This window comes from Neisseria zoodegmatis, from assembly GCF_900187305.1.
GTDB lineage: Bacteria > Pseudomonadota > Gammaproteobacteria > Burkholderiales > Neisseriaceae > Neisseria > Neisseria zoodegmatis.
This window is the reverse complement of sequence record NZ_LT906434.1, coordinates 2,351,673-2,467,015: the sequence shown is the minus strand read 5'-3', so window position 1 is coordinate 2,467,015 and position 115,343 is coordinate 2,351,673. Positions and strand designations below refer to the sequence as shown.

The window sequence follows — 115,343 nt, the reverse complement described above, 5'->3', positions numbered from 1 at the left end:
GCCGCTGCCGGCGGGCACAGTCTGCTGATGATGGGGCCGCCCGGTACAGGTAAATCCATGCTCGCCCAACGCTTGCCCGGTATTTTGCCGCCGCTGACCGATGAAGAATTGATTGAAGTGTGGTCGTTGCGTTCGCTGCTGCCGAACCACAGGCAGGAATTAGATTACGATAAGCCATATAATTCTCCTCATCATACTGCCAGTCAAGTAGCCATCGTAGGCGGAAGTTCGGGTCCCGGAGAAATCTCGTTATCGCACAACGGAATTTTATTTTTAGATGAACTTCCCGAGTTTGACCGCAAGGTTTTGGAGGTGTTGCGGGAGCCTCTCGAAAATGGCGAAATCCATATTTCCCGCGCCTCACATAAAGCGGTGTATCCTGCCAAATTCCAATTGGTCGCCGCCATGAACCCATGTCCGTGCGGGTATTTCGGCCATCCTTCCAAACCGTGCCGATGCACGCCGGAAAGTATTGCTCGTTACCGTGGAAAAATCTCAGGGCCTTTGCTCGACCGCATTGATTTAACCATTGAAGTGCCGGCACTTTCTTCCGCCGAACTGACACAGCAGGAACCGGGCGAAAGCAGCGCAGAAGTGCGCCGACGGGTGGAAGCCGCAAGAGGACGCCAATATCAACGGCAGGGTAAGATTAATGCGGCGTTAAGCGTTACGGAACTGGATAACGCGGCAATGGCCTCTAAGGAGGCTGCGGAAACTTTAGGGAGTTTATTGGAAAAGTTGTCGCTGTCTGCTCGCAGTTATCACCGCATCATGCGCGTGGCACGCACTTTGGCAGACTTAAACGGCGATGAAACCGTGACCAAACAGCATGTGTTACGCGCAGTAAGTTTTCGTCGGGCTTTGTAAGCTTTTTGCTTCAAACATAATATGTTGCTAAAATGCGCCGTCTGAAAAACAAGCTTCTATTCCTTTTCAGACGGCATCACGAAAAAATAAAGATAAGGTATTTAGGTGTTTTATGAATATACAGAAACCATACGGTAAAGGCCTTTCAGGTTTTATCTTGGGCTTGTTGCTGGCAACCGCCGTTATTGCGGGTATTGTATTCTTCATTAATAAAAGCAACGAAAAGGCGTTTAAAAAAGAAACACCTAAAGAGTTGCCTAAGCCTGAAATCCTCACACCTAAAAGCAGCGAACCTGCTGCGCCGCCAGTGCAAACCAGTAGCGAACCTGTTACCCAAGTTTCCGAGCCTGTTGGCACGGTAGCTTCTCAAGAGCAAGAGGCATCTGCTCCCGAAGAGAGAGAAGCGTCTACCGTTACAACCGAGCAGCCTGAAGCGCCGGCAAAAGAAGAGCCGAAACCTCAAACAGTTGCTCCGGTTAAACCGAAAGCCGAGCAAAAACCTGCGCCGGAAGCGAAAAAGCAGCCTCAGAAAAAGCCTGAAGCGAAGCAGCCTGAAAAAGTGAAAAAAGAAGAACCCAAAAAAGCGGCGAAGCCTTCTCCCGAGCAAATTTTGGAAAGCGGCAGCATTGAAAAAGCCCGTGAAAAAGCGCGTGCGGAATCGGCTAAAAAAGAGGCTTCCAAAAAAGCAGAAGCCCGTCAATCAGGCAGCAGTGAAGGTGGTCGTATCGTATTGCAAATGGGTTCTTTCAACAATCGTGAAAGTGCCGAGTCGCACCGCGCTAAACTTGCCATGATGGGTGTATCAGGCAATGTGATTGAAGCAGAAGCCAACGGCAAGCGCGTTTACCGCGTTCAAAGCGGCAAAATGAACAAAGAAGCCGCTAACCGTACCCAACAAACCCTGAAACAAAACGGTGTAGATAGCTTCGCCCGTACCGTTAAATAAAATATTAGGAATGCACATGAAACTGAAAACCGTATTACTGACTGCTATTGCCTCAATGACCTTGGCTGCAAACGCTTATTCAGCAACAGAAGGCACAGATTACGTTGTTCTGCCGAAGCAGATTCCCCAGCTTCAGGACGATAAAATCGAAGTGTTGGAATTTTTCGGCTATTTTTGCGTACACTGCCACCATCTCGATCCCGTTTTGCTTAAACACAGCAAAACTTTCCCCGCGGATACTTATCTGCGTACCGAGCATGTGGTATGGCAACCCGAGCATTTAGGCTTTGCCCGCGTGGCGGCTGCGGTAAACAGCTCCGGTTTGAAATATCAGGCCAATCCGGAAGTGTTTAAAGCAGTTTACGAACAGCGTATTAATTTGGCGGATACCAATACCTTCAAACAATGGGCGGAAAGCCAAAAAAGTTTTGACGGTAAAAAATTGATTGCCGCTTACGATTCTTTCAGCAATCCGGCACAAGCCAAGAAAATGGAAGAGTTGACCAATACCTACCAAATCAGCGGTACACCGACGGTGATTGTAGGCGGTAAATACCAAGTGAAATTTACCGGCGATTGGAATGCCGGCATGAAAACCATTGATGAGCTGGTAGCCAAAGTGCGTAGCGAGCGCGGTATGAAAGCACCTTCGGCAAAAGCAAAAACTGCGGCGGCAGCGTCTTCTGCTTTGAAAAGCAAAGGTGCAATGATAGCCAAAACCGCAAACAAATAAATACTGAATATCAATTCAGGCAGCTCTACACGGGCTGCCTTAACTGTTTCAAAGGCCGTCTGAAAAAATTATGGATATCTTATTGCTGTTGAAAGCCCTGATTTTGGGCATTATCGAAGGGTTGACCGAATTCCTGCCGATTTCGAGCACCGGGCATTTGATTGTGGTGGGGGATTTGATTAATTTCCGCAGTAATGGCAAAGTTTTTGAGATCGCTATTCAATTGGGCGCAGTTTTGGCCGTGATTTTTGAATACCGCCAACGCTTTACCCATGTTATTAACCATATCGGACGCGATCAGGCGGTTAACCGCTTTGTTGTGAATCTCGGAGTGGCTTTTATTCCTGCCGCAGTGGTGGGATTGATTTTCAGCAAACATATTAAAACGTTTTTGTTCAATCCGATTACCGTGGCAACTGCTTTGGTGATCGGTGGCTTTATTATTTTGTGGGTGGAGCGCAGGCAAAGGGTTGCCAAGCCTAAAGTGAACAGTGTCGAAGACATGCGAATGCGCGATGCTTTGGTGGTAGGCTTGGCACAGATTTGTGCGCTGGTGCCCGGTACATCACGTTCAGGAAGTACCATCATGGGCGGGATGTTGTGGGGTTTGGAACGTAAAGTAGCTACCGAATTCTCTTTTTTCCTCGCTGTGCCGGTGATGATTGCCGCCACAACTTATGATGTTTTAAAGCACTACAAGTTGTTTAGTGCCCAAGATATCGGTTTGATTGTGATAGGTTTCGTATCTGCTTTTGCCGCCGGTTTGCTGGCAGTCAAGGCATTATTGAAATTCGTGGCTACGAAAAATTATGTGCCTTTTGCTTACTACCGCATCATTTTCGGCGCTTTGATTTTGCTGACTTGGAGGATGGGTTGGGTAAGTTGGACTGAGATGTAAAAAGGATTGTTCTATTAAGTGAGGGGCCGTCTGAAAACAGAGCCTTGGGAATCTTAAGGGTTTGGTTTTAAGGAAATCGCTTAGGGCTGGCATAACAGAAATTGGTTTAAGTTAAAGTCTTGGTAAAGACTTCTTGTGAAAAAAGGCTTTCTTGAAATGTTTGTTTCAAGAAAGCCTTTTTTCAGACGGCCTATTGTCTGTTCGACTGATCCTTAGCCGGTCAATTGCTGAGTAATCAGCTTTTTCAGCGGTGGAAGGTTATTGCTGACGCGTAGTACCAATCCACGCAGCAGTTTGGCTGGTGGAGTTTCGTTGGTGAATAGTTTCAATAGCATATTGGTCCCGTAATACAGCGGTCGGGCATGGAGAGAATGTTTGCTGTCATAGCGCGACAACAGAGTAGGCGAAGCAAAATCACGGCCTTGCTGAACCGCTTCAGTAATTAAAGTAGCCAAGATATCGGCACTGGACAAACCTAAGTTGAAACCATGCGCGGTAACGGGGTGCATACCCACGGCAGCATCGCCAATCAAAGCACTACGTGTTCCGTAAAACCGTTCAGCCAGCATGCCCACTAAGGGGTAGGAGTGAATGGAGCTGACCAGTTCCATGTCTCCCAAGCGACCGCCTAATTGTTGCTTGACGCTGGCGGCCAGCTCTTCAAGGGAGAGGCTTTGTATAGAGGAAACCTTGTCGCTGTCTACGGTGATAACGGTATTGGTTAGATGTTCTTCCAAAGGCAGCAGGGCAATCGTTCTGCCGTAATGGAAGCACTCAAAAGCCGTGTGTTGGTTGGATACGGTATGCTTCATGCGGCACAGAAACATAGTGCGGCCGTAATCGTACATATCGGAGGCAATGCCGAGTTGGCGGCGTGTTTGTGAAAACCGGCTGTCGGCTGCAATAAGCAGTTTTGATGTGAGTACGCTGCCGTTTTCCAAAACAACTTCTGCTTGCTCTGTTGATGTTCTGACTTCTTTTACGCCCATTCCGCAGATAAATTCAATATTTTCCGCTTCTGCTACGGCCTCGTATGAAGCTTTGCGGATGTTGTGGTTGGAAATCAGATAACCTAAGCGATCGGTCGGTTCGCCCCTAGCATGTGAGGGTTGGGGAAAGTGGAGTTGATATTCGGAATGACCGTTCAATACTTTGGCATCACGCAAGGGATAAATTTCGCTTTCAGGAATACGTTGCCATGTGCCCAATCGCTGCATGATTTCTCTGGATAGGTGGGTAAGTGCGATTTCACGACCGTCGTAGGGCGGGTTTTGCAGTGTTTCCAGTGTGCTTTTTTCGATAAGGGTGATGCTCAATCCGCTGTCGGCAAGTGCACGGGCAAAACTCAGTCCGGCTGGGCCTGCGCCGACAATGATAATATCGCAATTAGTGGTCATGGCGATTTCCTTTGAATGAAAGCAGTCAATAAATGAAAAATAAGGATGGCTGAAAGTTGAGCGGTTGCGTACAAAACTGTGTAGTGTTGTTTTTAACTAATAAGTGTTCGTGTAAATTTTCAGATGGCCTTATAGGGATTATAGCGGATAAACGGTTTGATTTGCGGTATGCTGAAAATGATTATGGGAAGTAGGGTACTTATAGTGGCCTTTTGAAGCGGCGATATCATGAATCATTAAAAAACCGCACATTAGGCAATTGCATGCTTAATGTGCGGTTTTAATTATGGTCAATTAGATTGACAGCTTATTCGTCAGTGCCGGTATAAGGACGAACGCTCACGGTTTTGCGGTTCAAAGCGCCTTTGGTTTTGAATTCTACATAACCGTCTACTTTGGCGAACAAGGTGTGGTCTTTACCCATACCTACGTTTTCACCGGCGTGGAATTTGGTGCCGCGTTGGCGGACAATGATAGAACCGGCAGGAATCAGTTCATTGCCGTAAGCTTTTACACCCAAGCGTTTGGCTTCTGAATCGCGACCGTTTTTAGAGCTACCACCAGCTTTTTTGGTTGCCATTTTCTTTACTCCTGATTAATTAAGCGATTGCCACGATTTCGATTTGGGTGAAATTTTGGCGGTGACCTTGGCGTTTTTGGTAGTGTTTGCGACGGCGCATTTTGAAGATACGCACTTTTTCGCCACGACCGTGAGCAACCACTTTGGCTGTCACTTTTGCACCTTCGATGAAGGGTGCGCCCACTTTTACAGATTCGCCGTCAGCAATCATCAAAACTTCGTTCAGTTCGATTTGGCTGTCGAGTTCGGCAGGTATCTGTTCTACTTTCAATTTTTGGCCAACGGTAACTTTGTATTGTTTACCGCCGGTTTTTACGACCGCGTACATACTCAACTCCATAAGGGTTTATAAAACATCTGCACACCATGCGCAGAACTGCGTATATTAAGTATATTTTGCTGTTTTGTCAAAGTTTATTTGTTTGGTGTGGTTGTACTGGGTATGCTGGAAGTGGAATGTCGGTGCAGTGTCCAGCCTTTGCTGCTATAATCGCGCGTCGTAATATTTCGCAGTCTTTTCTTAAAGTTTTACACTCAAAGCCATTTAATATCATGTTAGATAATCTGCCTTATTTCCAACGCCATCTGAACGATGATCTTGCTAAAGTCAATGTAGTTGTTAATCAGGCTGTGCAGTCTGAAGTTGCGTTAATTTCCCAAATCGGTACTTATATTATCAGTGCCGGCGGGAAGCGCTTGAGGCCGATTATCACGATTTTGGCAGGCAAAGCTTTGGGTTATGACGATCCTAAACTGTATTCTTTGGCTGCGATGGTGGAGTTTATCCATACATCGACCTTGCTGCATGATGATGTGGTGGATGAGAGTGAGTTAAGACGCGGCCGGCAAACTGCGAATAATCTGTTTGGTAATGCGGCTGCCGTTTTGGTGGGCGACTTCTTATATACCCGTGCATTTCAGTTGATGGTCGGCTCCGGCAGTATGAAGATTTTGGAAGTAATGGCCGACGCCACTAATATCATTGCTGAGGGTGAAGTAATGCAGCTGATGAATATCGGCAATACTGATATTACTGAAGCTGAATATGTGCAGGTGATCCAATATAAAACGGCTAAGTTGTTTGAAGCGGCTGCTCAAGTTGGGGCGATATTGGCTGGTGCTACACCCGAGCAAGAAAAGGCGTTGAAAGATTACGGTATGTATGTCGGCACGGCTTTCCAAATTATTGATGATGTTTTGGATTATTCGGGCAATGCCGATGAAATCGGTAAGAATGTAGGTGATGATTTGGCGGAAGGTAAGCCGACATTGCCGTTGATTTATCTGATGAGGCAAGGAAGCGAGCAGGTGGCGCAAGATGTGAGAGAAGCTCTGCAAAATGCCGATCGGGGTTCTTTCGATAAAATTTACCGTCACGTTGTTGCATCGCAGGCTTTGTCTTATGCTGCGGAAGAGGCTGCTAAGGCAGTGCAGAAGGCTGTCGCTTGTTTGGATGTATTGCCGGATAATGAGGTAACTCACGCAATGCGGGCGTTGGCCGAGCAGTCGTTGGCAAGGGTGTATTGATTGTTTCTGTAAGCCCGCTGTAGTTTAATGGATAGAACGTATGCCTCCTAAGCGTAAAATACAGGTTCGATTCCTGTCGGCGGGGCCATGATGAGAAAGGCCGTCTGAAATTTTTCAGACGGCCTTTTTGTATTTATGGTTCTTGTGAGGCTAAGCGCTGGGTGGTTTGTTGTTCGTTTAATGTAGTCAGTTTTTTGGTCAATATGTTTAAAAGTACGCCGTAAGCTGGTAAGAAAAACAGGGTGCAGATGACCAGTTTGAATAGGTAATCGACAAACGCGATTTCAGGCCAGTTGGCAGCCATAAAGGCATCGTTGCTGGCGTAAAAAGCAATGCTGAAAAACACGACGGTATCGATCGCGTTGCCTAGAAATGTGGAAGCGGTGGGTGCTATCCACCAAGATTTCAGTTTTCGCAATTTGTTGAATACAAAAATATCTATTAGTTGGCCGACAGCATAGGCGGAGAAGCTGGCCAATGCGATACGGCCGACAAAGCTGTTGAACGAAGCGAGTGAAGCCCAGCCTGTCCATGTTCCGTCTTGAAAGAGTACGGAGAATAAATAAGATAAAGCCAGCGCAGGCAACATGACCCAAAAAATGATTCTTCTGGCGAGGCGCTGTCCGAAAATCCTGACGGTAAGGTCGGTTGCCAAGAAGATAAATGGGAAGGTAAACGCGCCCCATGTGGTATGGAATCCGAAAATTTCAAAGGGGAACTGCACCAGATAGTTGCTGGCGGCAATGATGGTGATGTGAAACAGCGAAAGCCAAACCAAGGCTTTCTGTAATTGTGCGGAGCTAAATGAGTACATTCGGTAATTCTTTCGTTGCTTGTGCAAAAACAAATATGCAGTATTCAGACGGCCTCTGAAGGTGCGCTTTGAATCGTCAAGGGATTCAAGGCGAGGCTTCAGTAAGGCTTTTTAATATTTTCAGGTTCTTACAGAGAAGAGTCGTGAGAGAACAGGCGTTTTTTCGCCAGTTGCTCAAACTCAGTGTTGGGCTTGCCGTAGTTGGCAAAGGGGTGAATGGCAATGCCGCCCCGCGGAGTAAATTCTCCGAATACTTCTATGTATTTCGGCTGCATCAGTTTGATCAGGTCTTTCATGATGATGTTGACGCAATCTTCATGGAAGTCGCCGTGGTTGCGGAAGCTGAACAGATAAAGTTTCAGTGACTTGCTTTCCACCATTTTGATATCCGGAATATAGCGGATGTAGATGGTGGCGAAATCAGGCTGGCCAGTCATGGGACACAGGCTGGTAAATTCGGGGCAGATGAATTTGACGAAGTAATCGTTGCCGAGATGTTTGTTGTCGAATGCTTCAAGCACTTCGGGGGCGTATTCTGTTTTATAAGATACGTTTTGATTGCCCAGCAAAGTAATGCCGTGCAATTCTTCGGTATTTCTGGTCATGAATATTCCTTAGTTTTTTAATGTGGGAGGTTTTCGAACCACAGGGAAAGATCAGGGGCTGGATTTTAATACATTAAATCAAAATTGTATGCTTTATTTGCACTTTGCTTAGGGTTATTGGGCGAATCGTGCAAAAAAGAAAAGAGCTGGAAGACGGATATATGGTGGTATTCAAGCCTAGTGAGCTAATGTCTTGGCGGCATGTAATCGAATGCAAATAAACAACATCCTAAAGAAAATGTTTTTTTAAACAAGTTGTTGTTTGCGTCAAAGTGTTGGTGGGGCGCTAGAGGCTTCGTTTAAAAAAATTGAGATCTTCGCAAAGCCTTTATTCACAGTGTATTTGGCTTATTTATGCGCTCTTTGATAGGGTTTTGCGGATGAATCCTGTTTGATGCTGTTTAACTTTACATGACCTTGATGCATAAGCAATGCACGGGATTTAGCGCATGCTGTAAATATTTTACAGATTCGGCAGTCCATGCATTATGCGTAAAGAAATGTTTTTTTGCGAACTATTGCATAGAGGTTGCACTCTAATCGCTCGATTGCTGGAATCTGAGCAAAGTGTAAGTTCATTTAATTTCAAACTGTTTTGCTTTTTTGATAAACGCAAAAGCAATATCGGATTACGGCTTCGGGCAGCTTGCATATGGGCTTTTATTTTAAATGGTTTTTTAGTTTATTTTTATGCCAAATGCAATCCGTTTGTTGAATGGTTAAACCGATTGTCAATTTTTTAAGAAATTATATACAGCTGGATTAAAATAAAAATACCTTGATACAAGATGTATTGATACGTTCAGCGAAGAATACAGCTTTTACCGTATTTTAAAAGAAGATGGCTTCATATAACTTCTAAAATATGATGCTGCTTGAATAACATCACCGAAGAAGAGAATGTAAATGAGTTTTTCACAAGCCGAATTGGTTAATGCCTTACGTTTATTGTCAGGGCGTTTGCCAGAATTTTCCGAGCAACAAACCCAATCCGGCCGTTTGTTGCGTGTAGTTACCGAGCGTTTGAGCAGCCATTTGAATGACAGCCTGAAAGAGTTTGGCATCAACGAAAACTTGTGGTTTGCCATGATGGCAGTGTATGTCAGCCCCAATAGCGAAATTTTGCCTTCACGCTTGAGTGATTTGATGGATTTAACCCGCACAAGCGCCACCCGTCTGTCTGACGAAATGGTCGAGCGCGGTTGGGTAGAGCGCCACATCAATCAGCAAGACCGTCGTCAAATCGTGTTAAAATTAACAGCCGAAGGCGAGGCGTTCATCCAAAAGATTTGGCCGCAAATCTCCAGCAGAAGCGGCGAAGCTTGGGAAGACTTTACCAATGAAGACTATGCCCAGCTGCAACACCTGTTAGGCAAGCTGTTAACCAAACTGGGTTAATCAATAAGTTGGCTGCTTGGCATGGTAGTTGCGTAGTGGCAAGCAAAGCGGACAAAATATGAATTCGACTATTATTGCGCGTAGTTTGGCTGTTTGTGGCTTATTGGTCATTGCAGCCTGCGCGCCATTAGGTAAACAAGCGCCGTTGGAACAACCAACGGCGTATTCGTTATCTCAAGGAAACTCCACCAAAGAGGCGCGAGATGCTTGGTGGACTCAGCTTCGCGATCCTAAATTAGATACTTTGGTTTCTCTCGCGATTGAGCATTCTCCCCGCCTTAAGGTTGCTAAAGCCCGTTTTGCCCAAGCCCAAGCAGAGCTGGGTGTGAAGCAGGCGGCGGATCAGTTTCAGCTGGGCATTACTGCTCAGGGAATCGGTGCTTATGTTACGCCCAAACCGTCTTCGAGCCGGTTGGATGCGGACCGCACGCTGCTTTTGGCCAATACGGCACTTCAAGGCAGCTGGGCATTCGATTTTTGGGGTAAAAATCAGGCGCGTATCCGTTCTGCCTTGGGTCGGCGTCAAGCTGTGGCTTATGAAGCTGCTCAAACGCGCTTGGAGATTGCCCATGCGGTGGCTGCTCAATATTTTGCTTGGCAGGCGTTGGAAGCTCAGAAAAATCTGATTGAAAACAGAGTGTCCGTTGCGGAATCTTCTGAAAAGCTGCTAAACAGCCGTGTGCAGGCGAAAATCCTTCCCGCATCATCACTGTATCAGGCGGAATTGGCGAAGAACCAATTGCAGTTGGAATTGTTGAAGCTGGAAAAAAACATCAGCAATATCCGGCATAGTTTGGCGGTGTCTGTCGGTAAAGCGCCGAATGCTTTGGACGGATGGACGCCGTCTCCAATGACAGCAGTTCCGGCATTGGCCGTCAATCAGATTAAGGCTGACCTGTTGGGGAAACGCCCCGATATTGCTGCACAACGTGCATTACTTGAGGCGCGCGGCGAAGATGTTCGTGAAGCGAAAGCAGAGTTTTACCCGAACATTGAATTGAAATTGCTGGCGGGTTTGGCGCATGTGGATGCTTTTAATGTTGTGAAAGGCAAAAGTTCGGCGATGCTCGGTGTGTTGCCGGCATTGAATTTGCCGTTGTTTACTTCAGGCGCGTTGCAGTCAAAACTGGCAGGACGTCATGCCCAATTCAACGAACAGGTTGCGCTATACGATCAAACGGTTTTGAATGCGATGCGTTCTGCTGCGGATGCGGTGGCGGATTACCAAAACTTGACCAAGCAGGGTGTATTGCAGCAAAGGATGGTTGAGATTTCAGGCAAGGCTGAGGCCGCTGCGGCGCGTCGGGTGCGTGCGGGGTTGGAAAACGGTCTTACGCATTTGGCAAAGCAGGACGAAACCTTGCGTTTGAAAATACAGTTGGCTCAACATCAGGCCGAATGGTTGACGGCATGGAGCAATGTTCATGCGCAATTGGGCGGCGGGTTTAGCCAGCAATCTGAATATAGCAAATAAGCTTTGAGTTTCTACTGAGGTATTGCAGCGTTTCGCTTCAAAGAGAGCGATTGAGACCTTTGCAAAACCCCCATCTGCGGCGTATTTCTGCGTTGTGTGCTGCTCGCTCGTTTGCCTATCTATATGATATGTCTGCACTCGCTGCGCTGCTACGCCTTGAACTGCATCCACATCTGAGGGTTTTGCAAAGGTCTCCGATTGTATAAACCGCTTTATAGTTGTATTTTCAGACGGCCTCTTAAGTTTTGAGGCCGTCTGAAAAAATGGATTTACTTCCAAGTCAATGCCAAATCATATAAGGCTTTTTTGCTTTCACCGGTAATTTTGGCCGCTAAATCCGAAGCCTGTTTGGTGGGGAGTTCGGCGGCTAAAATTTTCATAATGTTCTGTGCGTTTTCCGATAGATCACTACTTTTTTCTTGCGCATCGGGGTGCAGCACAATCACCATTTCTCCGCGGCTTTGGTTCGCATCGTTGTTTAAGGCCGTCTGAATCTCGAGTACGGTTCCGCTCAAGAAGGTTTCGAAAGTTTTGGAAATTTCCCGTGCCAGCATGATTTTGCGGTTGGGAAACAGTGCGGCCATGTCGTCTAAAGTGGCGGCAATACGGTGCGGCGTTTCAAACATCACGACGGGAAAATCCACATCCGACCATGAGGCCAACAGTTTCCGGCGTTCGCCTGCTTTGGAGGGCAGGAAGCCATTGAAATAAAAATCGGCTTCAACCACACCTGCCACGCTCAACGCGCCCATCACTGCGCTTGCTCCCAAAACAGGTACAACTTTGAAATCCGCATCGCGCACCCGCTCGACCAGCTTGGCGCCGGGGTCGCAAACCGCCGGAGTGCCGGCATCCGATACTTGGGCGACAATCAGGCCGTCTGAAAGCGCATCAATCACTTTGCCTGCCATGTGTTGCTCGTTGTGTTCCCGCACGCTTAATAATTTGGACTGTATGCCGTAAGCACTGAGCAATTGCGCGGTAACCCGCGTATCTTCGGCGCAGATGAGGTCGGCTCGCTGCAAAACGGCGAGGGCGCGCAGGGTGATGTCGGCCAAATTGCCGATGGGCGTGGCCACAACGTATAATGTTCCGGCGGAAATGCTGTCGAAAGCTTTTTGATAGTGTTTTTGCATCATCATAATAAACGGCCGTCTGAAAAGATGAGCATTATAACGGGGATACACAATATGCGCTTAAACCATAAAGAAGGGGCGAGGGGTGAAGATATCGCCCTTCGTTTTCTGCAACAGCACGGCTGCCGGCTGATAGCACGCAATTGGCACTGCCCGTTTGGCGAAATTGATTTGATAGTCAAAAACGGTAACATGATTCTGTTTGTTGAAGTAAAATACCGCGCAGGACAAGGTTTTGGCGGTGCGGCATACAGTATCACGCCGTCCAAAGTTTTGAAATTACGAAAAAGTGCGGAACATTACCTGCAACAGCACGGTCTGAGCCATGCGCCATGCCGTTTGGATGCTGTTTTGATTCAGGGAAACGATGAGCCGCAGTGGATCCACAATATTACAGGTTAACCTATGACTGCTTTACAAGAACGCGTTGCCGCCCATTTCGCCCAAAGTATCGAAGCCAAACAGCAAGCTGCCGATATTTTGAACGAGCCAACTGCCCAAGCGGCGGAATTGATGCTCCAATGCCTGATGAACGACGGCAAAATTTTAGCGTGCGGCAACGGCGGTTCCGCCGCAGATGCCCAGCACTTCGCAGCAGAAATGACCGGCCGCTTTGAGCGTGAACGCATGGAGCTGGCCGCAGTAGCGCTGACTACGGATACGTCGGCCTTAACCGCCATCGGCAACGATTACGGCTTTGACCATGTGTTCAGCAAACAAGTGCGTGCGCTCGGCCGTGCAGGCGATGTGTTGATCGGCATTTCAACCTCCGGCAATTCGGCCAACGTTATCGAAGCCATTAAAGCCGCGCATGAGCGTGATATGCACGTGATTGCCTTTACCGGCAGAGACGGCGGAAAAATAGCCGGCATGTTGAAAGACAGCGATATTCTGTTGAACGTGCCCCATCAGCGTACCGCGCGCATTCAAGAAATCCACATTCTGCTGATTCATGCCCTGTGCGACTGTATCGACAGTGCCTTGCTCGACGGTATGTAATCAAGCTTTACCGACATTTCAGACTGTTGTTTTTCAGACGGCCTCAAAGCTGAAAAGGCCGTCTGAAACCTATCAAGAAAGGATGCTTAACGATGAGTATCAAACGATACGCCAAAACCCTGATTGCCGCTTCCGTTACCGCAACCGTATTGAGCGGCTGTGTGGGCGTTGTTTTAGGCGGAGCAGCCGTGGGCGGCGCGGCGGCAGTTGACCGTCGTACCGTCGGTACGCAAGCCGACGACAACGTGATGGAAGTGCGGATTAAAAACACAGCGATGACTTATCTGCGCTCCAACAATAAAAACGCCAACTTCCATCCGAAACTGTCGGTAGTCAGCTACAACCGCCACATCTTACTTTTGGGCCATGTTGCCACCGAAGAAGAAAAAGCGTTTGTCGAACAAGTGGCACGCGCCGAGCCGTCTGCCCAGCAAATTTATAACTACATCACCGTATCTCCGCAGCCCAGAACATTCGGCGCAATCACCGATGATACGTGGAGTACGTCAAAAGTGCGCACCACGCTGCTCGGCATTCAGGGCGTAATCCCCAGCCGCGTAAAAATCGTCACTTACGACGGCGTAACTTATGTGATGGGCATTTTGACACCTCACGAACAAGAAACCGTAACCGAACGCGTCAGCACTACCGTCGGCGTGAAAAAAGTGGTAACTCTTTATCAAAATTACAATAAATGATAAGCTAAGCCGCTGTGACCGCATTTTATAGCGGCTTTAGTTATCGTTTTAAAGGCCGTCTGAACGGTTCAGACGGCCTGTGTATGAAGTATCAAAGAGAAGCCAATGAACAATCAAAAATCCACCTCGCGAAGCAAAAAAAGCTCCGGCCTGAAATCCAAGCCCCTTTTGGTTGCCTTGTTTGCCGTGGCGGTGGGCGCAGTATGCGGTGCCGTGATCGGACTGATGCAGACTTCAGTACATTCCGATGCAAACGCCCGTGCGGCAGCATCGGCCGCTAAAGATGGAACGGTTGAAGTATGGGCGCCACGCGGCGCATCGGCACCGGCGGTAGCAACAGAGCCGGTGCAGCAAGCTCCCGTTGAAACGGCAGAACAGCAAAAAACGGAAGAAGCCGCACAAGCGTCGGAACCTGATGCACAAGCCGAAATCGCGGCGGCTAGCAGTCCTGTAACAGCAGAAAAGCCTCAAAAAACAGCTTCAAACCGTGTACAGCGTAAGAAAACCCTGCAGAAAAAAGTGAACGAAGCCGAAAACCAAGCTGCCGCTCCGGCAGAAACGCCTGCGGCTCCGCCTCAAGCCAAAGCCCCTGAGACTGCCGTAACCTCGGCAAAAGCTGCGGATGAAGCGCCTGCCGCACCGCAACCCAAGCCGCAACCGGCACCGGAAGAGCCGGCAGTGGCGAAAGAGCCGGCAGTGGCGAAAGAGCCGCCACGCGAGCCGCCTAAAGCAGTGGTTACAGACAATTTGTTTTAATCAAACAGCAGCGTGAGTTGTAAAATAATGCAGCATATTTTCAGACGGCCTTTCGAGTGTTGACCGAAAGGCCGTCTGAAATTCAAACACAGAAAAAAGGAAAGCCGATGGCGATTATCATCAAAACAGCCGAAGAAATCGAAAAAATGCGCGAGCTTGGCCGCTTGGCCGCCGAAGCCTTGGATTATATCGGCCAATTTGTCAAACCCGGGGTAACGACCAATGAGCTGGACAAGCTGGTTCATGATTACCATATTGAAGTGCAGGGCGGGTATCCTGCGCCGCTACATTATGGCAACCCTCCTTATCCAAAATCCTGCTGCACCTCGGTCAATCATGTGATCTGTCACGGTATTCCCGATGATAAGCCTTTGAAAAACGGTGACATTATCAATATAGACGTTACCATCAAAAAAGACGGTTTTCATGGCGACTCCAGCCGTATGTTTGCCGTCGGCCAAATCAGCCCGCAGGCGCAACGCCTGATTGATGTAACGCATGCCAGCATGATGGCCGGTATCGAAGCCGTGAAGCCCGGTGCAACCTTGGGCGATATCGGTTATGCCTGTCAGCAAGTGGCTGAAAATGCAGGTTATTCCGTTGTTCAAGAGTTTTGCGGCCACGGTATCGGCAGAGGCTTTCACGAAGAGCCGCAAGTGCTGCACTACGGTAAAAAAGGGCAGGGGCCGGTATTGAAGCCGGGCATGATTTTTACGATCGAGCCGATGATCAACCAAGGCAAACGCCATCTGCGTATTTTGGCCGACGGTTGGACGGTTGTTACCAAAGACCGTTCGCTTTCCGCACAGTGGGAACATGAGGTTTTAGTGACCGAAACAGGCTACGAAATACTGACTATCAGCCCCAAAACAGGTAAACCTTGATTTCGTTACGTTTTTTTTTGTAAATTATTTGGTATTAGAATGTTTACTTTAAAAAATAACTCATTGTTTTTAAAAGGTTTGATTAATTAGGTGTTACGTTTATCGTTTTTTTTGACCGCTTGATGAAAAATGAAATTAAACTTATCCTGAAATTGCTGTCTAAGCGTTTATACTTATCTGAATATAATATTCTCATGCCGGATATTATGATGGGATAAGTGAGTTGCCAGATTGAGCTTTACAACTAAAGAAGGGAATTTCATGAAGTCGTTCGAGAAAATCGAAAACATCCGCGATATCCGCAAGAAACTCGGTTTAAACCAAATGGATTTTTGGAGCCGTATCGGTGTAACCCAATCAGGTGGTTCACGCTACGAGTCAGGCCGCAACATGCCTAAACCTGTGCGTGAATTGTTGCGTTTGGTACATATCGAAAAAATCGATTTGGCAAAAGTAAACCGTGATGATCTCGCCATTGCTTCGCTCCTGAAAAGCCGCCAGCCGGATTTATACGCATCTTTGAAAAAAGAAGCCAAAGCCGAAGCGAAAAACAAATGAGTAGAGACCGAACGGCTGCCCGTTAGAATGCTAACGGGCAGCTTTATTTCGGCCGTCTGAAACGCTGATGGCGTGCCTGCTTTATCCGTTATAATACCGCCGTTACCAACCTACCCACAGGAAACCGTTATGAGCTATAAAACCGATGCCGAAATCGCCCAAGCCGCCGCAATACGACCGATAGGCGAGATTGCCGCCAAACTCGGATTGATCGCAGACCAATACGAGCCTTACGGCAAATACAAAGCCAAAATCAATCCGGCCGACGCATTCGCCCTGCCCAAAAAACAAGGCCGTCTGATTTTGGTAACGGCCATCAATCCCACACCGGCGGGCGAAGGTAAAACCACCGTAACCATCGGTTTGGCCGATGCCTTGCGCCATATCGGTAAAGACGCGGTGATTGCGTTGCGCGAACCCTCGCTCGGCCCTGTGTTCGGCGTGAAAGGCGGCGCAGCGGGCGGCGGTTATGCGCAAGTGCTGCCGATGGAAGACATCAACTTGCATTTCACCGGCGATTTCCATGCCATCGGTGCGGCCAACAACCTGCTGGCTGCCATGCTCGACAACCACATTTACCAAGGCAACGAATTGAATATCGACCCCAAACGCGTGCTGTGGCGGCGTGTGGTCGATATGAACGACCGCCAGTTGCGCAACATCATCGACGGCATGGGCAAGCCTACCGACGGCGTGATGCGCCCCGACGGCTTTGACATCACCGTTGCCTCCGAGGTAATGGCCGTGTTCTGCTTGGCCAAAGATTTGGCAGACTTGAAAGAACGCTTGGGCAATATCCTGATTGCCTATGCCAAAGACGGCAGCCCCGTTTACGCCCGCGACATCAAAGCACACGGCGCAATGGCGGCCTTGTTGAAAGATGCGGTTAAGCCCAACCTCGTGCAAACCATCGACGGCACGCCCGCGTTTGTACACGGAGGCCCGTTTGCCAATATCGCCCACGGCTGCAACTCCGTGATTGCCACCCGTTTGGCCCGCCATCTGGGCGATTACGCCGTTACCGAAGCCGGCTTCGGTGCGGATTTGGGCGCGGAAAAATTCTGCGACATCAAATGCCGCTTGGCAGACATCAAACCCGATGCCGCAGTCGTCGTCGCCACCGTGCGCGCCTTGAAATACAACGGCGGCGTAGAGCGGGCAAACTTGGGCGAAGAAAATCTGCAAGCATTGAAGAGCGGCCTGCCCAATCTGTTGAAACACATCAGCAACCTGAAAAACGTGTTCGGCTTGCCGGTGGTTGTCGCACTGAACCGCTTTGTTTCCGATACCGATGCCGAGCTGCAAATGATTCAGACGGCCTGTGCCGAGCAAGGCGTGGAAGTCGCCCTTACCGAAGTGTGGGGCAAAGGCGGCGCGGGCGGTGCCGACTTGGCGCATAAAGTTGTCAACGCCATCGAAACCCAGCCCAACAACTTCACCTTCGCCTACGACACCGATTTGGGCGTGCAAGACAAAATCCGCACCATCGCCCAAAAAATCTACGGCGCGGCCGATGTCGATTTCAGCACCGAAGCCCTTGCCGAAATCGCCTCGTTGGAAAAATTGGGCTTGGACAAATTGCCCGTGTGTATGGCGAAAACCCAATATTCACTGAGCGACAACGCCAAGCTGCTGGGCTGCCCGAAAGATTTCCGCATCACCGTGCGCGGCATCACCGTGTCCGCCGGCGCAGGCTTTATCGTCGCCCTGTGCGGCAACATGATGAAAATGCCCGGCCTGCCGAAAGTGCCGGCCGCCGAGAAGATTGACGTGGATGAAAACGGCGTGATTCACGGGTTGTTCTGATATTGAGTTTTAGTATGGAAGGCCGTCTGAAGGGTATTATTTCAGACGGCCGTTTGCGTTATAATCCGCCGATTAAACATTTATTTCAGCCAATAGAAAAACATCATGCTAGACAAATATAATCCCGCCGAAATCGAAGCCAAACATTATCAAAACTGGCAATCGCAAGGCTATTTCCAGCCGGATATGGCCGCAGCAGAATCGTTCTCCATCCAGCTTCCCCCGCCCAACGTTACCGGCACCCTGCACATGGGGCATGCCTTCAACCAAACGATTATGGACGGCCTCACGCGCTATTACCGCATGAAAGGCCGCAACACCTGCTGGATTCCCGGCACCGACCATGCCGGCATTGCCACGCAGATTGTGGTGGAGCGGCAGTTGGCCGAGCAGGGTGTTTCGCGCCACGATTTGGGGCGCGAAGCCTTTCTTGAAAAAGTGTGGGAGTGGAAAAATGTTTCCGGCGGCACGATTACCGAACAAATGCGCCGCATGGGTTGTTCTGCCGACTGGAGCCGCGAATATTTCACGATGGACGACGTGCGTGCCGAAACCGTTACCGAAGTGTTCGTGCGCCTGTTTGAGCAGGGCTTGATTTACCGCGGCAAACGCTTGGTGAACTGGGATCCCGTGCTCGGCACCGCCGTTTCCGACCTTGAAGTGGAAAGCGTGGAAGAGCAGGGCAGCATGTGGCATATCCGCTATCCGTTGGCCGACAATCCTTCAGACGGCCTTATCGTTGCTACTACCCGCCCCGAAACCTTATTGGGCGATGTGGCGGTGGCGGTGCATCCCGAAGACGAACGCTATGCCCACTTAATCGGCAAAGCATTGCTGCTGCCGTTGGCGAACCGCCGTATTCCGATTATTGCCGACGAATATGTAGAAAAAGATTTCGGCACCGGCTGCGTGAAGATTACGCCCGCGCATGATTTCAACGACTACGAAGTCGGCAAACGCCACGATACGGCTTTAATCAACGTGTTTGATTTAGAAGCGAAAGTTTTAAGCCAAGCCGAAGTATTCAACTTTAAAGGCGAGGTTCAAACAGGCATTGCTTTGCCCGAAGCCTACACAGGTTTGGACCGCTTCGCCGCCCGTAAGCAAATTGTGGCCGATTTGGAAGCGCAAGGTTTGTTGGTGGAAGTGAAACCGCACACCTTGATGACCCCGAAAGGCGACCGCACCGGCAGCGTGATCGAGCCGATGCTGACCAGCCAATGGTTTGTGGCGATGAGCGCGAAGCCCAACGGCGGCGAACCTGCCGGAGAGTTTGCCGGCATGAGCTTGGCCGAAAAAGCCAAACACGCCGTAGATTCCGGTCAAGTGAAGTTTATCCCCGAAAACTGGGTCAACACCTACAACCAATGGATGAACAATATCCAAGACTGGTGTATTTCGCGCCAACTGTGGTGGGGCCATCAGATTCCCGCTTGGTACGATTCAGACGGCCGCGTTTACGTTGCCCGCAATCAGGAAGAGGCAGAAAAATTGGCAGGCACAAGCGGTTTAACCCGCGACGAAGACGTGCTGGATACTTGGTTCTCGTCTGCGCTGGTGCCGTTCTCCACTTTGGGCTGGCCGTCTGAAACCGAAGAATTGAACGCCTTCTTGCCGAGCAACGTATTGGTAACCGGCTACGAGATCATCTTCTTCTGGGTGGCGCGCATGATTATGATGACCACCCACTTCACCGGCAAAGTGCCGTTTAAAGACGTGTATATCCACGGCATGGTGCGCGATCACGAAGGCAAGAAAATGTCGAAGTCCGAAGGCAACGTGATTGACCCTGTCGACTTAATCGACGGCATCGACCTCGAAAGCCTGCTGGTGAAACGCACCACCGGTCTGCGCCGCCCCGAAAAAGCGCCGCAAGTGAAAAACGCCACCGAAAAACTGTTCCCCGAAGGTATTCCCGTGTTCGGTACCGACGCACTGCGCTTCACGATGGCGAGTTACGCCAGCCTCGGCCGCAGCATCAACTTCGATTTCAAACGCGCCGAAGGCTACCGCAATTTCTGCAACAAGCTGTGGAACGCCACCAACTTCGTGTTGATGAACACCGAAGAGAAAGACTGCGGACAAGACGAAACCCTGCCGCTGGCGTACAGCTTTGTCGACCAATGGATTATCGGCCGCCTGCAACAAACCGAGGCCGCCGTTGCCGAAGCATTCGATACCTATCGCTTTGATTTGGCGGCGCAAACGCTGTATGAATTCGTATGGAACGAGTATTGCGACTGGTATATCGAGCTGGCGAAAGTGCAACTGCAAACCGGCTGCGAATCCACCCAGCGCGCCACCCGCCGCACTTTGGTGCGCGTGTTGGAAGTGGTGCTGCGCCTGATGCACCCGATTATGCCGTTCATTACCGAAGAGCTGTGGCAGGCAGTTGCGCCGCTGGCGAATGCCAAGAAAACCGACAGCATCATGCTGGCCGCTTGGCCGGTTGCCGACAACGAAAAAATCGTGCCTGCCGCGTTTGAACAAATGGCCGCGCTGCAAGACTTAATCGGCGCGGTGCGCAACCTGCGCGGCGAAATGGGCTTGACTCCGAGCGTGAAAGCACCGTTGTTTGTCGAAGGCGGCAAAGATTTGGAAGCCTTGCTGAAATATGTGCCGATGATGGCGCGTTTGACCGAAGCCAAACTGGTCGACAAACTGCCCGAAAGCGAAGATGCGCCGGTGGCCGTCTGCCAAAATGCGCGTCTGATGTTGAAAGTGGAAATCGACAAAGCCGCCGAAACCGCCCGCCTGAACAAAGAAGCCGAGAAGCTGCAAAAAGCGTTGGACAAACTCAACGCCAAACTCAGCAAACCCGGCTACACTGACAAAGCCCCTGCGCATCTGGTCGAAAAAGACCGCGCGGAGCTGGCCGAGTTGGAAGACAAAATGGCGAAAGTACAAGCGCAACTGGCTAAGTTGAAATAAAAACCGGTGTTTAACAAGAGGCCGTCTGAAAAACCGCTAGCGGGTTTTCAGACGGCCTCAAATTTTTGGTAGGGGCTGTTTTATCCGAGTTCTGCCAAGGTATCAGCCGCTTGTTATCCAAGCAAATACAGCCTGAGACCTTTGCAAAACCCCCATCTGCGGCGCATTTCTGCGTTGTGCGCTGCTCGCTCGTTTGTCTATTCTATCTGATATGTCTGCACTCGCTGCGCTGCTGCGCCTTGAACTGCATCCACATCCGAACCGCTATAACAAGAAGCCGTCTGAAAATTTTTCAGACGGCTTCTTGTTATAGCGGCGACAGGCTGCGGATTACGCGTTACCTTCTTGCGCTTGTTGGTACATGGCTTCGAAGTTGATCGGAGCCAGCAGCACGGGCGGGAAGCCTGCGCGGGTAATGGTGGTGGAAACGGCTTCGCGGGCGTATGGGAACAGGATGTTCGGGCAGGCAACGGCCAGCAGCAGTTTCACGTCTTCTTCAGGGATGTTTTCCAAACGGAAGATACCGCTTTGCGATACTTCGTTCAGGAACATTACGCGGTCGTTCTCGAGCTTGGCGGTAACGGTTACGGTTACGGTAACTTCGTGGAAACCTTCTTCCAGTTTGGCGCTTTCGGTAGAAACGCGCATATCGACTTCAGGCTCGCCTTGCTCCAAGAATACTTGGGGAGCGTTCGGCACTTCTAAAGACATATCTTTAACATACAGTTTTTCGATGCTGAATACGGGTTGCAGTTCTTCGCTCATGGTGGCTCTTTCTATGAAAAGTTATGCTGCGTGTGCAGCGGGAAAGGGGTTATTCGGTTTCGCCTTCCAACAGGCTTTTGAGGCCGCCGCGTTGGTGCAGTGCGTATAAGTCGGTAAAGCCGCCCACATGGGTGTTGCCGATGAAAATTTGCGGCACGCTGCGTTGGCCGGTGATTTGCTGCATTTCGGCATAGTCGGCGGGGTTTTGGTCGACGCGGATTTCTTTGATTTCGCTGATGCCTTGTGATTTTAAAAACTGTTTGGCCATGGTGCAGTAAGGGCAGTAGGGGCCGGTATACATGGTAACGGGCTGCATATAACGTCCTCAATGATGAATGTGCTTGTGTTAGATTTTATGCACTATATGGGCATTAAAGTGTTTTTACAAGGGTTGGGAAACCGGGTGCGGCCGTCTGAAAACTTTTAACGAAGCCCGTATCGTTCGCTTTGGCGAAACTCGCAAGCTCGTTTTCAGACGGCCTCGCTTATGCGGCTTCCCAATAGTCGATATAAAGTTGCAATTCGATATTGTTGCGCCATTCGTTGGCCACGGGGCGGTATACCGTGCGGACGCGGGTGGGAAGCTCTTCGGTGCAGCGCCAAAACATGGCTTCAAATTCGCAGCCTTCTTTGCGCAGCCACACTTTTTTGTGGTTCACGCCCATAGCCTGTTGGCGGATAACGGCAAATTCGTCGGTGAAGGTCGGCGGGGCGAATCCTTGCCCCCACACTTGGCGGGCGAGGTTTTGCGCTTGTGTGAGCGTGATGTCGGCGGCGGGCAGGCTGCCGTCGGTGATGTAGGTTTGCGCCAAGTCGTCGGCATGCACCAATTCGCGTACTGTCTGCTCAAAGGCCGTCTGAAAAGCGGCAATGTTTTCTTCGCGTATGCTCAAGCCTGCTGCCATGGCGTGTCCGCCGAATTTCAAAATCATGTCGGGGTGGCGTTTGCTCACCAAATCCAAGGCATCGCGCAAATGCAGGCCGGGAATGGAGCGGCCGGAGCCGCGCACTTCGCCGTTGTCGGCAGGGGCGAACACGATGGAGGGGCGGTAGAAACGGTCTTTCAGACGGCTGGCTACGATGCCGACCACACCTTGATGAAAGTCGTTTTGATAAACAACCAAAGTGGTTTGGCCGGACGGCAGCGATTCGGGAAAGGCATTCAGCGCGTCTTGCAGCATGGATTGTTCGATTTCGCGCCGTTCGATGTTCAAATCGTTGAGTTGGGCGGCAAGGCTTTGCGCTTCGGCTTCGTTGTCGGCCAGCAGGCAGGCGATGCCGACCGACATATCGTCAAGCCGGCCGGCGGCATTGATGCGCGGGCCGAGTGCAAAGCCCATGTCGAAAGGCTGGGCTTTGCGCCAGTCGCGCCTTGCGATTTCAAACAGGGCGCGGATACCGGGGCGCATTTTCCCCGCACGCATCCGTTTCAAGCCTTGTGAAACGAGAATGCGGTTGTTGTGGTCGAGCGGCACGACATCGGCAACGGTGCCGAGTGCGACTAAATCCAACAGTTCGGCCAGATTCGGTTCGTTGAGGCCGTCTGAAAGCGAATGTTCAGACGGCCTGAACCGGCCGCGCTGCCGCAATTCGGCACGCAAAGCCATCAGCACATAAAAAATCACGCCCACGCCCGCCAAATTTTTGCTGGCAAAGTTGCAGCCGCGTTGGTTGGGGTTGACGATGATGCAATTGGGCACGGTATCGGCGGGCAGATGGTGGTCGGTTACGATAACATCCAAACCTAATGCCTGAGCGCGTTCTACGCCGGCGATGCTGGCGATGCCGTTATCAACGGTCAACAATAACTGTACGCCTTGGGCTGCGGCAATGTCGGCCAGTTCGGGCGTGAGGCCGTAGCCGTGCTCGAAGCGGTTGGGTACCAAAAAGTCCACCGACGCGCCCATGGCCGACAACCCTTTGATGCCGACTGCACAGGCGGTTGCGCCGTCGGCATCGTAATCGGCCACGATTAAAATTTTCTGTTTGCGCTCCACCGCATCGGCCAATCTGGACGCGGCTTCGGTGCAGCGGGTGAGACTTTGGTAGGGCAGCAGGGCGGCGAGTTTGTCGTCCAACTCGGCAGGGGAGGCCACATCGCGGGCGGCGCACAGGCGGGCGAGCAGCGGGTCGGTGCCGGCCTCGATGAGGGTGCGGCAGATGTCGGGGTTAACGGTGCGGGTTTGGATTTTAACAGCCATGAAGATGATAACCGTGTGAAATCATGAGCAGCCTTGATAAACCGCTGTGGTGTAGGGTTGAGACCGTGTTTGCTTGCGGCGGTTTCGGTTTGGTCAGGGTTGCTGTTGTTTTATGGTTTTTTAATTTTGTGTGTTTCGGTAGAAACAGCATTTCAGACGGCCTCTGTATTCTGCCCAAAATTTAGGCAATATATTGGCAGGCAGGATAGTGTGCCGCTTCGTCCGATTGCTTTGAACAAAACCGGGCAATGATGCAGAAAGGTGCGGTTGATGAAACCGTGTCCCGCTGCCATGTTGCCCGGCTTTCAATGATGTTAGAGCGTTCCGTAAGAGTGCAGGCCGCTCAAGAACATGTTTACACCGATAAAGGCAAAAGCGGTAATAAACAGGCCGATAATCGCCCACCATGCCAAGACTTTGCCGCGCCAACCGGCTACAAGGCGCAAGTGCAGCCACACGGCGTAGTTCAGCCATACGATAAATGCCCAAGTTTCTTTCGGGTCCCAGCTCCAGTAGCGGCCCCACGCGTCTGCTGCCCACAGTGCGCCGAGAATGGTGGCGATGGTGAAAAACAGGAAGCCGACGGCAATCGATTTGTACATCACTTCTTCAATGGCTTGCGATTCGGGCAGCCAAGATTTCTTACCGGCATTTTCGTTGCGGATGGCCAGCAGTTCGGCCACGCCCAACATGGCGGAAATACAGAATGCGCCGTAACCGATAAAGTTGGCCGGTACATGGATTTTCATCCACCACGATTGCAGGGCGGGAATCAGCGGTTGAATAGCATGAGCTTCACGCGATACGCTGTACCACAACACAAACACGACCACGACGGCCATAAACGACAGCACGAATCCGCCGAGCTTCTGCATGGCGAATTTGGCTTCGTAATACAGATACATCAGGGCGGTAATTACCAAGAAGAGAATGAAGACTTCATATAGGTTGGATACGGGGATATGGCCGGCATCGGGGCGCAGCAGATAGCTTTCATGCCAGCGCACGAGCAGGCCGGTAAAGCCGGCAAGCGCGGAAAACCAGGTTAACACGCTGCCCATGCCCAGCAGGGTGTTGGTGGGGGCGTTTTGTTTGCGGGCAACCAGCGCGCCTGCAATGTAGCAGAAGAGGGCGAAGAATACGGTGGCGCATTGCCACATGATGGCCGATTGGCTGCTGAGGAAGTATTTCAGCAAAAAGCGGTCGGCATGGGCAATGTCGCCCGAGTAGAGTTGGACGGCGCCGTAAGCCAGCAGCACGGAGGCAACGGTAAAGCCGCGCAGGGGTTTGAAAAACCAGCCCAAAAGGATGGCACCGGCGGCGCTGCTCCACAAAATCACGATTTCGTAAATGTCCATACGGTGGCCGATATGGAATTGCGCGAAGACGGCAGTCATGGTGATGAGCAGGGCAAACAGCCAATCCCAGCCGTTGAGGCGGCGCAAAAACGACTTGTGGGTCAGCAGAGTGTGTTGGTGTGGTAATTTATTCGCACCGCGTATGGTGTGGTTCATGCGTATGTTCCTTCATAATTCAGCCTGTTTGTTTTCAGACGACCGTCTGAAAAAGTTCTTACACCGGCTGTTAAATGTTTTTGTTCAAATCTGAGGACAATGTTGCCAAATCCTCTGTATGTTTGGGAAATTCTTTTTGTAAATCACGCTCATTGCGCGAAGACGACATGGAAAAACGCACGCCGTCTTGGTCAAACAGCAGCCATGCGCGTTTCTCGCGGATGTAAAACATAAATACCGTGCCCAAAACCAGCAGCACCGAGCCTAAATACACCAACGATGCACCGGGAGAGCGGGTCATTTGCAGGCCGGAAGAGCGCACTTCTTTATAGCCGTTGAGCTGGAGCAGCACCGGCGAGGGGTATTCGGTCAGGCCGGTGTAGGCATCCATGCTGTGCAGCAGGAAGCGGTTTCGTTCCACGCTCGGTTTCCATTCGGGCAGTTTGTAAGTGGTGATGGTTTCATCCAAAATCGAATTGAGCGTGCCGTATAAAATGCGGTAGAAGAAATCCTGCATTTTGTCGCGTTCGGCTTCGGGCACTTTTTGTTCGATGTAGTCGTTCAGTGCCAAATAGCCGCCTTGTGCAAACAGGGCAAGGGTGTTTTCTACGGCCAAGCTGAATCCCGAACGCACGTTTTCGGGCGCGGCTTGGGCAGACGCTTCAATCACGCGTTTGCGCACGGCAGGGTCGTTCAGCAGTTCGCGCCAAGCCATAAAGGTGTCGATGCTGCCTTCTTTGTCGGCGGGCAGGCGCAGCCAGCGGTATTGCTGATCCAGCCCTGCGCGGGTGCCGGTGATGAAGAAATAGTCTTCTTCTTGTTTGACGGGCAGCATATAGTTTTTGTATTCAACGGCTTGTCCGGCTTTGTCGCGGATGCGGTAAACGATGGATGGGCCGATGTTAGTGAACTTTTTGTCTTGCTTAACGCTGCGCACGTCGTTAATGGCCGTCTGAAAACCTGTTTTTTCTTTTTGGGGCGCGGCGCTCATGTCTTCGACGTTCATGGCGGTAAACTGGTCGAATTCCAACCGGTATTGCTTGCCGTCCAAATCCAATGGAAATTCACGCATCGAGACGGCATCCATCATGGCCGGTTGGCGGTTTTTGCCTGCCAGATTCCAAGCTTTCAGTTTCAAGTCAGAACCGCCGTCGGCAAAGCTGGCTTGATAAATGGTAATGCCGTCAACCGTGAGCGGATGGTTGACGCGGATGGTTTTTTCAATCACTTCGCCGGTGGCTTTGTCGGTAACCACCAAATCGCTGGCGAAATCTTTAGGCATACCGGTGTTGTAGAAGTCGATATGAAACTTTTTCAGATGCACCGTAAACGGCAAATCCTGTATCAGCATACCTTTGTCGGCATTCAGAAAAACCACGTCGGCTTGTTGGCCTTCGGTGATGTTGACGTTGCCGCGGAACGAGATATTGCCGCTGCCCAGCGTGCTTTCGGGTTTGAAATCTTTGGCGAACACCGATTCGTTGTCGGGAACGATTTTGCCGGTGAGCATACCGACTTTCAGCAGCAGGTTGCTGTCGATCAGGCCGCCCAAACAGATAACGATAATGGCCGCATGGGCGAAAATGTATCCCCATTTGTTCATCGCGCCTTTTTTGGCTGCGAGCAAGACGGAGCCGTCTTCGCGTTCAACCGTTTTGCTGCTGAATCCCTGCACTTCCAAATAGCGGGCGGCGATTTCGGGTGAAATACGGCCTTCGAGCATGGTGGTGTGCTTCATTGAAGACAAAGATTTTTTGCTGGCGTTTAACCGGTAAGATTTCATTTCGCGCACAAACGGCGGAATGTTGCGCCACAAACACAAGCCCGTGGAGAGCACCAAAAACAGCATAATCAGCACAAACCAGCTGGATGCGTAAACATCAAACAAGCCTAAAAAACCGAAAATTTCCGTCCAAAACGGGCCGAATTTCACCACATAATTGACGGGCGGCTGGTTTTGCTGGAGTACCGTGCCGATGATGGATGCGATACCCAAAAGGCTGAGCAGAGCCACGGCGAAGCGCATGGAGCTGAGAAAAGCAAACCACGGGCGGCGTATAAGCGGAACGGAAGTTTTGGGTTGGGCCATAAGGTTTTGCCGATTGGTTGGTAGGTTCAATGAATGGAAGTGCTATCTTTAAAATCAAAATCTTCTGCAATCTTTGCAACTTTGAGTTTTAAGAATCCTTTAGCCAAGATTCAAGCAGATGAAGCGTTTAAAGATGATGAAGCGGCATGGCAGCCGAAGGCCGTCTGAAAGCTTTTCTTTCAGACGGCCTCAGCACAAAACCGCGTGATGCAATATTAATGCAACCCTTGGATAAAGTTGGCGACAGCTTTCAGCTCTTCGTTGGTCATGCGGCCGGCGATGTCGTTCATGATGTTGTTTTTACGTTGGCCTGATTGGTAAGCTTTCATCTGGTCAACAATATAAGCCTTGTGCTGGCCGCCCAAACGCGGATAAGCCAAAATATCGGTACCGCCCGCAGGAATACCCGCACCGTTGGGGCCGTGGCAAGACATACAGGCCGGGATTTTCTTGTCGGCCAAGCCGCCGCGGTAGATTTTCGCGCCTAATTCGGGATTTTCTTTCGGATTGGTTTCGCCCGGTTTGGGGAATTGGGTGGCGTAGAACGCGGCTACATTGCGCATATCCTGATCGGAAAGCGAAGCCACCAAAGGCATCATTGCCGCCGCTGCGCCGGTAGTACGTTTACCTTCTTTGATCTCTTTGGTTTGGACAAAAAGATATTGGGCGTGTTGGGCGGATAATTTGGGATACATTGCAATACCGCTGTTACCGTCGGCAGCGTGGCAAGCCGCACAAATCGTGTTTGCAATTTCTTTGCCTTTGGCAATATCCGCTTTGGGCGCGGCCGCCGCGGCAGTAACAGCTAAAGCCAGACCCAACAGGGTAAAACGTTTCATGGAAGTGTGCTCCTGAATTACAGCATTACGACATCAATTCGCAATGCCCTTTACTATACTCAACACGGGCTGGTAGCGGCCCGACTAAACCGATAACTTTATAATCGTGGTATTCTATACCAAATTCACACAATTTTACCACTTATGAACTTATTTCAAAATGCAAAATTCTTTACTACGGTCAATCATCTGAAAGATTTGCCCGATACGCCTGCCGAAATCGCCTTTGTCGGGCGCAGTAATGCGGGCAAGTCGAGCGCCATCAATACGCTGACCAATCATGTGCGTTTGGCTTATGTGTCGAAAACGCCGGGGCGCACCCAGCACATCAACTTTTTTGAGTTGGCTGGCGGCGGTTTTATGGTGGACTTGCCGGGCTACGGCTATGCGCAGGTGCCGGAGGCCGTGCGTGCCCATTGGGTGAAATTGTTGGGCGATTATCTTCAGAAAAGACAGCAGTTAATTGGTTTGGTGCTGATTATGGACGCCCGTCACCCGCTGAAAGAGCTTGACCTCAGAATGCTGGATTTTTTCCATATCACGGGCCGTCCGGTGCATATTTTGCTTTCCAAAGCCGATAAGCTGTCTAAAAACGATCAGATTAAAACGCTTGCTGCGGTTAAAAAATCGCTGAAACCGTATGCGGAGCGGCAGCAGATCAGCGTGCAGCTTTTTTCCAGCTTGAAAAAGCAGGGTATCGAGGAAGTGAACACTGTAGTGGGCAAGTGGTTTGCCGATTATCAGGCGGCTGCGGGTGAGGTTGATTCGGAGGGTGAGGCTGCCGAACAGCCTGAGTAAGAGGCATTCTTAAGTTTCCTGTTTTGCTGCTCTACATGTGAACTCAATCTTAAGAAAACCGGTTCGCCATTGTTCAGACGGCCAAAGCGTTTCTGAAAAAAGTATGTTTTTTGATAAAATAGCCGCCGTATTTTGATTCAGGCCGTCTGAAAAATAGTTTCAGACGGCCTGATAAGCTCATCGGCTTTCATCTTTAAAAGGAAACAGTTGCGCTTGAGGCGGAACTTTTGCCGGTGTGCCGTACCCCATGATAAAAAATAAAAAAATCGATTATGACGGGCTTGTTGCTTGCGATGTGTTGACGGTTTATTTGGAATTCGTGCATCTGCCCATGTATGAATCCGGTTTCTTTTAGGCCGTCTGAAATCAGATAGTTATGTATAAAATCATCCCTACCATCCATATTTTATCGAAACTCGGCGTGCTGTTTTCGATACTTCTGCTGGTGCCTACCATGGTGTCGTATATTTATTTGGACGATGCCTTGCGTGCATTCGGCTCTACGGCGCTGGTGACCATCATCAGTTCGGTTGCCATATGGCTGCTGACACGCCGTTATCAGCGCGAACTGCGTGTGCGCGACGGTTTTACGCTGGTGTTTATGTTGTGGGTGGGTTTTGCCGTGGTGGCGGCGATGCCGTTTTATCTTTACTTTCCCCAAATGAGCTACACCGATGCGCTGTTTGAAGCGATGTCGGGGCTGACCACTACGGGCGCTACGGTGATTACCAGTTTGGACACGCTTGCCCCTTCGATTAATTTCTGGCGGCACATGCTCAATTGGCTCGGCGGTATGGGGATTATCGTGTTGGCGGTGGCGATTCTGCCCATGCTCGGCGTGGGCGGCACGCAGTTGTTTAAAGCGGAAATCCCCGGCCTTGATAAAGACAATAAAATTGCCCCGCGTATTTCCCAAGTGGCGAAAAAGCTGTGGCTTACTTATGCCATAAGCACCGTTGTGGCCTGTTTGGCACTGTATTGGGCAGGCATGAGTTGGTTTGATGCGGTTTGCCATGCTTTATCGACGATTTCCCTCGGCGGTTTTTCTACCCACGACGACAGCATCGCTTACTTCAATTCCCCTTCTATCGAAATGATTGTGATGGCCATCACGTTGTTTGGCGCCATCAGTTTTGTTACCCATCTTTCCGTGGTCGGCGCACGCACACCGCAACGCTATTGGCGGGATGAAGAGTTCCGCATCATGGTGAGTATGCTGGTGGTCAGCATTACCGCAGTCAGCGTTTATTTATGGCACAAGCAATATTATCCGACTTTCGAGGAATCGCTCCGTTATACATCGTTTAACTTCGTATCTATCGGGCTTTCCAGCGGGTTTGCCAATGCCGATTTTGCACAATGGCCGCTGATTACTTCTTTATGGATGTTTTTTCTTGCCAACGTTTTGGCCAGCTCAGGCTCTATGGGCGGCGGGATTAAAAATGCACGCGCCATCGTGCTTGCCAAATTCAGTTTGCGCGAAATGTTGCTGCTGCTTCATCCCAATGCGGTGCGCAACGTTAAGGTAAACGGCCGCACCATTCCCGAGCGCACGGCTTTGACTGTGATGGCGTTTATCTTTGTGTATTTCATGACCGTCGTGCTGTTCACTTTTCTGATGATGGCCACGGGCTTGGATTTTATTTCGGCCTTCAGCGCCGTGATTGCCTGCATTACCAATGCAGGCCCGGGTTTGGGTGTGGTCGGGCCGGCGCATAATTATTCTGCGTTGGCAGATGTTCAGAAATGGTTGTGTACCGCCGTGATGTTGTTGGGTCGTTTGGAAATTTTCACGGTGTTGATTCTGTTTACGCCGCCTTATTGGAAAAAATAAGAGAGTAGGTAAAAAAACATGTTGAATGAGGGCTTGGTTAAGTTGCCATCATTCAACATGATTAAGAGCGGAGATGAATTATTTACCAATCAATGGGTTGTCAATCAGGTTTATTGAAGCCTGAGTTTTTCCTCGCTAACCGCCTGAGCCACATCCATGCCAAACAGTGCATTAATGTCGGTCTCGTCAAACACATATTTTACATTGCAGAAATCGCAATCAATTTCCACACTGCCTTGTTCCAGCAGTACCGAGCCTACTTCTTCACCACCCAGCATCAATAACATATCACTTACCTTGCCACGCGAACATGTGCAGGCAAATTCAATCGCTTCCTGCTCGAATACACGCGGCGGAGTTTCGTGGAACAAGCGGTAGAGGATATGGTGCGCGTCTAAAGTCGCCAATTCGTCGGCTGTTACGGTTTGGGCAAGTGTGACTATGTGTTCCCATGCTTCTGCATCAGGGGTAGATTCAGGTAGGCGTTGTACCAGCAGACCGCTGCACACTTTATCCGAGGCGGTGAGGGTGATGTGGGTATCTAATTGCTCGGAACGCTTCATATAGTTGACCAGCATTTCTGAAATGCTGTCGCCTTCAAGCGGCACCACGCCTTGCCACGGTTCTCCGTCTTGCGGTTGCAGAGTAATCACGAATACACCGCTGTCGCCCAATAATTCGCGCAGACTTTCGTTCTCGCCGATTTGGGCATGTTCGTCCCAACGTGCGGTGGCGCGGCAGGTGTCGGATGAAGTGGCTTCGACAACCAGCATTTTCAGTTTGCCTTTCCCCTGCACTTGAACAATTAATGTACCTTCAATCTTCAAATTGCTCGACAATAATGCACCGGCTGCCAGTAATTCACCCAAAGCGCGTTGGATGGCGGCAGGATAATGTTTTTGCTCGACAATGTGTTGCCATACTTTCTCAAGCCGCACATGTTGGCCGCGTACGGGCATATCGTCGAAAATGAAACGGGTTCGGCAGTCGGCATGATTTACCGCTGCGGCAGGAGTGTTGTTTTTAGTGTTGGTCATGGTTTTTGCCTACATAATAATTTTCAGATGGACTGAATATGGTTACAGGCCGTCTGAAATCAAGTGCAGGCTGAAAACCGAACGTAGAAAACCGAACGTAAATGTTGATAAACCTGAATAGATTCAACATCTCATGTTTTAAGCTTTTATGATAAAATACGCGCCTTTAAAATTTTGTATGTACAGTCGGCCTCATAAATTCAGTAGGGCGGGCATAGAAAGGAAACACCATGGCAGGCCACAGTAAGTGGGCGAATATCCGTCATAAAAAAGAACGTCAAGATGCCAAGCGCGGTAAAATTTTTACCCGTTTGATCAAAGAGATTACCGTTGCAGCCAAAATGGGCGGCGGCGACCCTTCTTCCAACCCGCGTTTGCGGTTGGCAATGGATAAGGCTGTTAGCAACAACATGCCTAAAGACAATATCCAACGTGCGATTGATAAAGGTACCGGCAATCTGGAAGGTGTTGAATACGTCGAACTGCGCTACGAAGGCTACGGCATCGGCGGCGCGGCGCTGATGGTGGATTGTTTGACAGACAATAAAACCCGTACCGTTGCAGATGTGCGCCATGCGTTTAACAAAAACGGCGGCAATTTGGGCACAGACGGCTGTGTGGCCTTCAATTTCGTCCATCAGGGTTATCTGGTATTTGCTCCGGGCGTGGATGAAGATGCGCTTATGGAGGCCGCTTTAGAAGCCGGTGCAGAAGATGTGGTCGCTCATGAAGACGGTTCGTTGGAAGTAATCACGGCGCCTAATGATTGGGCTGGTGTAAAAGCTGCTTTGGAAGCGGCAGGTTTCCAATCTGAGGACGGCGACGTCACCATGCGCGCGCAAAATGAAACCGAATTAAGCGGTGAAGATGCCGAAAAAATGCAAAAGTTGATTGATGCTCTTGAAGATTTGGATGATGTTCAAGACGTTTATACTTCCGCAGTATTGAACTTTGAATAGTTTTCAGACGGCCTCAACTTGAATTGAGTTATAAAAAGCAGATGACCCCATCTGCTTTTTTATTGTATGAAGCTTGGAAATTAATTGAGGCTGAAATCAACTGGGGAAGAATGAAGAAGGCCGTCTGAAAATTTCAGACGGCCTTCAATCTTAATAACTGCAATGTTAAGCGTTAGTTTTCCCGCAAGCTGATCAATAAGTCGCGGAACGCATTCGGGTCTTTGATGAAAGTCATTTCACCTTCTTGCGGGAAATAAAAGTCTAAAAGACGGGACACCCAAAAACGAATACAGCCTGCACGTTGCGCGGTAGGAAAATAAGCCCGTTCTTCGTCGCTAAGCGGGCGGACACTTTCGTAGCCTTCGATGAAAGCTTTTTCCAGTTCTTTGTCCAAATGATTACTGGCTGTGCGTGCCCAGTCGTTTACCGCAATCGCCAAGTCATACATGAAGTTGCCGTTGCAGGCATAGTAAAAATCGATAAATCCGGCCACTTCTTCGCCGTCGAGCAAAACATTATCTTTAAAAAGGTCAGCATGAATAATGCCGGAAGGTAAAGATTCGCCGTTGTTTTTATCTAAATAATCAATTTCACTTTTTAATAATGCAGCATCTTCAGCATTTAATAAAGGAAAAAGCTGGGTATAGGCATTGCGCCACCAATCCCTATAACGAGGATTGACCATCTTGGAAGGAAAACTTTGTCCGGCCAAATGCATTTTGGCCAGCATGGCTCCGGTGTGAAAGCATTGGTTCGCTGTCGGCCAACTCGTATCGGAGCCTTTTAAACAAGTTACCAAACACGCGGGTTTGCCAACCAAAATAGAATCGAATTTCCCGTCTTTGCGCATAACAGGAGCAGGGCAGGCAACTCCGTTTTTGCTGAGATGTTGTTTGAGTTCCAAAAAGAAAGGCAGCTCGCGCTGTTGCAGGGTTTCAAATACAGTTAAAACGAAGCGCCCTTTAGTAGTAGTTAAAAAATAATTACTGTTTGTAATCCCCTGAGCAATCCCTTGCAGGGAAATAAAATCGCCTAAGTTGTAATCATTTAAGAATTCACGCATTTCGTCATCTGAAACGCTGGTATAAACAGACATACACAAACCCCATAAAAATGAACTTCATATCATATCAAAAAAAACATAAGGTGAATGAGTTTTGCAGTTGGGGTGGAGGGGCAGAGTGTTGTATGAATTGGTTGAGGAAATGTTTGAATGAAATTTTTAAAAAATAATTCCCATAATAAACAGCGATATGTGATTTCCGTTGTAATTTTTTGCGTTGTGGTTATTGACGGGGGTGCGGGCGGGTGTGTATAGTTCGGTTTCTTCGCTGCTGACACAGCAGCAACCGTTCTTTAACAACACAGATTACCGATAAGTGTGAGTGTCTTTAGGCCTCACACTGCGACAAAAACAGAGAGACAAGATTATACATTGTCTGTCAGTTACTTTGAAGCAGACCAGAAGTTAAAAAGTTAGAGATTGAACATAAGAGTTTGATCCTGGCTCAGATTGAACGCTGGCGGCATGCTTTACACATGCAAGTCGGACGGCAGCACAGAGAAGCTTGCTTCTTGGGTGGCGAGTGGCGAACGGGTGAGTAATGCATCGGAACGTACCGAGTAGTGGGGGATAACTGTCCGAAAGGATGGCTAATACCGCATACGCTTTGAGAAGGAAAGCAGGGGCTCTTCGGACCTTGCGCTATTCGAGCGGCCGATGTCTGATTAGCTGGTTGGTGGGGTAAAGGCCTACCAAGGCGACGATCAGTAGCGGGTCTGAGAGGATGATCCGCCACACTGGGACTGAGACACGGCCCAGACTCCTACGGGAGGCAGCAGTGGGGAATTTTGGACAATGGGCGCAAGCCTGATCCAGCCATGCCGCGTGTCTGAAGAAGGCCTTCGGGTTGTAAAGGACTTTTGTCAGGGAAGAAAAGGTTGTGGTTAATACCCATGACTGATGACGGTACCTGAAGAATAAGCACCGGCTAACTACGTGCCAGCAGCCGCGGTAATACGTAGGGTGCGAGCGTTAATCGGAATTACTGGGCGTAAAGCGGGCGCAGACGGTTACTTAAGTCAGATGTGAAATCCCCGGGCTCAACCTGGGAACTGCGTTTGAAACTGGGTGACTAGAGTATGTCAGAGGGGGGTAGAATTCCACGTGTAGCAGTGAAATGCGTAGAGATGTGGAGGAATACCGATGGCGAAGGCAGCCCCCTGGGATAATACTGACGTTCATGCCCGAAAGCGTGGGTAGCAAACAGGATTAGATACCCTGGTAGTCCACGCCCTAAACGATGTCAATTAGCTGTTGGGCAACTTGATTGCTTAGTAGCGTAGCTAACGCGTGAAATTGACCGCCTGGGGAGTACGGTCGCAAGATTAAAACTCAAAGGAATTGACGGGGACCCGCACAAGCGGTGGATGATGTGGATTAATTCGATGCAACGCGAAGAACCTTACCTGGTCTTGACATGTACGGAATCCTCCAGAGACGGAGGAGTGCCTTCGGGAGCCGTAACACAGGTGCTGCATGGCTGTCGTCAGCTCGTGTCGTGAGATGTTGGGTTAAGTCCCGCAACGAGCGCAACCCTTGTCATTAGTTGCCATCATTTGGTTGGGCACTCTAATGAGACTGCCGGTGACAAGCCGGAGGAAGGTGGGGATGACGTCAAGTCCTCATGGCCCTTATGACCAGGGCTTCACACGTCATACAATGGTCGGTACAGAGGGTAGCCAAGCCGCGAGGTGGAGCCAATCCCACAAAACCGATCGTAGTCCGGATTGCACTCTGCAACTCGAGTGCATGAAGTCGGAATCGCTAGTAATCGCAGGTCAGCATACTGCGGTGAATACGTTCCCGGGTCTTGTACACACCGCCCGTCACACCATGGGAGTGGGGGATACCAGAAGTAGGTAGGGTAACCGCAAGGAGCCCGCTTACCACGGTATGCTTCATGACTGGGGTGAAGTCGTAACAAGGTAGCCGTAGGGGAACCTGCGGCTGGATCACCTCCTTTCTAGAGAAAAGAGGCTGAGAGGCACTCACACTTATCGGTAAACTGTGATATTAAAGATGCGTTTAAGCTTGAAGATGTGCTGCATGAATTACTTTTAAGCCGAGCATGACCGAAAAGGTTATTCGGATTAAGAAGGATGGTTGTTGGCATATTGGAAAGCAAAGAGACCTTGGGTTTGTAGCTCAGCTGGTTAGAGCACACGCTTGATAAGCGTGGGGTCGGAGGTTCAAGTCCTCCCAGACCCACCAGACATTCTCAAAGCAAGAGTAAGCAGTATCGATACTTGAGTAAGAGTATGGGGGCATAGCTCAGTTGGTAGAGCACCTGCTTTGCAAGCAGGGGGTCATCGGTTCGATCCCGTTTGCCTCCACCAAACATTTAAAGACTTTACAAATTAAAGTTAGCTGCTACAATGCGCAGCTCATTTTAATTTGCGAAGTTTGAGACAAAAGTTTGTTTCATGTAAAACGCATTGATCTTTAACAAATTGGAAAGCCGAAATCAACAAACAAAGACAATGTTGGCTTACTGTAACAGGTAAGCCGCAGTATTTGGGTGATGATTGTATCGACTGAACTGTGAAACACAAAAGGCACAGTTCGGTACACAACAAGCAGTAAGCTTTGTCAGAGTAAAGACTTCAAGTTGGGTAGGTAGTCAACGCCGAAACAACGAAGTCAGAGAGGTTCTTGAAATGATAGAGTCAAGTGAATAAGTGCATCAGGTGGATGCCTTGGCGATGATAGGCGACGAAGGACGTGTAAGCCTGCGAAAAGCATCGGGGAGCTGGCAATAAAGCTATGATCCGGTGATGTCCGAATGGGGAAACCCACCGTATTTTGTACGGTATCCTTATCTGAATACATAGGATAAGCGAAGCGAACCCGGAGAACTGAACCATCTAAGTACCCGGAGGAAAAGAAATCAACCGAGATTCCGTAAGTAGTGGCGAGCGAACGCGGAGGAGCCTGTATATGATAGCTGTTGAGATAGAAGAACAAGCTGGGAAGCTTGGCCATAGTGGGTGATAGCCCCGTATTCGAAATTTCATCAGTGGTACTAGGTATACGACAAGTAGGGCGGGACACGTGGAATCCTGTCTGAATATGGGGGGACCATCCTCCAAGGCTAAATACTCATCATCGACCGATAGTGAACCAGTACCGTGAGGGAAAGGCGAAAAGAACCCCGGGAGGGGAGTGAAATAGAACCTGAAACCTGATGCATACAAACAGTGGAAGCCTATTAATTGGGTGACTGCGTACCTTTTGTATAATGGGTCAACGACTTACATTCAGTAGCGAGCTTAACCGGATAGGGGAGGCGTAGGGAAACCGAGTCTTAATAGGGCGATGAGTTGCTGGGTGTAGACCCGAAACCGAGTGATCTATCCATGGCCAGGATGAAGGTGCCGTAACAGGTACTGGAGGTCCGAACCCACGCATGTTGCAAAATGCGGGGATGAGCTGTGGATAGGGGTGAAAGGCTAAACAAACTCGGAGATAGCTGGTTCTCCCCGAAAACTATTTAGGTAGTGCCTCATGTATCACTTCCGGGGGTAAAGCACTGTTATGGCTAGGGGGTCATTGCGACTTACCAACCCATGGCAAACTAAGAATACCGGAAAGTGCAATCATGGGAGACAGACAGCGGGTGCTAACGTCCGTTGTCGAGAGGGAAACAACCCAGACCGCCAGCTAAGGTCCCAAATGACAGATTAAGTGGTAAACGAAGTGGGAAGGCCCAGACAGCCAGGATGTTGGCTTAGAAGCAGCCATCATTTAAAGAAAGCGTAATAGCTCACTGGTCGAGTCGTCCTGCGCGGAAGATGTAACGGGGCTCAAATCTGTAACCGAAGCTGCGGATGCACCTAGTGCATGGTAGGGGAGCGTTCTGTAGGCCGATGAAGGTGACTTGAGAAGGTTGCTGGAGGTATCAGAAGTGCGAATGTTGACATGAGTAGCGATAAAGCGGGTGAAAAGCCCGCTCGCCGAAAGCCCAAGGTTTCCTACGCAACGTTCATCGGCGTAGGGTGAGTCGGCCCCTAAGGCGAGGCAGAAATGCGTAGTCGATGGGAAACGGGTTAATATTCCCGTACTTGATTCAAATGCGATGTGGGGACGGAGAAGGTTAGGTTAGCAAGCTGTTGGAATAGCTTGTTTAAGCCGGTAGGTGGAAGACTTAGGCAAATCCGGGTCTTTTAAACACCGAGAAGTGATGACGAGTGTCTACGGACATGAAGTAACCGATACCACGCTTCCAGGAAAAGCCACTAAGCTTCAGTTTGAATTGAACCGTACCGCAAACCGACACAGGTGGGCAGGATGAGAATTCTAAGGCGCTTGAGAGAACTCGGGAGAAGGAACTCGGCAAATTGATACCGTAACTTCGGGAGAAGGTATGCCCTTTGATGTGAAAGACTTGCTCTGTAAGCATTGGAGGGTCGCAGAGAATCGGTGGCTGCGACTGTTTATTAAAAACACAGCACTCTGCTAACACGAAAGTGGACGTATAGGGTGTGACGCCTGCCCGGTGCTGGAAGGTTAATTGAAGATGTGCAAGCATCGGATCGAAGCCCCAGTAAACGGCGGCCGTAACTATAACGGTCCTAAGGTAGCGAAATTCCTTGTCGGGTAAGTTCCGACCCGCACGAATGGCGTAACGATGGCCACACTGTCTCCTCCCGAGACTCAGCGAAGTTGAAATGGTTGTGAAGATGCAATCTCCCCGCTGCTAGACGGAAAGACCCCGTGAACCTTTACTGTAGCTTTGCATTGGACTTTGAAGTCACTTGTGTAGGATAGGTGGGAGGCTTAGAAGCAGAGACGCCAGTTTCTGTGGAGCCGTCCTTGAAATACCACCCTGGTGGCTTTGAGGTTCTAACCCAGGTCCGTGATCCGGATCGGGGACCGTGCATGGTAGGCAGTTTGACTGGGGCGGTCTCCTCCCAAAGAGTAACGGAGGAGTTCGAAGGTTACCTAGGTCCGGTCGGAAATCGGACTGATAGTGCAATGGCAAAAGGTAGCTTAACTGCGAGACCGACAAGTCGAGCAGGTGCGAAAGCAGGACATAGTGATCCGGTGGTTCTGTATGGAAGGGCCATCGCTCAACGGATAAAAGGTACTCCGGGGATAACAGGCTGATTCCGCCCAAGAGTTCATATCGACGGCGGAGTTTGGCACCTCGATGTCGGCTCATCACATCCTGGGGCTGTAGTCGGTCCCAAGGGTATGGCTGTTCGCCATTTAAAGTGGTACGTGAGCTGGGTTTAAAACGTCGTGAGACAGTTTGGTCCCTATCTGCAGTGGGCGTTGGAAGTTTGACGGGGGCTGCTCCTAGTACGAGAGGACCGGAGTGGACGAACCTCTGGTGTACCGGTTGTGACGCCAGTCGCATCGCCGGGTAGCTAAGTTCGGAAGAGATAAGCGCTGAAAGCATCTAAGCGCGAAACTCGCCTGAAGATGAGACTTCCCTTGCGGTTTAACCGCACTAAAGAGTCGTTCGAGACCAGGACGTTGATAGGTCGGGTGTGGAAGCGCAGCAATGCGTGGAGCTAACCGATACTAATTGCTCGTGAGGCTTGACTCTATCATTTGAAGGACTTTGGATAGTTTCTTTGAATAAGCTTACATCAGTCTTGTGAGGCTGATACACATCACCGTTGATTAAAGAATAAATAAGTGGAAGCGAGCTTCCATAACGGCTTACCGATTTGTACAGTTTACGTCTGGCGGCCATAGCGAGTTGGTCCCACGCCTTCCCATCCCGAACAGGACCGTGAAACGACTCAGCGCCGATGATAGTGTGGATACCCATGTGAAAGTAGGTCACTGCCAGACACTTATTTCGAACCCCCGATACTTGCGTATCGGGGGTTTTAGTATTTTGATTTGCCAAGACAGTTGAATATGGGTGTTTCAGAAGGTTGGTTTGCCGGTAGGTTTGTGCAGAATGGATACAGAAGAAGGTTGGTTGTAGCGGAGCAAAGAGAGCAGAGCTGTAATGGAAAGACGAGCTTGTTGTTGGGGAGAGACAATGTTCTCTATGTATATAGTAACTATAGTTAAAAGTATTTGAAGGGTGTTGGGAATCTGTTTATGATGGTTCGGACTGCCTGTGCGGGCAGTGTGAGGTATATTGCCTGTTGGTAGAGGCCGCAGGTATGACACGTTACGGAAAACCATCAAGAAGGATTTAGAAGATGAAGAAATATTTAGCGGGTGCGCTGGCTCTGTTGTGGTCGGCGGTATCGCTGGCGGCGGTGAATATCAATACGGCGACGGCGGAGGAATTGAAGGCGCTGCCGGGTATCGGTCCGTCGAAGGCGGCGGCGATTGTGGAGTACCGTCAGCACAACGGTCAGTTTAAGAGTGTTGACGATTTGAAGAATGTGAAGGGTATCGGCGAGGGTATTTTAGCCAAGCTGCGCGATGAGGCGACGGTTGGTGGCGGTAAGAAGCCGGCCAAAGCGGCGGTGCCGGCGCTGAAGGAGAAGGCTAAAGAGAAGCGCTGATTAATGCTGGGATTGCCGTCGTCGGTAGTTGATGTCGGTGACGGTTAAATAGACATAGGTAGCGGCCGGATGCGGGAGTGTCCGGCCGCTTATTTGTGGGCGGGAAAAGAATGCGGGTGTCGGTTCTAATGCGTTATAAAAGTAACGGCAGAAGGACGACAGTGCAGGGGAAGGCGGTTGAAGCGAAGACAGGAAGCGGGAGGCCGTCTGAAACCCGGAACGCTGTGGCTGGTGCCTATCCATAACCGGCAAAGTAGCTCACAACAGCTGTAAGGGAAGGGGGCTTTATTCCATCCTTGCTGACGCTACCAATATTCAATCTCCTACTGTCGGGAAAGGAAAACGGTAACGGCAGAAGGAATGACCGCACTTTGCAGATACCTCAACGCGTTATGGTTGCGTTTATCCTTGATTACCTACTTAGCAGCCGCCGCTTCGGGGCGCACAACCACCACGCTGGAGCGTTGGGGCGTGAGCAGTTTGGCGGCGGCCTGCACCTCGGCGGCATTTACCTGCTGCAAACGGCGGCGGATTTCGGCTTCGTCGCTGTATTGAAAACCGCGGGTTTCCAACTTGCCTAACAGCGATGCTTGGGAAGTCATGGAATCTTTGGCGTAGATTTTAGAGGCGGCGGAAAGACGGTGGACGCGGTGAAGCTCGGGACTTTTGTAAAAATTGGCCTTTACCCAACAGCTGGGGCCAAAATACAGGGTTTCGGCTGTTTTTCTATTTCAATGCTCTCTTTATTCTCCTCAAATACCCGATAATCGGGTATCTGAACTGCCTTTCAGACGGCAACAGGCGCACGTAGCCTGTTGGCTGCTTTCAACAGGTTCAAACACATCGCCTTCAGGTGGCTTTGTGCACTCACTTTGCTCAGACCAAAATAAGTTGCCCGGGCATGGCGGAATTTACGGTGCAGCGTACCAAAGCTTTGTTCGACCACATAACGGGTTTTCGATAAATGTCGGTTACGTTTGGTTTGCGCTTCCGTCAGCGGCCGGTTGCGGTGGGATTTGTACATGATGCCGTCCCGCAGTTGATGTTCTCTCAGATGTTGCCGGTTTTCCATACTGTCGTAGCCTTTATCGGCATAGACAGTCGTGTCTTTGGCTAGGCCTTCCAACAAAGGCAGCAGGTGTTTGCACTCATGGGCATTGGCGGCAGTGATATGCAGTTTCTCAATGTAGCCTTCCGCATCGGTACGGGTATGTTGTTTGTAACCCAGTCTGTATCGGCCGTCTTTCTTCACCCAACGGGCATCGCTGTCTTTACTCGGTGTGGTTTGGCTACTTACTTGTCCTTCGTCATCCACTTCTATGGCCTGACGCTGTTTGCCGCCGACCGTCTGAATAATGGTGGCGTCAACGATGGCGGCGGATGCTTTCTCTACTTTTAAGCCCTTGTCAGTCAGTTGGCGGTTAATCAGATCCAATAGTTCGGCCAGGGTGTTGTCTTGGGCCAGCCAGTTGCGGAAACGGCAGAGGGTGCTGTGGTCGGGAATGCAAAAGTTGTCAAAGCGGCAGAAGAGTTGAAACTCGATACGGGTGATGAGGCTGTGTTCGAGTTCGGGATCGGAAAGGCTGTGCCACTGGCCGAGCAGAACGGCTTTGAACATGGATAGCAGGGGATAGGCGGGACGGCCGCGGTGGTCTCGAAGGTAGCGGGTTCTTTGATGGTTGAGGTAATGTTCGATCGGTTGCCAATCAATCACCTGCTCCAACTTCAACAGGGGGAAGCGGCCGATGTGTTTGGCAATCATAGCTTGTGCGGTTTGCTGAAAGAAGGTATTTATGAGAAATTTGCTGAATATTTTAGTGAAAAATCTGAAGTAGTTTTAGGTAATTAATTGTAGAAGGATCTTTAGTATGTAAAAAAACCCGCTGTAAATAGCGGGTTTTGGATTCGTGAAAAATTAACCTTTGCGGGCAGGTAATTTTTCTTTAATGCGTGCAGCTTTACCGGTGAGGCCGCGCAGGTAGTACAGTTTGGCACGACGTACGTCACCACGGCGTTTAACTTCGATTTTTTCTACATTGGGAGAGTACAGTTGGAAAGTGCGCTCAACGCCTTCGCCGCTTGAAATTTTGCGTACGATGAAGTTGCTGTTCAAACCGCGGTTACGGCGTGCGATAACAACGCCTTCGTAAGCTTGCAGACGGCTGCGGTTGCCTTCTACTACGCGTACGGATACGACAACAGTGTCACCGGGGGAGAATTCCGGGATGTTTTTGTTCAAACGAGCAATTTCTTCTTGCTCTAATTGTTGAATCAGGTTCATTTGTTTATTTCCTAAATTATGATTGGATATCCTGTTGCTCTTGTTTGATTGCTTCCAAGAGGCGGGACTCCTTTGGGATTAAACTGCGCTTGGCCAGTAAGTCGGGGCGGCGCTCTAAGGTGCGGCGCAGCGATTCTTTTAACCGCCATTCCGCTATCAGGCCGTGGTTTCCCGTGCGTAATACTTCGGGAACTGCCATGCCCTGAAATTCTATGGGTTTGGTGTAGTGGGGGCAATCCAAGAGGCCGTCTGAAAACGAATCTTGTTGTGCGGACTGTGCATCGCCCAGTACACCGGGTATCAATCTTAATACGGCATCCATCAACATCATGGCGGGTAATTCGCCTCCGGAAACGACAAAATCTCCGATGCTGATTTCTTCGTCTACGCTGGTTTGTAATAGTCGTTCGTCTATGCCTTCGTAACGGCCGCATAGCAGAATGAGGTTGTCCAGCGTGGCTAACTCTGTAACTTTTGAATGAGTCAGCGGTGTTCCTTGGGGGCTGAGATAGATTACTCTGCCGCTGCCGGAATGTTGGTTTTGTTTGGCTTCTTCGATGGCGGCCTGCAAAGGCGGTGCCATCATAATCATGCCGGGACCGCCTCCGAAGGGGCGGTCGTCGATATAGCCGAGTTTGTTGTCGGCAAAACGTCGGGGATTGATGGCGCTAAACTGCCACAGGTTTTGTTTCAATGCCCGCCCGGTTACCCCGTATCGGGTAATGCTGTCAAACATTTCCGGAAAGAGGGTAATGGCTTGAATCAGCATTAGTAATCTTGACCCCAGTCGGCGGTGATGATTTTTTTTTCGGTATCGACGTTGACGATAAATTGGGAGACGAAGGGGATCAGCTTTTGTCCGTATTCTCCATCTACTACCAACACGTCGTGTGCGCCGGTTTCCATCAGGTTTTTTACTGTGCCCAACGTCATGTTTTCTGTGTTGGTGACAGTCATGCCCACTAAATCGGCCCAGTAGTATTCGTCTTCCTCTGCTGGAGCAAATTCCGAACGGGGGATTTCGATGGTGTAACCGCGTAAAGCAAACGCTTGGTCGCGATCGTTGATTCCTTCAAATTTTACCTGAAGTTCGCCGTTGACGACTTTGCCGGCTTCAAGGGTTACGTTCAGGGATTGACCGTCTTTGACAAGCTGCCACTCGGGGTAGTCCAGCAGGCTGTCGGTGTATTCGGTGTCGGCGGCGATTTTGAGCCAGCCTTTGATGCCGAATACGCCTTTGATGTAGCCCATGGCTACCCTTTGATGAGTGTCGGTCATGGCAGTATGTGTCTTGGATTAAGCAGCAGCTTTTTGCTCTTTAACCAGTTTGGCAACGGCGTCGCTTACTTGTGCGCCTTGGCTGATCCAGTGGTTCAGACGGTCGGCATTCAGGCGTACGCGTTCTTGTTTTTCGTTGGCAACGGGGTTGTAGAAGCCTACGCGCTCAATGAAACGACCGTCGCGGCGGTTGCGTGAGTCGGTTACTACTACGTTGTAGAACGGGCGGTGTTTTGAGCCGCTGCGGGCTAAACGGATAACTACCATGAGTGGTTCCTTTGATAAAAATCGGATGTATAGAAAACCGCTAATTTTAGAATAAATTACGATCTTAGTGCAAGTATTTGTTGTTTTAAATTGCGCTTGATGTTGTTTACCGGCGTATCTTCTTCGGGATTGAGGTTGTATATGACTTCGGTAAGTCGGTTGTCGTGAGGCGAGGGGTGTGCGCTGAAGCCGAGTTTCTCTGCGAGTTTCTGCATGGCGGGATTGGTGTTGAGGATTTCGGCGCTCATTTCTTGATAGCCTTGCTGTTTGGCGAGTTGCAGGATTTGTTCCATCAAGTGTACGGCCAGCCCTTGTCCTTGCGCGGTTTCGGCGATGCTGATGCCGAATTCGCACCGTTCGGGGATGCCGGTGCTGCTGAAGCGGGATACGCCCAGCCAAGTGCCGTCTTCTGCTTCGGCGACGACGGCGGCTTCGTAGTGGTAATCGAGGTTGCAGGCTTGGGCAAGCATGATGGGGGTAAGCTCTTTGAGGTGGGCCATGTAGCGTGTGTAACGGCTGTGATCGGATAGTTGGCGCACAAATTCTTGTTTGGCTTCGGCGTCTTCTGGACGAAGCACTCTGATGTGTGCGGTTTGGCCGTTTCTTAAGGTAAAGATATGCGCGGGTTTGGCGGGGTAGAGGGCTTGGACATTGGCTGCGGGTTGCTCGGTTTCTCCGAGTGTGATTTCTGTGCCGGCGTTGTTGGCGCTGATGGTTACGGTTATCTTGCGAATGTGCGGCAGGCCGTCTGAAACGGTGTTCAGGCTGTGTAAAAGTTGGTGCACGGTTTTTTGGTGGCGTTTGAGGTCGGCTTGTTGGATGAGCCGTTCGGCATCTAAGGTGCTGAATGGCGGGAGGTAGGCGTGGGTTTGGCCGTGTGTTTCGGTATAGAGGACGGCGCCGTAATGGGGATGCCGTCTGAATGAGAGCGTGGCGAGTACGGGGGCTTCGGCGCTGCCGTATTCGGGCAAAAACAGGGCTTCGGCGAGCTGTTGGGGCTGGTCGGTTATTCGTGCGGCGGCTTGTGCGTCGGGTGTTTTGACGTATGCGGGCAGCGGCTTGGCGGTTTGGAGCAGTTTTGCTGCGAAGTCGGCATGGTCGGCTTGAAAACGGAAGTCTTCCAATGCTTGTGAGGCGTGGGCGAAGCGGAGGAGGCCGTCTGAAAAGGGGCTGACGATATAAAGTGGTTTGTCGGACTGTTTTTGCAGATGGCTCAAAATGCGCGTGGTGTCTTCGGCATAAGGGTCTGTGCCCGCAACGACGGCGAGCAGTGCCTCGGTTTGGTGATGGTGGAGGAGGCTTTCAACGAGTGCGCGGTAATGCGTGGGTGTGGGGTTTGAGCCGATATAGCCGTATGGATTTTCAGACGGCCTTTGGCTTTCGGTGGGTAGTTGCAGGCGGATGCCGAGTGTTTCGGCTTCTCTTTGCAGGCGTCCGCAGGGTTCGCCGGAAATCAGGTGCAGCTTGCGGGCGGTTTTTTTGCGGGCGGATAGGGTGTGCAAGGCTGCGGCCAGTTCTTCGCTGGAAAAGGCGACGATGGCGCCGGTACGCAGGGCAAGGGCTTTGAGGATGGCTTGCTCTTCTTGGTCGGCATACGATGAAACCCACAGAATCACGGGTTTGCGGCGGGCGGTGCGGCGGATGATGCTGAACAGGGTGCGCGGGTGTTCGTGTCGGTTGTAGGCGCTGACGATGATGTGGGTGTTGGGGTCGTTGCTCAAGAGTGCCATGACGTCGGCGGACGAGGTGGGGCTGAGCGGGAAATGCAGGCCGATGTGGCAGGAAATGCCCAAGCCTGCTTGTTTGACGAAGGATATGGCTTCGGCGCTTTCTGTGGGGTGGCCGCTGATTAAACCGATATTGCCTGCGGGGGCGTCGCGGCCGATGCCGGCGTTTAAGCCGAGCGCGGGAATGTGAATGCCGCCGGGGTGGCACACGATGGCCTGTACGTTCATCTTGCGGGCTTTTGATACGACGGCTTTGGTTTTGTCGGGCGCGTCTTCGGGCTGGTTTTCCCAATCTTGTATCAACACCGCGTAGGGGATGCTTTGCTTGCGGCAGGCTTTGAGTATGGCTTCGTAGCTTTCGGGCGGGGTGGTCGCCAAAACGGCATCGGCGGATTCGGGTATGCGCCCGATGTTGGTGTAGGCTTTTAAGCCGCCGACAGTTTTGTGGCGCAGGTTAACGGGCGTGATTTGGCCATTGAAAGGCGTACGCAGCAGCGAGGTCAGCAAACGCTCGCCCAAGCTGTGGCGGCGTTCGCTGGCGCCGACAACAATCAGGTGGTTTAAGGAAAACAGGGTGGAAGGCGGCTGGCTGTGCATGGTGGCTCCTGAATCCGGGTGTTTAGGGTGTTTTTTCAAACAACATAAGGGATTATATAGCGAAACAATGTGTTAGACACGATGGCCGGGCATGATGTCGGCTTGTTGAATTTGTGCCGTGGGATTTTGTTTTTCAGACGGCCTCAACTATTTAATAAGCAAGCGCAAACCTATGGGATATGAAAAACGCCTGACGGTTCAGGCGTTTTGGTGTGAATACGGTGGATGGGCGTTAGCCGGACAAGATTTGCTTGAGTTTTTTCAGCTCCGTCCACGCGTTTCTTTTGAGCTGCGGTTGACGCAACAGGCGGGCGGGATGCGGGATGATGAAATGCGGGGTGTTTCCGCATAATCCGCGGATGATGTCGGCATGGTGGGGCTGCTCGAAAATTTGCCCCAAAAACAGCACCGATTGGGCTTGCGCGGCGGCAAGCTCGGCTTGAAGTTGCGGCAGGGCGTCGGCTATTTGTTCGGCGGAGGGCGTGGGCGTGAAAACGGCAGCGGTTTTTACCCAAGCGGTTTTGTGGGCGTCGGTGGGTTTGAGGTTGATGGCGGCGAGCATATTGTCGAGCAGAACGCCTGCATCGCCGCTAAACAACTGCCCGGCCGCGCTGTCTTCGAGGGCGGGGCAGATGCTGACCACCATCACGCGCGCGGGTTGGATGTCGGCGGTGATAACGGGGGCAACGGTGGGAGCGGGCTGTGTTGACGGCTCGGCGTCGGCAGGCGTCGGCAGGCTTTTTTCAGACGGCCTTTGGGCAGAAGCTTCGATGCCGTCTGAAACGGAACGGGCTGTGTTGACGGCGGCCATTGCGCTTAAGCGGGCATCGGCAGAAGCACGCGTTGCAACGGGCTTGTCGGCAGGTGCAGCGGCTGGCGCAGGCGAAGAGGGCGCAGCAGTGGCGGCCTGAGCAGGCAGCACTTTGGCGCTCTGTTTCAGCCACATAGGCCCCAAGCCTAATGCTTCGTGCAAATGCAGATAACGGCTGCTTAACATTTTTTCTCCATCAAAACAGCGTCTTCACGCCCGCCGTTTGGCAGCGGGTAGTAATCTTTGCGGCGGCCGTATTCACGAAAGCCGTATTTTTCATACAAAGCGCGGGCGGCATGGTTGGACGCGCGCACTTCTAAAAACCATCGTTCTACCGGTTCGGACGAGGCCGTCTGAAACCAAGCGTTCATCAATTGCGAAGCCAGCCCGTTGCGGCGCGCGGCGGGATCTACGCCGATCAGGTGCAGCTCGGATTTGCCGCATATTGTCTGCCAAACGGCAAAACCGGCGGTGGCGGCTCGGTGTTCCAATACCTTTACCGTATCGAAACGGCTGTTTAAGGCCGTCTGAAATTGTTGTGCCGACCATGGCGCGGGGTTGCATTGCTTGTCTAGCTCGGCCAGTGCGCCGCAATCTTCGGCAACGGCATCGCGGATCATACTTTGCCGCCTTTGCGTTCGGCCTGCTCTTTGGCGGTTAAGGCGATTTTGTCGCGCACATATAGCAGTTCGGCGCGTGCGGCATCGGTGGCGGGATAGCGCCCGCTTGCGGCCAAGTTCAGATAAGTTTCGGCTGTCGGCATGTCGGGCGAGCCGTTGAAGGGCGGCTTATCTTCCAGCGAAAACGCGTTACCGATGCCTTGCGGAGCGGCATTTTCCGGAACGGTAATTTCAGCCGCTTTGCCGACCTGATAATCGCTCAAGCGACGGGCGTTTGCGGTGTCGAACCACGCATAAAACACTTCACCCATACGGGCATCCGTAGCGGCCAGCACGCAAGGTGCGCTGATTTGGAAAGCCACGGCATCCAAACAGGGAACGCCGATAAGCGGCGTATCGAAGGGTGCGGCCAAGCCTTGAGCCACGCCGGTGCCGATGCGCAGGCCGGTAAACGCGCCCGGGCCTTGCGCGTAAACGATGGCTGCCAAGTCGGCCGCCGTGATGCCTGCTTCCGCGAACAATTCACCGATCAGCGGCAAAATCAGCTCGGACTGCTTGTTGCCGGCTTCTATATGGCGGGTAAAAGTGCGGCCGTTTGTGCGCAAAGCCAGCGATAAAAACGATGTGCTGGTATCAATGGCCAAAACAGCGTGATCAAAATCAATGTGCATGATGTCGCTAAAAAAAGTTTTTCAGACGGCATTATATAGCATCGGGGATGAGAGGCCGTCTGAAAAAAGAGATAGATAAGTTAAGCCAGCAAGTCTTTGACTGCCTGCCCCACATTGCCCGCACGTGTGATGGCGGAGATAACCGCAATGCCGTCCGCTCCCGCCGCACGCACTTCCGCAGCCGTGCCAGCCGTAATGCCGCCGATGGCCACCAAAGGCCGGTCGAAGTCCAGAGCGCGGATTTGGCGGATGCGCTCGATGCCCACGGTAGGGTTGGGTTTTTCTTTTGATTGCGTCGGAAAAATAGGGCCGATGGCGCAGTAGTCTAAAGCGGCATTGTGTCGGCTGGCTTCGATTTCCGCCAAAGTGTTGTGCGACAACCCGATCAACAGCCTGCCTTCGCACAGGGCAGCCGCTTCGGCTACGGGCATGTCGGATTGCCCTAAATGAACGCCGTCTGCCCCGACTGCTAAGGCCATCTGAATATCGTCGTCAATAAAAAACGGCACTTCATATTGCCGACACAAATCGCGGCATTCTTCGGCAAGCTGAAGGATGCGCTGCTTGTCTTGCAGTGAACCGGCACCTTTTTCACGCAACTGATAACAAGTGATGCCGTGCTGCAAAGCTTGCTCGAGTACGCCCAGCAAATTGCGTTCGGGCGTATTGCTGAGATGATTGCAGTCTTGCGTGCCGGCAACCAGATAAAGATTCAAAGCCCGGCGGATATCAACCATGAATGATCCTTGAGAATGAGTGTAAACAGGTGGAAAGAGGCCGTCTGAAAACAGCGTTAAGCCTCATTAACGGAAAACAAACCGATTATCCCATATCAACAGGCCGTCTGAAAAAGTGTTTTCAGACGGCCTGTGCTGTGGATGGGGCTTTGGGGTGGGGCGGAATCCACGTTTGGAAAAGTTTATGAGTATTGGGGGAATGGTTATGTGGCTGTTTCTTTAGATGTTTGTATTGGATTTGAAAGGGCTATTAATTTAAAAAATAGTTCCAAAAATAACTATTTAAATCGTTTTAATTGGCACGGAAATTGCATGATTAATGTGTGTTTAAATTAATTAGTGTTGAGAAGTATTATTTTTTGCCAATGATATTCAGATAAGAAGCTGTTTCATATAGTAAACAGAATTTTTATAATCTATACGACTATAAATTTAGGTATGGATTGAATATTCATATTTTGATGATAAGTGACAAGAAATGTCACTTTGATTCTCGGGAAAATGTCAGCGCTGCAGTCGGAAGTCGGTCAGGCAGCATAACCTAAAGGAAAAATGATGAATAAAAGCTATCGCAGTATTTGGAATGACGCATTAGGTGCGTGGGTTGCCGTTTCGGAAATTGAGAAGGCGAAGGGGAAGCCGGTAAGCGGCTCACAAGCAAAAGCAGAAAGGCCGGGATATTTAATCTCTACGTTGCGCACCATACCGTTTATGCTGGGTATGGCATTCGGGTTGAGCGGGGTGGTAAATGCTGCGCCGATAACATGTAATGCAGAAACCAATACAGGAAATGAGACAAATAACAATTTGACCTGTGGTGTAAATACTTCTGCTAACTACCATCAGTCGATAGCGATTGGCTCAAATGCCAAAGCTCTTGGGGCGCAGTCTGTTGCATTAGGTGCGGATACTGATGCAAAAGGCAAATCTTCGATAGCCATCGGTGGTGATGACTTAACCGTTATGCCTCAAGATTTAAGAGATAAATATCAGCAGCTTACAGGAAATCCTTTGGTAGAGAGTAGAAATCGATATCCGAGAACGACATCTGAAGATGGTGGAGTGGCCGTAGGGGTATCTACGCGTGCAGGCAAATTGGCAACGGCATTTGGTCCGCGTGCCTATGCACAAGGTGATGTTTCCCTTGCCTTGGGTGTGGGTTCCCATGCCGATAAAGAGAATGCCGTGGCAATCGGTGCAGGATCCACCACGGAAGGCAATGCCGCTGCGCCACGTAATGTTGAAATTAACGGTATCACATTCAGTTTCAACGGCGGAACCAATTTGAAAGCCGGAGACCAAGTTTCGTTTGGTACGGCAGGTTTTGAACGCCAGCTCCGTAACGTAGCCCCGGGCGTGGTAAGTGCTACCAGTACGGACGGTATCAACGGCAGCCAGCTTTATGCGGTGGCCGACAAGCTCACTCAAGTGGATAGAAGCGTAACCGCGCTGCAAGGCGAAAAAACCCATTTTTACAGCGTAAGCACAGCAGGCGTTGCCGACCCGCACACCAAAGGCAACTACAACAATAACGGCGCAACTGCCGCCAAGGCCATTGCTGCGGGCGTAGATGCAAGTGCTACGGCTGAAGATGCGATTGCTGTGGGTACGGGTGCGCGCGCCATCACTTCTACAGGCACGATTGCCGTAGGTAAAGGTGCGGAAGCCGTAGGCACGGCAGGTTTGGCCGTGGGCGCGACCAGCAGGGCGGCGGGCGGCAGTACTGTGGCCGTGGGTAACAACAGCAATACCCTTAAAGACAACGGCGTGGCTGTAGGTAATAAAGCTTCTGCACGCGGAGCGGGTGGTGTTTCTATTGGTACGAATGCGGGCAACAATGAAGCTACCGTAACCGGTGCGGTAGGCAACAATACCGTGTTTATCGGTACGGAAGCAGGTCGCAACGCAATCAGTAATGAAGGCCATGTAGCTGTCGGTTGGGATGCAGGTAAAGGCGTAAACGGCACATTCAACGTAGCAATGGGCTATCAGGCAGGTCAAAACACTCTCGGTGAAGGCAATATCGCTATCGGCAAGCAGGCGAGCAACCACGTCGCCGGAGCGGTACGCACCCTCCACACTGTTGCTATCGGTACAAACGCACAAACACTTTCGGACGCTACCGTAGCTATCGGTAATCAAAGTAAATCCAACGGAGGATCTTCCGTTGCCTTGGGCGACCGTGCCGAAGCCTTAGATAACCAAGCCATTGCTATTGGGCAAGAAGCTAAAGCTACTGCTGATTGGGATATTTCTATCGGTCGCCGTGCGGGTAAAGGTGTGGTTAATGTGGCAGAGGAAGGGCGCAATATTGCTATTGGGGATGGTGCATTGCGAGAAGCAGATGCTCCCAACAATAATACTGCCTTGGGCACGGATGCTTCCTCAAAGTCGAAAGGTAATTTCAATGTAGTTATAGGTACTTACGCAAACTCTCCGACTGCATTGTCGCCCATAGACGGGATTGCTGCCAAAGATAAAGTCGATGCAAGTAATACGGTTGCTATTGGTGATAGAGCGGTAGCATATAAGAGTTCCGCGGTAAGCGTCGGGGCCCGATCGAAAGCACTCGGTTTGATTTCAACCTCTATCGGTGCCAGCTCGGAAGCAAGTGGAAATTATTCGATAGCGCAAGGTTATGCTGCTAAAGCCAGTGGAACCTCTTCCATCGCTATCGGTTCTTCACAGAATACGGCATCCAATACCCAAGCTACCGCTCATTATGCTGTGGCGGTGGGATCCATAGGAACCCAAGCTACGGGCTTGTCGTCTTTAGCTTTGGGGCATGGTACGCGTGCACAGGCAGCTAATACTGTTGCAGTGGGTAAAGATGCTGTTGTTGCTGCTGCCAATGCTGTTGTTATCGGTCATCAGGCTCAAGTGGCGGCAGCGGGGGGTGGTTCGGTTGCAGTAGGGGCTTCGAGTACCGCAAACGGTTTGAATGCAACAGCCATAGGTCAAGCATCTGAAGCATCAGGCCAAAATTCTTTTGCAGGTGGACAGGATTCACATGCCAAAGGCAAATCAACGGTGGCAATCGGTGACGGTTCGCATGCTACCGTTGATTCTGCCGCTGCCGTTGGTGCTTATTCACGTGCGACCGAAGGAGGAGCGGGTGCGTTTGGCTATGATGCGCAGGCATCTGCTTACCGCAGCCTTGCTTTGGGTGCCGCAAGCCGTGCTTCAGGCGGCCAAAGTGCATTAGCGGTAGGTAATTCTGCCAATGCTTCTGCCGGCGATGCTGTTGCGGTAGGTACTTCATCTGTGGCTTCTGCAGAACAGGCGGTTGCTTTAGGTCGTCAGGCCAATGCCAATCTTGCTGGTGGTGTAGCTATTGGTTATCTGAGTAAAACCGAAGTGAACGCTAATGTTGCAGGTGTTGACGTATTGGGAGTTGTGGCAGATAAAAATAATACTACGTGGACATCAAGCCGTGCTGCGGTATCAGTAGGTGATACGGCAGGAGGTGTCACCCGCCAAATTACCGGAGTGGCAGCCGGTACTCAAGATACCGATGCTGTTAACGTAGCTCAATTGAAAGCAGCAGGCATTCAAGTGGAGACGTCAGCTTCAGAAGGTGAGGCTGCTACTGTAACACCTGAAAAATTGCAAAATGGTCAAAAGCTTACCCTTGATGCGGGTAAAAACATCAAGTTGACACAAACAGGTGGCAAAGTAAGCGTAGCTACCAAAGATGATGTAGTGTTCAACAGCGTTGCTGTTGATGGTGTCCGTATCGACAATGCCGGTATCAATTCAGGTAATAAAGTGATTGTAGGTGTTGCTACCCCTACTGCTGACGACCATGCGGCAAACAAGGCATATGTTGATGGAGGACGCACCCAAGTTAAATCTGCAAACAACACCGTTAAGATTGTGAAAACTGAAGAAGGCGGTGCCAATGTATATGATTTATCGGTAGATACGTCTGTATTGGCAAAAACTGACGGTACCAATTTGAACTTCCAATATGGTGGTAATAATGGTACTCAAGGCACTAGCGCATTAAGCGAACGCATTCAGTTCAACGGCAAAGATGGTGAAATCGTTACCGAAGCCGCGAATGGCAGCGTAACCTTCAAGTTGGCAGATGAAGTGAAAAATCAGATCGAAGCCAATAAAGCCAAGTCTGCCGACAATGCAGCCTCGATTCAAACCAATACCCTTCAGATTGCAGCCAATAAAGCCAAATCCGAAGAAGCTGCTACTAAGGCTGCTGAAAACGCCGAGAAAATTGAGCAGAATACGACAGCTATTGAGAGCAATGCCGCCAAGATTGCCGAAGGCTTGAATTTCCAAGGCGATAAAGGTACTGAGTTCAAGCGCGAATTGGGGGAGACCGTTGCTGTGAAAGGTGCCGATACCAACATCAGCACAACCGCCGATAACGGTACGATTTCTATCGAGCTTGCCAAAACATTGGATTTGGGCACCGACGGCAGCATCACAACCGGCAAAACCAAAGTAGCGGATGACGGCATTACCATTACTCCGGCTGCGCCTGCCGGCAGCAACGCTGTGCGCCTGTCTTCAGACGGCCTCGACAACGGCGGCAATGTCATCCGCAATATTGCCGACGGCCAAAGTGACAGTGATGCGGTAACCAAACGCCAGTTGGACAAAGTTGCCGACGGTGGCTGGAATCTGCGCAACAATACCCAACAAAAAGATCTGGTTAAGCACAACGATGTGGTGGACTTTGCTAACGGCGAAGGCACGACTGCGGTTGTGGAAACCACGGCTGAAAATTCATCTACCGTTAAATTCTCCGTAAACAAAACCGGCTTCACGGTTGCCGACGGCACGGTTAGCGCCGAGCAAACCGGCGACGTATTCGCGACGGCAGCCGATGTGGCCAAAGCCATTAACGATGCAGAGAAAACTTCTTCTGTTGTTGAAGGCAACAACACCCGTGTAACCAACAGCGTTCAAGGCAACCACACCACTTATACCGTTCATGCCGAAAAAACCACGGTACAAGGTGCGGGCAGTGTGTCTGTTGTTGCCGGCAATAAAGGTGCCGACGACATTACTCTGTACACCGTTGATCTGACCGATACCGCCAAAGAAGACATCCGCAAAGGCGCGGCGGCCAAAGATGCCGTGGACAGCAAAGGTTTGAAACTGGCCGACGGTAAAGGCGGCTCTTCATCTGTGAAGAAATTGGACGAGAGCTTCACCATTAGCGGCGATGCCAACATCACAACTACTGCCAATACAAACGGTCTTCAAGTTGAGTTGAATCCGGATGTTTCCCTGACTTCTTTGAGAACCGGCAGCAGCCGATTGAATTCAGACGGCCTCACCATCGAAGGCGGCCCGAGCGTGACCAAAGCCGGAGTAGATGCCGCAGGTAAGAAGATTACCAAAGTGGCGGCAGGCCAAGCCGATGATGATGCGGTGAATATGTCGCAATTGAAAGACAGCGACAACATCGCTAAAGGCAATATGGCGGCTTTGGGCGGCACTTATGATGCGGCTACCGACAGCTATACCCAGCCGAGCTACACCCTGAGAACCACAGAAGGTACGGCTAAACCTGCCGTACATACGGTTCAGGACGCACTCAACAGCCTCAATCAAGAAATTGAAAAGCCGTTGACTTTCGCCGCTGATAAAGGTGCGGACAGCACCCGCAAGTTGGGTTCTACCCTCAGCATCAAAGCGGGCAATTATGCAGGCGCGGCATCGGCCGACAATCTGGTAACTGAAAACGACGGCAACGGCGCGATTACGATCAAATTGGCCGACAATCCGGTGTTTAAAGGCAAGGTTAAAGCACAAGGTTTGGATGCGGGCGGCCAGCAGATTACCGGCGTGGCGCAAGGTGCGCTGGGAACCGATGCGGTTAACGTCGATCAGCTGAAACAAGCCATGAAAGACATCACCGTTGAAAACCAGTCTTTGGTAGAAGCCGATTCGCCTTTCGCCTATATCAATGCGGCCGGAGACAAGTTGATCCGTAAGGTGGATCCGCAAGGCCAACCTTATTTCGTGAAAGCGGAAGACGGCACAACCCGCTATGACGGCAACGATATCGTTGTGAGCGCATTAAGCCCGACCAACCTGCAAACCACCGTCGCCACCCGCGTAACCAATGTAGCGAAAGGTATTCAAGATACCGACGCCGTTAATACGGCGCAGTTGAAAGACGTGTTGACTGCTTTGGGCGGCAGCCTCAATGAGCAAGGCGAGACGGTCAAACCCGTTTACACCATCACCCGTGCCAACGGCACAACCGCAGGCACCGTTAATACCGTCAGCGAGGCATTAGGCCATCTGAACGATGTGTTGAAAGACCCGATTACCATCAGCGGCAATACCAACAACGGATCAAGCAAAGTCGTGAATGGCGGCTCGGATCAAACGCTGGGTTCCAAACTGGCAATCGAAGGCGGTTTGGTTGACGGCACTTCATCTGCCGCCAATGTCCGCACCGTTGTAACCGACGGCAAAGTCGAAATCCAGTTTGCCGATGCGCCGACCTTCGCAGGCAAAGTCACGGCCAACGGCTTCGATGCCCGCAATGCCCGCATTACCGGCGTGGCCAATGGCGAAGCGGCAACCGATGCGGTGAACAAATCGCAGCTCGATGCGGTGGAAACCAGAATGAACGCCGGCTGGGGCTTGACTGCCAACGGCATCGGCCTGAGCAAAGTTGCGCCCGAGCAATCGGTTGATTTGAAAAACACCGATAAAAACATCGTGATCAGCAAAACAGCCGACAGCCATGACGTAACCTTCAATCTGGCTGAAAACCTGACTATCCAAAGCGTTACCGCAGGCGATAGCGTGTTGTCTTCAGACGGCCTTACTGTCAAAGACGGCCCGAGCGTAACCAAAAACGGCTTGGATGCCGCCGATACCGTTATCCGTAATGTCGCGGCCGGTGAAGTGGCAGCCGACAGCAAAGACGCCGTTAACGGCGGCCAGCTGCATGCCCAAGGCAAAGGCATTGAGAAAGTGTTGGGCGGCTCGACCGTTTACAACCCCGCAGACGGTACTTATGCCAATACCAACATCGGCGGCACAGGCAAGAGCAACATCCACGAAGCCATCGAATCGGTACGCAATACCGCCGGTGCGGGTTGGAACCTGACGGCCGAAGGCAACAACAGCAGCAACGTAGGTGCCGGAGAAACCGTTGATTTGGTAAGCGCCGATAAAAACATCGTCATCAGCAAAGCGGCCGACAGCGACAAAGTTACCTTCGACTTGGCTGATGAAGTGACCGCAAACAGCGTCACCACCGGAGACACCGTGGTGAACAATGCCGGTGTGAAAGTCGGCGAAACCGCTGCCTTGACTTCAGACGGCCTCACCATCGGCAATGCGAAAAACGGCAAAGCCCCTGTTGTGTTGAATTCAGACGGCCTCAACAACGGTGGAAACGCCATCATCAATATCGCCGCAGGTAAAAATAGCAACGATGCCGTTAACGTATCGCAGCTGACCCCTCTGGCTTCGGCTTTGGGTATGGCTTTCGACGCGGCAAGCGGCAATTTCGGCGCACCGGCCTTTACCGTACCGCGCACCGACGGCAGCACTTATCCCGCAGTCAACACCATCCAAGGCGCAATCGACCATATCGGCACCGAAATCCGCAAGCCTATCCGCTTTGCGGGCAACACCGGCACGGTTGAGCGCAAGCTGGATGAAACGCTGGCGATTAAAGGCTCGTTGGCTGACGACGCCCAAGCAGGCGATCACAACATCCGCACCAAAGTAGAAAACGGCACGATGACCATCGAGCTGGCCGAAAGCCCGAAATTCGGCAAAGTAACCGTGAACGACGGCGGCAAGATCACCGGTATCGAATCCGGCAATGTGGCTGAAGGCAGCAAAGAAGCCGTCAACGGCGGCCAACTGTATGCCCAAGGTAAAGGCGTGGAAACTCTGGTCGGCGGCAATACCGTTTACAACCCGGCCACCGGCAGCTATGCCAACGGTGATATCGGCGGCACGGGCGAAAGCACCATCAGCGACGCCATCGCAGCTGTGAAAAACACCGCCAACACCGGTTGGAACCTCACCGCCCAAGGCAAAAACAGCAGCAACGTACAGCCCGGCGAAACCGTTGACCTGCGCAACACCGACGGCAACATCCTCGTTGCCAAAGCAGACGCAGAAGACCGCGTAAGCTTCGACTTGGCCAAAACCCTGAAAGTGGAAGCCGTACAAACCGGCGCAACCAAAGTGGACGAGAACGGCGTGGCCGTTGCCGACAATGTGGCGCTGACTTCAGACGGCCTCCAAGTCAGCAACCCGGCCAGCGACAAAAAAGTCAGCCTCACTTCTGCCGGCTTGAACAACGGCGGCAATGTGATTACCGGCTTGGCGAACGGCTCTGTGGCCGAAGGCAGCCAAGAAGCAGTAACGGGCGACCAGCTCTTCGCCGTGGATAAAAAGGTTGCCGACAACACCGCCGCCCTAAACCGCGGTTTGGACTTCGCCGGCAACAGCGGCAACTTCAACCGCCGCTTGGGCGAGCGCACTACGATTAAAGGCGGGTTGGACAATGCCGCAGCGGCTTCCGACACCAATGTCCGCACCGTGGCCGACAGCACCGGCAATATCCAAATCCTGCTCGCAGATGCGCCTGTATTCAAAGGCCGTCTGAAAGCGCAAGGCTTGGATGCCGGCGGCGAGAAAATCACCAATGTGAAAGATGGCTCTGAAGCCGGAGATGCGGTTAACGTTTCTCAGCTGCAGCGCGCGTTGGACAACCAAACCATTACCCATCAATCATTGGTACAGGCCAACTCGCCGTTCTCTTATGTGAATTCAAAAGGAGAAATACTGGCACGCCAAGTGGATGATCAAGGCAAAGAATACTTTGTCAAAGTGAAGGACGACACGAGATACACCGAAAAAGACATCACGATTTCGTCTCTGAACCCGCTCGACCCGCAAACTGCCGTGCCGACCATTATCGGCAACATCGCAGACGGTAAGAAAAACAACGATGCGGCGAACATCGGCCAGCTGAAAAACGCCGTAAAAGCCTTGGGCGGCGGCGCGGAAGTGAGTGCCGACGGCAGCATCAAAGACCCTGTGTACAACATTGTCCGCAACAACGGCGGCCGCGAAACCGTGAATAACGTCGGCGACGCGCTGGAGTTGCTCAATGCCGAAATCGGCAAGCCTTTGACTTTTGTCGGCGACAACCAAAATGTGCGAGTGATCCGCAACCTTGATTCCGAGCTGAAAGTAAAAGGCGGCGCCACCGGAGCATTAACCGACAACAACATCGGCGTAACCGGCAGCACCGAAGACAACAGCTTGGCTATCCAATTGGCTGAAAAAGTGAACTTGGGCGAAAACGGCAGCGTTACGACCGGCAAAACCGTTGTGAACAACGCCGGTGTGTCTGTGGGCGGCAACGTAGCCCTGACTTCAGACGGCCTCAAAGCAGGAGAAGTGAACATTACTTACGCAGGCATTGATGCCGGCGGCAAGCGCATCACCGGCGTGAAAGCGGGCGAGCAGGCTACCGATGCCGTCAACAAAGCCCAGCTTGATGCAGTAAAAGCCGCTTCCAGCAATAAAGTGGCCGCACAAGGCAACCTGACCGTGAAAGAAGAAGCCAACACCGACGGCAGCACCACCTACACCCTGACTACTGCCGACGACGTGAACTTCAACAGCGTTATTTCAGGCAAAGGCGCCAACGAAGTCGTGCTCGACAGCAAAGGCGTAAGCGTTGGCGGCAATACTTACCTGACTGCTCAAGGCATCAATGCCAACGGTAAAAAAGTGGCCAATGTCGGCAAAGGCAGCATCACCGCCGACAGCACCGATGCTGTGAACGGCAGCCAACTGCACCATACTGCGGCATCCGTAGCCAATCTGTTCGGCGGTGATGCGAGCGTTACCACCGACGGCGGCATCAGCATGACCAATATCGGCGGCACGGGTGCAAACAATCTGAACGATGCGATTAAAGCGGTTAACCGCGCAGTTACCGTCAGCAAAGTGGCCGTGGTGCAAGGCGACAATATTGTGGTAGAGAACGCCGCCAATCCCGACGGCAGCACGACCTACAAAGTTTCCACCGCCAAAGATCTGAAGGTGGACAGCGTAGCCGTAGGCGGCAATACCACGGTTGACGGCAACGGCATCAGCATTGCCAACGGCCCGAGCCTGACCGTAGGCGGTTTGGATGCCGCAGGCAAAAAACTGACCAACGTAGCTGACGGCGAAATTTCCGCCACCAGCAAAGAAGCGGTCAACGGCAGCCAGCTGTATCAGGCTTACCAAGTATTGGGCGGCAACAATACGTCGATCAACATGAAAGACGCACCCGCCGCAACAGACAGCACCGGCAACACCGCGCCCGCAGGCACGGTAACTACTGTGGTGACCAACCCCGACGGTACGCAAACGACAACTGTTGAGACCAACCAAAAAGTAGCGGTTTCTACCGATAAAGGCGGCAACCAATACACGCTGGTAACGTACAACGTGTCAGGCCAAAACACTTATGTGACCAACGACGTGATTCAGGCGGTAGGTAAAATGAACGAACAAGGTATCAAGTTCTTCCACACCAACGACGGTGAAGTGAAACCGGTAGCCCAAGGCAGCAACCAACAAGACTCCAGCGCTTCAGGTGCTTATTCAACCGCAATCGGTTACCAATCATCTGCACGCGGCGACGGTGCGCTGGCAATGGGTAATACCTACAAAACCGAAGCCAAAACCGCAGGTGCCGAGCTGGTTGAAGTGAAAGGTGCCGACGGCTCCGTAAGCTACGAGCAACGCACAATGGCCACCGGTTTACGCGCCGTTGCCATGGGTACGGGTTCGCAGGCTTTGGCAGAAAACACCATTGCCATCGGTACCGGCAACGTGGTCCGCGGTAAAAACTCCGGCGCAATCGGCGACCCGACCGTGGTAACCGGCAACAGCGCCTACTCGGTAGGTAACAACAATACCGTGTCGGCCGACAACGCCTACGCATTGGGCAGCAACATCAAGGCTACTTTGGTCAACTCCGTGTATCTGGGCGACCACGCTTCTGCAACGGCCATCCACACCACGGCTTCAGGCGGCCACTACACCTACGCAGGTGCGAATGACGCCAATGTGGCCGGCGTGAAAGACGTTGTCGGCGTGGTAAGCGTCGGCACCGAAGGCCAAACCCGCCAGATTCAGAATGTTGCCGCCGGTGTGGTATCGCCCACTTCCACCGATGCCATCAACGGCAGCCAGCTGCATCACACCAACGAAGCCATCAACCAAGTCGGCAATCAAGTGGTGAACGTAGGCAACTACCTCAACCAACGCATTGAAGACGTTGAAGCGCAATCGAATGCCGGTACGGCTGCCGCCATGGCAGTGGCCGGTCTGCCTCAAGCCTATCTGCCCGGCAAGAGCATGATGGCGGTTGCAGGCGGCACCTATAAAGGCGAGAGCGGCTATGCCGTAGGTTTCTCTAGCATTTCCGACAACGGCAACTGGGTCATCAAAGGCACGGCCACCGGCAATTCGCGCGGTCACTACGGTGCAACCGCAGGTGTAGGCTATCAGTGGTAATCAGGTTTTCAGACGGCCTCGATAACAAGAGGCCGTCTGAAACAACAAGGAAATCGACATGAAAGTAAAAACAATGTTTCAAGCAGGCGCGTGCCTGATGATGGCTGCCGCATTATCCGCATGCGCAACCAAAAGCCGCGTGAGCAAAGACGGCACAACCGACAACCCCGTTTTCCCCGCGGTGGAAAAAGTTTCTCCGTCGTTTAAGCACAACAAAGGTACGTTCCCGACTGCCGACGAGCTGGCGCAAATCAACCCCGGCATGACCAAAGACCAGTTTTACAAGCTGTTGGGTCGGCCGCATTTCAACGAAGGCATGTTCGGCGTGCGCGAGTGGGATTATGTGTTTCACTTCCACACACCCGGCCAAGGCACCGACGGGATAACGACCTGCCAGTTCAAAATCCTTTACGATAAACACAAATACGCCCGCAGCTTCCATTGGAAAGCGGTTGACCCTGAAAACGCCGTCTGCCCGTATCAGGCCGGCGGTGTAGGCAAAAAAACGTCCTCCACCCGCTACACCGTATCGACGGATGCGCTGTTTGCTTTCGACAAAAGCGATTTGGACAATATGCAGCCTGAAGGCCGTGCCGAGTTGGACAAACTGGTGAAGAAGCTGAAAAAAGCCCAGTTGCGCAGCGTGCGCGTAGTAGGGCACACCGATTACTTGGGTGCCGACGATTACAATCTGGCTTTATCCGCCCGCCGCGCCGAAACTGTGCGCCAATATCTGATTAAAAACGGCGTGACCGCCAAAGTGGTGCATGCTTCCGGCGCAGGCGAAACCGAGCCGGTGAAGCAATGTGCGGAAAACAGCAACCGCGAAGCACTCATCAGCTGCCTGCAAGCCAACCGCCGCGTGGAAATCGAGGTGGATGGTTCGATTGCCGCAGAACGGAATTAATTGAGATTACATATTTCGTTTGACTGATTCGATAACGATGAAGAAGGCCGTCTGAAAAGTTTTCAGACGGCCTTTAGTATTGGGAGCCGGGTTCGATAGATTAGGATTGGGCATCAACGGTTATGTTTCGCCAAACCGAGATGGCTTTGTGATGAGAAAGCCTTAAAAATCAAAGCCCATCTGGTCGGGTAATTCAACTTCCGTATGCTTGTCTCCCGCTGCCTTTTGCAATTTGCTGCGGCGCATGGCAATCAAGCGCATGACTTGGTGCTTTTGCGTGTCGGTCATCTTCTGCCAATACAGCCGCTCTTCCCGACTGCGCAGGCAGCCTTTGCAATAGCCTTTGCTGTTGGCTTCACAAACGCCGATGCAGGGGCTGGGGATGGCGAAGAACTCGAGTTGTTCCATAAATCATGCGGAAAAAAGAAACATTCTGCTCGAAAAACACCGTCTTTTCAATCAATCGCTGTTTTCCGCGTTTTCAGACGGCACCGGAAGCCTTGCACAATTCAGACGGCCTCAAAAGTTTGAGGCCGTCTGAAAGCGAGCAGGCAGGCTCCGCTGAAACCCGCCAAGCAGGTTCGTTTAAATATCGGCCAAACAGAAAACAGCTTGCGCAGGGGGATTGGCTTTGAATACGGATCGAGGGAACCTTTGCCGATTATGCCCGGCCTGTGGCTTTTCAGACGGCCTCAACAGGTGGATGCGCTTAAACCGTTTTCGAGTATTGTGCCGTTGTTTCTTTATGCCGCAGATGGTAGTCAAACACCATGGCGATGTTGCGGATGAGAAACCGGCCTTTCGGCGTAACCGTCAGCCCGTCGGCGCGCAGCTGCAACAAACCGAGTTCGGCCAAATGCTGCAAATCAGCCCATTCTTCGCGGAAATAATCTGCAAACGAAATACCGAACGCGCGTTCGTAGGTTTCAAATTCGAGCGCAAAGCGGCACATCAAATCTTGAATGATGTCGCGGCGCAATAAGTCGTCGCTGTTGAGACGGTAGCCGCGCATCACCGGCAGGCGGCCTGCGTTGATGGCGGCGTAATAGGCTTCGATGTCGCGTTCGTTTTGAACGTAGGCATTGCCGATTTTGCCGATGGAAGAAACGCCGATGGCGATGAGGTCGCAGTCGGCATAAGTCGAATAGCCTTGGAAGTTGCGTTGCAGACGGCCTTCTTTCAGGGCGATGCACAATTCGTCTTCGGGCTTGGCAAAATGATCCATGCCGATAAATACATAGCCGCGCGCCGTCAGCGTTTGCACCGCATATTGCAGGATATCGAGTTTTGCTTCGCTGTCGGGTACGGCGGCGGTATCGATGCGCCGCTGCGGTTTGAAAATGTGGGGCAGGTGGGCATAGTGGTAAAGCGCCAAACGGTCGGGATTGAGCGAGAGCACGGTGTCGATGGTGGGCTTGATGCTTTCGGGCGTTTGATGCGGCAGGCCGTAAATCAAATCCACGCTCACCGATTTGAATCCGGCTTCGCGGGCGGCTTCGATCACTTCTCTGGTTTCTTCGACGGTTTGAATGCGGTTGACGGCTTTTTGTACTTCGGGGTCGAAATCCTGAATGCCGACGCTCATGCGGTTGAAGCCGAGCCTGCCCAAATGCAGCACGGTCTCGCGGCTGACTTTGCGGGGGTCGATTTCAATCGAGTATTCACCGTCGGGCAGTAAGTCGAAATGGCGGCGGATCATGCCGAAAACGCGCTCAAGTTGTCCGTCATTCAAAAAAGTGGGCGTGCCGCCGCCGAAGTGCAGCTGTATCAGCGGATGGCGGCCGTTTAAGTGCGGTGCCAGCAGGTTGAGTTCTTTTTCCAGATATTCGATATAGGCATCGGCGCGGGATGTGTCTTTGGTGATGATTTTGTTGCAGCCGCAGTAATAGCAGATGGTGTTGCAGAAGGGAATATGGATATACAGCGACAGCGGTTGGTTTGGGCTGCCCGCTTGGCGCATATCCAGCGAATGAATGTATTCTTGCGCATCAAAGCCGCTGTGAAAGCGGTCGGCGGTGGGGTAGGAAGTATAACGCGGGCCGCTGGAAGGCAGCGATGCGATCAGGTTACGGTCGAATTCGGGCGATTGGTTGGCAATGGCGATATTGATGGTATTCATGTGTGGTTTCGTGTGTTGTTTAAAGCCTGTTTGTTGTACGGTGTAGGCGCGGTTAAGTGAAGCTTTAGCCGTTATTTTTGATCCATAGGCAAAATAAGGGTATTTTGCTAGAATAAGCAAGTTATCGACAACGTGCCTTGATGCGAGTCAATATTTGATTAGTCGGGGTAATATCACACGCTGCTTATGAATAAAGGTTAACCGGGTATGCCAGCACATACTGTACCAAACCAGATGAAAACATTGTGTTCGACATGCTCTCTGCGTGAGTTGTGTCTCCCCGTAGGTCTGATGCCGGCCGAGTTTGCCCAACTTGATGCCGTGATCCGTCAAAGCCGCAAATTGAAAAAAGGCGAATGCCTGTTTCGCGCGGGCGATGCTTTCAGCTCTCTTTTTGCCATCCGCACGGGTTTTTTTAAAACGACCATCGCCAGCCAAGACGGGCGTGATCAGGTTACCGGCTTTTTTATGTCGGGCGAGCTGATCGGTATGGACGGTATCTGCTCCCATACGCACAGTTGTGATGCGGTTGCTTTGGAAGACAGCGAAGTGTGCGAACTGCCTTTTGCTCATATGGAAGAGTTGGGGCAGAAAATCCCCAGCCTGCAAACCCATTTCTTCCGCATGATGAGCCGTGAAATCGTGCGCGATCAGGGCGTGATGCTGTTGTTGGGCAATATGCGCGCCGAAGAACGCTTGGCGGCTTTTTTGTTGAATTTGTCCAACCGCCTGTATTCCCGCGGCTTTGCGGCCAACGATTTTATTTTGCGTATGTCGCGCGAGGAGATTGGCAGCTATTTGGGGTTGAAGCTGGAAACGGTAAGCCGAACCTTGTCGAAGTTCCATCAGGAAGGTTTGATTTTGGTGGAGCACAAGCATATCCGCATCCTCCAGCCTGATGCCTTGAAACAAATGGTGTCGGGTTGCGCACATGCGTTGTGATGTTTACGAAGTCATGAAATAACATGAGGCCGTCTGAATTTTTTCAGACGGCCTCATGTTATTTCAAAACATTTGTGTTTAATTAGCTGCGGTAGTCGGCATTAATCGACACATAATCATGCGATAAGTCGCAGGTATAAACCGTGGCCTGTTCGCCGCCGCGTTGCAGATCGACGCGCACGGTAATTTCGTCTTGGTTCATGATCATCTGCCCGGCTTCTTCGGTGTAGCTCTCGGCTCTGCCGCCGTGTTCCGCAACCAAAGCGGAACCTAACCACAAGCGTACTTTGTCGGTATCGAAGTTTTCCAAACCGGAATAGCCGATGGCGGCAAGCAGGCGGCCGAGATTGGGGTCGGAGGCGAAAAACGCGGTTTTTACCAAAGGAGAATGCGCGATGGAATAGGCAACTTTGCGCGCTTCTTCGCGGCTGGCGGCGTTTTCCACATGAATGGTAATAAATTTGGTGGCGCCTTCGCCGTCGCGCACAATGGCTTGCGCCAATTCGAGTGCAAGGCTGCCGAGCAGCTCTTTCAGTTGGTCGTAACGCGGGTCGGCGATATTGTCGATTTCGTTTTGGCCGCATTTACCGGTGGCTACGATGACGAAGCTGTCGTTGGTGCTGGTGTCGCCGTCAACGGTGATGGCGTTGAACGAGAGGTCGGCGATTTCTTGTGTGAGCATTTGCAGCACGGGCTGGGATACGTTGGCGTCGCACACGATAAAGCCGAGCATGGTGGCCATGTTGGGGCAAATCATGCCCGCACCTTTGGCAATGCCGGTGGCGCGCACGGTGTGGTTGTTGCCGATTCTGCCTTCACGACTGGCGGATTTCGGCACGGTGTCGGTGGTCATGATGGCGCGCGCGGCATCGTTCCAATGTGCGGGTTTTACGTTGGGCAGTGCGGAGACGATTTTGGCGGTGGGCAGCGGCTCGAGAATCACGCCGGTGGAGAAGGGCAGCACCTGCTCCGGTTCGCAGCCTATTTGTTTGGCGACGGCACGGCAAACGGTTACGGCATCTTCACGGCCTTTGAGACCTGTGCCGGCGTTGGCATTGCCGGTGTTGATAACCAAAGCGCGGATACCGTTTTCGTTGGACAGATGTTCTTTGGCAATGTGCACGGGGGCGGCGCAGAAGCGGTTTTGCGTGAATACCGCGCCGACGGTATTGTCGGTGTTTAACACGATCAGCGTTAAATCGTCATGGGCGGCCTTCTTCACGCCTGCCTGCCCGATAAAAACCTGCGCGCCGTCTACGGTAAGTAATTCTGCTGCGTATTTTTCTTTTAGATTCACTGCCATTTATCGGTTCTCCTTAATATCGACCTGTTTGGCGGCATATTCTTCCTGAACACGCTGCCGGAAACGTGCGCCTGCCGCATGGTAAAACGGCTTGGGTGAAAACTGGCGCGACACTTGAGATGCAAAAATAGCACCAATCAACAGCCAAAACAACAGATTCTGTCCGCCCGTCATTTCCATCACGACAACGCTGGAGGTGAGCGGGGATTGCGTGGCGGCGGCTAAAAAGGCGGTCATGCAGATTAATACCAAAACGTTGACGCCGGTTTGCAGGTCGGCAAATTGGGCGATGTGTTGGCCGATCATCGCGCCGACGGTGAGCGAGGGTGTGAAAATGCCGCCGGGGATGCCCGCCCAGTAAGACAGCACGGTGGCAAGCCATTTGGCTGCGGCCACGCCGAAGGGGGCGTCATACATGCGCCGTAAGGCATCGGAAGCTTCGTGATAGCCGGTGCCGAATGTCTGCCCTTGATAAATCGTGCCGAGCGCGGCCAGCAGTACGCCGATAACGCCGGCCAACATAATGGGATGGCGGCGTATCCAGCCGCGGTATTTTTCGGGCGAAAAGGCCGCCGCACCTTTATACAGCATGCGGGCAAACAGGCCGCCGGCCACGCCGCACACCAGTGCGCTCAGCAAGACCCAAATCAGCATGTCGTCCAACTCGGTGCCGTGAAAGCCTGAGAAATAGGGGTTGTTGCCCTGAATGGCCACCTGAATGAAACCGGCCGCCAAGACGCCGATGAAAATCTGCCGTTCCCAGCGCAACAGTATGCCGCGCCCCAATTCCTCGATGGCAAACACCACACCGGCCAGCGGAGCATTAAAAGCAGCGGCCAAACCGCCTGCCGCGCCGGCGGCAATCAAATCGTTTTCCTGCATGCCTTTGAAGGCGATATTGTGTTTTTTGCACCATGCGCCCCAAGCCGACATTACGGCGGCACCGACTTGCACCGACGGCCCTTCACGCCCGATAGACGCGCCCGCGAGCATACCGAGAAAGGTAAGCGGGATTTTCAACATGGTTTGCCACAGCGAAATCAGCCGGGTTTTTTGTGCGCCGTAAGGCAGCGACAGCGAGGCCAACACCTGCGGAATGCCGCTGCCTGCGGTGTAAGGCGCGAAACGGCGCGTCAGCCAAACAATCAAAGGCAGGCCGAGCGGCAGCGCCACCCACGCAAACCACGGATATTCGCCGACCAGTCGCGCGTTTTCTTCGAGCGCCCAGTCTGCCATTTTGGCAAACGCCAGCGATACCAGCGCCACCAGCGCCGCGCCGGCGAGCAGAAAGCCGAAAGCTAGCGTTTTGCGCGACAGCCTTTGGGTTTGATTGAGTTTGTGGATGATTTTTTTCTTGAGTATCCGGTAGCGAGTGGTAAGAAAAGTTTTCATGAGAAGACAGCCTAGTCTGGTAATGTGCGGTAATCGGTTTCAGACGGCCTCGGTGAGCAGGACAATGTGGACGGAAAAACAACAAATCCGCGCCGGTAAAGAAAGTGAACCGAAGCCGTTTTCCGCTGCCTGATCGAAGGCTGCCGAGCCGTTTGGGTGTGTAAAACGATAGGTAAAGCACGGCGGAATCATCGGGTGTGCAGCGGTGGTGCAAAACCGTTATTATGAGCAGATTTTTTCTGTATATAAAGGGTTGTGAGCGGTTTGGCCGGTTGATTGTTGCGGCTGTGTCGGTTGAGTAAGGTAGGGCAAAGTTGGCGCCGGCGAGGTGGTGGATGCCGTCTGAAAAAGGTGTTTTCAGACGGCCTCAGTAACGGTAACTGTCAGTATTATGTATGGAAAAATGCAAAAGCACTCTGTTATACTAACGGGCTTACTTACTGACGACGAGAGCTTATATGCCCCATAAAAGCCGTTTCAACACCACAGGCCCGAAAATCGGCCTGACTGTGCGACTGGCGGAAAACCAACAAGAAATCGAAGCCGCACAACGCTTGCGTTATCAAGTATTTGCCGAAGAATTAGGCGCCGACATCCAAAGCAGCGACGGTTTGGATGTGGATGAATACGACCAACATTGCCACCACTTGTTAGCTTTTGACGATGCCACCGGCGAAGTGATCGGCTGTTACCGTCTGATTACCGAAGAGGGCGCCCAAGCCGTCGGCTCGTGGTACAGCGAACACGAATTCGACCTCTCTCCCTTGAAAGACATTCTGCCGCAAACCGTTGAGCTGGGCAGAGCGTGTATCCATCCCGATTACCGCAACGGCGGCTTGATTATGCTTTTGTGGTCGGGTTTGGTGAAGTTCATGCGCGATGAAAACCTGCGTTTTATGATCGGCTGCGGCAGCATCAGCACCGTCGACGGCGGCCACGAAGCGGCCGGCCTGTATCACGCTTTAAAAGAAAAGCATTTGGCGCCTGCACAATGGTGCGTGCGTCCGCTCAATCCCCTCAAATGGGACGAACTGAATCCCGTTGAAAATCCTCCTTGCCCGTCGTTGATTAAAGGCTATTTGAACGCCGGTGCCTGGTTTTGCGGCGAGCCGTGCGTCGATGAAGCATTCAACTGCGCCGACGTGTTGATTCTGATGGACATCAACCGCTTAAACGACCGCTATCTCCAACGTTTTGCCCCGCGACTTTAAAATAAATCATCAGGCCGTCTGAAAACCCGCTGGAGGGATTCGCTAAAGCGAACGATGCAGGCTTCGCTAAAACTTATTCAGACGGCCTGCTGATGTATTGCACACACACTTCAATAATATGAAAACCTTACGCACTGCTTTCCGACTGTTCTGCATAGCCGGCTGTTTGCTTTACGGCATGCTGGAAATGTTTTTCCTGTTTCCTTTTTACAGCAAGCAACGCAAACTGCGCGCCATTCAATTGTGGTCGCTGCGCGTGCTCGCCTCTTGCGGGCTGAAGCTCAAAACCTACGGCAACCTGCCGAAAGAAGGGCAGGGGCAGATGATGATCTGCAACCACATTTCATGGCTGGACATTATGGCGATTAATGCCGCGTTTCCCGGCCGTTTTGTGGCCAAAGACGATGTGGCGAAATGGCCGGTGGTGGGTTATCTCGCTACACAGGCGCAAACCGTTTATGTAACGCGCAACAAAGGCACCGAAGGCAACAGCCGGAAAATCCGCCATGTTACCGAGGCGTTGAAAAACGGCGATACGGTTACTCTGTTTCCCGAAGGCACGAGCAGTGAAGGCCACGAAATTCTGCCGTTTAAAACCAGCTTTTTTCAGGCGGCCAATGAAGCGGGCGTGCCGTTTATTCCGGTGTTGTGCCGCTATCCCAATCCGGACGGCAGCAGCCCAAACCCGGCCATGGCGTACTACGGCGACATCAGTTTGGTGGAATCCATTCGCATGATCGCTTCGCAGCCGGGCGGTACGGCAGAACTTTATTTCCTCGACCCCGTGCCGTCGGGTGCGGACAGGCAGGAAATTGCCCGCCATATTCATCAATTGTTGAGTGAGAAGCAGCGCGAATTGGGCTAAGGCTTAGCAACAAGAGACTATAAGGCCGTCTGAAAATATTTTCAGACGGCCTTATTTCCATCATAGGCATTGTAAAGCGGTAATGCCGATGTTGATCAGCCCAATATTTCCTGAACTTTCAAAATATCGTCTAAAGTCATATCAGATTTGATGCCTTTGAAGGTTATTGAATTCTGATAAGTATGGCCGTCTTCCTCGCCGCGGAAAGATAAAACATGCTTTTGCTGATCCCATTCTAGGAAGTGTTGGTCAAAATCCAGCAGCTCGGTGAACACCAATTTGTCTTGGTCGAAATCGAAGTTGACGATGGTATCGTGGCCGCTGTCGCTGTTGGTTACGAACACATAGCTGTCTTTGCCTGTGCCACCGAATAAATAGTCATCGCCGGCACCGCCGATTAAGATGTCGTTGCCCGCTTCGCCGCGCAGGGTGTCGTTGCCGCCGTTGTTGCTGCGGTCAAGCAGTTGCGCCCAGTTTTCTTCGATGAAGTGGCGCACGGCAGGGTTGCTTGTGCTGCCGAGGTGTTCGCCGACGTAGGCTTGCAAGGCATGGAAGGCATCGCTGCCGTCTTCGGCTTTGAAATCCAGTTCTGCGGTGCTGATGTTGTCGCCGAACAAAATATCGTTGCCGTTGTTGCCTTCGAGGGTGTCGTGCGTTGCTTTGACGGTGTAGGTGATTTTTTCGCCGTTGATGTCCAATTCGGCGCTGTTGCGCATATCGCCGATTAAAACGTCTTTACCCATATTGCCTTGCAGCTCGGCGTTTTTGCCGAGGGCGTTGTCGCCTGCTCCCAAGTGGTATTCGTAGGGATTGCCGGCGGTGTCGTTGACGCGGATCGACAACACGGAATCATCGTAATCGGGTTTGCGGGGGAAAGTGCTGCGGATACCGGGTATCAGGTGGGTGGAGGAGTGGTAGGTGATGTCGGGAACGCGTCCGGTAAAGTCGGCAAGCGGGGTAAACGTGTAGCGGTTGTTTTCGATTTTAATAGTGCCTACGTCGTCGATATCGATTGATTCGCCGGCTCGGACGTATTGGCCGTCGACGGAAAAAGAGATGACTTGCGGCGAGGCGGCGCGGGAATCGGGGTGCAGGTTGTCGAACAGCGAACCGCTGATTTCTTTGCCTTTGGTGGTCCAAACATTTTCATCGCCGTCAATCATGATCACGCCGCCGGGTTTGCGGCCGACGCTGATGTGAAACAGATTCGAGGTGAAATTGCCGTCGGCATCAATCGAGGCGACGCTGATAACGTGGTTGCCGTGCGAGAGGTTGTCGAGTTTGTAGGAAAAATTGCCTTCTTCGTCGATTAAATGGGTGATGTGTTTCATGTTGTGGTTTGGTTTTTCATAGCCGTCGCTGATGAGAACCGATTGGCTGCCGGCCTCCACTTTGCCTTTGATTTCCAGATTGTTGGAATAGCTGTGCCACGCGTATTCGTTGTCTTTGATGACGCCGCTGTCGGAAACAATGTCGATTTTCTGTTCGTTGCCGTCTAAATGGCCGTTCATTTGGGTGGTGGTAACGTTGCCTTGTCTGCCGAAGGCTTTTAATTCGGCCAGGATATCGCCGCTAAAGGATGGCGGAATGCTCATCTCTGCTATAAACGTGCCGTCTTGATTGATGGGGATGAAGCTTTTTTGTAAGTGCCGTTCGATGATTTGGTTGTTTTTGGTCGTGTCGGAATAGTAGATATGGATTTCGATTCTGTCGGTCTGTTCGGCAACTTGGCCGGTAAGTTTAAGCAGCCCGTCGCTTGTGTCGAATGTGTTGTTATCGGCGTTGCGGCTTTCGGCGCCGTTGATACCTAACCATTGTTTTGTACTCATCATTGTCTCCATTATGTGAATCAATATTTGTTTGATATGAATCATGTAGATAGATTAAAGAGTGCGGAGGCGGGTAAAAGTTCTACGGTTTGCCGGCTTGCCGGAATTTGCTTGGATAGAAAGGCAGAGGCCGTCTGAAAACATTTTCAGACGGCCTTTTTGCGATTACCGATTATTGTTTATTTATAACCGGCTTGTTTCATCAGCATCACGGCTTTTTTCTGGTTGCTGCCGGCTACGGATACGTTGATTACGTCTTGTTTGAATTTGCCCCATTTGGCCACTTTCGGATCAGGATTGATTTTCGGGTTGGCGGGGTATTCGTGGTTGAGGTCGGCAAACAGGTTTTGTGCTTCGCTGCCGCTCAGCCATTCGATGAATTTTTGGGCTTGGGCGGCTTTTTTGGTGTGTTTGGTCACTCCGGCGCCGGATACGTTAACGTGCGTGCCTTTGCCTTGTTGGTCGGCGAAGAATACGCCTACGGGCAGGTTGGGCTGTTTGTCCATCAGGCGGCCGTAGTAGTAGGTGTTGGCGATGCCCACGTCGCAGCGGCCTGCGCCGATGGCTTCAAGCATGGCGGTGTCGTTGGCGAAAGGCTCGGTTGCCAAGTTGTTGACCCAGCCTTTAACGATTTGGGCGGTTTTGGCTTGGCCTAGGTTGGCAATCATGGTGCCGACTAAAGATTGGTTGTATACGTTGTTGGAAGTACGCAAGCACAGGCGGCCTTTCCATTTGGGGTCGGCCAAGTTGGCGTAAGTGGAAAGCTCTGCGGGCTTAACTTTTTGTGTGTTGTAGAAAATGGTGCGGGCGCGTACGGAGAGGCCGAACCATTGGTTTTTCGGGTCGCGCAGGTTGGCGGGGATGTTGGTTTTCAAGGTTGCGGAGTTGATGGGGCGCAGCAAGCCCATTTGGGTGGCCTGCCACAGGTTGCCGCCGTCAACGGTGATGAATACGTCGGCAGGGCTGTTGCTGCCTTCGGCTTTGAGTTTTTCCATCAGGGGGCCGGCTTTGTCGTTAACCAGTTTGATGGTAACGCCGGTTTTCTTTTGGTAGGCTTCGGCAACGGGGCGCAGCAGGTTGTCGGCGCGAGACGAGTAAACCACCAGTTCTTCGGCAAATACGGGAGCGGCCGCCAGCATGGCTACGGAAACGGCAAGTGCTTTTTTCATCATGTTTCTGATCCTCTTCAATGACCTTGAGTTTAAGTTTGATGTGGAGGCAGGTTGTTATTCGCAAATGGAAACGGTTTTAGAGGTAAATGTTTCACTGGGAACAACAATTGCCATTCATTTGTGTATTGTAATGAAGTATCGTATTAAGAACAATATAAATTATCATTTATAATAAAAACGATGTTATCGGGTTTGCATTATGCGGATGCTCAACTGATAATACCGTTTTTTATATCGTTTTTCTTTTTCCATTTTGATGAGGCCGTCTGAAAAAACTTATGAAGCTGCCTGTATCCAAACTCTTATTGCCGCGTTTGTGGCTGACCGCCTGTATTGTGCTGATTCTGATTCCGCTGACGGTGATTGTGGCGGCATTGGGTGAGTTCGATGCGGAAATCTGGTCGTTTCTGCTGGAATACCAATTGCCCCAATTGTTGAAAAACACGCTGTTTTTGGTGTTGGCCGTGGGCGCGGGCGTGGCGGTGCTGGGCACTTCCTGCGCGTGGCTTACCGCGATGTATGATTTTCCGCTGCGGCGTTTTTTCTTTTGGGCGCTGATGCTGCCGCTGGCGGTGCCGGCTTATGTGCTCGCGTTTACCCAGCTCGGTTTGTTTGACTACACCGGCCCGCTGAATACGCTGATACGCGAACGCTACGGCATCGAGCAGTTTTTGCCCGATGTGCGTAACGGTTTCGGTTTGGCGGTGGTGATGAGCCTGACGTTTTATCCGTATGTTTACCTGTTGGCGCGAAATGCTTTCGGCAGCATGGGGCAGCGGGCATTGGAGGCGGGCGCGTCGTTGGGTTTGTCGCCGCGGCGGGCGTTTTTCAAGCTGGCGCTGCCGATGGCGCGGCCGTGGATCGGAGGCGGCGTGATTTTGGCTTTGATGGAAGTGCTGGCCGATTTCGGCACGGTATCGGTGTTCGGCTACGACACGTTTACCACGGCGATTTATCAGGCGTGGTTTGATTTTTATTCGCTGGAAACGGCCAAGCAGCTCGCCGCTTTGCTGATTACGCTGGTGTTTGTGTTGCTGGCTTTGGAACAGCTCAGCCGCGGCAACCGCCGTTTCAACCAATCCGGCAAGGCGCAGCAGCACCGCCGCAAGCCGCTTTCAGACGGCCTCAAGTGGGCGGCGACGGCTTATTGCGGCCTGATTCTGCTGTTTGCGTTTGTTATTCCGCTGGTGCAACTGATCGTATGGGCGCACGATACTTGGAACGACGGTTTCAACACTTCGCTGTGGCTGCACGCGTGGCATTCGTTTGCGGCCAGCTTTGCCGCGGCCGTGCTGGTGGCGGCGGTGGCGTTGCTGTTGGCCTTGTCGAAACGGGTGGATAAAAGCCGTTTCGCCGCCGTTGCCGCGCGTATTGCTACGCTGGGTTACGGCATTCCGGGCACGGTGTTGGCGGTGGGGGTGTTCGTGCCGGTGGCGTGGTTCGACAATATTTTGATTGAACACCTGAATCTGCCCGAAGGCACTACCGGCATTTTGAAAGGCACGTTGGCAGTGATGTTGGCGGCGTATCTCATCCGCTTTCTTGCCGTCGGTTACGCGGCGGTGGAAGCGGGGCTGGAGCGCATCAGCCCGTCGCAGGCCGAAGCGGCGCGTTCGCTCGGCTGCACCGGCGGCGGCGTGTTGCGGCGCGTGTATCTGCCGTTGCTGAAAGGTGCAATCGGCACGGCGGTGCTGATGGCGTTTGTGGACGTGATGAAAGAAATGCCGATTACGCTGATGACGCGCCCTTATGATTGGGATACGCTCGCCGTGCGGGTGTACGCTTTCACCATCGAAGGGCAGTTTGCCAATGCCGCGCTGCCCGCTCTGCTTATCGTTTTAACCGGCCTGCTGCCCGTTATCCTGTTTTCGCGCACGGAGCAAAACACATGATTTTAGAAGTTTCCCAAATTAATCTTTCGTTCGACGGCAAACCCGTGTTGCAGGATTTCGGTTTTGCATTGGAACAAGGCGAAATCGCCTGCCTGCTCGGGCATTCGGGCTGCGGTAAAACCACCGCGCTGCGTTCGATTGCAGGGTTTGAACAGCCCGAAAGCGGCAAGATCGTGTTGAGCGGCACCACGCTTTCAGACGGCCTCACATCCATGCCGCCGCACCTGCGCCGCATCGGTATGGTGTTTCAGGATTACGCGCTGTTTCCGCATCTGACCGTCGCCCAGAATATCGCGTTCGGTATCAGCAAACAGCCTGCCGCCGAACGCCATGCACGGATCAACGAGCTGCTCGAATTAATCGGCTTGCCCGACTACGGCAGCCGTTATCCGCACCAGCTTTCAGGCGGCCAACAACAGCGCGTGGCCCTTGCGCGCGCCCTTGCACCCAAGCCCGAGCTGATTTTGCTCGACGAGCCGTTTTCCAACCTCGATGCCGACTTGCGCGCACGCCTGTCGAAAGAAGTGCGCCAACTGCTGAAACGCGAAAATACCAGCGCGATTTTGGTCACGCACGACCAGCAGGAAGCGTTTGCGATGGCCGACAAAATCGGCATCATGCACGAAGGCCGTCTGAAACAGTGGGATACGCCCTACAAGCTCTACCATGAGCCTGCCGACACTTACACCGCCCGCTTTATCGGCACCGGCGTAATGCTGCGCGGCAAGGTTAAAAGCCCGGCTTGCGTACAACTGGCCGTCGGCGAGTTTTGCGGCACCGTGCCGTTTGCCTGCCAATGTTGCAGCGAAGTGGACGTGCTTATCCGCCCCGACGATATCGTGCACGACGACCGCAGCCCGATTACCGCCGAAGTGCTGGATAAGGATTTCAAAGGCAGCTATTTCATCTACACGCTCAAGCTCGACAGCGGCGAAACCGTTGCCGCCCAAGTGCCCGCCCACCACGACCATCCCGTCGGCAGCCGCATCGGTATCCGCATGGATTTGGAACATTTGATTGCGTTTGGGGCGTGAGCGTTTTGAGGATATCGGTTTAAATAAGGAGGCCGTCTGAAAACATTTTCAGACGGCCTCAAGTATATGTGCGATAGGCATCAATCCAGAATTGTTCTAAAAGTAAGGCTGATTCTCGGCTCGTGAACAGCCGCGCTCTTCATTACGGCGTGCCGCCAATAAGTTTGGGTGCTACCGTGCATCACAATCAACTGCCCGTGTTGCAGCATCATTTCCCGTTTTTCCTGCGTGTGCTTGTGTTTGAACGCAAATTTTCGGGTTGCACCAAAGCTGACTGACGCAATAACCGCCTGCTTACCCAGTTCGCGCTCATCGTCGCTGTGCCAAGCCATACCCTCACGGCCGTCTGAATAAAGATTGAGCAAGCATGTGTTGAAAACGGCAGGGCTGTACGGGCGGATGTACTGTTCTACCGTTTCTTTAATCGCCAATAAGGCCGGATGCCACGGCAAAGCGCGTCGGGTAACGCCCGAATAAGTGTAGGCAAACGGCTTGTCGCCGTACCAAGCGGTTTGGCGGGCAGTGATGATCCGCTTGCCGTATATCAATACCTCGTCATGCTGCCAATTTATCTCTTTCATCAGCACGTCGAAATAGCCGTCAGCCTCGGGCGGAGGAATGATGATGCCGTAATTGTTAACAATTCCGTCGTAAGGAAGCAGATTGGCATCGGGCTGATTATGATTGGGAAATAAGTTTAATGTCATGTTTGTTTTTTCTGGTTTGCATATGCTTTTTTATGACATTTCAACGTCTGCATCTATGATTCGTATCGATAAATAATAAATGAGTTTGTATATTGGCTCTATGAAATAAATAATATTTTCAAATAAGATTTATGCGTCTGTTTTTAAATTTTAACTTAATTTAACTTTTTTTGTTTTTCATTAATTTTTTTCTTTCATTTTTCATGATATATCAGCCAGATTATTTTATTTCTTAAAATTGTTGACAAAATAAATATTTTTGTCATTAATTTAATTTAACTTTAAATAACATTTAAAAAATTAATTAAATTTGAATAATGATAAAAGGGTAAAAAAATAGATTGAAACGATCTGCTCCTGATTGTGTGAAAAAAATCCTTTATACTCGCGCTCCCATTATCTTTTGGGAATTAAGGATTTACACAAGGAGGTAAGAAATAAATGTCAAATTATGTAGTTCGCACACACGCCACTCATGGAAAATATATAGACATTAGAGACTTTAAAAACAATAAAAATACTTACGATGATGCCGTTAAAGAAGCACTTGCCGCTGCGCATAAAGAAAAGGCTGCTCTTTATCTAAACGGTACCGTCACAATCAGTAAAGTCATTGAAATCAACGCCGATACCAAAAACGTCACCGGTATTTTCGGAGACGGGATGGGTAAAACCAAAATTCTGTTCACGCACACGCAAACAGGTGTGCACAATCCCGACAGCAACAGCACTGTTCCCGAAAAAGCCGGTATTTGGATCAACAAGCAAAACGGCAAATTTATCAGCGACCTTTCCATAGAGTACAAACACACCAAGCCAAGCGACTTTTACCGTTTCGGGCAAAGCTATTTCGGTAAGGTAAACGGTATTGTAGTGAATGATTCCGACCAAACTCTTATCAGCAAAGTAGAAGTGTCCGGCGCAAACCGGGCGGGCGTTTTGTTTACTTCTATCGACGCGATTTCATCCGGAGCCAAGTATTCGCTGATCAATGGCAAAATTTCCGCAAATCAGCTTCCGACCGGCGACAACAATAAGGTTATCGACAGCTACCTGCACCACAACCGAGTTGCAGGTATCTTAGTTTCTTATCAAAAAGGTTTTAAGGCGGAAGGCAATACCTTAGCGTGGAACGGCCACAAAGATGACGGCGGCACGGGTTACGGCATTGCATTGGTGGCGGGCAGCTACAACAACGGCGTAACCATCGCCAACAACAAAACCGACCACAATTACCGCAAAGGCATTGATTCGCACGACGGCAACAATATTACCATCAAAGATAATGTACTCAACGGCGACCGGATGTTTGGTATTGCGGTGGAAAACCGCCAGTTCAGCATGGATCGGGTAACCGTGCACAACAACAAGATTACACAAGATAAGTCGTTCCGTTTACTGAGAGACGACAACTCGGGTGTACCGCATCCTGCCAGCGACTATGCCGGCTTCCGCGGTATCAAACTGGAAAACAAAGCTCAAGTTTGGCAGCAGTTTATCAATCCTAAGCCCGGTGTTTTTGTGATTACCAACAACACCATTGAAGGGTTAACCGACTATCAAGGCATTACGCGCGGGATTGAGATGCGCAACAATGAAAAAGATGTCACTTATTCTTTAAGCATTTCCAACAATACCATTAAAGGCAATTCGTCCGACAGCCTCATCAGCGTGTTCGGTAATCCCGACAATCCCGAAACGCCGTATATCGAAAGAGGGCCGGGGTCGGGAAATATCCGCATCGTCAATAATACGATGGACGTGACCCGAACTCTCAGCGCGCCGATTATGATTGAAGAGCAGAATACCAACGGGCAGGCGCACGGCAGTATCAGGATTGAAGCAAACAAACTCAACGTGAAACAATCCGATGCCGCCACCGAAGGCATCTCGGTAGAAAGCAATGCCCGCTGGCTTACCTTAAACCAAAATACGTTTAATTTAGGCGGCTTGATAGACAGACCGGTTGTTCGCACCAAAGGCGTTGGCCGTCATAAACTTCAGCTGAATGTGGCGGGCAATAAATTCGAGACAGACGGTGAAAAAGCCTTTGAAAACGGCGACTGGCTGAAAATCGAAAATACCGGTACCAAAATCCACAGCAACCAACACAACAAAGCCGTCGGTATTTTGGGCAACAACGGCATCACGGTGCAGGATATTCTCACGGCGCACAAACTGAAAGCACAGGCGGAGAAAGCCAAAACGAGTTATTCCGCCAAAATGCCTTCTGCCGGTATGGTTCCCGAAGACTTGGACAACAACCACCAAGATGCCGACAACATGCCTTCAGCCGGAAGAGCTGCACTGCCTGATATCGGGCAAACTACTTTCAGTAACACGGCTGCCGAAAACATCCGCGTGCATCCTGCGGCTTTGTCCACGGCAGAAAAGAAATCAGCCGAGCCTGCACACAAGGCAACACCGGCAGATGAGTTGCTTGATAACGGCAAAACGCTGGATTTAGGCGGCATCGGTTTGACCGAGTGCAGCGAATCTTGGCCGGAACATGCTCCGGAAGCTTATTCCGCCATTCATACGGCTGCTGCCGTTTCCGGTATGCCCGAGGAAAACGCTGTCGTGCTGGCGTAACAGCATCTGTTCATCACGCATGCCGTTTCGGCGGGAGAACCTGTTTCTCGAAGTCGAAACGGCATTTTGCGTACTTTATGACCCGCACTATATAATAGCGCCCTTATTTTCAAGCCTTTTCAGACTGTATCCCACACTTTATGCATATTTCCGATTTTGATTTCGAGCTTCCGGAAGCTCTGATCGCCCAACATCCTCCGGCCGAACGCGGTGCCAGCCGCCTTTTGGTTGCTTTGCCTGATGCGCCTGTTGCCGACACCGTATTTTCTGCCTTGCCCGATTATCTCGAAGCGGGCGACGTGCTGGTGTTCAACAATACCAAAGTGATGAAAGCGCGGCTGTTCGGCACCAAAGCCAGCGGCGGAAAAATCGAAGCCTTGATCGAGCGCGTGCTTGATGCACACACCGCTTTGGCGCATGTGCGGTCGTCCAAATCGCCCAAACCCGGTACGGAATTGATTTTTGAAGGCAACATCCGCGCCGTGATGGAAGAGCGTGCGGGCGAGTTGTTCCGCTTGCGTTTTGAAGACAGCCGCAGCGTGTATGAAATTCTCGAACACGTCGGCAAACTGCCGTTGCCGCCTTACATCGAACGTGCTGCCGATGATGACGACGACGCACGCTATCAAACGGTTTACGCCAAACATCAAGGTGCGGTTGCCGCGCCGACCGCCGGTTTGCACTTTACCGACGGCCTGCTTGAAGCCATCCGCACCAAAGGCGTGCATACTGCGGAAGTGACGTTGCATGTGGGCGCGGGTACGTTCCAGCCCGTGCGGGTAGAAAACATTGCCGAACACACCATGCACAGCGAATGGTTTGAAGTGCCGTCTGAAACCGTGGCCGCGATTGAGGCCGCACAACAGCGCGGTAACAAAGTATGGGCAGTGGGCACGACCTCCATGCGCGCACTTGAGTCCGCCGCAAGGGAAACAGGCCGTCTGAAAGCGGGCACCGGCGACACCGATATTTTTATCACACCGGGCTACCGTTTCCATGTGGCAGACCGCCTGATTACCAACTTCCACCTGCCCAAATCAACCCTGCTGATGCTCGTCAGCGCGTTTTCAGGCACAGAACACATCCGCAACATTTACCGCCATGCCGTCGGGCAGCAATACCGCTTTTTCAGCTACGGCGATGCCATGATACTCGGGCGCGCATATTCATCGCGGCACGAAACTCAAGATTAAATTGTGGCGCAACGCTGCCGATTTCTCCATTCAAGCAGGCCGTCTGAAACCTTTCAGACGGCCTGCTTTGCCTTATCCACATGAAAATGATAAACTGCTGATTCCATTTAACTTGAGGCATACACACCATTATGAAAGACGCGGAGCAGAGCAGTACGACCCCACGCCCTTCGTGTATGCGCCCCATTCAGGCAGCCTGACTTTTGTCGGGTTGCCTTTTGTTATGATTAAAAAAGGACAATAAACATTATGGATTTCAGTTGGTTAGCCGAACCGAACACCTGGTTGGGCTTTGCAACGCTGCTGGTTCTCGAAGTCGTGCTCGGCATCGACAACCTCGTTTTCGTGGCGATTTTGGCCAATAAAGTCAAACCCGCCCTGCGTGATAAAGCCCGCATCACCGGCTTGGTGCTGGCCGTATTGATGCGCTTGGTCATGCTCGGTTTTATGGCGCACATCATCACGCTGACCAAACCGCTGTTTGAAATAAACGATATGAGCGTGTCGGGCAAAGACCTGATTATGCTCATCGGCGGTTTGTTCCTGCTGTATAAAGCCACCACCGAACTGCACGAGCGGATTGAAGGCCACAACCAGTTTGCCATTGCCGACACCCATAAAAAACATTCGCCGTTTTGGGGCGTTGTGCTGCAAATTCTGGTGTTGGACGCCGTGTTCTCCATCGATGCCGTGATTACCGCCGTCGCCATGGTCGACCACATTGTCGTAGCGATGGCCGCCGTTGTCGTTGCCATGACCATCATGATTATGGCCAGCAAACCGCTCACCGATTTTGTGGCCAAACATCCGACCGTTGTGATGCTGTGTTTGGGCTTCCTATTGATGATCGGTTTCAGCCTGATTGCCGAAGCCTTCCACTTCCAGATTCCCAAAGGCTATCTGTATGCCGCGATCGGCTTTTCCATCCTTATCGAAGTGTTCAACCAAGTTTCACAGCGCAACGCCCGCAAAAACGACTACATCAGCAGCTCGTGGCGCAAACGCACCGCCGATAACGTGCTGGGCATGATGGGCATCCGCGAAACCGTTTTGGCGCAGTCCGGCAACAAAGCCGAAGACGTTTCCCACTTTGAAGAAAACGAAAAATCCATGATCCGCAGCGTGCTCACACTGGCCGAACGCCCGATTCTCGGCGTGATGATTCCCCGCCGCGACATCGAACGCTTGGATATTTCGCAAAGCAAAGAAGAGCAGCACGCCCAGCTGCAAAGCACCCCGTACAGCCGTTTGCTGGTGGTCGGCAAAGCAGGCGTGGACGAGCCGCTGGGCTATATCAACAAAAAAGACCTGCTCGCCCAACTGCTTGACGAAGGCACTATCAATATTCAGACGGCCTTAAAACAACCGCTGATTCTGCCCGACAGCACAACCGCACTGGCCGCCATCGAACTGTTCCGCAAAAACAGCGCCGATTACGCACTCGTTGTAGACGAGTTCGGCGCCGTATTGGGCATGGTTACCATGAAAGACCTGCTCGAAACCATCGCCGGCGAGTTCCCCGAAGAATTCGAGCGCGAAGAAGAGCCGACCCTGCAAGCACACGCAGACGAAAGCCTGACGGTGGACGGCTCGCTGGAATACGTCGAATTGGCGCCGCAGCTCAACTTGCCGCCGCAAGAAGAAGACGCCGACTTCCACACCGTTGCCGGCTTAATCATGGAAGAGTTGCAAAGCATTCCCGACGTCGGCGATTTTGCCGACTTCCACGGCTGGCGTTTCGAAGTGATTGAGAAAGAAGGCCAACGCATCGAACGCGTAAAGATTACCAAGCTGCCGGAAGAGGGTTAATCTTAGATTTAGTTTCCTTGATACATCAACTTATGCTCAAGGCCGTCTGAAATTTCAGACGGCCTTTTGTCATACCCATATTGGGCAAAGATGTCCATTCTGCTATATTGTAGAGCATATATCTTGAATTCCGATACTTTGACATACGCTCTGGAACGCCCGCGATGACCCAAACCCAATCCTACCGCCTCAGCTTCTCCCGCTTCAGTCCGTCCCTCTCCGTCGTCTCCTTCACCGCCACCGAAGCCTTAAACACAGCCTACCGTCTCGACATCGAACTTACTTCTGTTGATTCAGACTTACCGCTGTCGTCCTACATCAACCAAGCGGCCAAGTTTACGGTAACGCCGGTGAGTAGCGATGCATTGGGACTGATCGAAGGAATGATCGCCCCCCAAGCGCTGAAGGAATGGAGCGGCATCATCACTTCGTGCGAGAAGCTGTCGGTATCGGCGGACGAGACCCGTTACCGCATGGTATTGGAACCCCGCATCGCCGCATTGAAGCACCACCGCACTTCGCGTCTGTTTCAAAACCAAAACGTGCCCGACATTATTTCGTCGCTGTTGAAACACCACGGCTTCTCCGGCGTCGATTTCCGTTTCAATACCTCACGCGAATACGGTGTACGCGAGTATGTGACCCAGTATCAGGAATCCGACTTTGCCTTTCTCAACCGGCTGTGCGAAGAAGAAGGGATTTGGTATGCCTTCGAGCAGAATGCCCAATATGGCGATGTGGCGGTATTCGGTGACGATGCCGCCCATTATTTTCGCAGCCACACTTCCCCCTATCCCTACCGCCCCCACGGCGGGTTGGAGAGCGTTGGCGAGGAAGCGGTGTTTGCCTTACAGGTGAAGCACAATCCCATTCTCGAATCCATCCGCGTCGGCGACTACAACTACCGCGATGCCGATACCGACTTATCGTCCGCAGTAACGGCGAAGGGTACGGAAACCGACAGCAGCGTCTTACTCGGCAGCGACAGCCATTGGGGTTTGCATCAAAAAACACCCGAAGAAGCCCAACTTCAGACGGCCTTACTGCAACAGCTCGACCACAGCCGCCGTATCGTCGCTTCCGGCAGCGGCAACATCACCGCGCTTCGCCCCGGTCTGGTGTTTCAGACGGCCCCGGCTTTCAGCGAAGCACCCAACGGCTGGTTGGCGGTATCGCTCACCCACAGCGGCAGCCGCGACCAAGCATACAGCCATACTTTCACCGCCATTCCCGCCGACAGCATCTTCCGCCCCGAACGCATCACCCCGTTGCCGAAGATCCAAGGCAGCCTTCCCGCCAGAGTCACCAGCCCCGGCAACTACACCTACGCCTATATCGACAATATGGGCCGTTACCGCGTCAAACTGCCGTTCGACCTTGATGAATGGAGTCCGGGCGGAGAAAGCCGTCCCATCCGCTTAGCCAAGCCCTATGCCGGCCCCGACTACGGCCAACACTTCCCGCTGCACGAAGGCACCGAAGTAATGCTGTCGTTTGTACAGGGCAATCCCGACAGGCCCTACATCAGCGGCGTGATGCACGACAGTTCCCACCCCGACCACGTGCCTGCCGACTGGAACACCCGCAACGTTATCCGTACTTGGGCGAATAATAAGCTGCGCATGGAAGACAAACAGGGGCAGGAACACATCAAATTGGCGACCGAATACGGCAAAACCCAACTCAACCTCGGCCATATCGTCGACGGCCAAAGACAGAAACGCGGCGACAACGGCGAAGGCTTCGAGCTGCGTACCGACAGTTGGGGGGCGGTAAGGGCGGGCAAAGGCTTGTTCATCAGTGCCGATGCCCAAAATCAGGCGGCGGGGCAGGTGTTGGATATGGATGCAGCCATCGCCCAGCTCGAACAGGCAATCTCCCTAGCCAAAAGCCTCAATAAAGCCGCCCACACCGCCCAAAACGAAGCCACCGAAGCCGAAGAACAGGCAGGCCGTCTGAACGACAGCCTCAAACAGCTGCAACGCGCCGGCATCATCCAATCCGCCCCCGACGGCATCGCCAGCGCCACCCCGCAAAGCCAATTGCATACCGCCGGCCAACACATCCACCACATCAGCGGCGGCGACACCGACATCAGCGCCGGCAGCAAATTCACCGCCCATGCGGTCGGAAGCGTCAACCTGTTTGCCCAGAGCAACGGGGCGAAGTTACAGGCCAATCAGGGCAAGGTGGAGATACAGGCACAGAACGACGAGATGCAGATCAACGCCCTCAAAGACGCCACCATTACCAGCAGCGCCGGTAAAGTAACCGTGGCCGCCAAAGACGAAATCCTGCTCACCAGCGGTGGGGCGTATATCAAGATTAAGGATGGCAACATTGAGCTGGGCTGTCCGAAGATGGTGTGGGTGAAGTGTGCAGGGTTTCAGGTCATCAATCCTCATGCTATAGCAAATAATTTGCCAAAATTCGAGCCTTTATATTCTGGACGTTATATTTTGAGGGATAAAAAAACGCAAAATGTATTGGTTAACCGCCCATACACTTTGACTTTAGAGGACGGTAGTCAAGTAGAAGGGATAACTAACCACAAAGGAGAAACCTTGTTGGTTACGACTTCCTCTCCTCAAAAAGTAGAATTTATTCGGGAAGATAAGCCCAAGAAAGCACCGCATCTTTTACATATTGCAGGCGGAGGCACAATTAATCTGCATTTTGAAATTTACGACGACGAGTAAATACCATGACGATGATTACACGACTGGAAGTTGATAGAAAATATGCCGATATTGAATTGTCTGATTTAGGTTATCTTTATTTGGTATGGGATTACGTTCTCAGATACTACAAACCCAAACTTCGGATGGGGAAGAAAACGCAGGATAAAAAGCAAAACGGCTTTGATCATGTCGTCAACTTAACGGAAAAAATGACCGGCTACTATTGGCCTTACAAACCTGAAGTCAGTTTCAGCGTTCCCCAAGGAGAAGGAACGCCTGTGCCTCATTTGACTAGAAACAGGCAGGCAGGGAAAAAAGAGCAGCAGGAAAATGAACACTATATCGAAAAAATCGGTGAAAAAATCGGCTTAACCGATCCGACTACCGAAGGAAAAAACCGCAGACATACACGTTGGAAGGGTTCACCGGCCATTATGGCTGCTGCTACTGTCAAGCGGCCTGATTTGATTATCGTCAAAGATCATAAAATCCGTTGGCCGGGACGTAATGCCGTATATCCGCCTACAGGAGAAAGCTATGGTCACAATCTCAAACGGTTGGTGGAAATGAAGTATGGAAAAGACTATTTGGATGATGAGCAGGAAAAAACCTATAAAAAAATAGCCACTCACGAACGCTTTGCCGTATTAAAAATTTGGCAAGATAATAATAAAGACAACAAACGGCATATTTATGAATTTTCGCCCGATTTGGTGCCTGCGTTTGGTTTTAAACAAGAAGAACTGTTGCCTAAAATTCGTCTTGAACCGTGGCTAACGCCTCCATCGGGCAAACCTGTCAACATCCTGTCCGGCGAATTGGTTAACAAGCAAGATTTGGAAGCGGCTTACCGTCCGGAAACCGTAGAAATGTTGAGCCGCAATTCGCCTTGGTTTGACAGTTTCGGCAATTTCGAACGTACTTCAGACGGCATACGCTGGGTAGGCGAAAATGGTCAGGTTGTCGAATATAGTGATGCCGAGTTGCAGCAAGCTGCCGACTATCTGGAACAATATGAAGATATCCCGCGTGACCATCTGCCTTATATTCAGGAGGCAGAGGTGGTAATGTCCGGTGACGATACGCTGGCTTTGGCGTTGAAGTTTGTTAAAGACAACAAAGAAGAAATCATCACAATCGTTGTGCTGACAGTCGCGGTTGTTGCAGCAGCGGCTTATTTCGCCCCCGCCGCACTACTGGGCGCCGGAACGTTTTTATTGAGGCTTGCTAGATTTGCCCCTGCATTAGGTGTGTCAGCAAAGGTATGGGCGGCGGATGAACGTTTTGAAGAGCGCAGCAATTGTTATGAGTATCACTACCTTGTTGAGAGGAAACCGAAAGGTCAAACATATAAACGCAATGAATATGAAATTATCCGTTACCTGCCGTGGCAAGAATGCGGTGAAAATTCGGATACCAGCCATTTGGAGGGTTGGGAAGAAAAAGTTCGAGAATTTGATAACCGACATAGGAAATAAAACATGCTATCAAAACAATACGAAGCCTTGGAGCAGGAATACCGCGATATTCTTCTGCACGATGAAGAGCACAAGATATTGGCACAACTGGGGTTGGTTATTCTGATTTACTTTCACGACGGTGGCTCGGTGGCAGGGCAGCGCAAGGTTTTGGAAGTGTTTGACCGCTTCTATATGCATTACCATCCCTATTTGAAATCCCATTTTTGGAAAGGGATGCGTCGCTTCGCTAAACTGAATCAGACGGCCTTTGTCAAAAAACAACAGAAAATGATTGCAGCAGCTGAGCAAGGGGAGGCTTTATTCGGTTATTTAAGTAGTGATGAGTGGGGCGACTATTCGTCTGACTATGCAATAAGGACACTGACTGCAAGACCCGATATAGAACTGAATGCAGAACCATCCTATATTCAAATTAATTTGCCGGTTTCCCTTTTGCAAACATCTCAAGGTAAACAGGAGTTTGAAGAGTGGATAACATATCTTTGTAAACAGTTTTCCATATTTCACGGTTATGCCGGATTGACGCTTTCATTGCCTTATGGCGGTTACGAATACCAGTTTTACGAACACAGTACTACCAAACGTTATTGGGGCGTAACACCTGACTTTTCACCAAATGATACCAACTGGGAGACTGGCCTGAAATCTATCAACTGGTACACCTTTGTCGGTAAAAAATTACAAGGCCGTCTGAACAAGCAGGAAGTGGACAATGTGTTAAACCACTATCCCGACATTACCCTGCAAACCTGTAACGACACGATGATATTCAAAGCGGGGAGTTTCCCGTCAACCGGCGACCGCAACAAGCCCTTGCCGGTTCCCTATTTGGTGGTCAACAACCTGCTGCGTCCGGCTCGGGTGGAAAAGCTGAAAGATGCGATGCATTCCGCTTACGGCAACGGCAAAACCCGTTATTCGGCCTCGCAGGGTTATTATTGGCTGCGCCGTTGGGATAACGCTAATTTCGAACAGGGTATTTTCAACCCTGAAGGGGATAAAGCCGAGTTGATGCCGGTGTACCGCCAGAAACCGTATGAAGTGCCTTTCAGCGGTATGTGGGTGCCGGATAACCTTTCTGAAGGGATTGAACAACATTTTGAAAAAGGAGAAATTTTTCCGATGGAAGGCGAGCATATTTGGGTCTTGCCCAATGGAGAACGTCATCGAACTAAAGATGATGCCGTTTGGCGTTTGGTTAAACGCGATGACGGAGGCCCGGTAGAGGTGCCGTCTGAATTTTAAAGAGCAATGAGGCCGTCTGAAAATGTTTTCAGACGGCCTCATTGCTCAATATCTGTTCTTTTTCAAAAAACCTGCCAATTCTTTGGAATGGTAAAACGCCATACAGCGGGCGAAAATCGTGTTCATCTCGGTGTCGCCCGATTCTTCGCTGTGTATGCTGATGCGCTCCCGATGGAAATCGCCGGTTTTGTTTTCCACAAAATCAATCAGTTTCAGCCAGTCTGAAGGCGAATAACGCGGTTTCGGGCGGGAATAGTCTTGCAGGCTGCGACGTTGGTAGAGGCCTGCTTTTTCATAGTTGCTATTCAAGCATTCTTGCAGGGCGAAATCTCGGAAATCGAGATGCGGCACTCCGCCCGTGCCGCGGGCAGAAACGGCTGCCGGAAGCAGCAGGGCGGAGGCGGCAATCAATGTGATGCTTTTGACCGACACTATGTCAGTTCCCAAAAAATCACTTTAACGGTCTGTATCGGGCGGTTGGGATTGGGTGACAGTCTGGCGAACCAGAAATAATATTCGCTGTCGTCGTCGCTTTCGTGGCCGCGGGCGTTGCCCCAGCCTTCGACTTCAAACATCACGATGCCGGTTTTGCCTTTGATTTTTGCCAACACGTTTTGTTTGACGGCGGCAATTCTTTCTTGGAACGCGGCCGAATCGAAGTCGGCGTCGTCATCCGATTTCAAGCGCGGCGGGCGGTATTCGACGGTGCCTTTGCCGAATTGTTTTTTGAGAAATTCGCCGAGTTCGCGCACTCTGAACCAGTGGTTCTTTTTGTCTTTGTCGCCGATAAATGCGCCGGCACGGTTGGCGGGCAGGCGGATGCCGCTGTGGTTCAGCGCGTAAGACATGCGTGCTGCGCAGGTGTTTTCCCAAACGGTCGGTTCGCGCTCTGCCAATTCCGCCCAGCGTTTGGAAATGAGCGGATAAAACTCGTGGCTGGGAATGGTTTTATAGTGCTCAACCATATCCGCCCAAGCCGGTTTTTTAGGGCTGACGCGGGGGCGTGCGGTGCTGCCGGTTTGGGGTTTGGGTTTGGCGGGCTTAACCGGTTTGACGGGTTTGGTGGGTTTTGCCGATGTTGCTTTGGCCGGTGTCGTTTTTGCCATTTTCTTTCTCCTTTGTAGTCAGATAATGCGGCGGAGAGAAAGTCTGCCGTTTCAGACGGCCTCTCCGACTAGAAAAATCGAAACCAAATCACATTGCAATCGTTGTTTTAAGGGATTTCAGACGGCCTTGTTATGTTTTATTCCGCCTGAAACACCGAGGTATCGGTTTGAGGTTGGTCTTTGACCGTCTCAGCCGTTTCGTTTTGCTTGGCCGCTTCTTCGGCTTCGGCTGCCAAGCGTTTTTTCTCGTTCAAGTAGGTGTTGATCTGGTACACCAAATCCTGCGTGCCTTGGCGGGACAAGGCACTGATTTTAAACAGGCGCGGGGTGTTCATGTCGAAGCCGAATCTGTCGTCGGGGGCGGGGTGGTTCCAGCCGATTTGTTTTAAAAATTCGGCGGCGCGCTCTTCGGCTTCTTCTTCGCTCAACATATCGAGTTTGTTCAGCACCAGCCAGCGCGGTTTGTCGTAGAGTTCTTCGTCGTATTTGCGCAGTTCTTCCACAATCGCCAAGGCTTCTTCGGCGGGGTTGACGCTGTCGTCGAACGGTGCCAAGTCCACCACATGCAGCAGCAGGCCGGTGCGGGAAAGGTGTTTCAGGAAGCGGTGCCCCAAGCCCGCGCCTTCGGCGGCACCTTCGATCAGGCCGGGAATGTCGGCCATGACGAAGCTGTTGTTTTCGTCCATGCGCACCACGCCCAAGTTCGGGTGCAGGGTGGTAAACGGGTAATTGGCGATTTTGGGGCGGGCGGCGGAAACGGCGGAAATCAGGGTGGATTTACCGGCGTTCGGCATGCCGAGCAAGCCCACGTCGGCCAATACTTTCAGTTCGAGCTGTAGGCTGCGGGCTTCGCCTTCTTCACCGGGGGTAGCTTGTTTGGGAGCGCGGTTGACCGATGATTTGAAATGGATGTTGCCCAATCCGCCTTTGCCGCCGCGGGCGAGGCATACTTTTTGACCGTGGTGGGTGAGGTCGGCGATGATTTCGTCGGTGTCGATGTCGCGGATCAGGGTGCCGACGGGCATGTGCAGTTCGATGTCGTCCGCACCTTTGCCGTAGCGGTCGGAACCGTGGCCTTTTTCGCCGTTTTTGGCTTGGTAGCGTTTAACGAAACGGTATTCGACAAGGGTGTTGATGTTTTCGTCGGCCACGGCGAACACGCTGCCGCCTTTGCCACCGTCGCCGCCGTCAGGCCCGCCGCGCGGTACGAATTTTTCGCGGCGGAAGCTGACGGCTCCGTTACCGCCTTTGCCGGCAACTACTTCGATTTTTGCTTCATCAATAAATTTCATGGTGCTCTCTAAAGATAGTTTCAGACGGCCTGATGTTTTGTTGCTCAAAACTCTGTGCCGTCTGAAAAGGAATTTAATGGTTTGATATTATAAAGGATATATCAGAGGCCGTCTGAATAAAATCTGAGAGACCCGAAAGCGGAGCGGGGCTGCTGCGCAGGCGGTGGATGGCGTACATCGGCGGGCTTTTAAAAACGGCGGTTTTCACGCACAATACGGCATCTTTAAACATCATTCGAACACCAAAGGCAGGATACTTATGTGCCAGCTTCTCGGCATGAATTGCAACACGCCCACCGATATTGTTTTTTCGTTTGAAGGTTTCCGCCGCCGCGGCGGGCTGACCGACCATCATGCTGACGGTTTCGGCATCGGCTTTTTCGAGGGGAAGGGTGTGCGCCTGTTTCACGACGACAAACCGAGCGCGCATTCGCCGGTGGCGGATTTGATCCGTGCTTATCAGATTAAGTCGGAAAATGTGATTGCACACATCCGTAAAGCCACGCAGGGGCAGACTTCGTTGGCGAACACCCATCCGTTTATGCGGGAGATGTGGGGCGAGTATTGGCTGTTTGCGCATAACGGCCATCTGAAAAATTATTTTCCGCCGGCAGGTGAGTTTTATCAGGCGGTGGGCAATACGGATTCGGAGCGGGCGTTTTGCGCTATTTTGGAGCAGTTGCGCTGCCGTTTTACACGCAAGCCGGATGCCGATACTTTATTTAATGCGGTGGCTGAATTGACGGCAGAAATCCGCAGCTATGGTTTGTTTAACTTTATGATGTCCAACGGTGACTGTTTGTTTGCGCACGCCAGTACGCTCTTGCATTACATTGTGCGTAAAGCGCCGTTTGGCGAAGCGCATTTGCTGGACGATGATGTGAAAGTGGATTTCGCCGCGGTAACGACGCCCAACGATAAAGTGGTGGTGATTGCGACGCTGCCGCTGACCGGCAATGAGGCGTGGTCGCAGCTGGCGGTGAATGAGTTGGTAATGTTTTGCGACGGCGATATTGTGCGCCGCAACAGGCCGGAGCCGCCGGTGTATATGGGCGTGGAAGAAGGCTTGGCGATTGCGCGTGCGGCCGGTGTGAGTGTGTAGTTTGAAAACTGCCGATAGCGGTTAGAGATATGTGTTGCAAACCATGAAGGCCGTCTGAAATGATTTTTCAGACGGCCTTCATGGTTTGATAAACGATAGCAAACGCTTTGGGAACGACAGGTTTTATTTCACCAGCTTCAAACCTTTTTTCGGCTTGTTGCCGTCGTCGGGCGTGTGGTTGTCGGAAGATTCGGCACGGCTGCGTTCGATATCTTTTTCGAGCAGATGCAGCGGGTCTTGGCCGTTTTTCTCGCTTTCCGTCTGATAAGGATCCACCTCGAAGCCCATGCCTTCGCCGCTTTCGCGGGAGAAAATGCTGATGATGTGGCCGACGGGAATCCAAATTTCGTGCGCCACGCCGGCAAAGCGGGCGGAGAAATGCACCCAATCGTTGTCTATCGTCAGATTATGGCTGGCGGTAGTGCCGATATTGAGCACGATTTCGTTGTCGCGCACATATTGCATAGGCACGCGGGTGTGCTCGTTGACCCATGCCACGATATGCGGGGTTTGGTTGTTGTCGAGGCACCATTCGTACAGCGCTCTGAGCAGATAGGGTTTGGTGCTGGCACTCATCAGGATTTTCCTTTGTCGGTTGGGCGTTTCAGACGGCCTTTGTTTAGCGGCGCATGGCTTTTTCTGCGGGGGTTAAGGCTTCGATGAAAGCATCGCGTTGGAAAATACGTTCGGCGTATTTCAAAATCGGTGCGGCCGATTTGCCCAGTTTGATGTCGTAATGATCCAAGCGCCACAACAGCGGCGACAAAGCCACGTCAATCATTGAGAAATCGTCGCCCATGATGTATTTGGTTTTGGAAAATGCGGGAGCAAGCATGGTCAAGCCTTGAGAAATCGCTTCACGCGCTTTAGCCTGCTCTTTGCTGCTGGCTTCGGGGTTTTCCAACGTTTGTACATGGCTGAACAGCTCTTTTTCCATGCGGAACAATACCAAACGGCCGCGACCGCGCATAACGGGGTCGCCCGGCATCAGTTGCGGATGGGGAAAACGCTCGTCGATATATTCATTGATGATGTTGGACTCATGCAGAATCAAATCGCGCTCAACCAATACCGGCACTTGGTTGTAGGGGTTCATAATGGCCAAATCTTCGGGCTTGTTGAACACGTCAACGTCTTTGATTTCAAAATCCATGCCTTTTTCAAACAAAACAAAACGGCAACGCTGGCTAAACGGGCAAGTGATGCCCGAGTAAAGTGTCATCATGGCGGATACTCCTGCTGAAGGCCGTCTTTTTCAGACGGCCTGTTTGATTTTTTAGAGGGTGAAAATGATGCAATTATAAATGATTCGGATTTTTTAAGCTAGAAAACCGTTTCAACTTCATATTTTAAAATGATTTTTTATATTTTTCGGATGTGCTCGAACTTTGAAAAATGAGCGTGCAGATGACGTAAAAGAAGGAAAAATAAGAGCCGTTTTGAACGTCTTGCCGGAGAATTATTATAAAAATGGTTGAAAATTAGGCTAGAATAACAATTTAAACCCAAATAACTCATACATTTCAAATATTTATGAATCATAAATTTCACGCTTTATCCAAAATCCTGAAACAATCTTCTTTATATCTGTTGTTCGGCGCTTTCTCAGTATTATGTTCTTTAGCACCCACGGGGCGGCAAGAGTCTCTCGCGGCAGGCATGCACAGCCACGGCAAATATAAGCAGGGCGGTTTGATGCTGGATACCGCCAGAAGGTTTTACCCCGTGCGCACCATCAAAGATTTTATCGATGATTTGGCGAAATCCGGCGGCACTTTTCTGCACCTGCACTTTTCCGACCATGAAAACTATGCGTTAGAAAGCCACCTTTTGGGACAAAGGGCGAAAGATGCCATCCGCGGTAAAGACGGCATCTATATCAACCCTAAAAACGGCAAGCCGTTTTTGAGTTTCGAACAGGTAAACGATATCGTGCGCTATGCGGCGGAAAGGAAAGTGGAAGTGATTCCCGAAGTCGGCAGCCCCAACCACATGACCGGTATTTTCACGCTGCTTGAGCTTAAACACGGCAAGGCTTATGTGAACGCTTTGAAATCTCCTCAAGATTCGGACGAAATCAATGTCAACAATCCCAAAAGCGTTGAATTCGTCAAAACGCTGATCAATGAAGTGGCCGATGCCTTCGGTAAAAACAGCAAGCATTTCCATATCGGCGGTGATGAATTCGGATACAGCTCCGAAAGCAACCATGAATTTATCCGCTATGCCAACATGTTGGCCGACCATTTGGCCGCAAGAAAATTGACCACCCGCATGTGGAACGACGGTTTGATCAAAGGGACGGTAGATAACCTGAACCGCAATATTCAAATTACTTATTGGAGTTACGACGGCGATCCCGATAACCGCGATACGGCACAAAGACGCCGCGAAATCCGCATGAGTATGCCTGATCTGATGGACAAAGGCTTTTCGGTGTTGAACTACAATTCTTATTATCTGTATCTGGTGCCAAGCGACCGTAAAAACTTCAAGCACGATGTAGATTTTGCCCGAGCCGATATTGAAAAACGCTGGGATTTAGGCGTATGGGACGGCGAAAACCGTGCTAATAAGATTGCAAACACCGATAAGATCTTAGGCGCGGCGTTGGCTATTTGGGGTGAAAACAGCGGTAAACTCGATATCAATACCATCCGCAGACGTGCCGCCAAACCTTTGGCTACCGTGATCCGTAAAACACATGAAGCTGGCAGATAGTTTGAGATGTTTGCCGACTTAGATTGAATTTTGTAGGTGTATCTTGACGAAAGATTCGGAAGTACGACCCTTTTGTCAGATGAAACAATACCGAAACGAAACAGAAACAACGGAAAAGCAGCTTTTGCTTTTCCGTTTTTTTTGTTAAATGAGCAGGGGGTTTTCACAATGAAATGGAAAAGAAATGTAAATAAATATTTGCAATTAAAAATATAATAATCTAAGAAATTATTAATGTTGCGATTAAGTGACAAGACTGTTGTTTGCTGTTTAGAATTTTTTGAAAAATACTTTAAAAAATTTAAATTTATTAAAAACAGTAAATTGTAAATAAATTTAACCAAATTAAATAATACAAATAAATAATTTAATAATTAATTGTAATATTTCCAAATATTGAAATGTAAATATCGTAATTATTTTGCATTTTTACCTGTTTGTGTCTTGTAAAGATATGTTGTGAATTGATAATATGCACACGTGACAGTGAATCACGTTCAATTTTATTAAAACAAACATGAGGATTACGGAAATGTCTATTCACAAAAAAATCGGATTGGCTACTTTTATCGCTTTGGGTTTGGCTGCTTGCGGTAGCGGCGGTAGTGACGGCCCTTCTGCAGCTGCAACGCCTAATGCAGCTATTCAACCGGCTAAAATTGAGCAGGTGGCCAATGCAGGCTCAGCCGGTAAAACCGTTTTCAAGGTAAATGAGTACACCATTAAGTTGGGCGAAACTACCCACAAAGTGGCCGACATGAAAAAGGGTGAAGTCGTTAATTGGAAAGACGGCAACAATAATGTTCGCGCTTATCGCCAAGCATATTCTGTCGTTGCCGGTAAGTTTGACTTGTTTCCTATTGCCGGTGAAGGCGGTAAAGTAGCCGACACTATCGACATGCCGATGGAAGTGGCGTTGATTAACGGTGAAGCAACCCAAAAGCTGCCAACCGAAGGTAAATATACTTATAAAGGTGCGGCATTCGGTCGCAATGAAACAGGTAGTTTGACTTACAATGTTGACTTTGAAAAACGAGTAGGTAGCGGTACTGTAACCGGCTTGAACGAAACCGGTGCTATCGAGCTGAAAGAAGCCGGTATTGTTCACACTGCAATCACGAATGCTTTAGACGGCACTCAAGTTCGCGCCCACGGTGTTCGCGGCGAAACTATGTCTGAAAAACTGGGTCGTGGCGATTATAATCTGCACTTCTTCGGTAACAATGCAGAAGAAGTTGCCGGTAAGGTTATGCAAAAGAAAGGCGAAATCGGTATCGCCGGTCAGCGCTAATATTTGATTGCTAATACATTCCTTTCCTATCAAGACAAGCCAAAGGCCGTCTGAAATATTTCAGACGGCCTTTGGCTTGCGTTTCATTTAGTTAATGAATGAAACTGATGAAATATGGAACAACTGCATGCTGTTTTTATCAGCCCCGTTTGGGCGGCGGGTACCATCACGAGCCTGCTTCGCTATATAATTTCCCACTTATTTTTCATTCCGTCAGCTTTTCGACAAAAGAGAATTTTATGACTCAAACCGTACATTATCTGAAAGATTATCAAGCGCCTGCTTATTCTGTGGCCAATACCGACCTCTATTTTGATATTCACGACCGGTACATGGTGGTGCGGGCGGATTTGCATATCCAACCGCAGCAGCCCGGTGCGCCGCTGGTGTTGGACGGTTCGGCGGAATTGCTGTCGGTCAACATCAATGGTACGGAGGTTGAAGATTACACGCTGGCGGATGAAAAGCTGGTGTTGGCGCAAGTGCCGTCGGAGCCTTTTACGTTGTCGGTGGAAACGCTGATTAGGCCGTCTGAAAACAAATCGCTGATGGGGCTGTATGCTTCCGGCGGCAATCTGTTTACCCAATGCGAGCCGGAAGGTTTTCGTAAAATCACGTTTTACCCCGACCGCCCCGACGTGATGTCGGTGTTTACCGTAACCATCACTGCCGATGCGGCGCGTTATCCCGTGATGTTGTCCAACGGCAATAAAGTGGACGGCGGCACGCTTTCAGACGGCCGCCATTGGGTGAAATGGGCAGACCCGTTTGCCAAGCCAAGCTATCTGTTTGCCTTGGTGGCGGGCGATTTGAGCCTTACGCGCGACACGTTTACCACCGCAAGCGGGCGCGAAGTGGCGATTGAGTTTTACACCCGCGCCGAAGATGCGGGCAAAGTCGATTTTGCCGTGCAGTCGCTCAAACATGCGATGAAGTGGGACGAAACCCGCTTCGGCCTCGAATACGACCTCGATATCTACATGGTTGTGGCCGTCGGCGACTTCAACATGGGTGCGATGGAAAACAAGGGGCTGAACATTTTCAACACCAAATATGTGCTGGCCGACAGCCGCACCGCCACCGATGCCGATTTTGCCGGTATCGAAAGCGTGATTGCCCACGAATATTTCCACAACTGGACGGGCAACCGCGTAACCTGCCGCGACTGGTTCCAACTGTCGCTCAAAGAAGGGCTGACGGTATTCCGCGACCAAGAGTTTTCCGCCGACCGTATCGACCACGGCACCTGCCGCATCGACAACGTGGCCATGCTGCGCCAGCACCAGTTTCCCGAAGACGCAGGGCCGACCGCCCATCCCGTCCGCCCCGCCTTTTATGAAGAGATGAACAATTTCTACACCATGACCGTGTATGAAAAAGGTGCCGAAGTAGTACGCATGTACCATACGTTCTTGGGCGAAGCGGGCTTCCAAAAAGGCATGAAACTTTATTTTGAACGCCATGACGGCCAAGCCGTAACCTGCGACGATTTCCGCGCCGCCATGGCCGATGCCAACGGTTTCGATTTCAGCCGGTTCGCCTTGTGGTACAGCCAAGCCGGCACGCCCGTGCTGGACGTAACAGGCCGTCTGAAAGACAACGGCGATTATGTGTTGAACGTTAAGCAAACCGTGCCGCCCACGCCCGACATGGCCGACAAACAACCGATGATGATGCCGCTGAAAATCGCTTTGTTTGATGCCCAAACCGGCCGCCCTGTTGCATTCAGACGGCCTGAAAGCGATACCGCGCAAACCGAAGCGGTGTTGGCGGTAACGCAAGCCGAGCAAGAGTTTGTGTTGCACGGCGTCGGCGTGCCCGTCGTACCTTCGCTGTTGCGCGGCTTTTCCGCCCCCGTGCATTTGAACTACGATTACAGCGACGAAGAATTGAGCGTATTGCTTTCCGCCGATACCGATCCCTTCGCCCGCTGGGAAGCAGGGCAAACCCTGTACCGCCGCGCCATTGCCGCCAATGAAGCCGCATTGCGCGAAGGCCGGCCGCTGCCGCAACACGCCACGCTGCTGAAAGCGTTTGAATATGTGTTGGATGCCGACATCAGTGCAGGTTTCAAAGCCATGCTGTTGCAAGTGCCGCCCGAAACCGAACTGTGGGCCGACGGCGAGAATATCGACCCGCTGCTCGTCCACCGCGCCCGCGAAGCCTTGCTCGACAAGTTGGCCGTTCAGTTCAAGCAGCATTTTATGGCCTTAAACGAACAGTCTGCCGCCAAAGAGCAGGCGGCAGACGAAGCCGTGCGCTACGAATACAGCCCCGAGCTGGCCGGATGGCGCAGCCTGCGCAACATTTGCCGCGCCTTTGTGCTGCGTGCCGATCCCGACCATATCCGCGTGGTGGCCGAACGCTATGCTGCCATGGTCAAAAACATGACCCACGAATGGGGGATTTTGTCTGCCGTCAACCACAACCCGCACGACACACGCAACCAACTGTTGGCCGCCTTCGCCGAAAAATTCAGCGAAGACGCGCTGGTGATGGACAAATACTTTGCGCTGATCGCATCGAGCCACCGCAACGACACGCCGGAGCAGATTCAGACGGCCTTAGCCCACCCGAAATTCAGCTTGGAAAACCCCAACAAAGCCCGCGCACTGTTGGGTGCGTTCACTCGCAACGTGCCGCATTTCCACGCCCAAGACGGTTCCGGTTATGCCTTTATCGCCGCCAAAGTGATGGAAATCGACCGCTTCAACCCGCAAGTGGCATCGCGTTTGGTGCAGGCATTCAATATCTGCAACAAGCTGGAGCCGACACGCAGAGAGCTGATGAAAGCGCAGTTGCAGCAGATTCAACAGCAGAGCGGCTTGTCGAAAGACGTATCGGAAATCGTCGGCAAGATTCTGGCGTAACCCATAACAAGAAAAGCGATCAGGCCGAGACCTTTGCAAAACCCTCAGATGTGGATGCAGTTCAAGGCGCAGCAGCACAGCGGGTGCAGACATATCATATAGCGGCTCAACTTAAAAATAGTACATTCGTCATACTCGGGCTTGACCCGAGTATCTTGAGTTTCAGCAAGTTTGGAAGATACTCGGGTCAAGCCCGAGCATGACGGTTTTGTTATGAAATTTAAGTGGATTGACTATATAGACAGGCAAACGAGCGGGCAGCGCACAACGCAGAAATGAGTCGCAGATGGGGGCAAAGGTCTCAGGCCGTCTGAAAACAGTTTTTCAGACGGCCTCATTGCTGTTTATATTTAAAGAGAACGGTTTATATATGCACCGATAAACAAACTTTAATGCTTGCCCGACCGCCAAATCGACCAAATAATCCACACGCTGTTGGCAAAGGCCAGCAGATAGCCGATAAAGCCGATGAATTTGGGGCCGGTTTCGATGCTCATCACGATAGACGAGCCGATAATCAGCGCGGCAGTAACAATGCCCATGGTCAGGCGGTTGGTGGCGCGGTCGATTTGGTGGCTGAGTTGGTCGAAATGCTTGAAGTCGATATTTAGCCCCACTTGGCCTTTTTGCAGGCGGCGGCTGAGGCGGAAGAGGTTTTGCGGCAATTCGTCGAGCGCCTGCACGATGGTTTGGGCGTGCATTTTGCTTTTACGCAGTATGTGTTCGGGCGACGCGCGTTCGCCGAACACTTCCGCCACAATCGGCTTGGCCTGTTCCAGCAGTTCGGTGCTGCCGTCGAGCCGTTTGACTACTCCTTCGAGGGTAATCAGGGTTTTGAACAGCATCACCAAGTCGCCGGGCAGGGTCAGCCCGTGGCGGCGCATGATTTGGGTGATGTCGTTGATCACTTGGCTGATGCGTAAATCGCGTATGGGGGTGTGCTCGTAGTTGAGCAGCATTTCCAAAACGTCGGCGCCGAGCAGGTTTTCATCGGGCAGCTCGCCTTGCGCCCAGTTGCTCAACACATACTGCATGGTGAATTGGTCGCGGTGGGTGAGGGCGTTGATGAGGTCGATGATTTCGCGGCGGCGGGTGCAGCTGAGATGGCCGACCAAGCCGAAATCAATCAGGGTGATGCGGCCGTCGCCGTTGAGGAAAATATTGCCCGGGTGCGGGTCGGCATGAAAGAAACCCTGCTTGAGTATCATGATGAAGAGGGTGTCGGTAATGCGGCCGGCGAGTGTGCGGCGGGTGGCGGCATCAAGCGTTTCAGACGGCATGTCTTTCAGCAAGGTGTCGGAAACGTATTCCTGCACGAGAATGTGGCGGTTGGAATATTCTTGATAAACTTTGGGAATATGGATAAACGGGTGGTTTTGAAAGGTGGTTTCAAACCGCTGCATATAGCGCAGTTCGATGGATAAATCGGTTTCTTTATCGAGGCTGCGGGCGAAATACTGCACCATCTGCACGGGCTGGTAGCGGCGGGTTTCGGGGATTTCGGATTCGATTAGATTGGCCAGATGGGTTAGAATGCGCAAATCGGCCTGTATGGTCGGCTCGATGTCGGGGCGTTTGATTTTAACAGCTACGGTTTCGCCGTTGGTCAGCTCGGCACGGTGGACTTGCGCAATCGATGCGCTGCCGATGGGTTGGGGGTCGATGTGCCGGAATACCTGTTCGGCAGGCTGCCCCAAGTGCGATTCGATCAGCGTGCGGATATCGGCGGTGGGAATCGGTGCGACATTGCTTTGCAGCCGCTCGAATTCTTCAATCCATTCGGCGCTGAAAATGTCTACGCGGGTCGACAGCACTTGGCCGAGTTTGACGAAAGTCGGCCCCAACTCTTCAAACGCCATGCGAAACCGGCGCGGCGTGCTCATGTAGCGGCTTTCGGGCGCGGATTCGCCTTCGTGGCTGCTTTGTGAAGAGAGTTTGATGCGCTGAACAAATTCGCCCAAACCGTATTTGGTCAGAATGGCGATAATCTCGCGCATACGGGAGAAATCGCGCATGGCAAGTAAAGTTGGAATCATCATGGCTTTTGCTGTATCTTAGCGGCTGATTTCAGAATCTATAGTTATTTTCACGAAAAATTGATGTACATTCCGTTATGCTTCGACAGCGAGTATGACGATGCAGAAGTTGATCGTCAAACTGCTATACACAGAATAACATATAAAGATGCCTCAGGCCGTCTGAAAAGAAATTTACGGAATAATGAATAAATGAACCAATGGAAACAATGGTGTAGCGCAGTTTTTGCCACCGTTTGCCTGATGCTGTCGGGCATGGGTGTGGCGCAAGCCGATGAAATTGAGAGCCTGCTGCGTCTGCAAGGTCAGCAAAATTCGCAGTATAAAGCGGTTGAAGTGGTGAACGATGAAAAAAGCGTACCCATTACCCGCCGCGATGCCGACGATTTAATCGGCAGTGCCATGGGTTTGCTGGGGGTGGCTTACCGCTACGGCGGCACTTCGGCCAGCACCGGTTTTGATTGCAGCGGTTTTATGCAGCATATTTTCAAACGCAGTATGCAGATCAGCCTGCCGCGCACTTCGGCGGAACAGGCGAGAATGGGTGAGCATGTGAGCCGCTCCAATCTCCAGCCGGGTGATATGGTGTTTTTCCGAACCATGGGCGGCGGGCGTATTTCGCATGTGGGGCTGTATATCGGCAACAACCGCTTTATCCATGCGCCGCGTTCGGGTAAGCGCATTGAAATCACCAGCTTGAGCAATAAATATTGGAACTCGAAATATGCCTTCGGCCGCAGGGTAAAGAAAAACGATCCTTCACGCTTTTTGAATTGAGGTGAGCCGCCATGAGTATGCCCGAAATGCCGAAATGGTATAGCGACGACGGCGAAATCGTTTCGTGTACCGAAAAAATCAAGGTAATGACGGAAAACATGACCGAGCTTTTTCAAACGGCACAAGATGCGTTTGAAGATGCGCTGCTGATGGGGTGCGGCGAAGCGCAGTTGCGTGAATATCTGCACCGTTTGATAGACGGGGTGGAAAACCCCTACAAATAAAAGCGCATGTTAAACCGCAAGCGCGCAATGATTGTTTTGATGAATACGGAATCTTAGTCAGATTCCGTTTTTCTTTTGCATTTTCGGCTCTTTTGCCTTTTCAGACGGCCTGCGTAGGGTTATGATTTACACAGATTAACAACTTAACAAACGGGCGGGGCTTTTCGTTTGCGTTTGTACAATCGGTTTCAGACGGCCTCATGCTTCAAGCCGCGTAGCCTAGAACCATACCGGGGATTTTCAGGAGAACACACATACCATGATCAGAGCGTTGAGCATTATTTTCGGCTTTTTGGCTTTAGGCGAAGCCATTATTTATTTCAGCGGTATCAAGCTGCCCGGCAGCATTATCGGCATGGGTTTGTTGTTTGGCGCGCTGCATATCGGCTGGGTGAAAACATCTTGGTTGCAGCAGATAGTTGATGTGCTGATGGGCAACCTTTCGCTGTTTCTCGTGCCGCCTTGCGTGGCGGTGATGAGTTATCTTGATCTCGTCGGCCGCGATTTGCTCTCCATCGTTACCGCCACCGTGGTCAGCACCTTTTTGGTGATGTTCGTTACCGGCAAAGTGCACGAACTGATGCGGAGGTTTTGGTAATGGAAATGTTGTCGCATCCCGTTTTAATGCTCTTTATCACGGTTACGGTGTATTGGATTGCCAACGTGCTGCGTGCGCGAACCGGCAGTTTTTTGTGCAATCCGGTGGTGTTGAGCACGATTGTGGTGATTACTTATCTGAAAACGTTCGATATCGATTACGCCACCTATCACGATGCCGCCGAGTTTATTGATTTTTGGCTGAAACCGGCGGTGGTGTCGCTGGCGGTGCCGCTTTATATCAACTGGAAGAAAATCAGCAGCCAATGGTTGCCGATTGTGGTGTCGCAAGCCGCGGGCAGCGTAACGGGTATCGTTACCGGCGTATATATCGCGAAATGGATGGGGGCAGGGCACGAAGTGGTGTTGTCGCTGGCTGCTAAGTCCGTCACCAACCCGATTGCGATTGAGATTACCCGCACCATCGGCGGCATTCCGGCCATTACCGCCGCCACGGTGATTCTGGCGGGCATGATGGGGCAGATGATCGGTTTCAAGCTGATGAGCGCCAGCACCATACGCATGCCGACTTCGCAAGGGATGTCGATGGGAGCCGCTTCACACGCAATGGGCATCGCCGCATCGTTGGAGCGCAGCCGCAAGTTGGCCGCTTATGCCAGCTTGGGGTTGATTTTCAACGGCGTGCTGACAGCTGCGTTGGTGCCGATCTTGATACCGATATTGGTTTAAGCATTATGGTATATAGCTTGTGGTAAGGAATATTGAGGCCGTCTGAAAATGGATTCTCAGACGGCCTCAATATGGTAAATAAGCTTAAAAATCAGCACACCCGTCATACTCGGGCTTGCCCCGAGTATCTTGAGTTCCATTAAGTTTACGAGGTGCTCGGGTCAAGCCCGAGCATGACGAAAACATGGCAAAAAATAAGTTTATGTGCCATATTTATTTGCCGTACCTTACTCGGACTTTAAACTGCCCTATCGAAACACGCTTCATAGAGCGGCTGCAATGCGCGTATTTGCCGGGTAATCCATTGCACGCTGTCGATGCCGTCCAAATGGTCGCGCTTGATGTGCCGCCCGATACAGAAAAAATCGTCGGGCGATTCCAGTTGCAATTGCCCTTGTGCAGCACGTTGGGCAACGGTGGCGTAGTCGGCATATTCGCTTTCGGAGCCGTGCCACAGGTCGAAATCGGCAAAGGTTTGGATATCAAGGGTAGCGAGCCAGCGGTTGTAATCGCTGAGGCGGATGGACGAAGAACCGGCTTTGTAGCAATGCCAATCAAGGCTCACGCTCAAGCGGCGGCGGTTGAGCAGTACCGACAGTATCGCAGCGGAGTCTTGATACGCGGCGTATTTGAAATAGGCGAAAAAGTGGGCGCGCACCTGCCAGCCGTTGCACCAGCGTTCGATGTGCGGCGGGGCAAACGGTTCGCCGAGTTGCTCGACCACGCTAAGTATCGTGTGCTGCCAATCCTGCCATGCCGCTTTGTAGTCGGCTTTAATCTGCGGAATGGTTTCGGGCTGATACTTTTTAAGCTGGGCGAATTGGAAAAAGGGCAGGTTGAATAGGTCGCAATGTCGGGCGGTCAGCATGGTGAAAGTCTTTAAGTTGGCGGAATGCGGTTTTTCAGACGGCCTCTTGCGAAGGATAGGTAAGCCGCCGTGTCGGTTTCAATCGTTGCGGATCAGTGTTTGGTTAGGGTTTGGGCGAAACTAAGGCAGCAGCTTGCCGGGGTTCATGATGCCGTGAGGGTCGAGTTCGGCTTTGATGGCGCGCATCAGGGCGATTTCGGCGCTGCTGCGCACGCTCGGCAGCCAATGGTTTTTAACTTGTCCGATGCCGTGCTCCGCCGCAATCGTGCCGTGGCAAGCCAGCACGTTTTCGTACACGATGGTGTTTACGGCATCTTCGTATTCGTACACTTCATTGCTCAACACTTGCGGCAGGAAGGTGTTGTAATGCAGGCTGCCGTCGCCCAAATGCCCGAACACCACAATTTGAATATCGGCAAAGGCCGTCTGAAGTGCTTGACCGCAGCGCGATACGAAATCGGCAACGTGCGCAATCGGCACCGCAATATCGTGCTTGATGCTCGCGCCCAAGTTGCGCTGGGAGGCGGAAATGTTTTCACGCAGCGTCCACAGTTCGTTGCGCTCGCTTTCCGAATGGGCAATCACGGCGTTTTCAAAGCCTTGTTCCATCAGAAATTCTGCCAGTAAATCAATCAAACCGTCGTGGCGGACGGAATCGGTGAGTTCCAGCAAAACATGCCACGGAGCTTCAACCGGCTTGCCGAGGCGGCTGAACTCGGAAGATAAGTTCAAAGCATAGCCGCTAACCAACTCAAAACTGCACAGGCGTTCGGCAAATCTGCCTTGAACGGCGGTTAGTAATGCCACAGCCTGTTCAATCGATTCCACGCCCACCCAAGCGGTTTCGACGGTTTCAGCTTGCGCAAACAGCTTGAGCGTGGCGCCGGTGATGATGCCCAAAGTGCCTTCGCTGCCGATAAACAAATGGCGCAAATCGTAGCCGGTGGTGTTTTTGTGCAAAGGGTACAGATGCGATACCAACTCGCCGTTGGGCAATACCACTTCCAAGCCCAATACTAAATCGCGCATCGTGCCGTAGCGCAAAACGTTCAGTCCGCCCGCATTGCAGGCGATGTTGCCGCCGATCTGGCAAGAACCTTCACTGGCCAAGCTCAGGGGGAACAATCTGCCCGCCGCCGCCGCCGCTTCTTGAACATGCTGCAAAACCGCACCGGCATCTACCGTGATCGCATTGTCGGCCAACTCGATATGGCGGATGCGGTTGAGTTTGGAAAGATTCAGCAATACGCCCCCGTCAGACACAGCCGCACCGCACAAGCCCGTATTCCCGCCTTGTGGCGTGACGAGAATACGGTGTTCGAAGCAAAAGCGCATCACGGCCTGAACCGAAGCGACGCTGGCTGGCTGGACGATAATATCGGCAGAGCCGGTATAGCGGCGGCGTTGATCGGTGAGCAATGCCGTGCCGTCTTCCACGATTTCGGCTGGAGAAAGTACGGAAAGAAGAGCTTGTTTGATGGCTTGGGGTGTCATGATGGGGAAGAGGCCGTCTGAAAAAGTGTCAGACGTTTATGCTAAAAGGAATCGTAAGGATAGTAAAGAAGCTGAAGCGATTTGGTTTTTGAGAAAAAGCAACGAGACGTGATAAGGAAAACAGTAAATACAGACAGTAAAATGCCAAAAGCAGGATACGGATGTATCCTGCTTTTGGTTATCTATTCTGCAAATAGAATTATTTGGCAGCAGAATCAGCAGCTGAGGCAGCGGCAGAAGCAGTGTCAGCAGCTTGAGCAGCAGAAGCAGCTTCGGCAACAGCTTGAGAAGCATCTTTAGCGCCTTCGGCAACGGCTTCTTTAGCATCAGAAGCAGCTTCAACAGCAGCTTCTTTGGCTTCAGAGGCAGCTTCGGTAGCAGCAGTTGCAGCTTCAGATACAGCTTCAGAAGCTTTGGCAGCAGCGTCTTGGGCTTTGTCGTTAGCACCACCGCAAGCAGCCAGGAACAAAGACATCAAAGCAGCGGCAAACAGAGATTTTTTCATTTTAAATACCTTTTAAATCGACTTAAAAAAATAATCATTCAATATGGGTTTAAGCCCATTTTTGATTTAGAAATTCATTGCTGAATTTTGCCAATTATGCCCGACCCTCAAAGCCAATGCAATGTAACCGGCTATAATGTTCGGCAAGAATATGGATGCTTAGTCATCTGAGTGTGCGTATTAGTTCAATCGCAGTTGCAATTTTTTGCTTGATTTGTGTAAGAAAATTTAATTTTGCATTGAAATTTCAAAATTTTAATCCGTTTTATAACAATAAAAATTATTTACAGGGATATTACGCATTTTTTTGCTATTTTTATTGTTGAGTAGTAAAAAAGCAACATGTATATGGAATAAAAAGCGTTGTTTGATTGATTTTTTATTTAAAATAGCCTACTTGTGCTGAATCGGAATGGGCGTTACTGTGTTAAAATCCATTCACATTTTTAAAACTACAAGGACTTCACGGCATGGCCATCCAAAAAAATTCTGTTGTTTCGCTTCATTATGAAATGTTTGATGCGAACGACCAACTTCTTGATAAAACCGAACAGCCGATTGTTTATCTGCACGGCGGTTACGACGGTATTTTCCCTTTGGTTGAAGAAGCGTTGCACGGTAAAGAAGTGGGCGATGTCGTGGATGTCGTTCTTTCTCCCGATGATGCTTTCGGCGAACAAGATCCGGAGCTGGTGCGCATTGAAGATGTGAGCGTTTTCCCGGTTGACGTGGAAGTGGGCATGATGTTTGAAGCCGACGATCCTGAAACCGGTGATGTGTGGGTTTACCGTGTAACCGATGTTGCCGACGGTAAAGCTGTGGTGGATGGCAACCACCCGTTGGCCGGCATGAAAATCCGTTTCAAAGCCACGGTTGAAAGCGTGCGCGATGCGGAACAGGAAGAAATCGAACACGGCCATGTGCATGGCGAACACGGCCATCATCACTAAGCTGTATTGATGAAATAAATAGAGAAATCCCTGATCTCTTTGGAGGTCGAGGATTTTTTATGGCTTGCCGTTGCAGCAAGAGCGGCATGTTGAAAGCGGGTGCATTTGGCAAGGCCTTAAGGCAACAGGCCGTCTGAAAATGTTTTTCAGACGGCCTGTTTGTTTTTCAAGTTATGTAGTGAATGTCTGCCATATAAATGGAGTGTTTACTGCAAGAGATTTTAAGGCTTAGCAGTTTTGGCGTTGGAAACGCTTTTGGCCGTCTGAAAAGCTTAGTTGCGGCGTGCGGAAATAATTAGCCAAACGGCACCATTAGGTTTTCTGGGCTTTTGCTTCTTGTTCTGCTTTGTATTTGCGCAAGTAGGCCAACGCGGCGGCTTTTTCTTCTTCGGTGCCGTATTGTAGGTCTCTTTGTGCGCGGCGGTAGGTGGCGCGCTCTTGGGCTTCGGCAAGCTGTTGGGCTTGGTAGGCTTCGCGGTTGGCGGGGACGACGCGCTGGGCTTGTTGTGCTTGGGCGCGTGCCATGGCTTGGGCGATCAGGTCGGCGGGGTTGATGGAGGGTTTGGCCGCGGCGGGGGCTTGGGTTTGCTGCTGCGCTTTTTTGACGGCGGCTTCACGTTCGGCGAGATAGGCGCGTTTTTCTTCTTGGTCGCGTGTTTTGCGGGTTTCGTGCCAATGGTAACGCTCGCGGGCGTGTTCGGCGGCGGCAAAGCGGGCTTCGCTGTGGCTGCTCAGGAAACGGGCTTGGGGCAGATGGTCGGCTTCGACGGGCTGCATGTAGATGCAGTCGACGGGGCAGGGGGCGACGCAGAGGCCGCAGCCGGTGCATTCGCTGCTGATGACGGTGTGCATGCGTTTGGATGCGCCCATGATGGCGTCGACGGGGCAGGCGCGGATGCAGGCGGTGCAGCCTATGCACACGGATTCGTCTATCCAAGCGAGTGCTTTTTCTTGGATTTTGGCCGGTGCGGCGGGCGGTTTGCCAAGCAGGGCGGAAATGTCGAGCATCACGGTTTCGCCGCCGGGTGCGCACAGGTTGATGTTGGCTGAACCGTCGGCCAATGCTTCCGCATAGGGCAGGCAGCCTTGGTAGCCGCATTCTCTGCATTGGGTTTGCGGCAGGATTTGGTCGAGGCGTTGGACGAGGTTCATGGCAGTCGGCTTCGGATGGTTTGTTTTATGTGTTTGATATTCATTAGTTTATCGGTTTTTGGCGGGCTTTGCTTGCCGAATGTTTCAGGCCGTCTGAACCAATATTTTCAGACGGCCTGATATCCGGGGCTGCCTTATTTCACATGCGGCGCGATGATTTGCAGCATTTGGCCCAACACTTTCGGGTTGCCGGCCACGATGTCGCCGCTTTCCAGCCAGCTTTCGTTGCCCTGCATGTCGGTTACGATGCCGCCTGCTTCCTGTACCAACAACGCACCGGCGGCGATGTCCCACGGTTTGAGGTTGAACTCGAAAAAGCCGTCCAAGCGTCCGCAGGCTACGGCGCACAGGTCGAGCGCGGCGGAGCCTTCGCGGCGGCCGCCGGCGGTTTTGGCTAAGAAGTCTTTCAGAATGGCGAGATAGGTGTCCATCATGCTTTGGTCGACAACCGGAAAGCCGGTGCCGATTAAGCAGCGGTTGAGTTCGATGCGGGAAGAAACGCGGATGCGGCGGTCGTTCAGCAATGCGCCTTTGCCGCGCGAAGCCATGTATAAATCGTTGCGTTCGGGCGCGTATACCAATGCTTCCTGCAACACGCCTTTGTGCAGCAGAGCCATAGAGATGGCATATTGGGGATGGCCGTGCAGGTAGTTGGTGGTGCCGTCGAGCGGGTCGATAATCCACTCGTATTCGGCAGTGGATTTGCCTTGCGATCCGCCTTCTTCGGCGGTGATTTTGTGATGGGGATAGGCTTCTTTGAGCGCGTCGACCAAAATGGCTTCGGCGGTGCGGTCAACATCGGAAACAAAATCGTTAAACGCTTTGCTGTCGGTTTTAACGGCATCGAGATTGCGCGACGCGCGGATCATCATATCGCCTGCTTTGCGCGCGGCTTTGAGGGCGGTGTTTAAAATCGGGTTCATGGCATTCTTTCTAATCGGGTACAATAAGGCAAAACGTAAAACGCTGCGTTTACGCTGTTTCCAATGTTGTTAAAGAGCATTCAGACGGCCTTGAGGCCGTCTGAAAAATATTCAGGCGCACATTATACCCCTGTTCCGAAAATAAAACATGATGAATCCCAAGCCCGCCGTTCCCGCTTATCTCGACAATATCCATATCGTGCTCGCCCGCACCAGCCACCCCGCCAATATCGGTTCCGCCGCCCGTGCCATGAAAACCATGGGGCTGCACCGTTTGACTTTGGTTGCGCCGCAGCTGATTGCCACGCCGATGACCGAAAACCCGCCGCTGTTCGATGCCGCCAAGCCGCAGGATTTCAAACTGCCCGAAGAGAGCTTCGTGCTGGCATCCGGTGCGGCGGACGTGTTGGAAAACGCCCGTATCGCGGCCACGCTCGACGAAGCGTTGGCACACACCACCCTGAGCTGCGCCTTAACCAGCCGCAAACGCGAGCTGACCGCGCCGCTGCAAACACCGCGCCAGCTCGTGCCCGAATTGCTGCAAGCCGCTTCAGACGGCCGACAGGTTGCGCTGGTGTTCGGCAATGAAACCTTCGGCCTGAGCATCGAAGAAGTACAAAACTGCAACCGCCTGATGACCATCAACGGCAACCCCGACTATTTCTCGCTCAACCTCGCGCAAGCCGTGCAGGTGGTGTGTTACGAGCTGTTCAGCCAAACCGACATGCCGATGACGCATTTAGAGCAGGAAACCCGACCGGCCACCCACGAACAGATTGCCGGCATGGTCGGCCATATGGAAAGCGTGATGAACGACATCGGCTTTTTCAACCGCCGCAACAGCGAACGTCTGATGCGCCGTATGCAGAATCTGTTTATGCGGGCGGATACGCAAACCGAAGACATCGATATCCTGCGCGGCTTTTTGAATACCGTGAAACGCAATTTGAAAGATTAATCGTTGAGGCCGTCTGAAAAGTGTTCAGACGGCCTCAATATCAATGTTTATTATTAGGTAGGTTTATCCGTGCCTTTGCTGTGCTGCTGATGTGCATGGGCAAGGCGGTAGGGAAGCACTGTTTACAAAATGTTTTGCAATCGGAGTAGAGATATGAAACGAGTGTTGTTAATAGGGTTGGCGTTGTGGTTGTCGGGTTGCACGGCCATGCTGTGGGGCGATGACAGCAAGGCGGTTCAGCAGGCGGTAGGCACGGACCGCATTCATGCTTTCGGCGTGGCGAACGAGACGGCGCGCGGGCAGTTGAGTCCGGGCGATTTGGCGATGATGGGCGAGCAATACTGGTATGTGGTTCCCGGCACGAAAGCTGAAGATTTGCGTGCGGTGCTTAACGCCGGCCTGCCTGCGCGTTTTCACACGTTTGACAGCGACGGCAAAGAAATTTCCGCCCTGCGCGTGATGGTGCGAGGTTTGGACGACAACGAATTCAGCAGCGATTTTTGCCTTCGGTATCCGGCGGATGCAGCGGCGAAAGACAAGCTGGAAGCGCTGGAGTTTTATCAGCGCAAAGGGGGCGAGTATGAGCGTTGTTTTGTGGTGCAAGGTTATCTTTACCGCAGCCCGAAGCAGGTTGCCGTGGATTACCGCTTCGAGGAAGCAGTGCCGGTGGAGTTGTTCAAGCTGGAGCGCCGCCCGCGCGGCGGTGTGGCGCGCACCATCGGCAAAGTGTTGCTGACACCGGCGGCGGTGGCTGCCGATGCAGTGGGCGCGGTAACGGTATATCCGGCGGCCTTGCTCGGCATTAAAGCAAGTGGCGGCTTGAAGGTAATACGGTGATGTGTTTGGTGTTGCGGAAAATAAATAGCTCTTTGGGTTAGATTTAAGCTGAAAGGCCGAGACCTTTGCAAAACCCCCCATCTGCGGCGCATTTCTGCGTTGCGCGCTGCTCGCTCGTTTGTCTATCTAACATATGATATGTCTGCACTCGCTGTGCTGCTACGCCTTGAACTGAATCCGCATCTGAGGGTTTTGCAAAGGTCTCAGGCCGTCTGAAAATATTTTCAGACGGCCTCTTTAAATATATCCACACGTTGAAGCGGACATTTAAAAAGCAAACGGTTGGGGCTGCTGCACGGCGGTTCGCAGCCTGCTGTGTATTGCAGGCCGTGGGTGAAAGTGTTAAAACGGGGGCATGATATAAAAAGAAAAATATCCGTATCCAACGGTTTCTGCCAAGAATATGCCGTGCATGATGGTTTTGAGAGGAGAAAATCATGAAAAAACAGGTTGCAGCAGATAAAAAATTCTTCGGCCACCCGTGGCAGCTTTCGACCTTGTTCCATATCGAACTGTGGGAGCGGTTTTCGTTTTACGGAATGCAGGGCATCCTGCTGATTTATCTGTATTACCAAACCACTCAAGGCGGCTTGGGTATGGATAAATCGGTGGCCGGCGGCATTGTCGGCGCGTATGGCGGCAGCGTGTATCTGTCGACGATTTTGGGTGGCTGGCTGGCCGACCGCTTGTGGGGCGCGGAAAGAACGCTGTTTTATTCGGGCATTTTGGTGATGGGCGGCCATATCGCTTTGGCGGTGATTCCGGGCTTTGCCGGTTTGCTGTGCGGCTTGGTGATGATTGCATTGGGCAGCGGCGGTGTGAAAGCGTCGGCCAGTTCGATGGTCGGTTCTCTCTATGAAAGTGAAGAACTGCGCCCGCTGCGTGATGCCGGATTCTCGATTTTTTATATTTCGATCAATATCGGCGGTTTTTTAGGCCCGCTGATTACCGGCCTGCTGCAAAACAACATCGGCTTCCACTACGGCTTCGGTGCGGCGGCGGTGGGTATGGCTTTCGGTTTGTGGCAATACGCGCGCGGCAGAAAGTTTTTGCCGCATACGCCCGCACCTTTTCCTTTGCCGCAGGGGCAGGGCAAGACGGCGGGTTTGGCGGCGGCGGTGTTTGCCGGAGCGATTGCGGTATCGGTGGCGCTGGGTTGGCTGAATCTGGACAATTTTTCTAAGGTGCTGCTGGCTACGGTCATCGCGGCTACGGTGGTGTATTTTGCGCGTTTGCTGCTCAGCCCGTCGGTGGAGGCGCAAAACAAACGCTACATCACGGCTTATGTGCCTCTGTTTTTGGTTATCTGCATTTTTTGGGCGCTGTGGTTCCAAGTGTTTACTTCGGTAACGGTGTATTTTGACGAAACCATCAACCGCTCGGTCGGCAGCTTTACGATTCCCGTGTCGTGGAAAGATTCGCTGCAAAGTTTTTGGGTGGTGGTGTTTTCGGGCTTGATGGCGGCGATGTGGACGAAAATGGGTGAAAAGCAGCCCAAAACGCCGTTGAAATTCGCGTTGGCGGTGATTGTGCTCGGCGCTTCGTATTGGTGTTTCGTGCCGTTTATTGCTTCGGGCGCGGTGATGCCTTTGATGGTGTTTGCGCTGGTGGTGTTGGGTATTACCATTGCCGAATTGCTGCTGTCGCCGATTTCGCTGTCGTTTGCCACCAAAATTGCGCCGTCACACTTTAAAACGCAAATGGTCGCATTGAACTTTTTGGGCTTGTCGCTCGGATTTACTTTGGGCGGCCTGATATTTAAACAATATTTTATTGCTGAAAACGCCGCAGGTTTTTATCGCTTGATCGGTACGACGGGTTTGATAACGGGCGTGGTGCTGCTCGCGCTCGTGCCGGTGTTGAACCGCCTGCTCAAAGGCGTGGATTAAGTTTTTGCATAAGGAAAACCTATCATGAATACTCCTTCACAACGTTTGGCCGCGCTGCGCGACAGTATGCGCGAACACGGATTCGACGCTTGGATTATCCCTTCGGCCGATCCGCACCTTTCGGAATACTTGCCCGAACATTGGCAGGGCAGGGTGTATGTTTCGGGTTTTACCGGCTCGGTGGGCACGTTGGTGGTTAAGGCCGACAGCGCCGATTTGTGGGCCGACAGCCGTTATTGGGAGCAGGCGGAAAAGCAGCTTGCGGGCAGCGGCATCGAATTGAAAAAACTCGGTTTCGGTAAAACGCATGTTGAAGATTTGGCGGAAACCCTGCCGGAGAATGCGCAAGTAGGCGTGGCGGCCGATATGTTGTCGCTGGCCGCGCAACGCCAGCTTCAGACGGCCTTTGCATCAAAAAATATCCGCCTGAACCATCAAAGCGATTTGCTGGGCGGTTTGTGGGCAGGCCGCCCAGCGTTGCCTTCGAGCGAGATTTATCCGCACAAGGCCGAATTTGTGAGCGAAACCGCCGCACAAAAACTGGCACGCGTGCGGGCGGCCGTGAAAGAAAAAGGTGCGGATTACCACCTGATTTCTTCGCTCGACGATATCGCGTGGCTGACCAATCTGCGCGGCAGCGATGTGTCTTATAACCCCGTGTTTCTGTCTTATCTGTTGATCGGCGCGGACACCGCCACGCTGTTTGTGAATCAAAACGGCTTGAGCGAAGAGTCTGCCCAATGCTTGAAAACAGCAGGCATCAGCACCGCCGATTATCACACCGCCGCCGATGCCTTGGCCGCCGTTTCAGGCGCGCTGTTGATTGATCCGGCCAAAACCGCCGTGAGTACCCTGCAGAAGCTGCCCGATAACGTGAAACTGCTGGAAAGCATCAACCCGAGCACTTTGTTTAAATCCATCAAGTCAGATGCCGACATTGCCCACATTCGCGAAGCTATGCGGCAGGACGGCGCGGCGTTGTGCGGGTTTTTTGCCGAGTTGGAACAAAAACTGGCCGACGGCGAAACCGTGTCCGAGCTGGATATCGACACCATGCTGCTGGCGCACCGCAGCCGCCGTCCGCACTTCATTTCGCACAGCTTCGGCACCATTGCCGGTTACAACGCCAACGGTGCGTTGCCGCATTACAGCGCCACGCCCGAAGCGTACAGCCTGATTGAAGGCAACGGCCTGCTGCTGATTGATTCGGGCGGCCAGTATGAAAACGGCACCACCGACATTACCCGCGTGATTCCCATCGGCATGCCAAGCGCCGAGCAAAAACGCGACTTTACGCTGGTGTTGAAAGCCCATATCGCGCTGGCCGAAGCCGTGTTTCCCGAAAACATTGCCGCGCCGATGCTCGATGCCGTCTGCCGCGCACCCATGTGGAAAGCCCAATGCGACTACGGCCACGGCACCGGCCACGGCGTCGGCTACTTTCTGAATGTGCACGAAGGGCCGCAAGTGATTTCCTATCACGCCGCTACCAATCCCAACCACGCCATGAAAGCAGGCATGTTTACTTCGAACGAACCGGGTTTGTACCGCCCCGGCAAGTGGGGCATTCGCATTGAAAATCTGGTGATCAACCGCCCCGTTGCACAGCCTGAAGAAACCGCGTTCGGCAAATTCTTATGCTTCGAAACCGTTACCCTCTGCCCGATAGACACCCGCCTGATGGACATTGCCATGATGTCGGCAAACGAAATCAAATGGGTCAACGGCTATCACGCCCAAGTGCGCGAAAAACTGTTGCCGCTGGTGGAAGGTGCGGCCAAATCATGGCTGGAAGAACGCACACAGCCTGTTTAATCACCGCGCGTTCAAACGATAACCTGCGGTTGACTGCTTGGCAGGTGCCGCACATTGCAACATAACTTTTTCAGACGGCCTGCATAATCTTTTGCAGACTCATACATCAAAACACACACTATGAATTATGCACTCGATGCCCTTTGGTGGCGGCTCACCGACCCGCATGTGCGCGATTTGGCCGCCGTTCTTACCGCACCCCCCTTGTGGTTGAGCGGTTGCGAGCTGCCCGTAAGCGAGCTGCTTGGCGAAACGGGATTCCGCTATCTGCTTGATCTCAACGATTATCCCACGCAGCTCCACGAAGCTTTGTACCATAAAAAACCATTTGCCGGCCGCCTCGGATTTTATGCCGAACACCTGCTGGCATTCTGGCTTGAAACCGCACCCCATGCCTCTTTGCTCGGGCAAAACCTAACCGTTAAAAATGCCGCGGGGCAAACAAGCGGAGCCGCCGATTTTATCGCCACGCTCAACGGCAAACCCTACCACATCGAATTGACCTGCAAATTTTACGGCTGCCGTTCGGGAAGGCCGTCTAAAATGGTCGGATTGGATAATCAAGACACGCTGATGCACAAAGCCGCCAAACTGTCGCAGCAGCTGCGCCTGCTGGAGAGTGAAGAAGGGCGGAAAGTATTGAACGGCCTGAAGCTCAATCCCCAAGAACTACGCAGCGTTTCGATTGTGCGCGGCAACGGCTTCTCATCCCAACCGCAGGCGGCAGACGAAGCCCCGTTAAACCCCTACGGCTGGCACGGCCTTTATCTTGAAGATTGGGCGGAATACGACTTTTCAGACGGCCTTACGCGCCGCCATTTCCTGCTTCCGCGTTTGGGTCTGCTTGCCCCCGCCAGAGTGTGTGCCGAAGGAACATTCAACGAAACAGAAACCCGCAAAATCCGCAGCGGCATACTCGCCGTGCTTGAGCAGCGGCCGGACGGATTTTGGCACGAAGTCCGACGTATCATGAAAGTGCAGCGCGAAGATTGAGCAGGTATGTGCAGGTATGTATAGTTAATCTGCTTAAATTTAATACAAAAACGTTGTACTCTGGCTTGATCAAGTATAACGGCACGGCTTCTAATGAAGTGGCTTGATATAACCAGTAAAATTGTTCTCTGCAATGTTGTAGGGGCGGATATGCCATCCGCCCCTACGATTTTGTTACTCAACTTAAGTTGATTGACTAAAAACCTTGAGGCCGTCTGAAAATCGTTTCAGACGGCCTCGAGGTTTTTAAACCGCTCTTTCAGCCTGAGACCTTTGCAAAACCCCCATCTGCGGCGCATTTCTGCGTTGTGCGCTGCTCGCTCGTTTGCCTATCTATATGATATGTCTGCACTCGCTGTGCTGCTACGCCTTGAACTGCATCCACATTTGGGAGTTTTGCAAAGATCTCGGCCTTGGTTACACTTGAGCAGGTGCTTCCGCACCTTCGGGCAGGCCGAAGATTTCGCGCAGAATCACTTTATAAAAAGCAAACGCTTCTTTTGCACCCTGAATCGCCTCGTCTTGGGCGGATTTGTCCAAGCCCAAATTGTTGAGATACACCACAAACTCACGCCAGTGTTGGCCGCGGCCGTCTGGATGCGGAGCCAAGTGGCGCGCACCGTTTTCCGCATTGAAGCTCAGCTTCTGCGCATCTTTAAACAAAAATGCCGCTCCCAAGTTGGAACCTTCGGCGCAATAAAGCCAACCGATGGCCTTGTTGCCTTCAGGCTTAGGCAGATCGCCGGAGAATTGGTAAGGCTCGCTGTTCA

Annotated in this window: 93 protein-coding genes, 3 tRNA genes, 3 rRNA genes, 2 pseudogenes and 1 riboswitch (2 of these 102 cut by a window edge); of the genes and pseudogenes, 56 read left to right on the top strand and 45 right to left on the bottom strand. The window is 51.6% G+C overall.

The window, feature by feature from the left end:
- The 4 genes from CKV66_RS11610 to CKV66_RS11595 all read left to right on the top strand — a co-directional run.
- Positions 1-867 carry the 3' portion of a YifB family Mg chelatase-like AAA ATPase gene (locus CKV66_RS11610; RefSeq protein ID WP_085363538.1) on the top strand. The gene continues 624 nt to the left of window position 1, outside the view, so the window shows 867 of its 1,491 coding nt (coding positions 625-1,491); the start codon falls outside the window, past its left edge; it ends in the stop codon at positions 865-867.
- Positions 868-979: 112 nt separating this feature from the next.
- Positions 980-1,813 (top strand): SPOR domain-containing protein, encoded by an 834-nt coding sequence (locus CKV66_RS11605; RefSeq protein ID WP_085363539.1) that lies wholly within the window; start codon positions 980-982, stop codon positions 1,811-1,813.
- Positions 1,814-1,829: 16 nt separating this feature from the next.
- The gene (locus tag CKV66_RS11600) at positions 1,830-2,546 is read left to right on the top strand and encodes a thiol:disulfide interchange protein DsbA/DsbL (RefSeq protein WP_085363540.1); all 717 of its coding nucleotides are present in this window, start codon (positions 1,830-1,832) and stop codon (positions 2,544-2,546) included.
- 70 nt (positions 2,547-2,616) lie between these two features.
- Positions 2,617-3,444, top strand: a complete 828-nt coding sequence (locus CKV66_RS11595; RefSeq protein WP_085363541.1) for an undecaprenyl-diphosphate phosphatase — start codon at positions 2,617-2,619, stop codon at positions 3,442-3,444.
- 212 nt (positions 3,445-3,656) lie between these two features.
- Here the strand turns inward: CKV66_RS11595 and ubiM are convergent, their stop codons facing one another.
- The 3 genes from ubiM to rplU form a co-directional block, all read right to left on the bottom strand.
- Entirely contained in the window at positions 3,657-4,841 is a 1,185-nt protein-coding gene (ubiM, locus tag CKV66_RS11590; RefSeq protein ID WP_085363542.1) for a 5-demethoxyubiquinol-8 5-hydroxylase UbiM, read from the bottom strand.
- Positions 4,842-5,148: 307 nt separating this feature from the next.
- Positions 5,149-5,421 carry a 50S ribosomal protein L27 gene (gene rpmA, locus CKV66_RS11585; protein ID WP_085363543.1) on the bottom strand — a complete coding sequence of 91 codons (273 nt, stop codon included), beginning with the start codon at positions 5,419-5,421 and terminating at the stop codon, positions 5,149-5,151.
- A gap of 19 nt (positions 5,422-5,440) precedes the next feature.
- On the bottom strand, positions 5,441-5,749 hold the full coding sequence (rplU, locus tag CKV66_RS11580) for a 50S ribosomal protein L21 (RefSeq protein WP_095197892.1): 309 nt from the start codon (positions 5,747-5,749) through the stop codon (positions 5,441-5,443).
- A 224-nt stretch (positions 5,750-5,973) separates the two neighbouring features.
- Between rplU and CKV66_RS11575 the strand changes: the two genes are divergently transcribed.
- Both CKV66_RS11575 and CKV66_RS11570 read left to right on the top strand, forming a co-directional pair.
- Complete coding sequence (locus CKV66_RS11575) at positions 5,974-6,948, top strand: polyprenyl synthetase family protein (protein ID WP_085363544.1); 975 nt, start codon at positions 5,974-5,976, stop codon at positions 6,946-6,948.
- A gap of 13 nt (positions 6,949-6,961) precedes the next feature.
- A tRNA-Arg gene (locus CKV66_RS11570) sits at positions 6,962-7,036 on the top strand.
- A 45-nt stretch (positions 7,037-7,081) separates the two neighbouring features.
- Here the strand turns inward: CKV66_RS11570 and CKV66_RS11565 are convergent.
- Entirely contained in the window at positions 7,082-7,762 is a 681-nt protein-coding gene (locus CKV66_RS11565) for a 7-cyano-7-deazaguanine/7-aminomethyl-7-deazaguanine transporter (RefSeq protein ID WP_085363545.1), read from the bottom strand.
- Positions 7,763-7,890: 128 nt separating this feature from the next.
- Positions 7,891-8,367, bottom strand: a complete 477-nt coding sequence (queF, locus tag CKV66_RS11560) for a preQ(1) synthase (RefSeq protein ID WP_085363546.1) — start codon at positions 8,365-8,367, stop codon at positions 7,891-7,893.
- Positions 8,368-8,370: 3 nt separating this feature from the next.
- A riboswitch (PreQ1 riboswitch) is annotated at positions 8,371-8,415 on the bottom strand.
- Positions 8,416-9,273: 858 nt separating this feature from the next.
- On the opposite strand from queF, the gene CKV66_RS11555 reads away from it, so the two are divergent.
- From CKV66_RS11555 to CKV66_RS12695, 3 genes are read left to right on the top strand one after another with little or no spacing between them, the layout of a single operon-like run.
- Positions 9,274-9,765: a MarR family winged helix-turn-helix transcriptional regulator gene (locus CKV66_RS11555; protein ID WP_054599653.1), complete on the top strand. Its 492-nt coding sequence runs from the start codon at positions 9,274-9,276 to the stop codon at positions 9,763-9,765.
- A 58-nt stretch (positions 9,766-9,823) separates the two neighbouring features.
- Positions 9,824-11,239, top strand: a complete 1,416-nt coding sequence (locus tag CKV66_RS11550; protein ID WP_085363547.1) for an efflux transporter outer membrane subunit — start codon at positions 9,824-9,826, stop codon at positions 11,237-11,239.
- A 59-nt stretch (positions 11,240-11,298) separates the two neighbouring features.
- Entirely contained in the window at positions 11,299-11,445 is a 147-nt protein-coding gene (locus CKV66_RS12695) for a lipoprotein signal peptidase (RefSeq protein WP_085363572.1), read from the top strand.
- A 63-nt stretch (positions 11,446-11,508) separates the two neighbouring features.
- On the opposite strand, the gene rsmI is transcribed toward CKV66_RS12695, so the two are convergent.
- Positions 11,509-12,378 carry a 16S rRNA (cytidine(1402)-2'-O)-methyltransferase gene (gene rsmI / locus CKV66_RS11540; protein WP_085363573.1) on the bottom strand — a complete coding sequence of 290 codons (870 nt, stop codon included), beginning with the start codon at positions 12,376-12,378 and terminating at the stop codon, positions 11,509-11,511.
- Positions 12,379-12,429: 51 nt separating this feature from the next.
- On the opposite strand from rsmI, the gene CKV66_RS11535 reads away from it, so the two are divergent.
- From CKV66_RS11535 to CKV66_RS11500, 8 genes are all read left to right on the top strand, one after another.
- Positions 12,430-12,777: a YraN family protein gene (locus CKV66_RS11535; RefSeq protein ID WP_085363548.1), complete on the top strand. Its 348-nt coding sequence runs from the start codon at positions 12,430-12,432 to the stop codon at positions 12,775-12,777.
- A gap of 3 nt (positions 12,778-12,780) precedes the next feature.
- Positions 12,781-13,374, top strand: coding sequence for a phosphoheptose isomerase (locus CKV66_RS11530; RefSeq protein WP_085363549.1), 594 nt, complete (start codon positions 12,781-12,783; stop codon positions 13,372-13,374).
- Between the two features lie 92 nt (positions 13,375-13,466).
- On the top strand, positions 13,467-14,072 hold the full coding sequence (locus CKV66_RS11525) for a BON domain-containing protein (protein WP_085363550.1): 606 nt from the start codon (positions 13,467-13,469) through the stop codon (positions 14,070-14,072).
- Between the two features lie 105 nt (positions 14,073-14,177).
- On the top strand, positions 14,178-14,828 hold the full coding sequence (locus CKV66_RS11520) for a hypothetical protein (RefSeq protein ID WP_085363551.1): 651 nt from the start codon (positions 14,178-14,180) through the stop codon (positions 14,826-14,828).
- Positions 14,829-14,935: 107 nt separating this feature from the next.
- Positions 14,936-15,712: a type I methionyl aminopeptidase gene (map, locus tag CKV66_RS11515; RefSeq protein ID WP_085363552.1), complete on the top strand. Its 777-nt coding sequence runs from the start codon at positions 14,936-14,938 to the stop codon at positions 15,710-15,712.
- A gap of 261 nt (positions 15,713-15,973) precedes the next feature.
- A complete protein-coding gene (locus CKV66_RS11510; RefSeq protein ID WP_054599660.1) occupies positions 15,974-16,270 on the top strand; it encodes a helix-turn-helix domain-containing protein in 297 nt (98 codons plus the stop codon).
- Between the two features lie 129 nt (positions 16,271-16,399).
- On the top strand, positions 16,400-18,076 hold the full coding sequence (locus tag CKV66_RS11505; RefSeq protein WP_085363553.1) for a formate--tetrahydrofolate ligase: 1,677 nt from the start codon (positions 16,400-16,402) through the stop codon (positions 18,074-18,076).
- Positions 18,077-18,181: 105 nt separating this feature from the next.
- Positions 18,182-21,007 carry a valine--tRNA ligase gene (locus CKV66_RS11500; RefSeq protein ID WP_085363554.1) on the top strand — a complete coding sequence of 942 codons (2,826 nt, stop codon included), beginning with the start codon at positions 18,182-18,184 and terminating at the stop codon, positions 21,005-21,007.
- Between the two features lie 330 nt (positions 21,008-21,337).
- Here the strand turns inward: CKV66_RS11500 and secB are convergent, their stop codons facing one another.
- From secB to CKV66_RS11470, 5 genes are all read right to left on the bottom strand, one after another.
- Positions 21,338-21,772, bottom strand: coding sequence for a protein-export chaperone SecB (gene secB, locus CKV66_RS11490; protein WP_054600279.1), 435 nt, complete (start codon positions 21,770-21,772; stop codon positions 21,338-21,340).
- A 49-nt stretch (positions 21,773-21,821) separates the two neighbouring features.
- Entirely contained in the window at positions 21,822-22,088 is a 267-nt protein-coding gene (gene grxC, locus CKV66_RS11485) for a glutaredoxin 3 (protein WP_054600280.1), read from the bottom strand.
- Between the two features lie 169 nt (positions 22,089-22,257).
- Entirely contained in the window at positions 22,258-23,973 is a 1,716-nt protein-coding gene (gene recJ / locus CKV66_RS11480) for a single-stranded-DNA-specific exonuclease RecJ (protein ID WP_085363555.1), read from the bottom strand.
- Between the two features lie 314 nt (positions 23,974-24,287).
- Positions 24,288-25,487, bottom strand: a complete 1,200-nt coding sequence (ccsB, locus tag CKV66_RS11475) for a c-type cytochrome biogenesis protein CcsB (RefSeq protein WP_085363556.1) — start codon at positions 25,485-25,487, stop codon at positions 24,288-24,290.
- 70 nt (positions 25,488-25,557) lie between these two features.
- On the bottom strand, positions 25,558-27,576 hold the full coding sequence (locus CKV66_RS11470) for a cytochrome c biogenesis protein ResB (protein WP_085363557.1): 2,019 nt from the start codon (positions 27,574-27,576) through the stop codon (positions 25,558-25,560).
- Positions 27,577-27,609: 33 nt separating this feature from the next.
- Here CKV66_RS11470 and CKV66_RS12770 point away from each other — a divergent pair, with 33 nt between their 5' ends.
- The gene (locus CKV66_RS12770) at positions 27,610-27,744 is read left to right on the top strand and encodes a hypothetical protein (protein WP_269457264.1); all 135 of its coding nucleotides are present in this window, start codon (positions 27,610-27,612) and stop codon (positions 27,742-27,744) included.
- A 47-nt stretch (positions 27,745-27,791) separates the two neighbouring features.
- Here the strand turns inward: CKV66_RS12770 and CKV66_RS11465 are convergent, their stop codons facing one another.
- Positions 27,792-28,415: a c-type cytochrome gene (locus tag CKV66_RS11465; RefSeq protein WP_085363558.1), complete on the bottom strand. Its 624-nt coding sequence runs from the start codon at positions 28,413-28,415 to the stop codon at positions 27,792-27,794.
- Positions 28,416-28,559: 144 nt separating this feature from the next.
- Between CKV66_RS11465 and yihA the strand changes: the two genes are divergently transcribed.
- A complete protein-coding gene (gene yihA / locus CKV66_RS11460; protein ID WP_085363559.1) occupies positions 28,560-29,213 on the top strand; it encodes a ribosome biogenesis GTP-binding protein YihA/YsxC in 654 nt (217 codons plus the stop codon).
- Between the two features lie 376 nt (positions 29,214-29,589).
- The gene (locus CKV66_RS11455; RefSeq protein WP_085363560.1) at positions 29,590-31,047 is read left to right on the top strand and encodes a TrkH family potassium uptake protein; all 1,458 of its coding nucleotides are present in this window, start codon (positions 29,590-29,592) and stop codon (positions 31,045-31,047) included.
- A 110-nt stretch (positions 31,048-31,157) separates the two neighbouring features.
- Here CKV66_RS11455 and hslO read toward each other — a convergent pair whose 3' ends face one another.
- Entirely contained in the window at positions 31,158-32,084 is a 927-nt protein-coding gene (gene hslO, locus CKV66_RS11450; RefSeq protein WP_085363561.1) for an Hsp33 family molecular chaperone HslO, read from the bottom strand.
- A gap of 230 nt (positions 32,085-32,314) precedes the next feature.
- On the opposite strand from hslO, the gene CKV66_RS11445 reads away from it, so the two are divergent.
- A complete protein-coding gene (locus CKV66_RS11445; protein ID WP_085363562.1) occupies positions 32,315-33,043 on the top strand; it encodes a YebC/PmpR family DNA-binding transcriptional regulator in 729 nt (242 codons plus the stop codon).
- A gap of 172 nt (positions 33,044-33,215) precedes the next feature.
- Here CKV66_RS11445 and thrB read toward each other — a convergent pair whose 3' ends face one another.
- Complete coding sequence (gene thrB / locus CKV66_RS11440; RefSeq protein ID WP_085363563.1) at positions 33,216-34,139, bottom strand: homoserine kinase; 924 nt, start codon at positions 34,137-34,139, stop codon at positions 33,216-33,218.
- Positions 34,140-34,528: 389 nt separating this feature from the next.
- Here thrB and CKV66_RS11435 point away from each other — a divergent pair.
- The 6 genes from CKV66_RS11435 to CKV66_RS11410 all read left to right on the top strand — a co-directional run bounded on the left by CKV66_RS11435 (position 34,529) and on the right by CKV66_RS11410 (position 40,582).
- Positions 34,529-36,069, top strand: a 16S ribosomal RNA gene (locus CKV66_RS11435).
- Between the two features lie 171 nt (positions 36,070-36,240).
- A tRNA-Ile gene (locus CKV66_RS11430) sits at positions 36,241-36,317 on the top strand.
- 49 nt (positions 36,318-36,366) lie between these two features.
- Positions 36,367-36,442 (top strand) — tRNA-Ala (locus CKV66_RS11425).
- 328 nt (positions 36,443-36,770) lie between these two features.
- Positions 36,771-39,657: ribosomal RNA gene (locus CKV66_RS11420) — 23S ribosomal RNA — on the top strand.
- 138 nt (positions 39,658-39,795) lie between these two features.
- Positions 39,796-39,908, top strand: a 5S ribosomal RNA gene (rrf, locus tag CKV66_RS11415).
- Together the 16S, 23S and 5S rRNA genes with 2 tRNA genes alongside form the textbook arrangement of a ribosomal RNA operon.
- 362 nt (positions 39,909-40,270) lie before the next feature.
- On the top strand, positions 40,271-40,582 hold the full coding sequence (locus CKV66_RS11410) for a ComEA family DNA-binding protein (RefSeq protein ID WP_095197808.1): 312 nt from the start codon (positions 40,271-40,273) through the stop codon (positions 40,580-40,582).
- Positions 40,583-40,998: 416 nt separating this feature from the next.
- Here CKV66_RS11410 and CKV66_RS11405 read toward each other — a convergent pair whose 3' ends face one another.
- The 11 genes from CKV66_RS11405 to thiE form a co-directional block, all read right to left on the bottom strand.
- Positions 40,999-41,184 (bottom strand): hypothetical protein, encoded by a 186-nt coding sequence (locus CKV66_RS11405; RefSeq protein ID WP_197697454.1) that lies wholly within the window; start codon positions 41,182-41,184, stop codon positions 40,999-41,001.
- 185 nt (positions 41,185-41,369) lie between these two features.
- Positions 41,370-42,377: an IS5 family transposase gene (locus CKV66_RS11400; RefSeq protein WP_085364360.1), complete on the bottom strand. Its 1,008-nt coding sequence runs from the start codon at positions 42,375-42,377 to the stop codon at positions 41,370-41,372.
- A 120-nt stretch (positions 42,378-42,497) separates the two neighbouring features.
- Positions 42,498-42,863 (bottom strand): 50S ribosomal protein L19, encoded by a 366-nt coding sequence (rplS, locus tag CKV66_RS11395; protein ID WP_085364361.1) that lies wholly within the window; start codon positions 42,861-42,863, stop codon positions 42,498-42,500.
- Positions 42,864-42,879: 16 nt separating this feature from the next.
- The gene (gene trmD / locus CKV66_RS11390) at positions 42,880-43,632 is read right to left on the bottom strand and encodes a tRNA (guanosine(37)-N1)-methyltransferase TrmD (protein WP_085364362.1); all 753 of its coding nucleotides are present in this window, start codon (positions 43,630-43,632) and stop codon (positions 42,880-42,882) included.
- Positions 43,632-44,141, bottom strand: a complete 510-nt coding sequence (gene rimM, locus CKV66_RS11385) for a ribosome maturation factor RimM (RefSeq protein WP_085364363.1) — start codon at positions 44,139-44,141, stop codon at positions 43,632-43,634. The genes trmD and rimM overlap by 1 nt, the downstream gene beginning before the upstream one ends.
- Before the next feature lie 18 nt (positions 44,142-44,159).
- Positions 44,160-44,408, bottom strand: coding sequence for a 30S ribosomal protein S16 (rpsP, locus tag CKV66_RS11380; RefSeq protein WP_085364364.1), 249 nt, complete (start codon positions 44,406-44,408; stop codon positions 44,160-44,162).
- A 56-nt stretch (positions 44,409-44,464) separates the two neighbouring features.
- Positions 44,465-46,732 (bottom strand): bifunctional acetate--CoA ligase family protein/GNAT family N-acetyltransferase, encoded by a 2,268-nt coding sequence (locus tag CKV66_RS11375; RefSeq protein WP_085364365.1) that lies wholly within the window; start codon positions 46,730-46,732, stop codon positions 44,465-44,467.
- Positions 46,733-46,964: 232 nt separating this feature from the next.
- Entirely contained in the window at positions 46,965-47,729 is a 765-nt protein-coding gene (locus CKV66_RS11370) for a uracil-DNA glycosylase family protein (protein WP_085364366.1), read from the bottom strand.
- Positions 47,723-48,163 carry a ribosomal protein S18-alanine N-acetyltransferase gene (rimI, locus tag CKV66_RS11365; RefSeq protein WP_085364367.1) on the bottom strand — a complete coding sequence of 147 codons (441 nt, stop codon included), beginning with the start codon at positions 48,161-48,163 and terminating at the stop codon, positions 47,723-47,725. The genes CKV66_RS11370 and rimI overlap by 7 nt, the downstream gene beginning before the upstream one ends.
- Entirely contained in the window at positions 48,160-48,834 is a 675-nt protein-coding gene (tsaB, locus tag CKV66_RS11360) for a tRNA (adenosine(37)-N6)-threonylcarbamoyltransferase complex dimerization subunit type 1 TsaB (protein ID WP_085364368.1), read from the bottom strand. Before tsaB ends, rimI begins: the two co-directional genes overlap by 4 nt.
- An 80-nt stretch (positions 48,835-48,914) precedes the next feature.
- Complete coding sequence (thiE, locus tag CKV66_RS11355) at positions 48,915-49,571, bottom strand: thiamine phosphate synthase (protein ID WP_085364369.1); 657 nt, start codon at positions 49,569-49,571, stop codon at positions 48,915-48,917.
- A gap of 552 nt (positions 49,572-50,123) precedes the next feature.
- Here thiE and CKV66_RS11345 point away from each other — a divergent pair.
- Both CKV66_RS11345 and CKV66_RS11340 read left to right on the top strand, forming a co-directional pair.
- The gene (locus tag CKV66_RS11345; protein ID WP_085364371.1) at positions 50,124-61,109 is read left to right on the top strand and encodes a YadA-like family protein; all 10,986 of its coding nucleotides are present in this window, start codon (positions 50,124-50,126) and stop codon (positions 61,107-61,109) included.
- Positions 61,110-61,167: 58 nt separating this feature from the next.
- Positions 61,168-62,016 (top strand): OmpA family protein, encoded by an 849-nt coding sequence (locus CKV66_RS11340; RefSeq protein ID WP_085364372.1) that lies wholly within the window; start codon positions 61,168-61,170, stop codon positions 62,014-62,016.
- A 162-nt stretch (positions 62,017-62,178) separates the two neighbouring features.
- On the opposite strand, the gene CKV66_RS11335 is transcribed toward CKV66_RS11340, so the two are convergent.
- Complete coding sequence (locus CKV66_RS11335) at positions 62,179-62,424, bottom strand: DUF1289 domain-containing protein (protein WP_085364373.1); 246 nt, start codon at positions 62,422-62,424, stop codon at positions 62,179-62,181.
- A 5-nt stretch (positions 62,425-62,429) separates the two neighbouring features.
- Between CKV66_RS11335 and CKV66_RS12255 the strand changes: the two genes are divergently transcribed.
- Complete coding sequence (locus tag CKV66_RS12255) at positions 62,430-62,651, top strand: hypothetical protein (RefSeq protein WP_143773821.1); 222 nt, start codon at positions 62,430-62,432, stop codon at positions 62,649-62,651.
- 74 nt (positions 62,652-62,725) lie between these two features.
- On the opposite strand, the gene hemN is transcribed toward CKV66_RS12255, so the two are convergent.
- Positions 62,726-64,135, bottom strand: coding sequence for an oxygen-independent coproporphyrinogen III oxidase (hemN, locus tag CKV66_RS11330; protein WP_085364374.1), 1,410 nt, complete (start codon positions 64,133-64,135; stop codon positions 62,726-62,728).
- Between the two features lie 207 nt (positions 64,136-64,342).
- On the opposite strand from hemN, the gene fnr reads away from it, so the two are divergent.
- A complete protein-coding gene (gene fnr / locus CKV66_RS11325) occupies positions 64,343-65,077 on the top strand; it encodes a fumarate/nitrate reduction transcriptional regulator Fnr (RefSeq protein WP_054600270.1) in 735 nt (244 codons plus the stop codon).
- An 82-nt stretch (positions 65,078-65,159) separates the two neighbouring features.
- Here fnr and argJ read toward each other — a convergent pair whose 3' ends face one another.
- Positions 65,160-66,380 (bottom strand): bifunctional glutamate N-acetyltransferase/amino-acid acetyltransferase ArgJ, encoded by a 1,221-nt coding sequence (gene argJ, locus CKV66_RS11320; RefSeq protein WP_085364375.1) that lies wholly within the window; start codon positions 66,378-66,380, stop codon positions 65,160-65,162.
- Positions 66,381-67,772 (bottom strand): chloride channel protein, encoded by a 1,392-nt coding sequence (locus CKV66_RS11315; protein WP_085364376.1) that lies wholly within the window; start codon positions 67,770-67,772, stop codon positions 66,381-66,383.
- Between the two features lie 458 nt (positions 67,773-68,230).
- On the opposite strand from CKV66_RS11315, the gene CKV66_RS11310 reads away from it, so the two are divergent.
- Together CKV66_RS11310 and CKV66_RS11305 are read left to right on the top strand one after the other, a co-directional pair.
- Complete coding sequence (locus tag CKV66_RS11310) at positions 68,231-68,983, top strand: GNAT family N-acetyltransferase (RefSeq protein ID WP_085364377.1); 753 nt, start codon at positions 68,231-68,233, stop codon at positions 68,981-68,983.
- 118 nt (positions 68,984-69,101) lie between these two features.
- Positions 69,102-69,848 carry a lysophospholipid acyltransferase family protein gene (locus CKV66_RS11305; protein ID WP_085364378.1) on the top strand — a complete coding sequence of 249 codons (747 nt, stop codon included), beginning with the start codon at positions 69,102-69,104 and terminating at the stop codon, positions 69,846-69,848.
- 95 nt (positions 69,849-69,943) lie between these two features.
- Here CKV66_RS11305 and CKV66_RS12765 read toward each other — a convergent pair whose 3' ends face one another.
- Both CKV66_RS12765 and CKV66_RS11295 read right to left on the bottom strand, forming a co-directional pair.
- The gene (locus CKV66_RS12765) at positions 69,944-71,680 is read right to left on the bottom strand and encodes a calcium-binding protein (RefSeq protein WP_157739168.1); all 1,737 of its coding nucleotides are present in this window, start codon (positions 71,678-71,680) and stop codon (positions 69,944-69,946) included.
- Positions 71,681-71,856: 176 nt separating this feature from the next.
- The gene (locus tag CKV66_RS11295) at positions 71,857-72,846 is read right to left on the bottom strand and encodes an extracellular solute-binding protein (RefSeq protein ID WP_408633899.1); all 990 of its coding nucleotides are present in this window, start codon (positions 72,844-72,846) and stop codon (positions 71,857-71,859) included.
- 281 nt (positions 72,847-73,127) lie between these two features.
- On the opposite strand from CKV66_RS11295, the gene CKV66_RS11290 reads away from it, so the two are divergent.
- Complete coding sequence (locus CKV66_RS11290; RefSeq protein ID WP_085364381.1) at positions 73,128-74,741, top strand: ABC transporter permease; 1,614 nt, start codon at positions 73,128-73,130, stop codon at positions 74,739-74,741.
- Positions 74,738-75,775 carry an ABC transporter ATP-binding protein gene (locus CKV66_RS11285; protein ID WP_085364382.1) on the top strand — a complete coding sequence of 346 codons (1,038 nt, stop codon included), beginning with the start codon at positions 74,738-74,740 and terminating at the stop codon, positions 75,773-75,775. The genes CKV66_RS11290 and CKV66_RS11285 overlap by 4 nt, the downstream gene beginning before the upstream one ends.
- Before the next feature lie 80 nt (positions 75,776-75,855).
- On the opposite strand, the gene CKV66_RS11280 is transcribed toward CKV66_RS11285, so the two are convergent.
- Entirely contained in the window at positions 75,856-76,482 is a 627-nt protein-coding gene (locus tag CKV66_RS11280; RefSeq protein ID WP_085364383.1) for an alpha-ketoglutarate-dependent dioxygenase AlkB family protein, read from the bottom strand.
- A gap of 441 nt (positions 76,483-76,923) precedes the next feature.
- Between CKV66_RS11280 and CKV66_RS11275 the strand changes: the two genes are divergently transcribed.
- The 6 genes from CKV66_RS11275 (at position 76,924) to CKV66_RS11250 (ending at position 87,483) form a co-directional block, all read left to right on the top strand.
- Positions 76,924-79,074, top strand: a complete 2,151-nt coding sequence (locus CKV66_RS11275) for a right-handed parallel beta-helix repeat-containing protein (RefSeq protein WP_085364384.1) — start codon at positions 76,924-76,926, stop codon at positions 79,072-79,074.
- A gap of 140 nt (positions 79,075-79,214) precedes the next feature.
- On the top strand, positions 79,215-80,267 hold the full coding sequence (queA, locus tag CKV66_RS11270) for a tRNA preQ1(34) S-adenosylmethionine ribosyltransferase-isomerase QueA (protein WP_085364385.1): 1,053 nt from the start codon (positions 79,215-79,217) through the stop codon (positions 80,265-80,267).
- Positions 80,268-80,516: 249 nt separating this feature from the next.
- Positions 80,517-82,076, top strand: coding sequence for a TerC family protein (locus CKV66_RS11265; protein WP_085364387.1), 1,560 nt, complete (start codon positions 80,517-80,519; stop codon positions 82,074-82,076).
- A 164-nt stretch (positions 82,077-82,240) separates the two neighbouring features.
- On the top strand, positions 82,241-84,775 hold the full coding sequence (locus tag CKV66_RS11260; protein WP_095197852.1) for a type VI secretion system Vgr family protein: 2,535 nt from the start codon (positions 82,241-82,243) through the stop codon (positions 84,773-84,775).
- Positions 84,776-84,780: 5 nt separating this feature from the next.
- A complete protein-coding gene (locus CKV66_RS11255; RefSeq protein ID WP_095197890.1) occupies positions 84,781-86,235 on the top strand; it encodes a VRR-NUC domain-containing protein in 1,455 nt (484 codons plus the stop codon).
- Positions 86,236-86,238: 3 nt separating this feature from the next.
- Positions 86,239-87,483, top strand: coding sequence for a type VI immunity family protein (locus CKV66_RS11250; RefSeq protein ID WP_231990491.1), 1,245 nt, complete (start codon positions 86,239-86,241; stop codon positions 87,481-87,483).
- A 45-nt stretch (positions 87,484-87,528) separates the two neighbouring features.
- Here CKV66_RS11250 and CKV66_RS11245 read toward each other — a convergent pair whose 3' ends face one another.
- The 3 genes from CKV66_RS11245 to obgE form a co-directional block, all read right to left on the bottom strand.
- Complete coding sequence (locus CKV66_RS11245; protein ID WP_143773825.1) at positions 87,529-87,930, bottom strand: hypothetical protein; 402 nt, start codon at positions 87,928-87,930, stop codon at positions 87,529-87,531.
- A complete protein-coding gene (locus CKV66_RS11240) occupies positions 87,915-88,589 on the bottom strand; it encodes a T6SS effector amidase Tae4 family protein (protein WP_085364533.1) in 675 nt (224 codons plus the stop codon). Before CKV66_RS11240 ends, CKV66_RS11245 begins: the two co-directional genes overlap by 16 nt.
- Positions 88,590-88,726: 137 nt before the next feature.
- A complete protein-coding gene (gene obgE / locus CKV66_RS11235; protein WP_085364534.1) occupies positions 88,727-89,881 on the bottom strand; it encodes a GTPase ObgE in 1,155 nt (384 codons plus the stop codon).
- Positions 89,882-90,140: 259 nt separating this feature from the next.
- Here obgE and CKV66_RS11230 point away from each other — a divergent pair, with 259 nt between their 5' ends.
- Positions 90,141-90,983 carry a class II glutamine amidotransferase gene (locus CKV66_RS11230; protein WP_085364535.1) on the top strand — a complete coding sequence of 281 codons (843 nt, stop codon included), beginning with the start codon at positions 90,141-90,143 and terminating at the stop codon, positions 90,981-90,983.
- A 123-nt stretch (positions 90,984-91,106) separates the two neighbouring features.
- Here the strand turns inward: CKV66_RS11230 and CKV66_RS11225 are convergent, their stop codons facing one another.
- Positions 91,107-91,559, bottom strand: a complete 453-nt coding sequence (locus tag CKV66_RS11225; RefSeq protein WP_085364536.1) for a ClpXP protease specificity-enhancing factor — start codon at positions 91,557-91,559, stop codon at positions 91,107-91,109.
- A gap of 43 nt (positions 91,560-91,602) precedes the next feature.
- On the bottom strand, positions 91,603-92,208 hold the full coding sequence (locus tag CKV66_RS11220) for a glutathione S-transferase N-terminal domain-containing protein (RefSeq protein WP_085364537.1): 606 nt from the start codon (positions 92,206-92,208) through the stop codon (positions 91,603-91,605).
- A 308-nt stretch (positions 92,209-92,516) separates the two neighbouring features.
- Here CKV66_RS11220 and CKV66_RS11215 point away from each other — a divergent pair, with 308 nt between their 5' ends.
- The 3 genes from CKV66_RS11215 to pepN all read left to right on the top strand — a co-directional run bounded on the left by CKV66_RS11215 (position 92,517) and on the right by pepN (position 97,865).
- The gene (locus CKV66_RS11215; protein ID WP_085364538.1) at positions 92,517-93,704 is read left to right on the top strand and encodes a family 20 glycosylhydrolase; all 1,188 of its coding nucleotides are present in this window, start codon (positions 92,517-92,519) and stop codon (positions 93,702-93,704) included.
- Positions 93,705-94,236: 532 nt separating this feature from the next.
- Entirely contained in the window at positions 94,237-94,995 is a 759-nt protein-coding gene (locus CKV66_RS11210) for a factor H binding protein domain-containing protein (protein WP_157739167.1), read from the top strand.
- Between the two features lie 239 nt (positions 94,996-95,234).
- Positions 95,235-97,865 (top strand): aminopeptidase N, encoded by a 2,631-nt coding sequence (pepN, locus tag CKV66_RS11205; RefSeq protein WP_085364487.1) that lies wholly within the window; start codon positions 95,235-95,237, stop codon positions 97,863-97,865.
- 15 nt (positions 97,866-97,880) lie between these two features.
- Here the strand turns inward: pepN and CKV66_RS12685 are convergent.
- A pseudogene (locus tag CKV66_RS12685) lies at positions 97,881-97,967 on the bottom strand (lipoprotein signal peptidase); the annotation flags it as partial.
- Between the two features lie 287 nt (positions 97,968-98,254).
- Complete coding sequence (locus tag CKV66_RS11195) at positions 98,255-99,904, bottom strand: ABC1 kinase family protein (RefSeq protein ID WP_085364488.1); 1,650 nt, start codon at positions 99,902-99,904, stop codon at positions 98,255-98,257.
- Positions 99,905-100,093: 189 nt separating this feature from the next.
- Between CKV66_RS11195 and CKV66_RS11190 the strand changes: the two genes are divergently transcribed.
- The 4 genes from CKV66_RS11190 (at position 100,094) to CKV66_RS11175 (ending at position 102,189) form a co-directional block, all read left to right on the top strand.
- A complete protein-coding gene (locus CKV66_RS11190) occupies positions 100,094-100,678 on the top strand; it encodes a C40 family peptidase (protein ID WP_095197889.1) in 585 nt (194 codons plus the stop codon).
- A gap of 11 nt (positions 100,679-100,689) precedes the next feature.
- The gene (locus CKV66_RS11185) at positions 100,690-100,902 is read left to right on the top strand and encodes a hypothetical protein (protein ID WP_054600647.1); all 213 of its coding nucleotides are present in this window, start codon (positions 100,690-100,692) and stop codon (positions 100,900-100,902) included.
- 259 nt (positions 100,903-101,161) lie between these two features.
- The gene (locus tag CKV66_RS11180; protein WP_085364489.1) at positions 101,162-101,500 is read left to right on the top strand and encodes a CidA/LrgA family protein; all 339 of its coding nucleotides are present in this window, start codon (positions 101,162-101,164) and stop codon (positions 101,498-101,500) included.
- Entirely contained in the window at positions 101,500-102,189 is a 690-nt protein-coding gene (locus CKV66_RS11175) for an LrgB family protein (RefSeq protein WP_085364490.1), read from the top strand. The genes CKV66_RS11180 and CKV66_RS11175 overlap by 1 nt, the downstream gene beginning before the upstream one ends.
- A gap of 238 nt (positions 102,190-102,427) precedes the next feature.
- Here CKV66_RS11175 and CKV66_RS11170 read toward each other — a convergent pair whose 3' ends face one another.
- From CKV66_RS11170 to CKV66_RS11160, 3 genes are all read right to left on the bottom strand, one after another.
- Complete coding sequence (locus CKV66_RS11170; protein ID WP_085364491.1) at positions 102,428-103,057, bottom strand: HI_0552 family protein; 630 nt, start codon at positions 103,055-103,057, stop codon at positions 102,428-102,430.
- A 120-nt stretch (positions 103,058-103,177) separates the two neighbouring features.
- Complete coding sequence (locus CKV66_RS11165) at positions 103,178-104,551, bottom strand: FAD-binding oxidoreductase (protein ID WP_085364492.1); 1,374 nt, start codon at positions 104,549-104,551, stop codon at positions 103,178-103,180.
- Between the two features lie 199 nt (positions 104,552-104,750).
- Positions 104,751-105,056 carry a hypothetical protein gene (locus CKV66_RS11160; RefSeq protein ID WP_085364493.1) on the bottom strand — a complete coding sequence of 102 codons (306 nt, stop codon included), beginning with the start codon at positions 105,054-105,056 and terminating at the stop codon, positions 104,751-104,753.
- A 470-nt stretch (positions 105,057-105,526) separates the two neighbouring features.
- On the opposite strand from CKV66_RS11160, the gene CKV66_RS11155 reads away from it, so the two are divergent.
- A complete protein-coding gene (locus CKV66_RS11155) occupies positions 105,527-106,006 on the top strand; it encodes an FKBP-type peptidyl-prolyl cis-trans isomerase (protein ID WP_085357505.1) in 480 nt (159 codons plus the stop codon).
- A gap of 312 nt (positions 106,007-106,318) precedes the next feature.
- On the opposite strand, the gene CKV66_RS11150 is transcribed toward CKV66_RS11155, so the two are convergent.
- Both CKV66_RS11150 and CKV66_RS11145 read right to left on the bottom strand, forming a co-directional pair.
- On the bottom strand, positions 106,319-107,158 hold the full coding sequence (locus CKV66_RS11150; RefSeq protein ID WP_095197888.1) for an RnfABCDGE type electron transport complex subunit B: 840 nt from the start codon (positions 107,156-107,158) through the stop codon (positions 106,319-106,321).
- A gap of 134 nt (positions 107,159-107,292) precedes the next feature.
- Positions 107,293-108,081, bottom strand: coding sequence for an inositol monophosphatase family protein (locus CKV66_RS11145; protein WP_054600625.1), 789 nt, complete (start codon positions 108,079-108,081; stop codon positions 107,293-107,295).
- A gap of 148 nt (positions 108,082-108,229) precedes the next feature.
- On the opposite strand from CKV66_RS11145, the gene CKV66_RS11140 reads away from it, so the two are divergent.
- The 6 genes and pseudogenes from CKV66_RS11140 to CKV66_RS12815 form a co-directional block, all read left to right on the top strand.
- Positions 108,230-109,039 carry an RNA methyltransferase gene (locus CKV66_RS11140; RefSeq protein ID WP_095197887.1) on the top strand — a complete coding sequence of 270 codons (810 nt, stop codon included), beginning with the start codon at positions 108,230-108,232 and terminating at the stop codon, positions 109,037-109,039.
- 153 nt (positions 109,040-109,192) lie between these two features.
- A complete protein-coding gene (locus CKV66_RS11135) occupies positions 109,193-109,876 on the top strand; it encodes a hypothetical protein (RefSeq protein WP_143773824.1) in 684 nt (227 codons plus the stop codon).
- Between the two features lie 437 nt (positions 109,877-110,313).
- The gene (locus tag CKV66_RS11125) at positions 110,314-111,765 is read left to right on the top strand and encodes an oligopeptide:H+ symporter (protein ID WP_085364497.1); all 1,452 of its coding nucleotides are present in this window, start codon (positions 110,314-110,316) and stop codon (positions 111,763-111,765) included.
- A 24-nt stretch (positions 111,766-111,789) separates the two neighbouring features.
- Positions 111,790-113,580 (top strand): aminopeptidase P family protein, encoded by a 1,791-nt coding sequence (locus CKV66_RS11120; RefSeq protein WP_085364498.1) that lies wholly within the window; start codon positions 111,790-111,792, stop codon positions 113,578-113,580.
- 120 nt (positions 113,581-113,700) lie between these two features.
- Positions 113,701-114,573: a DUF1853 family protein gene (locus CKV66_RS11115; RefSeq protein WP_085364499.1), complete on the top strand. Its 873-nt coding sequence runs from the start codon at positions 113,701-113,703 to the stop codon at positions 114,571-114,573.
- A gap of 264 nt (positions 114,574-114,837) precedes the next feature.
- Positions 114,838-114,987, top strand: a pseudogene (locus CKV66_RS12815) (lipoprotein signal peptidase); the annotation flags it as partial.
- A 3-nt stretch (positions 114,988-114,990) separates the two neighbouring features.
- Here the strand turns inward: CKV66_RS12815 and CKV66_RS11105 are convergent.
- Positions 114,991-115,343, bottom strand: the 3' portion of a protein-coding gene (locus CKV66_RS11105; RefSeq protein WP_085362896.1) for a biliverdin-producing heme oxygenase. The gene runs 253 nt beyond the window's last position; 353 of the gene's 606 nt are visible here — the last part of the coding sequence; its start codon lies beyond the right edge, outside the window; it ends in the stop codon at positions 114,991-114,993.

Coding starts and splice junctions, on each gene's coding strand:
- CKV66_RS11535 (WP_085363548.1), top strand. CDS start 12,430: ATGCGCTTAAACCATAAAGAAGGGGCGAGGGGTGAAGATATCGCCCTT.
- grxC (WP_054600280.1), bottom strand. CDS start 22,088: ATGCAGCCCGTTACCATGTATACCGGCCCCTACTGCCCTTACTGCACC.
- rimI (WP_085364367.1), bottom strand. CDS start 48,163: ATGATCCGCGATGCCGTTGCCGAAGATTGCGGCGCACTGGCCGAGCTA.
- CKV66_RS12765 (WP_157739168.1), bottom strand. CDS start 71,680: ATGATGAGTACAAAACAATGGTTAGGTATCAACGGCGCCGAAAGCCGC.
- obgE (WP_085364534.1), bottom strand. CDS start 89,881: ATGAAATTTATTGATGAAGCAAAAATCGAAGTAGTTGCCGGCAAAGGC.
- CKV66_RS11125 (WP_085364497.1), top strand. CDS start 110,314: ATGAAAAAACAGGTTGCAGCAGATAAAAAATTCTTCGGCCACCCGTGG.
- CKV66_RS11565 (WP_085363545.1), bottom strand. CDS start 7,762: ATGTACTCATTTAGCTCCGCACAATTACAGAAAGCCTTGGTTTGGCTT.
- CKV66_RS11265 (WP_085364387.1), top strand. CDS start 80,517: ATGGATTTCAGTTGGTTAGCCGAACCGAACACCTGGTTGGGCTTTGCA.
- rplS (WP_085364361.1), bottom strand. CDS start 42,863: ATGAACCTGATTCAACAATTAGAGCAAGAAGAAATTGCTCGTTTGAAC.
- CKV66_RS11310 (WP_085364377.1), top strand. CDS start 68,231: ATGCCCCATAAAAGCCGTTTCAACACCACAGGCCCGAAAATCGGCCTG.
- CKV66_RS11115 (WP_085364499.1), top strand. CDS start 113,701: ATGAATTATGCACTCGATGCCCTTTGGTGGCGGCTCACCGACCCGCAT.
- CKV66_RS11170 (WP_085364491.1), bottom strand. CDS start 103,057: ATGCTGACCGCCCGACATTGCGACCTATTCAACCTGCCCTTTTTCCAA.
- CKV66_RS11285 (WP_085364382.1), top strand. CDS start 74,738: ATGATTTTAGAAGTTTCCCAAATTAATCTTTCGTTCGACGGCAAACCC.
- secB (WP_054600279.1), bottom strand. CDS start 21,772: ATGAGCGAAGAACTGCAACCCGTATTCAGCATCGAAAAACTGTATGTT.
- CKV66_RS11230 (WP_085364535.1), top strand. CDS start 90,141: ATGTGCCAGCTTCTCGGCATGAATTGCAACACGCCCACCGATATTGTT.
- thiE (WP_085364369.1), bottom strand. CDS start 49,571: ATGGTTGATATCCGCCGGGCTTTGAATCTTTATCTGGTTGCCGGCACG.
- CKV66_RS11605 (WP_085363539.1), top strand. CDS start 980: ATGAATATACAGAAACCATACGGTAAAGGCCTTTCAGGTTTTATCTTG.
- CKV66_RS11280 (WP_085364383.1), bottom strand. CDS start 76,482: ATGACATTAAACTTATTTCCCAATCATAATCAGCCCGATGCCAATCTG.
- CKV66_RS11550 (WP_085363547.1), top strand. CDS start 9,824: ATGAATTCGACTATTATTGCGCGTAGTTTGGCTGTTTGTGGCTTATTG.
- CKV66_RS11295 (WP_408633899.1), bottom strand. CDS start 72,846: ATGAAAAAAGCACTTGCCGTTTCCGTAGCCATGCTGGCGGCCGCTCCC.
- rimM (WP_085364363.1), bottom strand. CDS start 44,141: ATGACCGACACTCATCAAAGGGTAGCCATGGGCTACATCAAAGGCGTA.
- CKV66_RS11445 (WP_085363562.1), top strand. CDS start 32,315: ATGGCAGGCCACAGTAAGTGGGCGAATATCCGTCATAAAAAAGAACGT.
- queA (WP_085364385.1), top strand. CDS start 79,215: ATGCATATTTCCGATTTTGATTTCGAGCTTCCGGAAGCTCTGATCGCC.
- CKV66_RS11375 (WP_085364365.1), bottom strand. CDS start 46,732: ATGCACAGCCAGCCGCCTTCCACCCTGTTTTCCTTAAACCACCTGATT.
- CKV66_RS11155 (WP_085357505.1), top strand. CDS start 105,527: ATGGCCATCCAAAAAAATTCTGTTGTTTCGCTTCATTATGAAATGTTT.
- CKV66_RS11160 (WP_085364493.1), bottom strand. CDS start 105,056: ATGAAAAAATCTCTGTTTGCCGCTGCTTTGATGTCTTTGTTCCTGGCT.
- CKV66_RS11275 (WP_085364384.1), top strand. CDS start 76,924: ATGTCAAATTATGTAGTTCGCACACACGCCACTCATGGAAAATATATA.
- CKV66_RS11255 (WP_095197890.1), top strand. CDS start 84,781: ATGACGATGATTACACGACTGGAAGTTGATAGAAAATATGCCGATATT.
- CKV66_RS11165 (WP_085364492.1), bottom strand. CDS start 104,551: ATGACACCCCAAGCCATCAAACAAGCTCTTCTTTCCGTACTTTCTCCA.
- CKV66_RS12255 (WP_143773821.1), top strand. CDS start 62,430: ATGCGGAAAAAAGAAACATTCTGCTCGAAAAACACCGTCTTTTCAATC.
- recJ (WP_085363555.1), bottom strand. CDS start 23,973: ATGGCTGTTAAAATCCAAACCCGCACCGTTAACCCCGACATCTGCCGC.
- CKV66_RS11220 (WP_085364537.1), bottom strand. CDS start 92,208: ATGATGACACTTTACTCGGGCATCACTTGCCCGTTTAGCCAGCGTTGC.
- map (WP_085363552.1), top strand. CDS start 14,936: ATGGCGATTATCATCAAAACAGCCGAAGAAATCGAAAAAATGCGCGAG.
- CKV66_RS11525 (WP_085363550.1), top strand. CDS start 13,467: ATGAGTATCAAACGATACGCCAAAACCCTGATTGCCGCTTCCGTTACC.
- CKV66_RS11500 (WP_085363554.1), top strand. CDS start 18,182: ATGCTAGACAAATATAATCCCGCCGAAATCGAAGCCAAACATTATCAA.
- CKV66_RS11465 (WP_085363558.1), bottom strand. CDS start 28,415: ATGAAACGTTTTACCCTGTTGGGTCTGGCTTTAGCTGTTACTGCCGCG.
- CKV66_RS11470 (WP_085363557.1), bottom strand. CDS start 27,576: ATGGCCCAACCCAAAACTTCCGTTCCGCTTATACGCCGCCCGTGGTTT.
- CKV66_RS11225 (WP_085364536.1), bottom strand. CDS start 91,559: ATGAGTGCCAGCACCAAACCCTATCTGCTCAGAGCGCTGTACGAATGG.
- CKV66_RS11315 (WP_085364376.1), bottom strand. CDS start 67,772: ATGAAAACTTTTCTTACCACTCGCTACCGGATACTCAAGAAAAAAATC.
- CKV66_RS11305 (WP_085364378.1), top strand. CDS start 69,102: ATGAAAACCTTACGCACTGCTTTCCGACTGTTCTGCATAGCCGGCTGT.
- hslO (WP_085363561.1), bottom strand. CDS start 32,084: ATGACCAACACTAAAAACAACACTCCTGCCGCAGCGGTAAATCATGCC.
- CKV66_RS11140 (WP_095197887.1), top strand. CDS start 108,230: ATGATGAATCCCAAGCCCGCCGTTCCCGCTTATCTCGACAATATCCAT.
- CKV66_RS11335 (WP_085364373.1), bottom strand. CDS start 62,424: ATGGAACAACTCGAGTTCTTCGCCATCCCCAGCCCCTGCATCGGCGTT.
- CKV66_RS11600 (WP_085363540.1), top strand. CDS start 1,830: ATGAAACTGAAAACCGTATTACTGACTGCTATTGCCTCAATGACCTTG.
- argJ (WP_085364375.1), bottom strand. CDS start 66,380: ATGGCAGTGAATCTAAAAGAAAAATACGCAGCAGAATTACTTACCGTA.
- rplU (WP_095197892.1), bottom strand. CDS start 5,749: ATGTACGCGGTCGTAAAAACCGGCGGTAAACAATACAAAGTTACCGTT.
- ccsB (WP_085363556.1), bottom strand. CDS start 25,487: ATGAACCACACCATACGCGGTGCGAATAAATTACCACACCAACACACT.
- yihA (WP_085363559.1), top strand. CDS start 28,560: ATGAACTTATTTCAAAATGCAAAATTCTTTACTACGGTCAATCATCTG.
- rpsP (WP_085364364.1), bottom strand. CDS start 44,408: ATGGTAGTTATCCGTTTAGCCCGCAGCGGCTCAAAACACCGCCCGTTC.
- CKV66_RS11210 (WP_157739167.1), top strand. CDS start 94,237: ATGTCTATTCACAAAAAAATCGGATTGGCTACTTTTATCGCTTTGGGT.
- CKV66_RS11555 (WP_054599653.1), top strand. CDS start 9,274: ATGAGTTTTTCACAAGCCGAATTGGTTAATGCCTTACGTTTATTGTCA.
- CKV66_RS11180 (WP_085364489.1), top strand. CDS start 101,162: ATGATCAGAGCGTTGAGCATTATTTTCGGCTTTTTGGCTTTAGGCGAA.
- CKV66_RS11520 (WP_085363551.1), top strand. CDS start 14,178: ATGAACAATCAAAAATCCACCTCGCGAAGCAAAAAAAGCTCCGGCCTG.
- CKV66_RS12770 (WP_269457264.1), top strand. CDS start 27,610: ATGGAAGTGCTATCTTTAAAATCAAAATCTTCTGCAATCTTTGCAACT.
- CKV66_RS11595 (WP_085363541.1), top strand. CDS start 2,617: ATGGATATCTTATTGCTGTTGAAAGCCCTGATTTTGGGCATTATCGAA.
- CKV66_RS11120 (WP_085364498.1), top strand. CDS start 111,790: ATGAATACTCCTTCACAACGTTTGGCCGCGCTGCGCGACAGTATGCGC.
- rpmA (WP_085363543.1), bottom strand. CDS start 5,421: ATGGCAACCAAAAAAGCTGGTGGTAGCTCTAAAAACGGTCGCGATTCA.
- CKV66_RS11250 (WP_231990491.1), top strand. CDS start 86,239: ATGCTATCAAAACAATACGAAGCCTTGGAGCAGGAATACCGCGATATT.
- CKV66_RS11530 (WP_085363549.1), top strand. CDS start 12,781: ATGACTGCTTTACAAGAACGCGTTGCCGCCCATTTCGCCCAAAGTATC.
- CKV66_RS11185 (WP_054600647.1), top strand. CDS start 100,690: ATGAGTATGCCCGAAATGCCGAAATGGTATAGCGACGACGGCGAAATC.
- thrB (WP_085363563.1), bottom strand. CDS start 34,139: ATGTCTGTTTATACCAGCGTTTCAGATGACGAAATGCGTGAATTCTTA.
- CKV66_RS11370 (WP_085364366.1), bottom strand. CDS start 47,729: ATGTTAAGCAGCCGTTATCTGCATTTGCACGAAGCATTAGGCTTGGGG.
- CKV66_RS11150 (WP_095197888.1), bottom strand. CDS start 107,158: ATGAACCTCGTCCAACGCCTCGACCAAATCCTGCCGCAAACCCAATGC.
- CKV66_RS11135 (WP_143773824.1), top strand. CDS start 109,193: ATGAAACGAGTGTTGTTAATAGGGTTGGCGTTGTGGTTGTCGGGTTGC.
- tsaB (WP_085364368.1), bottom strand. CDS start 48,834: ATGCACATTGATTTTGATCACGCTGTTTTGGCCATTGATACCAGCACA.
- CKV66_RS11340 (WP_085364372.1), top strand. CDS start 61,168: ATGAAAGTAAAAACAATGTTTCAAGCAGGCGCGTGCCTGATGATGGCT.
- trmD (WP_085364362.1), bottom strand. CDS start 43,632: ATGCTGATTCAAGCCATTACCCTCTTTCCGGAAATGTTTGACAGCATT.
- CKV66_RS11290 (WP_085364381.1), top strand. CDS start 73,128: ATGAAGCTGCCTGTATCCAAACTCTTATTGCCGCGTTTGTGGCTGACC.
- queF (WP_085363546.1), bottom strand. CDS start 8,367: ATGACCAGAAATACCGAAGAATTGCACGGCATTACTTTGCTGGGCAAT.
- pepN (WP_085364487.1), top strand. CDS start 95,235: ATGACTCAAACCGTACATTATCTGAAAGATTATCAAGCGCCTGCTTAT.
- fnr (WP_054600270.1), top strand. CDS start 64,343: ATGCCAGCACATACTGTACCAAACCAGATGAAAACATTGTGTTCGACA.
- CKV66_RS11260 (WP_095197852.1), top strand. CDS start 82,241: ATGACCCAAACCCAATCCTACCGCCTCAGCTTCTCCCGCTTCAGTCCG.
- CKV66_RS11510 (WP_054599660.1), top strand. CDS start 15,974: ATGAAGTCGTTCGAGAAAATCGAAAACATCCGCGATATCCGCAAGAAA.
- ubiM (WP_085363542.1), bottom strand. CDS start 4,841: ATGACCACTAATTGCGATATTATCATTGTCGGCGCAGGCCCAGCCGGA.
- hemN (WP_085364374.1), bottom strand. CDS start 64,135: ATGAATACCATCAATATCGCCATTGCCAACCAATCGCCCGAATTCGAC.
- CKV66_RS11405 (WP_197697454.1), bottom strand. CDS start 41,184: ATGACTTCCCAAGCATCGCTGTTAGGCAAGTTGGAAACCCGCGGTTTT.
- CKV66_RS11175 (WP_085364490.1), top strand. CDS start 101,500: ATGGAAATGTTGTCGCATCCCGTTTTAATGCTCTTTATCACGGTTACG.
- CKV66_RS11345 (WP_085364371.1), top strand. CDS start 50,124: ATGATGAATAAAAGCTATCGCAGTATTTGGAATGACGCATTAGGTGCG.
- CKV66_RS11505 (WP_085363553.1), top strand. CDS start 16,400: ATGAGCTATAAAACCGATGCCGAAATCGCCCAAGCCGCCGCAATACGA.
- CKV66_RS11145 (WP_054600625.1), bottom strand. CDS start 108,081: ATGAACCCGATTTTAAACACCGCCCTCAAAGCCGCGCGCAAAGCAGGC.
- CKV66_RS11410 (WP_095197808.1), top strand. CDS start 40,271: ATGAAGAAATATTTAGCGGGTGCGCTGGCTCTGTTGTGGTCGGCGGTA.
- CKV66_RS11240 (WP_085364533.1), bottom strand. CDS start 88,589: ATGGCAAAAACGACACCGGCCAAAGCAACATCGGCAAAACCCACCAAA.
- rsmI (WP_085363573.1), bottom strand. CDS start 12,378: ATGATGCAAAAACACTATCAAAAAGCTTTCGACAGCATTTCCGCCGGA.
- CKV66_RS11195 (WP_085364488.1), bottom strand. CDS start 99,904: ATGATGATTCCAACTTTACTTGCCATGCGCGATTTCTCCCGTATGCGC.
- CKV66_RS11575 (WP_085363544.1), top strand. CDS start 5,974: ATGTTAGATAATCTGCCTTATTTCCAACGCCATCTGAACGATGATCTT.
- CKV66_RS11455 (WP_085363560.1), top strand. CDS start 29,590: ATGTATAAAATCATCCCTACCATCCATATTTTATCGAAACTCGGCGTG.
- CKV66_RS11190 (WP_095197889.1), top strand. CDS start 100,094: ATGAACCAATGGAAACAATGGTGTAGCGCAGTTTTTGCCACCGTTTGC.
- CKV66_RS11215 (WP_085364538.1), top strand. CDS start 92,517: ATGAATCATAAATTTCACGCTTTATCCAAAATCCTGAAACAATCTTCT.